This window comes from Telluria sp. B2 (assembly GCF_051789535.1).
Classification (GTDB): domain Bacteria; phylum Pseudomonadota; class Gammaproteobacteria; order Burkholderiales; family Burkholderiaceae_D; genus Telluria.
Map to the genome: position 1 here is coordinate 3,855,439 of NZ_CP196525.1, position 112,011 is coordinate 3,967,449.

104 protein-coding genes, 1 tRNA gene and 1 pseudogene (1 of these 106 only partly in view) are annotated in these 112,011 nt (G+C 67.1%); 59 read left to right on the plus strand and 47 right to left on the minus strand.

The window, feature by feature from the left end:
- The first annotated feature begins 108 nt into the window (after positions 1–108).
- Complete coding sequence (gene ppc / locus ACSUZJ_RS17145; RefSeq protein WP_499410119.1) at positions 109–2,925, plus strand: phosphoenolpyruvate carboxylase; 2,817 nt, start codon at positions 109–111, stop codon at positions 2,923–2,925.
- Positions 2,926–3,048: 123 nt separating this feature from the next.
- On the opposite strand, the gene ACSUZJ_RS17150 is transcribed toward ppc, so the two are convergent.
- The 4 genes from ACSUZJ_RS17150 to rpoD all read right to left on the minus strand — a co-directional run bounded on the left by ACSUZJ_RS17150 (position 3,049) and on the right by rpoD (position 11,057).
- A complete protein-coding gene (locus ACSUZJ_RS17150) occupies positions 3,049–4,347 on the minus strand; it encodes a TonB C-terminal domain-containing protein (protein WP_499410121.1) in 1,299 nt (432 codons plus the stop codon).
- A 613-nt stretch (positions 4,348–4,960) separates the two neighbouring features.
- Complete coding sequence (locus ACSUZJ_RS17155) at positions 4,961–5,743, minus strand: transporter (protein WP_499410123.1); 783 nt, start codon at positions 5,741–5,743, stop codon at positions 4,961–4,963.
- A 101-nt stretch (positions 5,744–5,844) separates the two neighbouring features.
- Positions 5,845–7,788: a methyl-accepting chemotaxis protein gene (locus ACSUZJ_RS17160; RefSeq protein WP_499410125.1), complete on the minus strand. Its 1,944-nt coding sequence runs from the start codon at positions 7,786–7,788 to the stop codon at positions 5,845–5,847.
- Between the two features lie 545 nt (positions 7,789–8,333).
- Positions 8,334–11,057, minus strand: coding sequence for an RNA polymerase sigma factor RpoD (gene rpoD, locus ACSUZJ_RS17165; protein ID WP_499410127.1), 2,724 nt, complete (start codon positions 11,055–11,057; stop codon positions 8,334–8,336).
- A gap of 602 nt (positions 11,058–11,659) precedes the next feature.
- On the opposite strand from rpoD, the gene ACSUZJ_RS17170 reads away from it, so the two are divergent.
- From ACSUZJ_RS17170 to ACSUZJ_RS17195, 6 genes are all read left to right on the plus strand, one after another.
- Complete coding sequence (locus ACSUZJ_RS17170; RefSeq protein WP_499410129.1) at positions 11,660–12,229, plus strand: ProQ/FINO family protein; 570 nt, start codon at positions 11,660–11,662, stop codon at positions 12,227–12,229.
- A gap of 11 nt (positions 12,230–12,240) precedes the next feature.
- The gene (locus ACSUZJ_RS17175) at positions 12,241–12,846 is read left to right on the plus strand and encodes a 3'-5' exonuclease (RefSeq protein ID WP_499410131.1); all 606 of its coding nucleotides are present in this window, start codon (positions 12,241–12,243) and stop codon (positions 12,844–12,846) included.
- Between the two features lie 94 nt (positions 12,847–12,940).
- Positions 12,941–13,183, plus strand: coding sequence for a hypothetical protein (locus ACSUZJ_RS17180; RefSeq protein WP_499410133.1), 243 nt, complete (start codon positions 12,941–12,943; stop codon positions 13,181–13,183).
- Positions 13,184–13,417: 234 nt separating this feature from the next.
- Positions 13,418–14,209, plus strand: coding sequence for a c-type cytochrome (locus ACSUZJ_RS17185; protein ID WP_499410135.1), 792 nt, complete (start codon positions 13,418–13,420; stop codon positions 14,207–14,209).
- Positions 14,209–15,486 (plus strand): c-type cytochrome, encoded by a 1,278-nt coding sequence (locus ACSUZJ_RS17190; protein WP_499416579.1) that lies wholly within the window; start codon positions 14,209–14,211, stop codon positions 15,484–15,486. The genes ACSUZJ_RS17185 and ACSUZJ_RS17190 overlap by 1 nt, the downstream gene beginning before the upstream one ends.
- Before the next feature lie 154 nt (positions 15,487–15,640).
- Positions 15,641–15,913: a hypothetical protein gene (locus ACSUZJ_RS17195; protein ID WP_499410137.1), complete on the plus strand. Its 273-nt coding sequence runs from the start codon at positions 15,641–15,643 to the stop codon at positions 15,911–15,913.
- Between the two features lie 113 nt (positions 15,914–16,026).
- On the opposite strand, the gene ACSUZJ_RS17200 is transcribed toward ACSUZJ_RS17195, so the two are convergent.
- Positions 16,027–17,148, minus strand: a complete 1,122-nt coding sequence (locus ACSUZJ_RS17200) for a type IV pilus twitching motility protein PilT (protein ID WP_499410139.1) — start codon at positions 17,146–17,148, stop codon at positions 16,027–16,029.
- Positions 17,149–17,246: 98 nt separating this feature from the next.
- Positions 17,247–17,720, minus strand: coding sequence for a DMT family transporter (locus ACSUZJ_RS17205; RefSeq protein ID WP_499410141.1), 474 nt, complete (start codon positions 17,718–17,720; stop codon positions 17,247–17,249).
- 304 nt (positions 17,721–18,024) lie between these two features.
- Here ACSUZJ_RS17205 and ACSUZJ_RS17210 point away from each other — a divergent pair, with 304 nt between their 5' ends.
- Complete coding sequence (locus tag ACSUZJ_RS17210; protein ID WP_499410143.1) at positions 18,025–19,125, plus strand: oxidoreductase; 1,101 nt, start codon at positions 18,025–18,027, stop codon at positions 19,123–19,125.
- Positions 19,126–19,373: 248 nt separating this feature from the next.
- Entirely contained in the window at positions 19,374–20,153 is a 780-nt protein-coding gene (locus ACSUZJ_RS17215) for a head GIN domain-containing protein (protein ID WP_499410145.1), read from the plus strand.
- Between the two features lie 437 nt (positions 20,154–20,590).
- Here the strand turns inward: ACSUZJ_RS17215 and ACSUZJ_RS17220 are convergent, their stop codons facing one another.
- From ACSUZJ_RS17220 to purU, 3 genes are read right to left on the minus strand one after another with little or no spacing between them, the layout of a single operon-like run.
- Complete coding sequence (locus ACSUZJ_RS17220) at positions 20,591–21,076, minus strand: copper chaperone PCu(A)C (RefSeq protein WP_499410147.1); 486 nt, start codon at positions 21,074–21,076, stop codon at positions 20,591–20,593.
- 37 nt (positions 21,077–21,113) lie between these two features.
- On the minus strand, positions 21,114–21,656 hold the full coding sequence (locus tag ACSUZJ_RS17225) for a YaeQ family protein (RefSeq protein ID WP_499410149.1): 543 nt from the start codon (positions 21,654–21,656) through the stop codon (positions 21,114–21,116).
- A 30-nt stretch (positions 21,657–21,686) separates the two neighbouring features.
- Positions 21,687–22,556, minus strand: a complete 870-nt coding sequence (gene purU, locus ACSUZJ_RS17230; protein WP_499410151.1) for a formyltetrahydrofolate deformylase — start codon at positions 22,554–22,556, stop codon at positions 21,687–21,689.
- A gap of 142 nt (positions 22,557–22,698) precedes the next feature.
- Here purU and ACSUZJ_RS17235 point away from each other — a divergent pair, with 142 nt between their 5' ends.
- From ACSUZJ_RS17235 to ACSUZJ_RS17250, 4 genes are all read left to right on the plus strand, one after another.
- Positions 22,699–23,724 carry an NADP-dependent oxidoreductase gene (locus ACSUZJ_RS17235; RefSeq protein WP_499410153.1) on the plus strand — a complete coding sequence of 342 codons (1,026 nt, stop codon included), beginning with the start codon at positions 22,699–22,701 and terminating at the stop codon, positions 23,722–23,724.
- A gap of 175 nt (positions 23,725–23,899) precedes the next feature.
- Positions 23,900–24,313: a phasin family protein gene (locus ACSUZJ_RS17240; RefSeq protein WP_499410155.1), complete on the plus strand. Its 414-nt coding sequence runs from the start codon at positions 23,900–23,902 to the stop codon at positions 24,311–24,313.
- Positions 24,314–24,340: 27 nt separating this feature from the next.
- The gene (locus ACSUZJ_RS17245; RefSeq protein ID WP_499410157.1) at positions 24,341–24,889 is read left to right on the plus strand and encodes a hemerythrin domain-containing protein; all 549 of its coding nucleotides are present in this window, start codon (positions 24,341–24,343) and stop codon (positions 24,887–24,889) included.
- A gap of 123 nt (positions 24,890–25,012) precedes the next feature.
- Positions 25,013–25,369 (plus strand): KGG domain-containing protein, encoded by a 357-nt coding sequence (locus ACSUZJ_RS17250; RefSeq protein ID WP_499410159.1) that lies wholly within the window; start codon positions 25,013–25,015, stop codon positions 25,367–25,369.
- A gap of 181 nt (positions 25,370–25,550) precedes the next feature.
- On the opposite strand, the gene ACSUZJ_RS17255 is transcribed toward ACSUZJ_RS17250, so the two are convergent.
- Positions 25,551–25,883 carry a four-helix bundle copper-binding protein gene (locus ACSUZJ_RS17255; protein WP_499410161.1) on the minus strand — a complete coding sequence of 111 codons (333 nt, stop codon included), beginning with the start codon at positions 25,881–25,883 and terminating at the stop codon, positions 25,551–25,553.
- 155 nt (positions 25,884–26,038) lie between these two features.
- Here ACSUZJ_RS17255 and ACSUZJ_RS17260 point away from each other — a divergent pair, with 155 nt between their 5' ends.
- Complete coding sequence (locus ACSUZJ_RS17260; protein ID WP_499410163.1) at positions 26,039–26,557, plus strand: YgjP-like metallopeptidase domain-containing protein; 519 nt, start codon at positions 26,039–26,041, stop codon at positions 26,555–26,557.
- Positions 26,558–26,578: 21 nt separating this feature from the next.
- On the opposite strand, the gene ACSUZJ_RS17265 is transcribed toward ACSUZJ_RS17260, so the two are convergent.
- On the minus strand, positions 26,579–27,313 hold the full coding sequence (locus ACSUZJ_RS17265; RefSeq protein WP_499410165.1) for a DUF4386 domain-containing protein: 735 nt from the start codon (positions 27,311–27,313) through the stop codon (positions 26,579–26,581).
- A gap of 151 nt (positions 27,314–27,464) precedes the next feature.
- On the opposite strand from ACSUZJ_RS17265, the gene ACSUZJ_RS17270 reads away from it, so the two are divergent.
- The 3 genes from ACSUZJ_RS17270 to dmeF are packed head-to-tail and all read left to right on the plus strand — an operon-like array spanning position 27,465 to position 28,940.
- Positions 27,465–27,740, plus strand: coding sequence for a metal/formaldehyde-sensitive transcriptional repressor (locus ACSUZJ_RS17270; RefSeq protein WP_499410167.1), 276 nt, complete (start codon positions 27,465–27,467; stop codon positions 27,738–27,740).
- Positions 27,741–27,745: 5 nt separating this feature from the next.
- Positions 27,746–27,922: a DUF1289 domain-containing protein gene (locus tag ACSUZJ_RS17275; RefSeq protein WP_499410169.1), complete on the plus strand. Its 177-nt coding sequence runs from the start codon at positions 27,746–27,748 to the stop codon at positions 27,920–27,922.
- A gap of 22 nt (positions 27,923–27,944) precedes the next feature.
- On the plus strand, positions 27,945–28,940 hold the full coding sequence (gene dmeF / locus ACSUZJ_RS17280; RefSeq protein WP_499410171.1) for a CDF family Co(II)/Ni(II) efflux transporter DmeF: 996 nt from the start codon (positions 27,945–27,947) through the stop codon (positions 28,938–28,940).
- A 6-nt stretch (positions 28,941–28,946) separates the two neighbouring features.
- Here dmeF and ACSUZJ_RS17285 read toward each other — a convergent pair whose 3' ends face one another.
- The 4 genes from ACSUZJ_RS17285 to ACSUZJ_RS17300 all read right to left on the minus strand — a co-directional run bounded on the left by ACSUZJ_RS17285 (position 28,947) and on the right by ACSUZJ_RS17300 (position 35,003).
- Complete coding sequence (locus ACSUZJ_RS17285) at positions 28,947–32,078, minus strand: efflux RND transporter permease subunit (RefSeq protein WP_499410173.1); 3,132 nt, start codon at positions 32,076–32,078, stop codon at positions 28,947–28,949.
- 10 nt (positions 32,079–32,088) lie between these two features.
- A complete protein-coding gene (locus ACSUZJ_RS17290) occupies positions 32,089–33,303 on the minus strand; it encodes an efflux RND transporter periplasmic adaptor subunit (protein WP_499410175.1) in 1,215 nt (404 codons plus the stop codon).
- 7 nt (positions 33,304–33,310) lie between these two features.
- A complete protein-coding gene (locus ACSUZJ_RS17295; protein WP_499410177.1) occupies positions 33,311–34,570 on the minus strand; it encodes a TolC family protein in 1,260 nt (419 codons plus the stop codon).
- A gap of 85 nt (positions 34,571–34,655) precedes the next feature.
- Entirely contained in the window at positions 34,656–35,003 is a 348-nt protein-coding gene (locus ACSUZJ_RS17300) for a hypothetical protein (RefSeq protein ID WP_499410179.1), read from the minus strand.
- A 255-nt stretch (positions 35,004–35,258) separates the two neighbouring features.
- On the opposite strand from ACSUZJ_RS17300, the gene ACSUZJ_RS17305 reads away from it, so the two are divergent.
- From ACSUZJ_RS17305 to ACSUZJ_RS17315, 3 genes are read left to right on the plus strand one after another with little or no spacing between them, the layout of a single operon-like run.
- Entirely contained in the window at positions 35,259–36,653 is a 1,395-nt protein-coding gene (locus ACSUZJ_RS17305; RefSeq protein WP_499410181.1) for a hypothetical protein, read from the plus strand.
- Positions 36,654–36,660: 7 nt separating this feature from the next.
- Positions 36,661–37,092: a phosphate ABC transporter substrate-binding protein gene (locus ACSUZJ_RS17310; protein ID WP_499410183.1), complete on the plus strand. Its 432-nt coding sequence runs from the start codon at positions 36,661–36,663 to the stop codon at positions 37,090–37,092.
- An 8-nt stretch (positions 37,093–37,100) separates the two neighbouring features.
- A complete protein-coding gene (locus ACSUZJ_RS17315) occupies positions 37,101–39,857 on the plus strand; it encodes a bifunctional diguanylate cyclase/phosphodiesterase (RefSeq protein WP_499410185.1) in 2,757 nt (918 codons plus the stop codon).
- 278 nt (positions 39,858–40,135) lie between these two features.
- On the opposite strand, the gene ACSUZJ_RS17320 is transcribed toward ACSUZJ_RS17315, so the two are convergent.
- From ACSUZJ_RS17320 to ACSUZJ_RS17355, 8 genes are all read right to left on the minus strand, one after another.
- Complete coding sequence (locus ACSUZJ_RS17320; RefSeq protein WP_499408564.1) at positions 40,136–41,179, minus strand: IS110 family RNA-guided transposase; 1,044 nt, start codon at positions 41,177–41,179, stop codon at positions 40,136–40,138.
- A 279-nt stretch (positions 41,180–41,458) separates the two neighbouring features.
- Positions 41,459–42,013 carry an LOG family protein gene (locus ACSUZJ_RS17325; protein ID WP_499410187.1) on the minus strand — a complete coding sequence of 185 codons (555 nt, stop codon included), beginning with the start codon at positions 42,011–42,013 and terminating at the stop codon, positions 41,459–41,461.
- A 112-nt stretch (positions 42,014–42,125) separates the two neighbouring features.
- Positions 42,126–42,815, minus strand: a complete 690-nt coding sequence (locus ACSUZJ_RS17330; protein WP_499410189.1) for a TetR/AcrR family transcriptional regulator — start codon at positions 42,813–42,815, stop codon at positions 42,126–42,128.
- Positions 42,816–42,891: 76 nt separating this feature from the next.
- The gene (locus tag ACSUZJ_RS17335; RefSeq protein WP_499410191.1) at positions 42,892–43,404 is read right to left on the minus strand and encodes a phasin family protein; all 513 of its coding nucleotides are present in this window, start codon (positions 43,402–43,404) and stop codon (positions 42,892–42,894) included.
- A gap of 53 nt (positions 43,405–43,457) precedes the next feature.
- Complete coding sequence (locus ACSUZJ_RS17340) at positions 43,458–44,159, minus strand: response regulator (RefSeq protein ID WP_499410193.1); 702 nt, start codon at positions 44,157–44,159, stop codon at positions 43,458–43,460.
- 32 nt (positions 44,160–44,191) lie between these two features.
- Positions 44,192–45,157 (minus strand): esterase/lipase family protein, encoded by a 966-nt coding sequence (locus tag ACSUZJ_RS17345; protein ID WP_499410195.1) that lies wholly within the window; start codon positions 45,155–45,157, stop codon positions 44,192–44,194.
- 4 nt (positions 45,158–45,161) lie between these two features.
- Positions 45,162–46,805, minus strand: a complete 1,644-nt coding sequence (locus ACSUZJ_RS17350) for a GMC family oxidoreductase N-terminal domain-containing protein (RefSeq protein ID WP_499410197.1) — start codon at positions 46,803–46,805, stop codon at positions 45,162–45,164.
- Between the two features lie 10 nt (positions 46,806–46,815).
- A complete protein-coding gene (locus tag ACSUZJ_RS17355) occupies positions 46,816–47,337 on the minus strand; it encodes a twin-arginine translocation signal domain-containing protein (protein ID WP_499410199.1) in 522 nt (173 codons plus the stop codon).
- 375 nt (positions 47,338–47,712) lie between these two features.
- Between ACSUZJ_RS17355 and ACSUZJ_RS17360 the strand changes: the two genes are divergently transcribed.
- From ACSUZJ_RS17360 to ACSUZJ_RS17390, 7 genes and pseudogenes are all read left to right on the plus strand, one after another.
- Complete coding sequence (locus ACSUZJ_RS17360) at positions 47,713–48,177, plus strand: hypothetical protein (protein WP_499410201.1); 465 nt, start codon at positions 47,713–47,715, stop codon at positions 48,175–48,177.
- On the plus strand, positions 48,177–49,094 hold the full coding sequence (locus tag ACSUZJ_RS17365) for a DUF2145 domain-containing protein (protein WP_499410203.1): 918 nt from the start codon (positions 48,177–48,179) through the stop codon (positions 49,092–49,094). The genes ACSUZJ_RS17360 and ACSUZJ_RS17365 overlap by 1 nt, the downstream gene beginning before the upstream one ends.
- Positions 49,095–49,166: 72 nt before the next feature.
- Entirely contained in the window at positions 49,167–49,646 is a 480-nt protein-coding gene (locus tag ACSUZJ_RS17370) for a VOC family protein (RefSeq protein WP_499410205.1), read from the plus strand.
- Between the two features lie 400 nt (positions 49,647–50,046).
- Positions 50,047–51,984: pseudogene (locus ACSUZJ_RS17375) on the plus strand (TonB-dependent receptor plug domain-containing protein).
- A gap of 3 nt (positions 51,985–51,987) precedes the next feature.
- Positions 51,988–52,491, plus strand: a complete 504-nt coding sequence (locus tag ACSUZJ_RS17380) for a YfiR family protein (protein WP_499410207.1) — start codon at positions 51,988–51,990, stop codon at positions 52,489–52,491.
- Complete coding sequence (locus ACSUZJ_RS17385; RefSeq protein WP_499410209.1) at positions 52,488–54,368, plus strand: putative bifunctional diguanylate cyclase/phosphodiesterase; 1,881 nt, start codon at positions 52,488–52,490, stop codon at positions 54,366–54,368. Before ACSUZJ_RS17380 ends, ACSUZJ_RS17385 begins: the two co-directional genes overlap by 4 nt.
- Positions 54,369–54,532: 164 nt before the next feature.
- Positions 54,533–56,680 carry a PAS domain-containing hybrid sensor histidine kinase/response regulator gene (locus ACSUZJ_RS17390; protein WP_499410211.1) on the plus strand — a complete coding sequence of 716 codons (2,148 nt, stop codon included), beginning with the start codon at positions 54,533–54,535 and terminating at the stop codon, positions 56,678–56,680.
- A 60-nt stretch (positions 56,681–56,740) separates the two neighbouring features.
- Here the strand turns inward: ACSUZJ_RS17390 and ACSUZJ_RS17395 are convergent, their stop codons facing one another.
- Positions 56,741–57,508 carry an RNA methyltransferase gene (locus tag ACSUZJ_RS17395; protein ID WP_499410213.1) on the minus strand — a complete coding sequence of 256 codons (768 nt, stop codon included), beginning with the start codon at positions 57,506–57,508 and terminating at the stop codon, positions 56,741–56,743.
- Positions 57,509–57,685: 177 nt separating this feature from the next.
- Between ACSUZJ_RS17395 and ACSUZJ_RS17400 the strand changes: the two genes are divergently transcribed.
- From ACSUZJ_RS17400 to ACSUZJ_RS17430, 7 genes are all read left to right on the plus strand, one after another.
- The gene (locus ACSUZJ_RS17400) at positions 57,686–58,465 is read left to right on the plus strand and encodes an inositol monophosphatase family protein (protein ID WP_499416581.1); all 780 of its coding nucleotides are present in this window, start codon (positions 57,686–57,688) and stop codon (positions 58,463–58,465) included.
- Between the two features lie 213 nt (positions 58,466–58,678).
- Positions 58,679–60,094, plus strand: coding sequence for a DEAD/DEAH box helicase (locus tag ACSUZJ_RS17405; RefSeq protein WP_499410215.1), 1,416 nt, complete (start codon positions 58,679–58,681; stop codon positions 60,092–60,094).
- Positions 60,095–60,481: 387 nt separating this feature from the next.
- On the plus strand, positions 60,482–61,285 hold the full coding sequence (gene hyi / locus ACSUZJ_RS17410; protein WP_499410217.1) for a hydroxypyruvate isomerase: 804 nt from the start codon (positions 60,482–60,484) through the stop codon (positions 61,283–61,285).
- A gap of 53 nt (positions 61,286–61,338) precedes the next feature.
- On the plus strand, positions 61,339–61,704 hold the full coding sequence (locus tag ACSUZJ_RS17415; RefSeq protein ID WP_499410219.1) for a VOC family protein: 366 nt from the start codon (positions 61,339–61,341) through the stop codon (positions 61,702–61,704).
- Positions 61,705–61,790: 86 nt separating this feature from the next.
- Positions 61,791–62,651 carry a hypothetical protein gene (locus tag ACSUZJ_RS17420; RefSeq protein ID WP_499410221.1) on the plus strand — a complete coding sequence of 287 codons (861 nt, stop codon included), beginning with the start codon at positions 61,791–61,793 and terminating at the stop codon, positions 62,649–62,651.
- A gap of 16 nt (positions 62,652–62,667) precedes the next feature.
- Entirely contained in the window at positions 62,668–63,246 is a 579-nt protein-coding gene (locus ACSUZJ_RS17425) for a hypothetical protein (RefSeq protein WP_499410223.1), read from the plus strand.
- A 159-nt stretch (positions 63,247–63,405) separates the two neighbouring features.
- Positions 63,406–63,789, plus strand: coding sequence for a TraR/DksA family transcriptional regulator (locus tag ACSUZJ_RS17430; protein WP_499410225.1), 384 nt, complete (start codon positions 63,406–63,408; stop codon positions 63,787–63,789).
- Positions 63,790–63,792: 3 nt separating this feature from the next.
- Here ACSUZJ_RS17430 and phbB read toward each other — a convergent pair whose 3' ends face one another.
- From phbB to ACSUZJ_RS17455, 5 genes are all read right to left on the minus strand, one after another.
- The gene (gene phbB, locus ACSUZJ_RS17435; protein WP_499410227.1) at positions 63,793–64,539 is read right to left on the minus strand and encodes an acetoacetyl-CoA reductase; all 747 of its coding nucleotides are present in this window, start codon (positions 64,537–64,539) and stop codon (positions 63,793–63,795) included.
- Positions 64,540–64,681: 142 nt separating this feature from the next.
- The gene (locus tag ACSUZJ_RS17440; RefSeq protein ID WP_499410229.1) at positions 64,682–65,236 is read right to left on the minus strand and encodes a hypothetical protein; all 555 of its coding nucleotides are present in this window, start codon (positions 65,234–65,236) and stop codon (positions 64,682–64,684) included.
- Between the two features lie 119 nt (positions 65,237–65,355).
- Entirely contained in the window at positions 65,356–66,225 is an 870-nt protein-coding gene (locus ACSUZJ_RS17445; RefSeq protein WP_499410231.1) for a M90 family metallopeptidase, read from the minus strand.
- Positions 66,226–66,256: 31 nt separating this feature from the next.
- Positions 66,257–67,015 carry a glutathione peroxidase gene (locus ACSUZJ_RS17450; RefSeq protein WP_499410233.1) on the minus strand — a complete coding sequence of 253 codons (759 nt, stop codon included), beginning with the start codon at positions 67,013–67,015 and terminating at the stop codon, positions 66,257–66,259.
- Between the two features lie 252 nt (positions 67,016–67,267).
- Positions 67,268–67,882 carry a winged helix-turn-helix domain-containing protein gene (locus ACSUZJ_RS17455; protein WP_312552525.1) on the minus strand — a complete coding sequence of 205 codons (615 nt, stop codon included), beginning with the start codon at positions 67,880–67,882 and terminating at the stop codon, positions 67,268–67,270.
- 463 nt (positions 67,883–68,345) lie between these two features.
- Here ACSUZJ_RS17455 and ACSUZJ_RS17460 point away from each other — a divergent pair, with 463 nt between their 5' ends.
- Complete coding sequence (locus ACSUZJ_RS17460) at positions 68,346–69,386, plus strand: OmpA family protein (protein WP_499410235.1); 1,041 nt, start codon at positions 68,346–68,348, stop codon at positions 69,384–69,386.
- 268 nt (positions 69,387–69,654) lie between these two features.
- Entirely contained in the window at positions 69,655–70,569 is a 915-nt protein-coding gene (locus tag ACSUZJ_RS17465) for a YihY/virulence factor BrkB family protein (RefSeq protein ID WP_499410237.1), read from the plus strand.
- A 21-nt stretch (positions 70,570–70,590) separates the two neighbouring features.
- Here the strand turns inward: ACSUZJ_RS17465 and ACSUZJ_RS17470 are convergent, their stop codons facing one another.
- From ACSUZJ_RS17470 to ACSUZJ_RS17480, 3 genes are all read right to left on the minus strand, one after another.
- Positions 70,591–71,835: an AI-2E family transporter gene (locus tag ACSUZJ_RS17470; RefSeq protein WP_499410239.1), complete on the minus strand. Its 1,245-nt coding sequence runs from the start codon at positions 71,833–71,835 to the stop codon at positions 70,591–70,593.
- A 49-nt stretch (positions 71,836–71,884) separates the two neighbouring features.
- Entirely contained in the window at positions 71,885–72,199 is a 315-nt protein-coding gene (locus tag ACSUZJ_RS17475; protein WP_499410241.1) for a BON domain-containing protein, read from the minus strand.
- A gap of 76 nt (positions 72,200–72,275) precedes the next feature.
- The gene (locus ACSUZJ_RS17480) at positions 72,276–72,893 is read right to left on the minus strand and encodes a hypothetical protein (protein WP_499410243.1); all 618 of its coding nucleotides are present in this window, start codon (positions 72,891–72,893) and stop codon (positions 72,276–72,278) included.
- 203 nt (positions 72,894–73,096) lie between these two features.
- On the opposite strand from ACSUZJ_RS17480, the gene ACSUZJ_RS17485 reads away from it, so the two are divergent.
- Both ACSUZJ_RS17485 and ACSUZJ_RS17490 read left to right on the plus strand, forming a co-directional pair.
- The gene (locus ACSUZJ_RS17485) at positions 73,097–73,561 is read left to right on the plus strand and encodes an outer membrane lipoprotein (protein ID WP_499410245.1); all 465 of its coding nucleotides are present in this window, start codon (positions 73,097–73,099) and stop codon (positions 73,559–73,561) included.
- A gap of 108 nt (positions 73,562–73,669) precedes the next feature.
- Positions 73,670–74,044 (plus strand): hypothetical protein, encoded by a 375-nt coding sequence (locus ACSUZJ_RS17490; RefSeq protein ID WP_499410247.1) that lies wholly within the window; start codon positions 73,670–73,672, stop codon positions 74,042–74,044.
- Between the two features lie 397 nt (positions 74,045–74,441).
- On the opposite strand, the gene ACSUZJ_RS17495 is transcribed toward ACSUZJ_RS17490, so the two are convergent.
- The 6 genes from ACSUZJ_RS17495 to ACSUZJ_RS17520 form a co-directional block, all read right to left on the minus strand.
- The gene (locus tag ACSUZJ_RS17495) at positions 74,442–74,834 is read right to left on the minus strand and encodes a hypothetical protein (protein ID WP_499410249.1); all 393 of its coding nucleotides are present in this window, start codon (positions 74,832–74,834) and stop codon (positions 74,442–74,444) included.
- A 21-nt stretch (positions 74,835–74,855) separates the two neighbouring features.
- Positions 74,856–75,242 carry a phage holin family protein gene (locus tag ACSUZJ_RS17500; RefSeq protein WP_499410251.1) on the minus strand — a complete coding sequence of 129 codons (387 nt, stop codon included), beginning with the start codon at positions 75,240–75,242 and terminating at the stop codon, positions 74,856–74,858.
- A gap of 19 nt (positions 75,243–75,261) precedes the next feature.
- Positions 75,262–75,597, minus strand: coding sequence for an ElaB/YgaM/YqjD family protein (locus ACSUZJ_RS17505; protein ID WP_499410253.1), 336 nt, complete (start codon positions 75,595–75,597; stop codon positions 75,262–75,264).
- A gap of 37 nt (positions 75,598–75,634) precedes the next feature.
- On the minus strand, positions 75,635–76,174 hold the full coding sequence (locus ACSUZJ_RS17510) for a ferritin-like domain-containing protein (RefSeq protein ID WP_499410255.1): 540 nt from the start codon (positions 76,172–76,174) through the stop codon (positions 75,635–75,637).
- A 46-nt stretch (positions 76,175–76,220) separates the two neighbouring features.
- Positions 76,221–77,123 (minus strand): OmpA family protein, encoded by a 903-nt coding sequence (locus tag ACSUZJ_RS17515; protein ID WP_499410257.1) that lies wholly within the window; start codon positions 77,121–77,123, stop codon positions 76,221–76,223.
- A gap of 159 nt (positions 77,124–77,282) precedes the next feature.
- A complete protein-coding gene (locus ACSUZJ_RS17520) occupies positions 77,283–77,669 on the minus strand; it encodes a DUF4398 domain-containing protein (RefSeq protein ID WP_499410259.1) in 387 nt (128 codons plus the stop codon).
- A gap of 188 nt (positions 77,670–77,857) precedes the next feature.
- Between ACSUZJ_RS17520 and ACSUZJ_RS17525 the strand changes: the two genes are divergently transcribed.
- The 3 genes from ACSUZJ_RS17525 (at position 77,858) to ACSUZJ_RS17535 (ending at position 80,763) form a co-directional block, all read left to right on the plus strand.
- Positions 77,858–79,924: an AsmA family protein gene (locus ACSUZJ_RS17525; protein WP_499410261.1), complete on the plus strand. Its 2,067-nt coding sequence runs from the start codon at positions 77,858–77,860 to the stop codon at positions 79,922–79,924.
- Positions 79,925–80,037: 113 nt separating this feature from the next.
- Positions 80,038–80,349, plus strand: a complete 312-nt coding sequence (locus ACSUZJ_RS17530; RefSeq protein WP_499410263.1) for a BON domain-containing protein — start codon at positions 80,038–80,040, stop codon at positions 80,347–80,349.
- 192 nt (positions 80,350–80,541) lie between these two features.
- Positions 80,542–80,763, plus strand: coding sequence for a YMGG-like glycine zipper-containing protein (locus tag ACSUZJ_RS17535; protein ID WP_499410265.1), 222 nt, complete (start codon positions 80,542–80,544; stop codon positions 80,761–80,763).
- A gap of 195 nt (positions 80,764–80,958) precedes the next feature.
- Here the strand turns inward: ACSUZJ_RS17535 and ACSUZJ_RS17540 are convergent, their stop codons facing one another.
- Positions 80,959–81,690 carry a Crp/Fnr family transcriptional regulator gene (locus ACSUZJ_RS17540; RefSeq protein WP_499410267.1) on the minus strand — a complete coding sequence of 244 codons (732 nt, stop codon included), beginning with the start codon at positions 81,688–81,690 and terminating at the stop codon, positions 80,959–80,961.
- A 228-nt stretch (positions 81,691–81,918) separates the two neighbouring features.
- Between ACSUZJ_RS17540 and ACSUZJ_RS17545 the strand changes: the two genes are divergently transcribed.
- The 9 genes from ACSUZJ_RS17545 (at position 81,919) to cls (ending at position 92,363) form a co-directional block, all read left to right on the plus strand.
- Positions 81,919–82,692 (plus strand): outer membrane lipoprotein, encoded by a 774-nt coding sequence (locus tag ACSUZJ_RS17545; protein ID WP_499410269.1) that lies wholly within the window; start codon positions 81,919–81,921, stop codon positions 82,690–82,692.
- Between the two features lie 194 nt (positions 82,693–82,886).
- Positions 82,887–83,114, plus strand: coding sequence for a hypothetical protein (locus tag ACSUZJ_RS17550; RefSeq protein ID WP_499410271.1), 228 nt, complete (start codon positions 82,887–82,889; stop codon positions 83,112–83,114).
- A gap of 88 nt (positions 83,115–83,202) precedes the next feature.
- Entirely contained in the window at positions 83,203–83,349 is a 147-nt protein-coding gene (locus ACSUZJ_RS17555) for a lmo0937 family membrane protein (protein WP_499410273.1), read from the plus strand.
- A gap of 128 nt (positions 83,350–83,477) precedes the next feature.
- Complete coding sequence (locus ACSUZJ_RS17560; protein ID WP_499410275.1) at positions 83,478–84,146, plus strand: YiaD family glycine zipper/OmpA-like lipoprotein; 669 nt, start codon at positions 83,478–83,480, stop codon at positions 84,144–84,146.
- Positions 84,147–84,460: 314 nt separating this feature from the next.
- Positions 84,461–87,325 (plus strand): TonB-dependent receptor, encoded by a 2,865-nt coding sequence (locus tag ACSUZJ_RS17565; protein WP_499410277.1) that lies wholly within the window; start codon positions 84,461–84,463, stop codon positions 87,323–87,325.
- Between the two features lie 139 nt (positions 87,326–87,464).
- A complete protein-coding gene (locus tag ACSUZJ_RS17570) occupies positions 87,465–88,061 on the plus strand; it encodes an NUDIX domain-containing protein (RefSeq protein WP_499410279.1) in 597 nt (198 codons plus the stop codon).
- A gap of 95 nt (positions 88,062–88,156) precedes the next feature.
- Positions 88,157–88,630 carry a hypothetical protein gene (locus ACSUZJ_RS17575; RefSeq protein WP_499410281.1) on the plus strand — a complete coding sequence of 158 codons (474 nt, stop codon included), beginning with the start codon at positions 88,157–88,159 and terminating at the stop codon, positions 88,628–88,630.
- A gap of 194 nt (positions 88,631–88,824) precedes the next feature.
- Entirely contained in the window at positions 88,825–90,978 is a 2,154-nt protein-coding gene (locus ACSUZJ_RS17580) for a site-specific recombinase (RefSeq protein ID WP_499410283.1), read from the plus strand.
- On the plus strand, positions 90,975–92,363 hold the full coding sequence (gene cls, locus ACSUZJ_RS17585; protein ID WP_499410285.1) for a cardiolipin synthase: 1,389 nt from the start codon (positions 90,975–90,977) through the stop codon (positions 92,361–92,363). The genes ACSUZJ_RS17580 and cls overlap by 4 nt, the downstream gene beginning before the upstream one ends.
- 34 nt (positions 92,364–92,397) lie before the next feature.
- Here cls and ACSUZJ_RS17590 read toward each other — a convergent pair whose 3' ends face one another.
- From ACSUZJ_RS17590 to ACSUZJ_RS17600, 3 genes are all read right to left on the minus strand, one after another.
- The gene (locus ACSUZJ_RS17590; RefSeq protein WP_499410287.1) at positions 92,398–92,754 is read right to left on the minus strand and encodes a translation initiation factor Sui1; all 357 of its coding nucleotides are present in this window, start codon (positions 92,752–92,754) and stop codon (positions 92,398–92,400) included.
- Between the two features lie 61 nt (positions 92,755–92,815).
- Positions 92,816–93,652, minus strand: coding sequence for a metallophosphoesterase family protein (locus ACSUZJ_RS17595; protein WP_499410289.1), 837 nt, complete (start codon positions 93,650–93,652; stop codon positions 92,816–92,818).
- Positions 93,652–94,401 (minus strand): phosphatase PAP2 family protein, encoded by a 750-nt coding sequence (locus tag ACSUZJ_RS17600; RefSeq protein ID WP_499410291.1) that lies wholly within the window; start codon positions 94,399–94,401, stop codon positions 93,652–93,654. Before ACSUZJ_RS17600 ends, ACSUZJ_RS17595 begins: the two co-directional genes overlap by 1 nt.
- A 144-nt stretch (positions 94,402–94,545) precedes the next feature.
- On the opposite strand from ACSUZJ_RS17600, the gene ACSUZJ_RS17605 reads away from it, so the two are divergent.
- Both ACSUZJ_RS17605 and ACSUZJ_RS17610 read left to right on the plus strand, forming a co-directional pair.
- Positions 94,546–94,758, plus strand: a complete 213-nt coding sequence (locus ACSUZJ_RS17605; protein WP_499410293.1) for a hypothetical protein — start codon at positions 94,546–94,548, stop codon at positions 94,756–94,758.
- Between the two features lie 355 nt (positions 94,759–95,113).
- The gene (locus tag ACSUZJ_RS17610) at positions 95,114–96,151 is read left to right on the plus strand and encodes an SDR family oxidoreductase (protein WP_499410295.1); all 1,038 of its coding nucleotides are present in this window, start codon (positions 95,114–95,116) and stop codon (positions 96,149–96,151) included.
- Here ACSUZJ_RS17610 and ACSUZJ_RS17615 read toward each other — a convergent pair.
- A complete protein-coding gene (locus ACSUZJ_RS17615; protein ID WP_499410297.1) occupies positions 96,110–96,544 on the minus strand; it encodes a hypothetical protein in 435 nt (144 codons plus the stop codon). The two genes, ACSUZJ_RS17610 and ACSUZJ_RS17615, sit on opposite strands and share 42 nt — an antisense overlap.
- A 202-nt stretch (positions 96,545–96,746) precedes the next feature.
- Positions 96,747–97,832 (minus strand): porin, encoded by a 1,086-nt coding sequence (locus ACSUZJ_RS17620; protein ID WP_499410299.1) that lies wholly within the window; start codon positions 97,830–97,832, stop codon positions 96,747–96,749.
- Positions 97,833–98,116: 284 nt separating this feature from the next.
- On the opposite strand from ACSUZJ_RS17620, the gene ACSUZJ_RS17625 reads away from it, so the two are divergent.
- The 3 genes from ACSUZJ_RS17625 to ACSUZJ_RS17635 all read left to right on the plus strand — a co-directional run bounded on the left by ACSUZJ_RS17625 (position 98,117) and on the right by ACSUZJ_RS17635 (position 100,629).
- Positions 98,117–98,722 carry a PEP-CTERM sorting domain-containing protein gene (locus tag ACSUZJ_RS17625; protein ID WP_499410301.1) on the plus strand — a complete coding sequence of 202 codons (606 nt, stop codon included), beginning with the start codon at positions 98,117–98,119 and terminating at the stop codon, positions 98,720–98,722.
- A gap of 171 nt (positions 98,723–98,893) precedes the next feature.
- Complete coding sequence (locus tag ACSUZJ_RS17630) at positions 98,894–99,523, plus strand: class I SAM-dependent methyltransferase (protein WP_499410303.1); 630 nt, start codon at positions 98,894–98,896, stop codon at positions 99,521–99,523.
- Positions 99,523–100,629 (plus strand): DUF8808 domain-containing protein, encoded by a 1,107-nt coding sequence (locus ACSUZJ_RS17635; RefSeq protein WP_499416583.1) that lies wholly within the window; start codon positions 99,523–99,525, stop codon positions 100,627–100,629. Before ACSUZJ_RS17630 ends, ACSUZJ_RS17635 begins: the two co-directional genes overlap by 1 nt.
- A 148-nt stretch (positions 100,630–100,777) precedes the next feature.
- Here ACSUZJ_RS17635 and ACSUZJ_RS17640 read toward each other — a convergent pair.
- The 3 genes from ACSUZJ_RS17640 to ACSUZJ_RS17650 form a co-directional block, all read right to left on the minus strand.
- Positions 100,778–100,867 (minus strand) — tRNA-Ser (locus tag ACSUZJ_RS17640).
- Positions 100,868–100,934: 67 nt separating this feature from the next.
- Positions 100,935–103,007 carry a putative bifunctional diguanylate cyclase/phosphodiesterase gene (locus ACSUZJ_RS17645; RefSeq protein WP_499410305.1) on the minus strand — a complete coding sequence of 691 codons (2,073 nt, stop codon included), beginning with the start codon at positions 103,005–103,007 and terminating at the stop codon, positions 100,935–100,937.
- Positions 103,000–104,160 (minus strand): HDOD domain-containing protein, encoded by a 1,161-nt coding sequence (locus ACSUZJ_RS17650; protein ID WP_499410307.1) that lies wholly within the window; start codon positions 104,158–104,160, stop codon positions 103,000–103,002. Before ACSUZJ_RS17650 ends, ACSUZJ_RS17645 begins: the two co-directional genes overlap by 8 nt.
- Before the next feature lie 264 nt (positions 104,161–104,424).
- Between ACSUZJ_RS17650 and ACSUZJ_RS17655 the strand changes: the two genes are divergently transcribed.
- The 4 genes from ACSUZJ_RS17655 to ACSUZJ_RS17670 form a co-directional block, all read left to right on the plus strand.
- Complete coding sequence (locus ACSUZJ_RS17655) at positions 104,425–106,491, plus strand: carbon starvation CstA family protein (RefSeq protein ID WP_499410309.1); 2,067 nt, start codon at positions 104,425–104,427, stop codon at positions 106,489–106,491.
- Positions 106,491–106,688, plus strand: coding sequence for a YbdD/YjiX family protein (locus ACSUZJ_RS17660; RefSeq protein WP_312553521.1), 198 nt, complete (start codon positions 106,491–106,493; stop codon positions 106,686–106,688). The genes ACSUZJ_RS17655 and ACSUZJ_RS17660 overlap by 1 nt, the downstream gene beginning before the upstream one ends.
- 250 nt (positions 106,689–106,938) lie before the next feature.
- Entirely contained in the window at positions 106,939–109,785 is a 2,847-nt protein-coding gene (locus ACSUZJ_RS17665; protein ID WP_499410310.1) for a response regulator, read from the plus strand.
- 1 nt (position 109,786) lies between these two features.
- Positions 109,787–112,011: the 5' portion of an EAL domain-containing response regulator gene (locus tag ACSUZJ_RS17670; protein ID WP_499410311.1), read on the plus strand. 7 nt of this gene lie beyond the right edge of the window; 2,225 of the gene's 2,232 nt are visible here — the first part of the coding sequence; it begins with the start codon at positions 109,787–109,789; its stop codon lies off the right edge, out of view.

Sequence of the window (112,011 nt, forward strand, 5' to 3'; positions counted from 1 at the left end):
GGCCCTTGCATAGGATCACAAATTTTAGCATGGGGCCTCATTGCAGAACGTGGCCAACCGCCATGCACAACCCGGCGTTTCCAACATTAGAGAATCTCAGTGGTCGATATGGACAAACCCGTTGCACCCAACACCCTTGCCGGCGCCGACAAGGACGCCCCGTTGAAAGAAGACATCCGCCTGCTCGGCCGCCTGCTCGGCGACGTGCTGCGCGACCAGGAAGGCGACGCCGTGTTCGACGTCGTCGAGACCATCCGCCAGACCGCCGTGCGCTTCCGCCGTGACGCCGATCCGGAAGCGGGCCAGGAGCTGACCACCCTGCTGCACAAGCTCACCCGCAACCAGACCATCTCGGTGGTGCGCGCGTTTTCGTATTTCTCGCACCTGGCCAACATCGCCGAGGACCAGCACCACAACCGGCGCCGCCGCACCCACCTGCTGAACGGCTCGCCGCCGCGCGAAGGCAGCGTCGGCTACGCGCTGGGGAAACTGCGCGCCGCCGGCGTGCAGCAGCCCACTGTCGAGAACTTCTTCCGCAACGCCCTGATTTCGCCGGTGCTCACCGCCCACCCGACCGAGGTCCAGCGCAAGAGCATCCTCGACGCCGAGCACGACATCGCGCGCCTGCTGGCCGAGCGCGACCTGCCCCTGACGCCGAAGGAACAGGTGCGCAACCTGCAGCTGATGCACGCGCGCATCGCCACGCTGTGGCAGACGCGCATGCTGCGCTACACCAAGCTGACGGTGGCCGACGAGATCGAGAACGCCCTGTCCTACTACCGCATCACCTTCCTGCGCGAACTGCCGGCGCTGTACGACGACATCGAGGACGAGATCGGCGCCCAGTACCACGGCAAGCCTGCGCAACTGGGCGACAGCGCCTATGTGCAGATGGGTAGCTGGATCGGCGGCGACCGCGACGGCAACCCGAACGTCAACGCCGACACCATGCGCCACGCGGTGGTGCGCCACGCCACCACCATCCTCGACTGGTACCTGGACGAAGTGCACGCGCTCGGCGCCGAGCTGTCGACCTCGACCCTGATGGTCGACATCACCCCGGCGATGCAGTCGCTGGCCGAGCGCTCGACCGACCAGTCGCCGCACCGCGAGGACGAACCCTACCGCCGCGCACTGATCGGCATCTACGCACGCCTGGCGGCCACCGCGCGCGAACTGGGCGCGACCAATATCCTGCGCAAGGAAGTCGGCCACGCCGCACCCTACCGCGACGCGACGGAGTTCGCCGCCGACCTGCAGGTCGTGGCCGAGTCGCTCGCGGCGAACCACGGCGCGATGCTGATCGCGCCGCGCCTGGCCGGCCTGATGCGCGCGGCGCGCATCTTCGGCTTCCACCTCGCCTCGCTCGACATGCGCCAGACCTCGGACGTGCACGAGCGCGTGCTGGCCGAGCTGTTCGAAAAGGCCGGCGTCGAAGCCGACTACGCGGCCCTGTCCGAGGACGACAAGGTCGCGCTGCTGCTGGCCGAACTGGCCCAGCCGCGCCTGCTGTACACGCCCTACGAAAGCTATACCGAGGAAACCGAATCGGAGCTGGCCATCGTGCGCGCCGCGCGCGAAATCCGCCAGCGCTACGGCGCGCGCGCGATCCGCAACTACATCATCTCGCACACCGAAGCCGTGTCCGACCTGCTCGAAGTACTGCTGCTGCAGAAGGAAGGCGGCCTGCTGCGCGTGTCGCAGGGCATGTCGGACGTGATGGTGATCCCGCTGTTCGAGACCATTCCCGACCTGCAGCGGGCCGCCGGCATCATGGAAACCTGGATGTCGCTGCCGCCGGTGGCGCGCATCATCGAGAACCAGGGCCGGCTGCAGGAAGTCATGCTCGGCTACTCGGACTCGAACAAGGACGGCGGCTTCCTCACCTCGAACTGGGAGCTCTACCAGGCCGAGCTGAAGCTGGTCGAGGTGTTCGAACGCATGAACGTGAAGCTGCGCCTGTTCCACGGCCGCGGCGGCACCGTCGGACGCGGCGGCGGCCCGAGCTACCAGGCGATCCTGGCCCAGCCGCCGGGCACGGTGAACGGCCAGATCCGCCTGACCGAACAGGGCGAGATCATCGCCTCGAAATTCTCGAATCCCGAGATCGGCCGGCGCAACCTGGAGCTGCTGGTGGCGGCCACGCTGGAAGCGAGCCTCACGCCGCATCCGGTGGCGGGCGACAAGGCCGAGCGCCTGGCGCGCTTCGAAGCTGTCATGGCCGAACTGTCCGAGCGCGCCTATAAAGCCTATCGCAACCTCGTCTACGAGACCCCGGGCTTCACCGACTACTTCTTTGCCGCCACGCCGATCGCCGAGATCGCCGAGCTGAACCTCGGGTCGCGCCCGGCGTCGCGCAAGTCGACGCGCCGCATCGAGGACCTGCGCGCGATTCCCTGGGGCTTTTCCTGGGGCCAGTGCCGCCTGCTGCTGCCGGGCTGGTACGGCTTCGGCTCGGCGGTATCGGGCTGGATCGAGGACGGTCCGCAGGATGAACGGGCTGCGCGCCTGGCCACGCTGCAGGAGATGTTCCGCGAATGGCCCTTCTTCGCCACCCTGCTGTCGAACATGGACATGGTGCTGGCCAAGACGGACCTGGCGATCGCCTCGCGCTACGCCGGCCTGGTGCCGGACGCGGCCCTGCGCGAACGCATCTTCAAGCGCATCGCGGCCGAGCACGGCGAGACCATCCGCCGCCTGGAAGCGATCACCGGCGCCACCGAACGCCTGGCCGGCAACCCGCTGCTGGCGCGCTCGATCCAGAACCGCTTCGCCTACCTCGACCCGCTGAACCACCTGCAGGTCGAACTGATCCATCGCCACCGCGCGATGTCCCGTGAGCCCGGCGAGATGGACCCGCGCGTACACCGCGGGATCCACCTGTCGATCAACGGGGTAGCGGCCGGCCTGCGCAATACCGGCTGAGCGAAAGAACGTAGGGTGGACGGCTCGTAATCCGGTCCACTGGACCGGATTACTCCATGCAGCGATCGTTACGGCTAGATCAGCACACTTGCTGATCTAGCCCGGCCCTCCAGACCAGGCCCATCACTCCAGCCTGATCGCCATGTCGAATTTCCAGGTGCGCCGGATCTCGACCACGTCGTACTGGCGCGCCAGCGCCGGCGGGAAGGGACCATACGGCGCCTGGCTGGCCACGACCTGGCGTATCGCTTCGTCGATGGCGGGCACGCCGCTGGAGACCACGAAGGTCACCTTCTCGACCGAGCCGTCGGCGCGCACCGCCACCGTCACGATCGGCTGGGTGTGCGGCTGCTTCACGACCTCGCGCACGGTGTCGAAGGTCATGTTCATCTCGATCTTGTGGCTCATGGTCTGGGCGTACTGGACCAGGTCGGCATTCGGGTCGCTGCGTCCGAACAGCCAGCCGCGGCGCAGGCTGCTCGCCGCCGGCAGGTTTTTTGACGCGGCGTCGCGCGCGGCGGCTTCCCTGTCGAGCTGCCTGCCGATGGCGCGCAGGCGCTCCTCGCGCGCCGCTTCCTGCGCGGCCTTTTCGCGCTGGGCCAGGTCACGCTGGGCCTGTTCCTGACGCGCTGCTTCCTGGCGGGCCGCTTCCTGTCGCGCTGTCTCCTGACGGGCTGCCTCCTGACGGGCTGCTTCCTGGCGCGCTGCTTCCTGACGGGCTGCCTCCTGACGGGCTGCTTCCTGACGGGCTGCTTCCTGGCGTGCCGCTTCCTGGCGCGCAACCGCCAGGCGTTCGGCCTCGCGCTGCGCCGCTTCGCGCGACGCCTCTTCGGCCTGCCCGGCCTGCTTCTGTGCCGCATCGTCCATTGCTGCCGCTGCGGGCGCCGGCAGCTCTTCCGCAGGAAGCACGCGCGCGACGGGAGGCGCCGGTGGGTTCGCCGGCGGCGCCTCGGGCGCGGCCACGGGAGAAGGCGCTGGCAGCGCTTGCTCCGCGATGGCCGGCTCAGGAGGCGGTGCGGGTGGCGCCACCGGCGCCGGTGGGGAAACAGGTTCGGGCGACGCCGCGGCAGGCGCAGGGACAAGGGGCGAGTTTGCCCCGGATGCCGACTTGCTGGCGATCACGGGCTTGTCCCGCGCGGCGGGCTTGGCCGCAGGCTTCTCCACGGGGGCGAAAGCCGCCTGCTCAGGCGCTTGGCCCGTTGGCCGCGCCAGCGCCAGCGTGATGCGTAAATCGTCGGCGCCGAGACGCCTTTCTTCCCAGGGAAGGTGAAAGCGCGGAAGCCCGAAGGTCTCGCCGCCCAGGGTCAGGCTCAGCAACAGGGCGTGCACCGCCAGGGAAATGCCCACCGCCCCCCGCATGCGCCAGGGGATGCGCTGCGCCAGGGGCAGCGCGTCCGCATCCGGCCAGTCATACGCAGGCACGGACGCGGATGAGGCGTGCGCGCTTGCTATGTGGACCGCTGCGAGATGGTTAGACTTGGCCATGATAAGGACTGCGGGACGCCAATGAGGCAGGAACCCGGCGATGCTATCACAAAGGCAATATTTTTCGATTCCGGCTGGAATCTCCCGTGCGCAGGGACATCCGGCCACCCGCACAGTTCCCGCGTCCAGTGAACAATGCCGCCAGGGCCGTAGGCCGGGCGGCACTGCAACCAGCGCCTGCTGCCCCGCTTCCCGCTTTACGGCGTGCAGCATCCCAAGCTGTCGCCCTGGCGCTGCCCCTACCCGGCTAATGTCAGACCGCGACCTTGCCGTTCCCGCAGCGCGTATCGATCACGGAGACCGTCGCCGTTGGGGCGGACGGCTGCAGTGTGTCCTCCCAGGGCATGGCTGGCACCAGCGCCGGGCGCGTCTCCCATGCCAAAGCATTGCCATTTAATTAAAATAGTACGTGTGAGAAAATAGCGTCACCAAGAATTTGCGGGTGTGTCGCATAACCCGGATACATGAGGCGGAGCAGCCGTTCGCCACGGGGCGGATCAGCGCCTGATCGACAGCCCGACGGTGAAACGCGCGTAGGGCGTCCGGTGGTTCAGGCCGCGCGAAAACAGGGTGTCGATCTGGCAGTCGTTCGAGACCAGCCAGGCGGCGCCGACGCCGACGCTGGCCTGGGTGCCGCCGTGGCGGCTGCTGGCAATCTGCGGCAGGGCCAGTTCGGCGAAGCCACGCAGGCGTTCGTCGAAGCGCTTTTCCAGCGCCACGCCGAGCAGGCCATATGTGTAGCGCCCTCGTCTTGCTCGTGCTCGACGGCGACGCCGGGCATGACGCCCAGTTGGGTCTCTCCCGGCAGTTCCCACTCGCCGACCAGCCTCAGCATCGGGCGCACGCCCTCCCCGCGCAGCCGCTTCGAACCCGTCGGCAGCCCGGCGTCCGCCAGCACGCTGAGCGAGGGCATCTTGCCCTGCGCGTCGGCGAGATGCCAGTTCAGGCCGACCGAGGTATCGGCATAGCCGGCGATCGTGCTGCGCTCGCCGCTGGCCGCATCGCGCAGGTGACGCACGGTGCGCCCTTCGCTCTCGATGCGCAGCTCGACCGCTTCATGGACGCCGATGCGCAGCAGGGTCGGCGTCGTCAGCGTGCGTTCGCGCCCTTGTTCGCCGCGCGCGCGCTCGCCCAAGAGGCCGGTCTCGAGCTGCACCCTGCCCTTGCCGACCACCTCGCTCGACTCGACGAAATCGGGCCGGTCCGGCGCGATCGGCTCATCTTTCCCCCCGCTCTCCTGGGCCGCCGCGCAGGCGGAGCCGAGCGCCAGCACCAGGGCGAGCGGGAAGGCAGGCAGGCGTGGCGACGGACGGGCGGGAACAAAGCGGGTCATGCGCGGCTCCAGGGGGTTCACGCCGGCGCGGAGGTGCGCCGGCCATGTCCGATCTTACAACTGCCGGGCTGCCGGGCCACGCGCGATTGACAGCCTGCGCTTCAGCCGGCAAGCAGCGGGCGGGCCTGGCCGCCGCCGAGTGCGGCCCGGGGCGCGTTGACGGCAGCCGTATCGTCGAGCTTGAACACACCGACCACCTGCGCCAGCCTGGCGGTCTGCTCTTCGAGGGCGCTGGCGGCCGCCGCCGCTTCCTCGACCAGGGCGGCATTCTGCTGGGTCACGTCGTCCATCGTCGCGATCGACGCGTTGACCTGGCCGATGCCCTGGCTCTGCTCGCTGCTGGCGGCGTCGATCTCGTTCATCAGGTCGGCCACGCGGCGCACCGCCTGGACGATGCCGGTCATGGTGGCGCCGGCGGTGTCGACCAGGCGTGCGCCCGCCTCGACCTGCTCGACCGAGGCGTTAATGAGAAGCTTGATCTCCCTGGCCGCGGCGGCCGAGCGCTGGGCCAGGTTGCGCACTTCGGAGGCGACGACGGCAAAGCCGCGGCCCTGCTCGCCGGCGCGCGCCGCTTCCACGGCGGCATTGAGCGCCAGGATATTGGTCTGGAAGGCAATGCCGTCGATGACGCCGATGATGTCGGCGATCCTGCGCGAGCTGCCGGTGATCGAGCCCATGGTGGCGACCACCTCGCCCACCACCTCGCCGCCCTTTTGCGCCTGGCCGCTGGCCGTCATCACCAGCTGGTTGGCCTGGCGGGCGTTGTCGGCGTTCTGGCGCACGGTCGAGGTCAGCTCTTCCATCGCGGCGGCGGTCTCTTCCAGGCTCGAGGCCTGGGCTTCGGTCCGGCTCGACAGGTTCATGTTGCCCGCCGCGATCTCGGCCGAGGCGCCGGCAATCGCGTGGGTGCTGTCGCGCACCTCGCTCATGGTGTGGTTCAGCGAAGAGACGAAACGGTTGAAGGCGTCGGCCAGCAGGCCGACCTCATCCCCGCTTTCGACCGGCATGCGGCGCGTCAGGTCGCCCTTGCCGTCGGCGATTTCGCCCAGCATGGCCGCGGCGCGCGATACCGGCGCGGCGATCGCGCGGCTGATCAGGAAGATCACGACCAGGCCGATGCCGCCGCCAACCAGGCCGGCGATCAGGCTGGCCAGCAGCGAGGAACGCGCCAGCTCGCCCAGCACTTCGCTTTCCGGCACCTCGGCGATCACGTACAGGTCCAGTTGCGGCAGGTAGGACGAAGCGACGATCAGCCTGCCCTTGTCCGAATCGTGGCTGGCGCTGGCAAACGGTTCCTTCTTCATCAGCTGCGCCACCAGCCCCTGCGAATATCCCGGCAGGTCGGCGATCCGGTGCTCGCCGTCGGACAGGGCGGCGTCACGGTGCAGCACGATCTTGCCGTTCGGACGGGCCAGGAAGACGTAGCCGGACTTGCCGACCGTGTAGCCGCGCACCGTGTCGGCCATCTGCTGGATCGACAGGCCGAGGCCCGCCACCGCCAGCCTGCCCTCGCCGGCCTCGACCCGGGCATTGATGAAGAGTTTCATCTCGCCGGTCTTCGGGTCCGGATCCAGGTTCAGCTCGTACCGGCTGCCGCTGGCGAGAAAACTGTCCATCCAGGCGTCGCGCGGATTGCCCTTTTCCATCGTGTAGCTCAGGCCGCCCTGGTCGAGGAACTTCAGCTGCGAAGGCGAGGCCCAGAACACGGTGACGGCCTTGTTCACCTCCTTCATCCTGGTGGCGTAGGCGCGCCAGGCGTCCATGCCGGACTCATCCAGGTCGCGGCGCTCCCAATCCAGCAGGAAGGTGTTGTTGGCCACTGCCAGCGAAGCGGTGAGCGGCGCGCCGATCTGGCGCAGCACGTCGTTGCCGATCTCGCCGACGACCGCCGGCAGCTCTTCTCCCACCACGCGCTCGCGCATGCTGCGGCCCGTCAGACTGACGCTGAGCGCGGCGGAAATGGCAATGAACAGCAGCAGGCAGGCGGCCATGCCGAGCATGAGCTTGGTCTTGATCGACCAGCGGCGAAGAAATCGGGTGAGCATAGGGGCCTCGGGAGAGTGAGAATGCGTGAGTTTGTTGCCTTATTGCATGGTCTCCCTATCTCTCCTCATGCGTCAACGACATTCGCCCGTTCCGTTTTCAGCTTGGCAAGGAAACGTTGCAGGCATGCCGCAGAGCCGACGCCGACCGGCTAGCCCACCCTCATCCTCAGGCCAAAAGATGCCGCCACCTCGACGACGCAGCGGCATGCTGCATTCTTCGCTGGCCGGCCTGCGGCTTGCCTGTAGGATGGCACTCCATGCCCACGCGCTGCGTGCATCTCCTTTTGCCCGCCCCCTGGACATGTCGCCCGCAAACGCCGGGCGAGGTTCGATGCCGTGCCGCAGTCACAGGGTCGTCGGATGCTTTGCGAGCGGCGCCCTCCTGCTCGTGACTACGAATGCGCCCGTAACGCGTGGGCACGTCATTGATGCCCCCGGCATCAATGACCCCACCCTACGGTCCAACAAGGACGTCGCGATAAAAAAATGCCGCCACGTCAGCGACGGGCGGCATTTTTGCCATCCTCTCTCCGAGCTGGAGTGGCTTAGTTGTTGTGCAAGAAGGTCTTCAGCTTGTCCGAACGCGAAGGCTGGCGCAGCTTGCTCATGGCCTTGGCTTCGATCTGGCGGATACGCTCGCGGGTCACGTCGAACTGCTTGCCGACTTCTTCCAGCGTGTGGTCGTTCGACATCTCGACGCCGTAGCGCATGCGCAGCACCTTGGCTTCGCGCGGGGTCAGCGAGTCCAGCACTTCCTTGATCACGTTGCGCATCGACGCGTGCAGCGCGGCGTCGAGCGGTGCCAGGGTGGTGTTGTCTTCGATGAAGTCGCCCAGCTGCGAATCGCCGTCCTCGCCCATCGGGGTTTCCATCGAAATCGGTTCCTTGGCGATCTTCATGATCTCGCGAACCTTGTTCTCCGGCATTTCCATCTTTTCGGCCAGGGTGGCGAGATCCGGCTCGCTGCCGGTTTCCTGCATGATCTGGCGCGAGATGCGGTTCATCTTGTTGATGGTCTCGATCATGTGCACCGGCACGCGGATGGTACGGGCCATGTCCGCGATCGAGCGGGTGATGGCCTGGCGGATCCACCAGGTCGCATAGGTCGAGAACTTGTAGCCGCGACGGTATTCGAACTTGTCGACCGCCTTCAGCAGGCCGATGTTGCCTTCCTGGATCAGGTCGAGGAACTGCAGGCCGCGGTTGATGTATTTTTTAGCGATGGAGATGACCAGTCGCAAATTGGCCACGGTCATTTCGCGCTTCGCGGTGCGGGCGCGCTTCTCGCCGGCAGCCATCTGCTTGTTGATCTTGCGCAGGTCGGCCAGCGGCAGCGCCACGCGCGCCTGCAGGTCGATCATGCGCTGCTGCAGTTCCTTGATCGCCGGCAGGTTACGGCTCAGCACGGCGCTGTACGGGTAGGCGCAGTCGACTTCGCGGTCGCCCCATTCCAGGTCGGTTTCGTTGCCCGGGAAGACCTTGATGAAGTGGGCGCGCGGCATGCCGCAGCGGTTCACGCAGATGTCCAGCACGGCGCGCTCGATGGCGCGCACTTCGTCCATCTGGCCGCGCAGGGTGTCGCACAGCTTCTCGACGACCTTCGCGGTGAAGCGGATGCCCAGCAGCTCGTTGGAGATGATTTCCTGCGCCTTGTTGTAGGCGGCCGAACCATAGCCGCTGCTCTTGAAGGCGTGGCCCATGCGGTCGAACTGCTCTTCGATCAGGGCAAACTTCTCCAGCGCGCTCTTGCGCAGCTGCGCCAGCTGCTCGGTCGAATAGCCGGCCGCACCGCCACCGGCGGCGCCTTCTTCTTCCTCGACCTCTTCCTCTTCTTCCTCTTCCTCGTCATCGGACGACGCGCTGGCGGCCGCCGGGCTCGGGGTGGACGATTCGTTCAGGTCGACGAAACCGTCGACCACTTCGTCGATCTTCAGCTCATCGCTGGCGATCTTGTGCGACAGCGCGATGATTTCCGAGATCGTGATCGGGCAGGCCGAGATCGCCTGGACCATGTCCTTCAGGCCGCCCTCGATGCGCTTGGCGATCTCGATCTCGCCTTCGCGCGTCAGCAGCGACACCGCGCCCATTTCGCGCATGTACATGCGCACCGGGTCGGTGGTGCGGCCGAAGTCCGAATCCACGGTCGACAGCGCGGTCGCGGCGGCGGCCTCGACTTCATCTTCGCTGGTCGGGGTCACGGCGTTGTCCGACAGAAGCATCATCTCCGCTTCCGGCGCACGCTCGTAGACGGCGATGCCCATGTCGTTGAAGGTCGCGATGATGCCTTCGATCGCTTCCGGATCGATGATGTTTTCCGGCAGGTGGTCGTTGATCTCCGCATGGGTCAGGTAGCCGCGCTCCTTGCCCATGTTGATCAGGTTGCGCAGCTGCTGGCGGCGCTTTTCCAGCTCCTCGCCCGAGAAGCCTTCCTCGCTCAGGCCGGCCAGGCCCTTGGCCTTGCGCTCGCGCGCCTTCGACACGGCCTTCAGCTCGGCGCGTTCGACCGCGTTCAGCGCGGCGACTTCGTCGTTCTCCGGCATGAATTCGCTCGGCTTGCGGCCGCGGCGGCCCGGGACCTTCACCTGCGGCAGCAGGTAGCCCGAGGTGTCGATCGCGGCCAGCGCGGCGGCGTCGGTGGTCTTGCTGACGGTGCTGCCGGCGGCTGCCTTGGCGCCGGCCGGGGCAGCGGCCGCTGCCGGTTCGAGGCGGCGGGTGCGGGTGCGCACGACCTTCGGGGCTTCCTCGGCAACCGGGACAGGCGCGGCGGCCGGCGCGGCCACCGGGGCCGGGGCCGGCGCTTCGGCCGCTTTCAGCGCGGCCAGCTTCGAGGTGCGCTTGCGCACGATGACGGGCGCGACGGCCGGGGTGGCCGGCGCCACGAAATACGGCTGCTCGTCGGACGGCTGGGTCTCGGCCGGCTCGGCGGCGGCAGGCGCCGCGGCTACAGGGGCAGGCGCCGGCGCCGGCGCCTGGACCACCGGGGCCGCCTCGGCGGCGACCGGTGCGGCTTCCACGGCGGCCGGCGCGGCCTCGACAGCTTGCGGGGCGGCCGCGGCCGGCTCGGCCGTGACTGCCTCGTTCGCCACCGCCTCGGCCTGGGCCTTCAGCGAGGCCAGACGCGAACGGGTCTTGACCACCGTCACCTTGGCCGCCGCTTCCGTTTCGAGGAAGTAGGAGGTCGCGGTTTTCGGCACGGCCAGCTGCGCCGTGGCGGTCTTGGCCGGCGCCTTTTTCGCTGTCAGTGTCAGGGTCTTGGCGGTGTTCTTCATAAAAAAACTCTCCTGTCGAGGCGGATGCGCGCCTGCGAGGTCAATAATTCACCATGGCCTGGTCCAGGCCGGGGGAAAGGAAACGGGAATGGCCCTAATTAAGGGCGCACAGGCCGCAAATCAAGCACGCCTTCCCCTGCGGCGGCATGCGGCCTGGCCGGATGCGCGGTTGGCAGGGATTCGATGGGCAGTGATCAAAATCGCGGTGTGCATGCTGGAACGAAAAAAAGCCCGTCGGGTGAAACGGGCTTGGTTCTATCTTGTTTAGGAAGAATAGAGAGGACAGACAACATTATGCCTCAAAGCAAGAATCGGTGATAATTGAAATATCCCATAATGGATATAAACAAAGCACATAGCATTGCCAGACTGTCCACGGACGACTCTTCCGTCCCTCTGCGCCGGCGCAAGCCGTGCGCAAGGCAAGGGGCGGATCATACACGATTTCGCGAACGGCGGCGCGAGCTTGCCCCGAGCTTGCCCCGTATCATCCACCCGAGCACGCGCCTCGCCGCCCGCCACGGCAAAACTCACACGATTGGCAGCGCACTTGTACGAGCCAGCATGCTATCCTTCGCTTTCCTGCTATTACCATGAAGTCAATGAACACCATTAGTCCTGCCGCCGAAGCCACCGACGTCACCACCAGCAATCCCGCCGAGAACACCGCCACGGAAGCGAGCACGTCGAACGCTGCGCCGGCAAACCCGTCGGGTCCCGAGTCGGCCGCCGATCCGGCTACCACCGCGGCCGCGGCCAGCGCCGCGGCAAGCCCTGCGCCTTCGGCACGCGCCCTGCTCAAGCAATTGCAGCAGCAATTCCCCGCTTTCCGCGACTGCCTGCCGCTCGCCATCGGCATCGACAAGCAGTTGCTGGCCCGTATGCCCGGCCTGGACCGCAAGACCATGCGCGCCGCGCTCGGCATCCACACCGGCTCGATGCGTTACCTGCGCGCGATGGAAAAGGCCACCGTCCGCTACGACCTCGACGGCGTGGCCGGCGCGGAAGTGACCGACACCCACCGCAGCCACGCCAAGGAACAATTGCAGCAGCGCTTCAAGAAGGAAGCCGAACGCAAGAAGGCGGAAAAAGCCGCCGCGGCCGAAGCGGAAGCGGCGCGCCTGCGCCAGGAAAAGCTGCAGCAGCTGGCCTCCAAGTTCTCGCGCCATTGATTGCGCCGCCGATGAGCGCGACGCCCGACGACAGCCTGCCGCCCTACGACGGGGTCAAGCTGTCCGATGTCGTGCTGGTGAAAACCGCGGCCGATGCCGCCGCAGCCCTGGCGGCGCTCGCCGCATCGGATGCCGTCGGCTTCGACACCGAGTCCAAGCCGACCTTCGCCAAGGGCGAGGAATCGACCGGGCCGCACCTGGTGCAGCTGGCTGTCGACGAGCGCGCCTGGCTGTTCCAGATCGGCGCGCGCCAGGACGTCGCGGCCCTCGCCCCCTTCATTGAGGTCCTGCGCACGGTGCTCGAGTCGGAAACGATCCTGAAGGTCGGCTTCGGCCTGGGCGACGACCTGCGCCGGGTACGCGCCAAGCTCGGCATCGAGCCGCGCAACGTGCTCGACCTGTCCACCGCCCTGCGCCGCCGTGGCGAGCGCAATCCGCTGGGCGCCAAGACCGCGGTGGCGCGCTTCTTCGGCCAGCAGATGCAGAAATCCAAGCGCATCACCACCACCAACTGGGCCCTGCCGCGCCTGAGCGAGAAACAGATCCTGTACGCGGCCGACGACGCCCACGTCGCCCTGCGCGTCTACCGCCGCTGGCGCGCCCAGGACGCCGCCTGAACGCCGGGCCAATCACCGGTCCGAGCGCAAAAACCTGCCAGAAACCCAACATTGTTGATTGCTTCCGTCTGGCAACCCAGACGGTAGTATTCCCGTGGGCGACAACGCCAATACAAGGACAAGTGGCACAGTCACCCCGGGAGAATGCCTTGAAACGCCTGAAGACCGTCTTTTCCTGCCTCTCATCATCGCTGCCGGCGTCGCCATCGGCACCCTGGCCCCGCGCCTGCCGCAATGGCTCAAGGGCGACTCCACGGAGGGCAAGAGCGCGCCCCTGATCCTGATCGGCAAGCGCCGTATCAACGGCTTCATGCCGCCCGTTTACGACGAGGCCTGAAGCACGCCGGCATCGTGCCGCAGCCGGTGGCGCAATCGAATCAAGCGCTTCGCGCGCGCACTGGCGCCTCCTGCGCGCACGCTTCTTTTTTTTGCAACATGATGCCGCGCGGCCACACCACGCGGTATCATTCTGTTATCACGTCTACCCGGATCCAGGCGCCGCCTGCGGGCAGACAGTCTCGATGTGACGCCGGCCGGCGCCAGCTGGCTGTGCAATGACAGGAAAACCGATTTGACGACCAGCCAGCTGCGCCAATCCGCTTTCTCCGCTTTCTTCTCGCGCGCCTCGCGGGGCCTGGCGGCCACCGCGCTGGCCCTGCTGCTCCCTGCCCTTCCTGCGGCTGCACAGGGTGTCCCTGCACCCGGCGCCTCCGCCAGCATGCCGTCCAGGACCATCCCCGACACCCTGGAGCAGCGCGTGGCCGCCTGCATCGCCTGCCACGCCCCGAAGGACAGCCAGGGCACGAGCGCCGGCGGCGTGTATTTCCCGCGCATCGCCGGCAAGCCGGCCGGCTACCTCTACAACCAGCTGCTCAACTTCCGCGAGGGCCGGCGCCAGTTTCCCCTGATGACCTGGATGGTGAACCACCTGCCCGATCCTTACCTGCACGAGATCGCCGACTATTTCGCGGCCCAGCATCCGCCGGTGCCGGCGCCGCCGCCGGCGCGCGAGCCGGCCACCATCCTGGCGCGCGGCGAGCAACTGGTGCGCCACGGCGACACCGCGCTGAAGGTCCCGGCCTGCATCGCCTGCCATGGCGAGCGCCTGACAGGGGTCGCCCCGGCCATTCCGGGCCTTCTTAACCTGCCGCGCGACTACGTGAATTCCCAGCTGGGCGCCTGGCGCAACGGCGTGCGCCAGGCCCACCTGCCCGATTGCATGGCGACCATCGCCGCGCGCCTGGCGCCATCCGACGTCGCGGCCATTTCCGCCTGGCTGGCGGCCCAGCCGACGCCGGCCAACGCCCGGCCGGCGCAGCGCAGCGCGCGTCCCCTGCCGCTGGCCTGCGGGAGCGCGCCATGATGCGCCGCCCGCTGTTGCGCCTACTGCTGCTCCTGGCCGCCGCCCTCGTCGCGCTCGCGCTCGCTGCCGTCGTCGCCTGGCCACGCGAGCAGTTCGTGGCCAGCAGCTCTCCCGATGCCTGGGCCGCGACCTCGGCCAACATCGCGCGCGGCGCCTACCTCGCGCGCGCCGGCGACTGCATGGCCTGCCACACGGCGCGCGGCGGCGCGCCCTACGCCGGCGGCCGCGCCCTGGAAACACCCTTCGGCACCCTGTACGCCCCCAACATCACGCCCGACCGCGCGACCGGTATCGGCGCCTGGAGCGCCGACGATTTCTGGCGCGCCCTGCACAACGGCAAGTCGAAGGATGGCCGCCTGCTCTACCCGGCCTTCCCCTACACCAGCTACACCAAAGTCTCGCGCGCCGATTCGGACGCCCTGTTCGCCTACCTGCGCAGCCTGCCGCCGCGCCAGGTCCAGAACCACGCCCACGCGCTGCGCTTCCCCTACGACAGCCAGCTCGCGCTGGCGGGATGGCGCCTGCTCTACTTCAAGCCCGGCGTCTTCGAGCCCGAGACCGGCCGCGACGCGCGCTGGAACCGCGGCGCCTACCTGGTCGAGGGACTCGGTCACTGCAGCGCCTGCCACAGCACGCGCAACCGCTTCGGCGCATCAGGCGAGGCGCTCGAGGGCGGCCTGATTCCGACCATCGGCTGGTATGCGCCCTCGCTCACCTCGGACGCCGAGGCGGGACTGGGCAAGTGGAAGGAAGAGCACATCGTGCAGTTATTGGGCACCGGCGTGGCGCCCGGCGCCAGCGTGACCGGGCCGATGGCCGAGGTGGTGGCGCAAAGCCTGCAGCACCTGAGCCGCGAGGACCTGGGCGCGATGGCGGTCTACCTGAAGTCGCTGCCGGCCGGCTCGCCGCGCGAGCGCGCGCCCGCGCCCCGGCTTCCCGACCAGGTCCTGCAGGAAGGCGCGAAGCTGTACCGCCAGCACTGCGTCGCCTGCCACGGCGAGCGCGGCGAGGGCCTCGGCCCCTATCCCGCGCTGGCCGGCAACCGCGCCCTGACGCTCGAGGAACCGGTGAACGCAATCCGCGTCGTCCTGAACGGCGGCTTCCCGCCCGGCACGGCCGGCAATCCCCGCCCCTACGGCATGCCACCCTTCAGCCACGTGCTGGACGACGCGCAAGCGGCTACCCTGATCACCTGGCTGCGTGCGAGCTGGGGGAATGCGGCGCCGCCGGTGTCGAGTGCGCAGGTGAATCGCTACCGGGCGGTGCCGCTGGACTGAGAGCACTTTATGAAACTGTTCATCTGCCATGAGCGCAACAAGACCCACATCCAGGGTGTTTCTGAACGTCTGGAATCGGCTAAAAGCGGTCCTACGTTGAGGATGATAAGTCGTCTGAACACAGCCACAAAATTGCATCGCTATGAACCCAACCATGTCCATTGCTGCTAACGGCCACGTAAGTCTCGACTTCGGCGATTACGATTCTGTGTTGTACCAACAGGCATGCACCAAACTTGAAAAAGAACTGGGATTTATTAGGCGCGGGGAGACTGTGGCCGGGCTCGATGAAGGAGCAGGCCCCTCGTTTTTACGTGCTGAGCTTGAAATTTCCACCGGTTGGGACAACTGGAGCGGCAGCTATCTGCTCGCGAATTCAGACGCAGGCGACGCAATACTTCGGCATTTGTGCGCTGAAATTACATAGCAGGCAGTAAAGCCAATCCAAGCTCGTTTCAGCTTAGTTCTAACGTTGGCCAATGTGTCCACTATGGGTCGGGCACGGCCGCCGAGCCCGCCGGCAGGCGCGTCAGGCAGCCATCACACCAGCTCCGCGAATCCGACGCGGTCGGTGGTGGCGTGGCGCGCATCCTCGACGCTGACCTTGTGGCCGGCCAGCAACTGCTCGAGCGAGGCGTTCATCGTGTGGCAGCCTGGATCGCGGCCGCTGTTCATGTGGGCGCGCAGGGCGCCCAGGTCGCCTGTTTCGATCAGGCGCGCGACAGTGGGGCTCACCGTCAGGCATTCGGTCGCCAGGTGGTAGCGGTTGGCGTCGAGCGAAGGCAGCAGCGCCTGGCACAGCACGCCGCGCAGGGCATGTGCCAGGGCCTGGGCCTGGGACTCGGTATTGCCGAGCAGGCGCTGCATCTTCTGCAGGCCCATCTCGGTGGAGCGCGCGTGCAGCGAGGCCAGCACCAGCGGGCCGGATTCGGCCAGGGCCAGGGCTTCCTGGGCGGTCTGGGCGTCGCGGATCTCGCCGATCACGATCACATCCGGGCGCTCGCGCAGGGCGTCCAGCGCGCCCAGGTAATAGCTCTCGACATCGCCGTCCTTGCCGACTTCGCGCTGGGTGATGATGCACTTGCGCTGGGGGATCAGGGTCTCGACCGGGTCTTCGATGGTGATGATGTGGCCGGAGCGGCGCTTGTTGATCTCGTCGATCATCGAAGCGATGGTGGTCGACTTGCCCTGGCAGGTGTCGCCGATGATCAGCACCAGGCCGCTGCCGAGGCGGGCGAATTCCTGGGCGTCGCTCGACAGGCCGAGCTCGGCGAGCGGCAGCGGTTCCTTGGGGAAGCGGCGGATCACGCAGCCCAGGCGCTTCTTGCCCTGGAAGCTGAAGCAGTTGGCGCGGATGCGTGCCGTGTGCAGGTCGATCGAGCGGTCGAAAGCACGGTCGGCGATGCGCTCGGCCCAGTTTGGCTCGATGACGTCGAAGAATTCTTCCAGCTCTTCCTTGGTGATCGGCGAATCCGTCACCGCCACCAGCCCCTTCGGCTGGCGCAGCATCAGCGGGCTGTTCTGGTGGATGATGATGTCCGAGAACACCAGGCGGGAATTAAGCAGATGCAGGATCTGCTCGACCAGCGTGCCGAAGACCGGGTGGTCTTCGTTCTCGATATACGACAGCGTGGGGATGTGCGAGGACGGGTGGGATTCCATCTGGCGTGGCTCTTTAATCAATCGAAGTGTCGTTAAGACAATGTCGACAATTATAAAACCATGCCCGCCAGAAATTGCATCTGCCGAAGAGAAATTGTTTAGCGTTCCAATGCGGCAACGATCCGGTCGCCGAACAGCGTCAGGGCGACGCCCGCTACCACTACCAGGGCGCCGGCCATGCGGATGCTCGACACCTTGCGCACCGCCATGTTCACCAGGCCAAAGTTGTCGATGGCCATGGACATCATCAACTGGCCGGCGATCACCAGCACCACCAGGTTGAGCAGCCCGATGCGCGGCGCCAGGAACACCGTGCCGAAGACGAAGGCCGCGCCGAGCACGCCGCCGCTGAGCTTCCACAGCGGCTGCTGGGCCAGGGCGCCGACCGCTTCGCCGACGCCGCCGCGCGCAAAGGCGGCAATACCCAGCACGACCGTGCCGACGCTGAACGAAATCAGGGCCGCCACCACCGAATTGGCATGCAGGGCGCCGGCCAGCTGGCTGTTGACGGCCGCCTGCACTGAAATAAAGATGCCTACACAAAAGGCCAGGACGAACAGGGCCAGGTTCATGATCCACTTCCTTTCCGGCGGGGCCGGAGACAAAAAGGGCAAGATTGTAGTGGAACTGGGAGACGCTTGCACCGCAACAGGGAATCCGCAGGCCAGGAACAGCCTGGATGCTGCCTTCGCGCACCGTTCTGGTGCACCACCCATTAGTTCCCTGCCCAGGCGAAACGTGCAGGCCACAGGCTGCGCCGGGTTCTACACTGCTTCCCCGAGAGTTGCCCGGGACATTGATTCCAAGAAGTCAGCACGCCCGGGCAATGCATTACATGCGTCAGGGACGCAATCACCTCACTCATGGAGAAACCCGATGGCATCACAACACCTATGGTCGACCCCGCTTCAACTCGGCAGGCTGGCGCTCAAGAATCGCATCGCCGTGGCGCCCATGACGCGCGTCAGCGCGACCGAGGACGGGCAGGTTACCGACAACATGATCCGTTATTACCAGGGATTTGCCGCGGGCGGTTTCGGGCTCATCATCACTGAAGGCGTGTATCCGGACCTGGCCCACAGCCAGGGTTACCTGTACCAGCCCGGCATCGGCGACGATACCCAGGCGCAATCCTGGCAACCGGTGGCCGAGGCAGTCCATGGCGCGGGCGCGAAAATCATCATGCAGCTGATGCATGCCGGCGCACTGAGCCAGGGGAATCACCGCACACGCGAAACGGTCGCGCCCTCGTCGATCCAGCCGAAAGGCGAACAACTGGGCTTTTACCGTGGCGAGGGTCCGTATCCGATGCCGCGCGAAATCACGGAACAGGAGATCGCCGGCGTGATCCAGTCCTTTGCCGTCGCCGCGCTGCGCGCCCGGCAGGCCGGCTTCGACGGCGTGGAGGTGCATGGCGCCAACGGCTACCTGCTCGACCAGTTCCTGACCGATTACGCCAATACACGTACGGACCGCTACGGCGGCTCGACCGAGAACCGGGTGCGCCTGCTGGTCGAGGTCGTCGAAGCCGTGCGCGCGGCAGTGGGCCCGGATTTCCTGGTCGGCATCCGCATCTCGCAGGGGAAGGTCAACGACTATTATCACAAGTGGGCGAACGGCCAGCAGGATGCCGAGATCATCTTCTCGCGCGTGGCCGCCGCCGGGGCCGACTACATCCACACCACCGAGTTCGATGCCCAGGCAAGCGCGTTCGGGGAGGCGAACAGCGACGGCGACACCCTGGCCGGCTATGCCAAGCGCTTCGGCAAACTGCCCGTCATCGCGAACGGCCAGCTGGGCATGCCCGAGGCGGCCGACGCGGTCCTGGCCAGGGGCGGAGCCGATATCGTCGCGCTCGGCAAGTCGGCCCTGGCCAACCGCGACTGGCCGCGCCGTGCCGTCGATGGGGTCGCGTTCGAGGAACTCGACGCCGGCATCCTGCAGCCGCTGGCCCACATCAAGAGCAGCGAAGTCTGAGCGTTTCCGACTGGACGGGCCGCCGCCCGCACCAGTCTCGCCTCGAAAGCCGGCAGCGCATCGCCGGCGGACCGGGGTCGCCTCCCCTCCACCCTGCCTCGATCCCGCCACCGCCACCGGCCGGCCGGCCCGCGCCGCTCCGTCCAGCGGCATTCCAGTCGCGTTTCCCTGCAGTTCGTCGCAAAACGGATGCGCCCGCCGGGGCACGGTTCTATATTTTCACCATCGATAACCGTGAGGACAACATCATGAACACATCCGCTCTCTCTTCCATTGCACGCCGCACCCTGCTGGCCGCCTGCATCGCCGGCAGCCTGGCGGTCGCGGTCCAGGCCGGCGCCGCGCCCTGGTCCTGGGGCAGCGAGCAGGTGCAGGGCAGCGGCCGCATCGTCAAGCAGGCGCGCCAGGTCTCCGGCTTCAGCGGGCTGTCGCTGGCAGTGCCGGGCCGCGTCGAGCTGCGCATCGGCGCCAGCGAAGGCGTGACCATCGAAGCCGACGACAATGTGCTGCCGCTGATCGAAACCGTGGTCGACGACGGCACGCTGCGGATTCGCCCGAGCAAGCGCAACCTGAACCTGCAGTCGAAATCGATCCGCGTGGTGGTGCAGGCGCGCGCGATCGAACGCCTGTCGCTGGGCGGCTCCGGCAGCATCGAGTCCGATCCGCTGCGCGCACGCCGCCTCGATCTCGACCTGGGCGGCTCGGGCAGGATCAGGCTGAAAGGCGTCGAGGCCGAGACGGTCTCGGTATCGCTCGGCGGCAGCGGCGACGTGCAGGCCGATGGCGGCACGGTGGGCAAGGTGTCGGTCTCGATCGGCGGATCGGGCGACGTCGACCTGGGCCGGGTGCAGGCGACCAACGCCAGCGTATCGCTGGCGGGATCGGGCGACGCGACGGTCTGGCCGCGCGACAGGCTGAGCGTGTCGCTGGCTGGATCGGGCGACGTGCATTACTACGGCGATCCCCAGGTCAGCAAGTCGACGGTGGGCTCGGGCGAAGTGAAACGCATCGGCGCCTCGCCACGCTGAGCCATGGTGTCGCGGGGTTTGCCGGAGCGCCTGAGGTATCCAAGCAGCCGCGAGGCGCTGGCGGCGGCGCGCGACGCAATCGCCGGCTGCGCAAGGCGGCGCTCGGTATCGATATGATGCGGTCCAGGGCAAGAACCGAAGGCACGGCGGCTTGAACCGTAGGGTGGGCACGCCGTGCCCACGCGTTACGTGTTCATCCGCAGTTCGCGGCGGGAATGATGCGCTCCGAGGCGCGAATATGAGAGTTGGCGCAGGCGAGACGCTTCGAGACACTCTGCCACGAGGCGGCTTCCGTCTCCACGCGTTCGGTTATCGCGGCGTATGCGTCCGCGTGGGCAGTGGGGCCGGCTAAATGCCGGCACCACAAAGTGCCCACCCTACGGTTCACGCCGCCTCAAATGCATAGGGCAACGAGACGCCCTTCATCGCATCACGGATCAATGCCCCTGATGCTGTCCGTGGCCGTTGCCATGCCCCTGCATCGGCGGCGCCACATAGGTCAGCGGCTTGACCTGGGCCTCGACCGTGACGCTGCTGCGCTTCTTCGCCGCGTCCTGCACCACCAGCGTGACCGGGACGGTCTCGCCTTCCTTCAGCTGGCGCTTCAGGTCGAAGAACATCAGGTGGTAACCGCCCGACGCCAGGTTCACCGGTTTCCCGGCCGGCAGGTCGATGCCGTCCACGGCGCGCATGCGCATCGTGTTGTTTTCCATCGCCATCTCGTGGATCTCGGCGCGTCCAGCCACCGGGGTGCTCACGCTCACCAGGCGCGCGTTCGTGGCCGACTGCAGCCGCATGAAGGCGCCCGCGCTCTTCGCCTGGGGCACGGTGGCGCGCACCCACGGTTCGGTGACAGTGACCTGCGCCAGCGCGCTGGTGGAAAACAGGCCGGCGGCCAGCAAGGCAAACAGGGTAGGCTTCATGGTCGAAAACAGAGGTAAGAGACAGTCGATTATAGCCTCAGGCCGCGGCCTTGAGCGTCTCGCGCTCGACCAGCACGGTGTCGACGCTGTCGGTCAACCACAGCTGCCCATCCTGGATCGTGCACTGCAGCTGCATCGAGCGCTTGGCGAGCTTTTCCAGCTGGGCGCTGGTCTCGGCCGGGATGTTGATCACGGTGAGGTTGCGTGCGCGCTCGAGCTTGTTGGCAATGCCCTTCCACCAGATGTGGCTGGTGGCGCTGTAGCTGTAGACGACCACATGCTCCGCGCGGCCGCAGGCTTTCAGCAGGCGCTTCTCGTCGGGCTGGCCGACCTCGATCCAGGTGTCGATCGCGCCGGTCAGGTCTTTCTGCCACAGGTCGGGTTCGTCGGTATCGAACAGGCCTTTGGTGAAGGCAAGCGCATCGGACGCATGCAGGGCAAAGGCGAGCACGCGGATCATCACGCGCTCGTCGGTTTCGGAGGGGTGGCGGGCGATGGTGAGCCCGTGCTCCGCGTAGTAGTTGCGGTCCATGTCCGCGATCTGCAGGTCTGCCTTGTAGATGGTTGCTTTGAGGGCCATTGATGCTTGATTACCTTGCTTCTGTAAGAGTTATTTGAAGACGACTGTGCGGTCCCCGTTCTGCAGTATCCGGTGTTCCACGAACCATTTCACCGCCCGCGCCAGCACCACGCATTCGACGTCGCGCCCGATGGCGGTGAGTTCCTCGACCGTCATCGCGTGGTCGACCCGCTCGACGTCCTGCTCGATGATCGGGCCTTCGTCCAGGTCGCCGGTGACGAAGTGGGCCGTCGCGCCGATCAGCTTGACGCCGCGCCGGTGCGCCTGGGCGTAGGGACGCGCGCCCTTGAAGCTCGGCAGGAAGGAATGGTGGATGTTGATCGCCCTGCCCTTCAAGGCTTCGCACAGCCCCGGCGACAGGATCTGCATGTAGCGCGCCAGCACCACCAGGTCGACCTTGTGCATGTCGAGCAGCTCGATGACGCGCGCTTCCTGCGCCAGCTTGGCTTCCTCGCTCGCTCCGGTCGCCAGCGGCAGGTGGTGAAACGGGATATTGTAACTTGCCGCGAGCTGGTAGAAGTCCATGTGGTTCGAGACGATCGCCGGAATCTCGACCGGCAGCAGCCCACTCTTGTAGCGGAACAGCAGGTCGTTCAGGCAGTGGCCGATCTTCGACACCATGATCAGCACGCGCGGCTTGGCATGGGCGTCGTGCAGCTGGCCGCGCATGCCGCCGGCTTCGCACAAGGCGGCGAAGGCGCCGCGCAGGTCGGCGTCGAGCACCGACGGGTCCTCGGCGGCGAAGTGCACGCGCATGAAGAACAGCTGCGACTCCGGGTCGCCGAACTGGGCCGAATCGATGATGTTGCAGCCGTGCTCGGCCAGGAAGCCGGCGACGCGCAGCACGATGCCGCGCTGGTCGTGGCAGGACAGGGTGAGGATGTATTCCGGGTGCGTCATGATGGGCAGAGCGTAATTGGGGGGGTGGATCATTGTCGCATGAGCTTGCGAAAACAGCCACGCGAGAAAACGCACGACCGTACCTTTTTCGGTATATAGTGTTCCGGGATGTTCAATCAATTAACCTGAACGGAGACAAACGATGACCCAAGCCACGAACGACCAATTCCTGCTCGCCGCCCGCCCCGTCGGCCTGCCGAAGGACAGCGACTGGCAGCGCGCCGCCCCACCCCTGGCCGAACTCGCGGATGGCGAAGTCCGCGTCAAGCTGCTCTACCTCTCGCTCGACCCGGCCATGCGCGGCTGGATGAACGAGGGTAAATCCTATGTGCGCCCGGTCGCCATCGGCGAAGTGATGCGCGCCGGCGGCATCGGCATCGTGGAGGAATCGAAGTCGCCGAAGTTCGCGGCCGGCGACACCGTGATGGGCGTGATGGGCGTGCAGCGTTACTGGACCGGCCCGGCCGACGACCGCGGCGCCATGCTGGCCAAGGTCGACCCGGCCATGGCCCCGCTGCCGACCTGGCTGAACGCGCTCGGCATGCCGGGCATGACCGCCTACTTCGGCCTGCTCGACGTCGGCCAGCCGAAACCGGGCGAAACCGTGGTGGTGTCGGGCGCGGCCGGCGCGGTCGGGATGACGGTCGGCCAGGTCGCGCGCAACATGGGCTGCCGCGTGGTCGGCATCGCCGGCGGCGCCGACAAGTGCCGCTTCGTGGTCGAGGAACTCGGCTTCGACGCCTGCATCGACTACAAGGCCGGTCCCGTGCACGCCGGCCTGAAGGAACACTGCCCGCAGGGCGTGGACGTCTACTTCGACAACGTCGGCGGCGAGATCCTCGACGCCGTCCTCACCCGCATCAACATGAAGGCGCGCATCGTCATCTGCGGGGCGATCTCGCAATACAACGCGACCGGCCAGGTCAAGGGCCCGGCCAACTACCTGTCGCTGCTGGTGAACCGCGCGCGCATGGAGGGCATGCTGGTCACCGACTATGCCGAGCGCTATCCGGAAGGCGTGGCGACGATTGCGCGCTGGATGAAGGAAGGGACCTTCAAGGCGAAGGAACACGTCGTCGAGGGCTTCGAGAACTTCCCGTCCGCCCTGCTCATGCTTTTCGAAGGCAAGAACCTGGGCAAGCTCGTGCTGAAAGTCGCCGACGCCTGAAGACCTTTCGGTCTTAACCTGCACGTCTCTTGATCCACTCAAAGGGCGCCTGCATTTTCCTTGAACTTGCGTGGTTTGCGGGCGTCTACTCCGACGCCCTTTCGATCCTTCTTGATGGTGTGACCTTACCCGCCGTCAGGAGGGCCATCTTCCACCGCTCACGTCGAGGAAACCCATGCAAGCCTTCCCGAACAGTAATCCGGCCCTGCGCGCCCAGCTCGAGGCGCAGGTCGACCTCTTCACCCAAATGTCGCGCCACACCACCGAGGCCCTCGGCCAGCTCGGCGACCTGAACCTGCGCATGCTGCGCCAGATGATGGACGACGGCATCCGCCTGGGCCGCGCGCTGGCCGCCTGCCAGGACCCCTTCCAGATGGGCGCGGTGGCGATGCGCGAGAGCCAGCCGACCGTCGAACACTGGCGCAGCTGGCAGACCGAACTGATGAAGGTGCTCAGCGCCGGCGGCGCGGCCCTGGCGCGCGACGCCAACAACGGCAGCTGGCAGGCCGCCCGCGGCGCCGGCGACTTCATGCAAAGCGCCGCCAGCGGCGCCGCTCCGGACGGCCAGGCCGTCCACGCGCCCGCCTAGCGCCACCTCAAGCGAACGGAGGCTCCCATGGCATCACCCGGCAAACGCCAGGACGGGCCGGCAGACGCGCTCGCGCTGCTGCGCCTTGAACACGACAAGGTCCGCCAGCTCTTCGGCGAATTCGAGCGCCTGCGCGGCCTCGACGACGAGGAAGAGCGCATGGCCGAACTGGTCGACGATATCTGCTACGAACTGACCCTGCATGCGGTCGTCGAGGAGGAACTCTTCTACCCGCTGCTGCGCACGGCAGGCGACGACGAGATGCTGGACGAAGCCGAGGTCGAGCACGCCGGCGTGCGCGAACTGGTCGCCCAGCTCGAGACGATGTACCCCGGCGACGAGCACTTCGAGGCCACCGTCGCCGTGCTGGCCGAAGAAGTGGAACACCACGTGGCGCGCGAGGAGAGCGAGATCTTCGAGGCCGCGCGCGCCTCGGGCATCGACCTGGTGGCGCTGGCGCGCCGGATCGAGGCCAGGCGGCGCGAACTCGACGAAGACCTCGACACGCCGGCAGGCACCATCGACGCGATGGAGCCGCACGAAGGCATGCGCCTGCCGCCGCGCGTGCCGGATTGACGCGCACGGCTTTCGCAATGCAGCAAGCTGAAGGAACTAACAATCCGGCTGTGTCTCTAACCGCACGAGCGCGGCAATGCGGCGCTCGATTCCATTCACGTGCAGGGCAACCAGGAGAGCGACATGGCGACGAGTAAGGAGAGCGGCAAGAGCGCGGGCAGCTCCGGCGGCAGCGCGCAGAAAAGCGGTAGCGGCAGCGGCAGCGGTCCTGCCAAGCGCGGTTTCGCGGCGATGGACCAGAACCAGCAGCGCGAAATCGCCAGCAAGGGCGGCCAGGCCGCCCACCAGAAAGGCACGGCGCACGAATTCGATTCCGAAGAAGCGCGCCGCGCCGGGCAGAAAGGCGGTGAGGCGGTAAGCCGCAACCGTGCACACATGGCCGACATCGGCCGCAAGGGCGGCGAAAGCCGGCAATCGGCCAACCGTGCGGCCAATGCCGCCAAGTCGGCGGGCAACCGCCAGGGGGGCAAGGAGCAGTAGGCGCAGGCCTTGCCGCTTGCGCTGCCAATCCGGCCTGGGCCATCAGCGGATGGGCCGGGCCTGATTGGCGAGCCGGCCAGGTGGACGGCGTCGGGGCGACAGGCGCCTCCCCGCTCCACCCACCTTCATTCCTTCACCTGCGCGGCGCCGGATGCCGCGCAAGCCCGCCACCAGGCCGCATTCAGGCCGTCGCCATCCGCTCGCATTCCTCGGCACAGCGCCGGCAGGCCGCTGCGCATCGCTGGCAGTGGTCCATCGGATGCTTCCCGCACTCCTCGGCGCAGGCGCGGCAGAGGTCCGCGCACAGGCGGCAGACCGCGGCAGCGTGCTCGCTGGCGCGCGCCATGACGCCGGCGGCCAGCCGGCATGCCTGGCTGCAGTCCATATCGAGCGCGATGCAGCGCGCCATCATCTTGACGTCGTCCTCCTGCAGGCAGGACGCGGCGCAGTTGTCGCAGGCCGTGGCGCAGGCGTTGCAGGCGTCGATGCAGCTTTGGAAGTTGTCGAGTGTCATTGCTGTCCTCCTCATCGTGGCTGTCGGGACCAACAGGATAGGACGCGCCCATGCCCGGCGGCGCACGGCTAAGCCGTGCTCCCCGCCATGGACAGGCCATTGCGCGGCCGGCGCCACCGGCAAGGGCCGTGCGCCTGTGGTACATTCCCGCCCCTATGCAAGAGCTCAAGTACCTGACCGCCTATCCCGAGCAGCTGCGCCGCCAGGCAGCGGACCTGCTGGCCGAGAACCGCCTCGGCGCCGTGCTGCGCACGCGCTACCCGCGTGCCCACGGCCTGCGCACCGACCGCGCGCTCTACGACTACGTGCAGGACCTGAAGGATGACTACCTGCGCAACGCCGAACCGATCTCGAAAGTCGCCTACGACAGCAAGATCCACGTGGTCCAGCACGCGCTCGGCCTGCACACGGCCATTTCGCGCGTCCAGGGCAGCAAGCTCAAGGCCAAGCACGAGATCCGCATCGCCAGCGTGTTCCGCGACGCCCCGCTCGAGTTTCTGCGCATGATCGCCGTGCACGAGCTGGCCCACCTCAAGGAAAAGCAGCACGACAAGGCCTTCTACAAGCTGTGCTGCTGGATGGAGCCGCAGTACCACCAGTTCGAGCTGGATTTGCGCCTGTACCTGACGCACATGGAGCATACCGGCGAGCGGCTCTGGGCCGCCGAGTCCTGAGCCGCCACGCCAGCGCCTCTCTCAGGCGTAGGCAGCACGCCGCTCCCATGCCGGGAGGTCGACGCCCTTGACCAGCAGGTAGAGGCAGAAAGCGCTCTCGGCGAGGAAGGGCGGCAGCAGGATGAAGGGGAACAGCAGGTCCTGCAGCGACGGCGACAGGATCATGCTGAAGCTGTTGACCAGATAGCAGGCGCCCGCGACCTGCATCGCCGTGCCGATCGCCCTGGGGAAGAAGCCCGACTGGCGCACCAGGTGGCCGACGATGATGCACTCGACCCCGAAGAAGATCAGCGCCAGCCCGAAGGCCTGGGCATGCGCGACCACCGACTGGTAGGCCATCAGGTGCAGCAACTGCGGGGCCACCGCTTTCAGGTAAGCGGCATCGGACAGCGGCGTCAGCACCGCATGCAGGTGCAGTGCGCTGACGCTCTCGACGGCCAGCGACGTCAGCGCAAAGAATACCGCCAGCAGGGCAAGCCTGCCGTTCACCGGACGCAGCAGCACGTACCAGATGAACGTCATCCCGAGGGCGCAGACCAGCAGCAGGTCCTGTCCCGCAACGCCCAGGCGCCACAGCGATTCGGCCGCGCGGATATTACGCGCGGTCGCGTCCGGATCGCGCGACACCACCAGCGTTCCCCTGACCAGCCCCTCTCCCAGCACGCCGATGACGATGACGACCAGGTAGAGCAGGCCGGCCAGGCGGGCGAAGGACTGGATCGGGAGCTTGCCGGGCAACGAATGTGGATGCGACATGGCGGTCCTTTCTGGGCGATGGCTTTGCGATGACAGGGTTCTCCCCCCGTCGAGTGTATGTCGACCATTGCACTTAATGCAACATACATATCCTCAATTAAACACAAAATACCCTACCCCCCTATGCTATGATGCGCGCACAGGAGGATGCATGGGCCATACCGCACGCGAAAAAACCAAGTTGCTGAACCGGGTCCGCCGGATCCGTGGCCAGCTCGAGGCCGTCGAGCGCGCCCTCGAGGCCGAACAGGACTGCGCCGAGATCCTGCACTTGCTGGCGGCCGCCCGCGGCGGCATGAACGGCCTGATGGCCGGCGTCATCGAGGACCACATCCGCGAGCACGTGGCCGCGCCTGCACTCGACGCCGACGAGCGCAGCAAGGGCGCCGACGAGCTGGTCGAGGTCGTGCGCAGCTACCTGAAGTAGGCGCCATGGCAGTCAAGTCCCCCTGCATCGAGCTGTGCAGCTTCGATGGCCGTACCGGCTTCTGCACCGGTTGCCTGCGCACCCGGCTCGAAGCGCGCGAATGGAAGAAGATGACCGACCACCGGCGCCACCAGATCATCAACGAACGCGCACGCCGCGAACGGAAACTGGCGGGCAAATAGACGCCTGAACCCGAGAAACGATATGAACACCACCCGACAGCACGACGACCTCTCCGCCTGGACCCACGAACACGTATTCGATGAAGGCAGCCATGCCGCCGAGCGCGGCACGCGCCTGGTGATGTGGATCACGGCGGTCATGATGGTCGTCGAGATCGCCGCCGGCTGGTGGTTCAATTCCATGGCCCTGCTGGCCGACGGCTGGCACATGAGCTCGCACGCACTCGCGATCGGCCTGAGCGCCTTCGCCTACGCGGCCGCGCGCAAGTACGCGAAGGATCCGCGCTTCGCCTTCGGCACCTGGAAGATCGAGATCCTGGCCGGTTACACCAGCGCCGTCTCCCTGCTGGGCATCGCCGCGCTGATGGCGGCCAGTTCGATCGAGCGCTTCTTCGCGCCCTCGCCCATCCACTACCGCGACGCGATCATCGTTGCCGTGCTCGGCCTGGTGGTGAACGTGGTCTGCGCGGTCATCCTGGGCGGCGCCCATCATCACGGCCACGACCACGGTCACGGTCACGGTCATCATCACGGTCACGGCCGCCATCACGACCATGACCACGGCCACCACCATCACGACCTGAACCTGAAGTCGGCCTACGTGCACGTGATCGCCGACGCCGCCACCTCGGTGCTGGCGATTGCCGCCCTGTTCGGCGGCTGGTTCTTCGGCTGGGCCTGGCTCGATCCGCTGATGGGCATCGTCGGCGCCGTGCTGGTGGCCGTGTGGGCCAAGAACCTCATCGTCGACACCGGCAAGGTCCTGCTCGACCGCGAAATGGATGCCCCAGTCGTCGCCGAGATCCGCGAAGTCGTGGAAGACGCCGCCGATGGCGACAATGGCAGCGACACCCGCATCGTCGACCTGCACGTCTGGCGCGTCGGCCGCCAGTCCTATGCCTGCGCGCTGGGCGTGGTCACGCGCGACCACACCCTGAGCGCGGACCGGATCCGCGAGCGGCTCGCGGTGCACGAGGAGATCGTGCATTCGACCATCGAGATCCACCGCCGCCGCTGAGCTTCCTCAGCGCCCGCGCCGCCTTCCCGCGCCGTACGCCCAGGTGTACAAGGCCGGCAGGATCAGGAGCGTCAGCGCCGTCGACGACAGGATGCCGCCGATGACCACGGTCGCCAGCGGCCTTTGCACCTCGGCTCCGGTACTGGTCGCCAGCGCCATCGGCAGGAAACCGAGCGAGGCCACCAGCGCCGTCATCAGCACCGCCCGCAGGCGCTCCTCGGCGCCTGCGCGCATGGCCTGTTCCGGCCCCTGCCCCTGCTCGCGCAGCGCGCGCACGAAAGACATCATCACCAGCCCGTTGAGCACGGCCACGCCCGAGAGCGCGATGAAGCCGACCGCCGCCGAGATCGACAGCGGCAGGCCGCGCAGCCACAGGGCCAGCACGCCGCCCGTCATCGCGAACGGGATGCCGCTGAAGACCAGCAGCCCGTCCTTGAGGCTGTTGAACATCAGGTAGAGCAGCGCGAACACCAGGGCCAGCGCCGCCGGGATCACCAGCGCCAGGCGCTTAGCTGCAGCCTGCAGATTCTCGAACTGCCCGCCCAGGCTCAGCCAGGTGCCCGGCGGCAGCTTCACCTCCGCCAGTTCGCCCTCGAGCTCGGCCACGAAGGAACCGAGGTCGCGCCCGCGCACGTTAGCCGTCACCACCACGCGCCGCTTGCCGTTCTCGCGGCTGATCTGGTTCGCTTCCGGCACGAAGGACAGGGTGGCGATCTCGGACAGCGGGATGCTGGCCGCGCGGCCGTCCCGCCCCGGCAGCGCAATCGGCAGCCGGCGCAGGCTGTCGACGTCCTTGCGCACGCCTTCCGGCAGGCGCACCGTGATGGCGAAGCGGCGGTCACCCTCGAACACCATGCCGACGTCGCGCCCGCCGACCAGGGTGCCGAAGGCTTCCTGGACGTCGGCCACGTTCAGGCCGTAGCGCGCGGCCTTGATCCGGTCCACGTTCAGGGTCAGGGCAGGCAGTCCTTCGGTCTGCTCGACCTTCACCTCGGCCGCTCCGGCCACCCTGGCGAGCACCCGCGCCACCTGCCGGGCGGCGTCCGTCATCGCCCCGGTGTCGTCACCGAAGACCTTGACCGCGACGTCGCTGCGCACGCCCGAGATCAGCTCGTTGAAGCGCAGCTGGATCGGCTGCGAGAACTCGTAGCTGTTGCCCGGGATGCGGTTCGCGGCTCCCGTGATCGCTTCCACCAGCTCGGCATGCGTCCTGCGCGGCGCCGGCCACTCCTTCCGGGGACGCAGCATGATGTAGCTGTCGGCCGCATTCGGCGGCATCGGGTCGGTCGCCACCTCCGACGTGCCGACGCGGGCAAACATGCGTTCGATCTCGGGGAACTGCTTCAGGAGCGCGGTTTCGAGCTGCTGCTGCATCGCCACCGACTGCGTCAGGCTGGTGCCCGGGACGCGCATGGTCAATACGGCCAGGTCGCCCTCGTCCAGGTTGGGGGCGAACTCGGTGCCCAGGCGGGTGGCGAGCAGGATTGATAACAGCACACTCAGCAGCGCGAAACTCAGCGCCACCGGGCGGTTGCGCAGCACCCAGTCGAGCAGGCGCTGGTAGACGCCGCGCGCCCTGTCCATGATGCGGTTCTCGTGCTCGGGCACGGCGCGGGTGACGAACAGCGCCACCGCCGCCGGGACGAAGGTGACCGACAGGATCATCGCCGCGCCCAGGGCCAGCACCACCGTGATGGCCATCGGATGGAACATGCGGCCCTCGATGCCCGACAGGGCGAAGATCGGCAGGTAGACCGTCATGATGATCAACTGGCCGAACAGCAACGGGCGGCGCGCCTCGGCGGCGGCCAGCGCTACCTGGGCGAAGCGCTCCTCGCGCGTGAGCGGCCGGCCGGCCGCGGCCTGGGCTTGGCCCAGGCGCCGGATGCAGTTCTCGACGATGACGACGGCGCCGTCGACGATGATGCCGAAGTCGAGCGCGCCCAGGCTCATCAGGTTGGCGCTGACCCCGGCCTCGACCATGCCGGTGAAGACCATCAGCATCGTCAGCGGAATCACCAGGGCCGTGATCAGGGCCGCGCGCAGGTTGCCCAGGAAAAGGAAGAGGATGGCCACGACCAGCAGCGCGCCTTCGACCAGGTTGGTGCGCACGGTGGCAATCGCCTTGTTGACCAGCACCGAGCGGTCGTAGACCGGCAGCGCCTGGACGCCGGTCGGCAGGGAACGGTTCACCTGCTCCAGCCTGCTGCGCGCGGCCTCGGCGACGGCCCGGCTGTTCTCGCCGATCAGCATGAAGACCGCACCCAGCACCACTTCGCGCCCGTTCTCGGTGGCCGCCCCGGTGCGCAGCTCGCGTCCGAGCGCGACCTCGGCCACGTCGCGCACCCGCACCGGCGCACCTTCGACCACGTCGAGCACGATGTTGCGGATCTCTTCCAGCGACTTCACCTGGCCGGGCGTGCGCACCACGAACTGCTCGCCGCCGCGCTCGATGTAGCCGGCGCCGGCGCTGGCGTTGTTGCGGTCGATCGCGGCGACCAGGGTCGCCAGCGACAGGCCGTGCGCCGCCAGCCGGTCCATGTCGGGCGCCACCAGGTATTCCTTCAGGTAGCCGCCGATGGTGTTCACCTCGGTGACGCCGGGAACGCCGCGCAGCTGGGGCGCGACGATCCAGTCCTGGATCTCGCGCAGGTCCATCGGCGTGTAGGGGCTGCCGTCGGATTTGCGGGCGCCCTCCCGGGCTTCGACGGTCCAGTAGAAGATCTCGCCCAGGCCGGTGGCGGTCGGTCCCATGGACGGCTCCAGCCCCCCGGGCAGGGCCGCCTTCGCGGCCTGCAGGCGCTCGTTCACGAGCTGGCGCGCGAACCAGATGTCGGTGCCGTCCCTGAACACCACGGTTACCTGCGACAGGCCGTACTTCGAGAGCGACCGGGTCTGCTCCAGGCCGGGCAGGCCGCTCATCGCGGTCTCGATCGGGAAGGTGATGCGCTGCTCGACCTCGAGCGGCGAATAGCCCGGCGCGGCCGTGTTGATCTGCACCTGGACGTTGGTGATGTCGGGCACGGCGTCGATCGGCAGGCGTCCGTAGCTGTAGACACCCAGGCCACCCAGGCAGAGGACGGCGAAGATCACCAGCGCGCGGCGGGCGATGACGAAGGCCATGAGTCTGTCGAACATGGCCGCTCCCTCAGTGGCCATGTTCGGCTTCGCCCTTGCCGAGCTCCGCCTTCAGCAGGAAGCCGCCGCTGGCCGCATACGCGGTCCCGGCGTCCAGGCCCTCGAGGATCTCGGTGCGCTTGCCGTCGGAACGCCCGGGCGTCACCTGCTGCGCCCGGAAGCCGCCTGCCGTGCGCACGAACACCACGCTGCGCTCGTGGACGAGCTGGATGGCCTCGCTGGCCACCGCCACCGGCACGTTCGCCTCCTGGCCCATGAGGTCGACCGTGGCCAGCATGCCGGGGCGCAGGCGCAGTCCAGGATTGGGCAGCGCCACCCTGGCCGTGGCCATGCGCGTGGCTTCGCCCAGCACCGGGCCGACAAAGGAGACCGTGCCCGCGAATTGCCCGGGCTGGGCCGCGACGACGACCTGGGCCGGCATGCCCGGCGCCACCTGGGCCAGGCTGTCGCCCGGCACCGCTGCCTCGATCCATACCTGGGACAGGTCGGCCAGCGTCAGCAGGGCCGCGGTCTCGCCGACCGACTGGCCGGCAACGGCCGGCTTGTCGATCACCACGCCGTCGAAAGGCGCGCGCAGCGTGACCAGGCTGGACACGTCCTCGCCCGGCTTCAGGCCGAACGCCGCGAGGCGCTGGCGCGCCGCGGCGGCGGCGATCTGCGCCTCCTGCAGGGCGGCCTGGGCGGCGTCCAGGTCCTGGCGCGCCGAGATTCTCTGCTCCCACAGGCTGCGCTCGCGCGCATGCGTGGTGCGGGCCAGCGCCAGCCGTGCGCGCGCGCTGGCCTCGTCGGCGCGCCAGCCGGCCACCGCCGGGCTCTGGAGCACGACCAGGGGCTGGCCCTTCTTCACGCTGCTGCCGACCGACACCGGCACCGATTGCACGATGGCCTGGGCGGGCGAAGCCAGGGCCACGCTGCGCTCGGCATTCACCCGGACCTGGGCCGGCAGGTGCAGGTGTTCCCGGATGCGCGCGGGCCCGGCCTGGTCGATGGCGATGCCGTTGCCGCGGACCTGGGCCTCGCTCATCGCGATACCGCCTTCCTCCTCGGTCCCGGCCTCGCCCGGATCCTGCTGCCCGGCATGACGGTCGTCGTGGCCGTGCGAATCCTGGTGGGCGGCGTGCTCTCCGTCCGGCGGTGGGGCCGGCTGGCGCCACAGCATCAGCGCGGCGAGGATGGCGGCGACCGCGCACATCAGCGCGATCGTGATGGTCTGTTTCCTGTTCATGGTTCTCTCAATCCTGTTGCGCGGCGGCGCCGCTGGTCATGCGCTCGATGTCGGCATGGGCCTGCCAGGCGCGCGCGAGCGCGTTCCACTGGCGTGCCTGGGCCTGGGCCAGGGTGCGCTGGGCCTCGAGCACGTCGAGGATGGCGAACTTGCCGTGCTCGAAACCCTTCAGGGTCAGCGCGTGGTTCGACCTGGCGTCCGGAATCACCTCGTCGCGCAGCAGCGTGGCCTCGGCCTTTGCCGCTTCGAATCGGGTGGCGGCGGCTTCCAGGTCCGCAGCCAGCGCTGCTCCGGCGGCGGCGAGCTCCTCGCGCGCCTTGTCGGCGCGCCGCAGCGCCGCCCCCAGCCTGCCGCTGTTGCGGTCGAACAGCGGCAGCGGCACCGACAGGCCGAGCACGGCCTGGCGCCGCCCCACCTCGTCGGCGCGCTGGCTGCCGACCGTCAGCGTGAGGTCGGGGACGCGCGCCGCGCGCTCGACCTCGGCCTGGGCGCTGTGCGCCGCCACGGCGCTGCGCGCACGGTGCAGCGGAGCCGCATCCGCCAGCCTTGCCCGCAACAGCGGCAGGGGCGCCAGGCTCGGGAGGGCCGTATCCTGCCCGGCGGCCAGCCTGAGCGATTCGCCCGGCCTGCCGACCAGGGCGCCGAGCCGCGTCCTGGCCAGCGCCAGTTCCGCCGCCGCCGTGTTCAGTTCGGCCCTGGCTTCGGACGCGGCCAGGCGCGCGCGGGTGGCGTCCACCGGCGAGACCTTGCCGGCCGCGACCTGGCGCGCGGCGACGTCGACGCTCCTGCCGGCCAGCTCGGCCAGGAGCGCAGCCAGCGCCTGTCTTTCCTGGGCCACCAGCACGCCGTGGAAGGCGGCGACGACCTCGGCGCGCAGTTCCTGGCGCAACACCTGCAGCTCGCTGCGCGCGAGCGCCGCCTCGCCCTGGGCCAGCGCGACCCTGGCCTGGCGCTTGCCGCCCAGTTCGATGGGCTGGTTGAGCTGGATGGTGGTGGTGCGGGTCCCCGCCTGTTCGCCTTCGCGCAGGTATTCCAGGGTCGGATTCGGATAACGGCCGGCCTGCTCGATGCCTGCAAGGCTGGCCGCCACTTCATGCTGCGCCGCGCGCAGGCGCGGCTGCCCGAGCGCGAGGCGGATCGCGGCGGGCAGGTCGATGGGCGGGGCGGCGTCCGTGGGCGTTGCCGGCGCGGCAGCGGTTGCAGCGCAGCCGAACCCCAATGCCGACGCGAGCGCCACGGCGCCCAGTCTGCGGGTAGTCGTGTTCATGCTTGCTCCTGATAAGAATGTCGATCAGGCGCGCAGGCGGACGCGGGCCGGCAAGGGCCCGCGGTTCATGATGCGGTCCTGCGCGCTACTCAGCGGCGGCAGGCCACTTGGGACGTTCGGGACGCGCTACCGGAGGCGGCGCCAGGAAGGGCAGCGCGGCGGCGGCCGCGCCGGACTGATGCGCCGCGCCAGGAAAGGCGGACACACCGGAAGGGAGGCCGATACTGTGGCCGAGGGTGCAGGCGGCGCAGTGCGGATCGGCCAGCATGGAAAAGCCGTCGTCGGCCACGAACACCGGCTCGGGCGCGGCGGCGCCCTGCCCGTCCGCGGCGACGTGATGGGTGAGGCCGGCCGGCGTCGTCACGCAGCAGCGGTCGGCCATGGCCAGGGCAACCTGGAATGGATAGACCAGCAGCAGAATGATGAGTACCAAGCGGCGCATCGGTTCGTGATCGGTATCGGCAAGGCGGCCGTCGAGTGAGGCCTGGAACCGCCATCATACTTGCTAATGCGCCAACTGGCGACTCCCTTCCTGCCGGCCGTCCGCCGCCCCGTCCGCCGCCTGAGTATGAACACTGGGCAGCGCGCAGGACACAGTGATGCGAGACCACTAACACTCGTTGCCAACGCACAACGATCACGGCCACCTTCAGTATTTCCGTGCGTAAATTTATCGACTTTCAATGACGTGTTCGCTAAAGTCCCCTTCGTGCGCGATGCACGTGACCGGTCCGCCAGCACCAGCCGCGGCGACCGCCCGCTTCCTTTCGCCGCCGGCGTGGCCGCGAAGGATCAAGACGATATAGAAACCATGTACCCGTTCCATTTCCCTGGCAAGGTAGTGCCCGGCGCCGCGCGCGCCGGCCTGCTGGCCCTTGCCCTTGCCCTGCCCCTGTCCGGCGCCGCCCAGGCCGCCAACGACACCACCCCCACCTGGAAGCTGTCCGGCTTCGGCACGCTCGGCGCCGCCCGGTCGAGCGAGCGCAATGCCGACTACAGCTCGTCGGCAATGAAGGCCAGCGGGACCGGCCGCTCGCACGAGTGGAGCCCGCAGGTCGACAGCAAGCTCGGCGCCCAGGTCGACCTGCGGGTCGGCCCGCGCTGGTCGGCCGTGCTGCAGGTGGTGAGCGAGCAGCACCTCGACTACAGCTACCGTCCGCGCGTGGAATGGGCCAACCTGAAGTACCAGGCCACGCCCGAGCTGGCGCTGCGTGTCGGCCGCATCGCCCTGCCGATGTTCGTCGCGGCCGACTACCGCAAGGTGGGCTATGCCTACCCCTGGGTGCGCACCCCGGTCGAGATCTACGGCGCGATTCCGCTGTCGAGCAGCGACGGCGCCGACCTCAGCTGGCGCTGGAACGGCGAAACCGTCCGCAGCACGACCCAGGCCTTCGCCGGCCGCACCGACATGGCACTCTACGGCGGCGCGCGCCTGCGCGGCAGCGGCATCGCCGGCCTGTCGCAGACCATCGAACGCGGCGACCTGAGCCTGCGCGCATCCATCCTCACCGCGCGCCTGACGATCACGCTGTTCCCGCAGCTGTTCGACGGCCTGCGCGCCTTCGGCGACCAGGGCCGGGCGATCGCCGACGGACTGGCCATGGAGCGCAAGCGCGCCACCGCCGCCAGCATCGGCCTGAACTACGACCCGGGGCAATGGTTCTTCCTGGGTGAAGCCAGCCACTACCGTGTCGATGCCTACCTCGGCGCCGCCAACTCGGCATACGCCAGCGCCGGTTGCCGCCGCGGCGCGTTCACGCCCTATCTCGCCTATGCCCGCACCTGGGGCAGGAAGCCCGACGGCCCACATGTGCTGCAACTCGATGGCCTGCCGCCGCCCTACGCCCAGGCCGGCGCCTTCCTGAATGCCAGTGTGGACACCATGTTGCGTGCGATCCCTTCGCAGTCGACCCTCAGCGCCGGCCTGCGCTGGGACCTGGCCGCGAACCTCGCCCTCAAGCTGCAGTACGACCGCGTGACCCCGCGCGCCGGCTCGCGCGGCACGATGATGAACCTCGGGCCGGGCTTCCGTTCCGGCCGGACGGCGCACGTGAGCAGTGCGGCCCTCGACTTCGTGTTCTGAGGCAGACATGCGCAATCCAACTTCCAGGCTGCTCGCCGCCGCCGCGCTGCTGCTTGCCTGCGCCGCCGGCCAGGCCGCCGAGCTGGTGGTGATCGTGTCGGCGCGCAGCACCGTCGACACGCTGCGCCCCGACCAGGTGGCGGCGATCTTCCTCGGCCAGAGCGCGCGCTTCCCGAGCGGGGCGCTGGCGACTGCCGTCGACCAGCCGCTCGGTTCCGATGAGCGCAACGCCTTCTACCAGCGCGTCGCCGGCAAGACCCCGGCCCTGCTCAAGGCGTACTGGTCGAAGATGGTCTTCACCGGCCGCGGCCAGCCGCCGCGCGAGCTGCCGGGCAGCGCCGCGGTGCGCCGCGCCGTTGCCGAGGATACCGGCCTGATCGGCTACATCGAGCGCGATGCGCTCGACTCCAGCGTGCGCCGGGTCCTGCTGGTACCTTGAGAGAACATATGAGCACACCCAAGCCCGGGGTCCGCCGCCCGGCGCGCCGCAACAACCTGGCGAGATGGCTCGGCCGCGGACTCGAAACCTACGTCGCCCTGCCCCTGTTCGCGCTGTTGCTGCTGGCGGCCATGTGGCCGCTGACGCTGCAGTTCATCGAATCGGAACGCAAGGCCGCGGGTACCGCCGCCGAGGCGGCCACGCGCGAACGGCTCGACACCTACGAGGCGCAGATGGCGCGCAGCCTGAACGGCATCGACCAGACCCTGAAAGTGCTCAAGTACGCGGTCGAACTGAAGGGCGCGCAAGGCGCCCTGCCCGCGCTGACCCAGCAGGGCCTGCTGCCCCCTTCCGTGGTGTTCGTGGTCGCCATCGCCGACCGCGATGGGCGCATCGTCGCCAGGAATCCCGACGAAGGCGCGCTCGACGTCTCGAACGCCGCCTACTTCCTCTACCACCGCGACAACGACGAGGGCCAGCCCTTCGTCGGCGCGACCATCGGCGACGCCATCAATGCCGAGCCGCACCTGCACTTCACGCGCCGCATCAACGACGCCGCCGGCCGCTTCGCCGGCATCGCCATCGTCGAAGTCGACCCGAACTATTTCACCAGCGCCTACGAGCACGGGCGCGACGGCGAGCATGGGATGCTGGGCCTGGCCGGCACCGACGGCCTGATGCGCGCGCTGCGCATCGGCGACCAGGTCAGCTGGGGCCAGCGCATCGAGCTGGGCCATGCGGCGCAGGAAACGGTGGCGCTGCGCCGCGGCGCGCCCGACGGCCTGGCCCGCTACACCAGCGTGCGCCGCCTGCACGGCTTCCCGCTGGCGGTGGTGGTCGGCCTCGCGCGCGACGAACAGTTCGCGCCCTTCGAGCAGGGACGCCGCACCTGGCTGCTGGCCGCCGGCGCCGCCAGCGCCCTGCTGCTGGTCGTGGTCGGGGTGATCTCGGTGTGGTCCTGGCAACTGGCCAGGGCCCGCCGCCGCGCGCGCCGCGCCCAGGAGACCTATGCCGCAGCCTCCGAAGGCAGCCTCGACGCCTTTTGCGTGCTGCGCGCGGTGCGCGACGGTCGCGGCGCAGTCGCCGACTTCGAGATCGAGGCCGCCAACTCGGCCGCCGAAACCATCTTCGGCCTCGGCCAGGAGGCCTTGCGCGGCACCCGGCTGTGCGAGCTGTTGCCCCACTTCCGCACCAACGGCATCTTCGACGACCTGGCGCTGGTGGCGAGCACCGGCCAGCCGCGCGAGGGCGAATGGCAGGCACACGCGCCGAGCGCCCAGGGCCGCTGGCTGCACCGCCAGGTCGTGGCCGTCGAGGACGGCGTGGTCGCGATCGTGCGCGACATTACCGAGCGCAAGCTGGCCGAGGAGCGCATTTTCCACATGGCCCACCACGACGAGCTCACCGGCCTGCCCAACCGCAACCTGATGCACGACCGCATCGAGCAGGCGATCCGCAATGCCGCGCGCAACGACGCCGGCGTGGCGCTCGCCTTCGTCGACCTCGACGGCTTCAAGCTGGTCAACGACGGCCTCGGCCACAAGGCCGGCGACGAGCTCCTGAAAGTGGTCAGCAAGCGCATGGGCGCCTGCCTGCGCCGCAACGACACCCTGGCGCGCTTCGGCGGCGACGAATTCGTCATCCTGCTGCCCAACCAGGGAACCGAACCGCTGGCGCTGGCGCCGCTGCTGGAGAAGATCCGCGTCGCCGTCACCGAACCGGTGCAGGTGGCCGGCCAGGCGGTGCAGGTCAGCTGCAGCATGGGCGTGGTGATGTACCCGCGCGACGGGCGTGACGCCAGCACCCTGCTCATGAATGCGGACGCCGCGATGTACCGCGCCAAGGACCTGGGCAGCAACAACTTCCAGTTCTACGCCCGCGAGATGAATGCCAGCGTCGAGGAAAAGCTGGTGCTGCTCGACGGCCTGCGCCAGGCGGTCCAGGCGACCGTGGAAGGCGGCGGCGGGAACAGCTTCTACCTGCTGTACCAGCCGAAGGTGGACCTGAAGAGCGGACGCATCTTCGGCGTCGAGGCACTGATCCGCTGGCGCCATCCGGAACACGGCGTGGTGCCGCCGCAGCGCTTCATCGGCCTGGCCGAGGAGAGCGGCCTGATCGTGCCGATCGGCGACTGGGTGGTGCGCACCGCCTGCCGCCAGGCCCAGGCCTGGCGCGAAGCCGGCCTGGGGCCGATCACGGTCTCGGTGAACGTCTCGGCGCGCCAGTTCGAGGAAGCGCGCCTGGTCGACCGGGTCGCCGCCGCCCTGGTCGATTCAAGCCTGCCGCCGGCGCTGCTGGAACTGGAAGTGACCGAGAGCCTCATCATGCGCGACCTGCAGAAGTCGGTCGGGACCATGCGCGAACTGAAGGCGATGGGCGTGTCGCTGTCGATCGACGACTTCGGCACCGGCTACTCCAGCCTGTCGGCCCTGAAGAGCTTCCCGATCAGCCGCCTGAAGATCGACAAGAGCTTTGTGAGCGAACTGGCGGACAACCCGGACGACCAGGCGATCGCGATGGCCGTGATCTCGCTCGGCCACAAGCTGAACCTGAAGGTGATCGCCGAGGGCGTCGAGACCGAGCAGCAGTGTCTCTTCCTGCGCGAGAACGAATGCGACGAGATGCAGGGCTACCTGTTCAGCAAGCCGGTGGCGGCCGAAGAGATCGCCAGGCTGGTCGAGCTGCACGTGGCGCGGCCGGGGCGCTGCGCGAGCCTGGCGACGGCGCCCGAAGAGCAGGCGCCGGCTGCCGCGCTGGCGGACTGAACCGTATCTATGGACTCCACCCGATTTGCAAGAAGAAGATTGAATTTTTGCCGTTAGGAAGAGTTTGCTTGTATCTATTCGGCCTGTATGTTGAGCGTTTCCAGTGCTCTGGCCCTGATGTGATACGCGCGTCAGGATCCTCATAGGGTGACGGCCTTGATGGCCACTACAGTTTACGGATTCACCCGACGCCGGTCCAACCTGTTGGCATCATTCTTTCTTCTCGTCGCAAACTTGGCGGTTGCTCCTTGCTGTTGCTGAGTTAATCGACAGTCTTTTCAGGCCGGCCTGGGCGTGTCTTTCGACCAGGCCGGAACGTACGGGCGTCCATGCGCCATCAACGCCCAGATCACCCTGGCCATCTTGTTGGCCAGCGCAGTCGCGGCAACGTTGAAACTGCGCCGTTCTGCCAGCCTTGTTGCCCACTGCAGCAGCTTGTCGGGCTTGCCGCTTGCTGTTCTCAGTGCACTGCGCGCTCCGTGTATGAGCAGGGTGCGCAGATAGCTGTCGCCCCTGCAGGTAATGCCATACAGGCGCTGCTTGCCTCCACTGCTATGCTCGCGTGGCACGAGGCCTAAATTCGCTGCAAAGTCCCGCGCGCTCTTGTAGTGGCGCGGATCGGCGATGGTTGCCTGCACTGCCGTTGCCGTCAACGGCCCCACACCCGGCACCTCCATCAGTTTCTTCGCCAGTTCCGACTTGGCTGCCTGGTTCAAACGTCGGTCGTACGCCTGAATCCTCTCGTCCTTGTCGTCCAGCTGGGCCTTGAGCTCCCGGAACGTCTCCAGGGCCATACCAGACAAACCATTGTCCAGATCGTTCAGCCATGCTTTCAGTCCGTCGCGGAATCTTTCCACGCGCTTGGGAAACACCCGGCCATATTCCCCGGCAAACGCCCTGATCCTGTTGATCATCGCCACCCGTTCCGTCATCAGGGCGCTGCGAGCGCGGTGCAGCATCTGCAAATCTTGCTGTGCAGCCGTATTGATCGGCACATACTTGGTTGCCCCACGCGAGCGCGCCTCGGCAATTGCAGCAGCGTCGTTCATGTCGTTCTTGTTACCGGTGACATATGCCCTGACGTGTTGGGCCGCAATCAGTTTGGCGTCGTGTCCCATTTCGACGAGCTTGCGTGCCCAGTAATGCGAACCCGCGCACGCTTCGATACCAATCATCGCCGGAGCCATCTGCGCGAACTGCGCAAGCACCTGGTCTCGAGAAAGCTTACTCTTGAACACCCGTTTGCCGTTTCCATCGAGCCCGACCGCGAAGAACACGTCCTTCGCAATATCCAAACCAACTACTTTTGCGCTAGCATTCATGGTGACTCCCCCTCTTGTTTTAGCGTGCCAGCCCAATCTGGCACGCTTGGCACAATGATGCCGATATCAGGAGGGTGGAGTCCATCACATTAGGGTGGGCACCCTGTGCCCACGCCTTACGTGCCTCGACGGCTGACCACGTACCGGGATATGCCGCTCGCACGGCGTCCGTCAGCCGTACATCGATCATGGCAGGGTGAGACAGCACGGGCGATATATCACCGCACGTGTCCGAGGGATGCGCCCGTAACGCGTGGGCACGGCGTGCCCACCCTACGTTCAGGCCGCGGGTCCTGCCAGCGCGCGCAGGCGCTTCACCAGCGCCCCGGCATCGGCATCGACGTTCATCATCCCCACGTGCGCCGTACGCACGAAGCCTTCCTGTTCCTGGTGGCGCGCAAAGGCCACCAGGCCGTCGTAGAAACCCTCGGTATTGAGCAGGCCGATCGGCTTGGCATGGATGCCCAGCTGGGCCCAGGTGACCATCTCGAACAGTTCTTCCAGCGTGCCGAAGCCGCCGGGCATGGCGATGAAGCCCTCGGCCAGGTCGGCCATCATGGCTTTGCGCTCGTGCATGTCCTTGACCACGAACAGGCGCGTCAGGCCGGCGTGGCCGACTTCGCGCTCGACCAGGGCGCGCGGGATCACCCCGGTGGCTTCGCCGCCCAGGCGCAGCACCTCGTCGGCGATCACGCCCATCAGGCCGACCTTGCCACCGCCGTAGACCAGCGCGATGTTGTGTTCGACCAGGGCGCGCGCCAGTTGGCGCGCCGCGTCGGCGTAGACGGGCTTGGCGCCGTTCGAGGCGCCGCAGTAGACAGCGATTGATTTCATGTGCATTCCGATCGTGTGACAGCGCTCGAGCAAACCCCGCGGGGCAAGGCGCGCTGTCGAAGACAGTACGTTGGTACGGCGGGACGGCGCGACGCCGCCCTCCTGGGTTTGTTCAGGCGCTGGGGTCGCGGCCTTCTTCCGGAAGCTTCTTGAGGTACTCCTCGGAGAGCTTCTCGAACAGCAGCCGGGTGTCGCCGCGCAGGTAGGGACCGAGCATCGACAGCACCTGGTAGCAGCCGCGCGCGAGCGCGTCGGCGATGGCCTGCTGCTCGCTGTACTTGCGCGGATTGCGCACGTACTCGTAGGACAGCCAGTAGGTCGCCACGACCACCATGTTGGTCGCCATCGCGCTGATCTGCTGGTCGCCGGCGTCGAGCGAGCCCTCGCTGCGCAGGTCTTCGCAGAGCTGGCGCGCGACCTTGATCTTGTGCGCCAGGATGGCCTTGAAGTGCAGCTCGAGCTTGCGGTTGCGCGAGAGCAGGTCGTTCAGGTCGCGGTAGAAGAAGCGGTAGCGCCAGATCAGCTCGAACATCAGGTGCAGGTAGAGCCACACGTCTTCCATGTTCGAGCGCCGCCCCGCCGGGACGGTGAGGATGCGCTCGATCTCGGCTTCGAACTGCACGAAGATCGAATTGACGATGTCGTCCTTGTTGCGGAAATGGTAGTACAGGTTGCCGGGCGAGATGTTCATCTCCTCGGCAATGACGGTCGTCGTGATGTTCGGCTCGCCGAACTCGTTGAACAGCCTGAGCGAGAGCTCGAGGATGCGTTCACGGGTGCGGCGTGGAGCTTTCTGTAGCATGGAAGGCGGCATTTATGGTGTCACCCGCAAGCATAACATCGAACGCCACCCCGGCGACACTGCCGGCGGCCCGGCTTCATTCGCCATCGCCGCCCGCCGCCCGCGCCCGGGACTTCCTTGCCGCCGGCTTCTTCGCGGCCGGCTTCTTCGCGGCGGCCTTCCTCGCGGCGGCCTGCTTCGGCGCCGGCGCCTCCGGCGCGGCCACGCTCAGCTCGGCCAACATGCGTTCGAGCTCGTCGATCCGGTGGTTCAGCGCCTCCATCTCGCTGCGCGCCGGCACGTCGATGACGGCCAGGGCGCGCGCGACGCGTTCCTCGAACACCTGTTCCAGCTTGCCCCAGGTGCCCGACGCGCGCCGGCTCGAGCGCTCGGCCTTGCGCGCCACCGTGTCGGTCGCATCTTCCACCTTGCGGGCGCGCTTCTGCAGCTCGGTGCCGTCGCGCACCAGACGGGTGAATGCGCGCCCGCCCTCCTGCTGGGCCTTGGCGAAGGCGCCCAGGCCTGCCTGCCAGATCTGCTGCGCCGAGTTGCGCACCGCGCGCGCCAGTTCTTCCTCTTCCTGCTCCAGGTCCTTGATCTTCTTGTTCATTGCATCCTCATTCGCTGTCGCCCATTGTAGGAGCGCACGCTAGAATGCAGATTCTAAACGCTCGCGCGCCTTTGTTGCAGGGCCGCGGCCTCGCGCAGCGCCGCCACCAGGGCCTCGCCCATCCAGGGCTTGGCGAAGAAGCGGTCGGCGGCGCCGCTGCGCAGCGCTGCCCGGATCTCTTCCTCTTCCACCTCGCCGGAGAGCAGGATGCGCACGCTCGCCGGGTACAGGCGCTGCACCTGCGCCAGCAGCGCGGCGCCGGTCATGCCCGGCATGAAATGGTCGCTCACCACGACGCCCACCGGCTCGCGCGCCAGCCGGGCCAGCGCCTGTTCGCCCGAGGACGCGGTCAGCACGCGCCAGCCCTCCTGCTCCACCATGTCGGCCAGGACCTCGAGCATGAATGCGTCGTCGTCGACCACCAGCAGGGCCGGCGCCGCCGCAGGCAGGAAGGCCTCGACCTCGTCGGCGAAACTGCCGGCCTCGAAGGGCAGCGCGATGTAGCCGTCGAAACCGGCGGCCAGCAGGGCGTCGCGCTCGCGAACGTCGCCCGCCCCTACCAGGGCCACCAGCGCGCCGCGCCTGCGTCCTGCCAGCTCCATGGCGCGCTCGTGGCGCGCGCAGCACAGCACCAGGTCGGGCGGCAGCGGATCGTGGACGCCGGTGTTGACGACATGGCCGCGCTCGCGCAACAGGCGCGCCATGGCGGCGAAGGAAGCAGGATCGTCGTCGATGATATGGATGCGTGCCGCCACGTTGGCTCCGGAAGTCGTGAAGACGGACTTTATCACGCCGGCGGGGCTGCCTGGCTGGGTGCCTGCCGCGGGTTGGCGGCGCCGAGCGCCGCCAGTTCGTCCATGACGGCCTGCAGCACGCGCGCATCGTGGCCCAGGGCCACGTGGCCGACGCCGCCGAAAGCGATGTTGCGCGCGCCCGGCAGCTCGCTGGAAGTCTGGGGCGAGACGATGTTGTCGTGGTGCGAGAAGATCGAGGTGACCAGCGCGCGCCGCGCGCCGTCCTCGCTGTCGGCCAGCGCCTGCAGCCAGCTGCTGGCGGCCTCGCCCCGGCGCCCCATCTGGCGGGCGTTCACGCCCAGCCCGAAACGCGCGAGGCCCGTGCCGAAGTGCGGCGTGCCGAGCGTGACCAGGCGCGCCAGCCGCCTGGCGCCGTGCCTGCGCATCCAGGCGCGCGCCACCAGCCCGCCCATGCTGTGGGCCACGATCGCCACCCGGTCGGCGCCGGTCGCGGCGCGCAGTTCCTCGACCGCGCGCTCGACCAGCGGCACGTAGCCGTCGATGTCGCCGGCCAGCGGCACCAGGTCGACCGTGGCGTGGCTGATGCGCGCGCGCTCGAGGCGCCGGCCGAGACCGGCCCAGTAGCCGCCGTTGCAGCCATAGCCGTGCACCAGCAGCACCGGCACGGCGGACGCATCCGGATAGACGCGCAGGCAGGACGTGGCGCGCGGCATGAGCCAGGAGGTGGCCAGCATGCTGGCCCGGAACTCGGCGGCGAGCATGCGCGCAAAGGCGCCGGGGCCCAGGCGATACGCCGGCGGCGTCGGGCTGGCGAAGCAGGCGCTGAGCACGAAGTTGTTCATGTTGATCAGGAGGCGCACCAGCACCACGCAGCCCGGCCCCAGGATGGCGGCCAGCCAGGGCGCCACGCCGCCCCAGCGCCAGCCCGCCAGGCCGATCGCCAGCGCCGCCAGCGCCTGCGCCAGCAGCACCAGCCGGGTCATGCGCCTGGCGTTCATCCGCTTACCCCGCCAGGCGCGGCGCCGGCCTGCCGGTCAGTTTCTGCGCCAGGCCGCTCGCCAGGCGCGCCGCGATGCCGTAGATCGAGAGCTGGGGATTGGCGCCGATCGAGGTCGGGAACAGCGAGCCGTCGTGCACCGACAGGTTGGCGATGCCGCGGTAGCGCCCCTCGGGCGTGGTGACGCCGAGGCGCTCGTCGCCGGACATGGCGCAGCCGCCCATCACGTGGGCCGAGGCGACGCGCGTCATGTGCAGTTGCTGCGGCAGCGCCGCGATCTCGCGCTTCGCCTCGCCCCAGCTGGTGTAGGCGCGCGCGCTTTCGTGCGCCGGGCGCACGCTGCCGGCGCCGGCGGCGAACTGGATCTCGGCCATCGTGAGCAGCGCGCGGCGCGCGCCGTCCCACAGGAAGTCGTTGAGCGGATAATCGAGTACGCCGGCGCCGTCCTTGAGCTGCACGGCGCCGCCCGGCGAGTCCTCGTGGAAGCCGTCGCGCAGCAGGGCCAGCATGCCCTGGATGTGGGGGAACTGGCGCATCATCGCGGCATGGTCCTGGCCGAAGCCGTTCATCGTCGTCGCCAGCAGCACCGGATGCAGCGGCGGGGCCTCGAGCTTGTAGCCCATCGGGCCGTCGATCGGCGCGGTGTGCAGGAAATGGTCGGAGTACACCGTCTGCGGCGCGCCGGCATACGCGTCCACGCGCTGCGGGAAGATGCCGGCCGAGATCAGGGTCGGATGCAGGAAGGTGCGCTTGCCGAGCAGCTTCCTGGGGTCGGGCGCGTTCGAGCGCATCAGGAGGGCCGGCGAGTTGATGGCGCCGCCGGCCACCACGAAATGCTTCGCGCGCAGGCGCAGGGTGCGGCCGTTCGGCGCGATGCCGTCGGGCTGCAGGCCGATGCAGAGCAGCTCGTCGGCGCGCTCGCCCCGGAACACGAAGCGCTCGGCGCGGGCGCGCGTGACGAGCTGGGCGCCATGGTCGAGCGACGAGGGAATGGTCGTGACCAGCATCGACTGCTTGGCGTTGGTCGGGCAGCCCATGCCGCAGTAGCCAAGGTTCCAGCAGCCCCGGACGTTGCGGCGGATGAGGCCGGAGGAAATGCCGAGCTTGTCGGCGCCGCGCTTGAGCAGCGCGTTGTTCTCGTTCGGCGCCGCCTGCCAGTCGCTCACGTTCAGGCGCGCTTCCATGACAGCAAACCAGTGCGCCATGGCTTCGATCTCGTAGTCGGCCAGGGCGAAATGCGAGCGCCAGTAGTCGAGCGTGGGCGTGGGGGTGCGAAAGCTCGAAGTCCAGTTGACCGTCGTCGAGCCGCCCACGGTGCGCCCCTGCAGGATCTTGATGCCCTTGTCGAGGGTCTGGCGCGCGGCCGACTCCTGGTACAGCGAGGGGTAAGCCTCGGCCTCGCGCATCTTGAAGTCCTGCGAGGAGCGCAGCGCGCCCTCTTCCACGATCAGGACCTCCAGGCCGGCCAGCGCCAGGATCTCGGCCGTGACGCCGCCACCGGCGCCGCTGCCGACGATGACCACGTCGGCCTCCAGGGTGCGGTCGGCTTCCAGCCTTGATGCGTCGAGAATCTTCCAGCCGCGCGCAATGCCTTCCCGGACCGGGTCGGGAATGATGCCGGCGGCGGGTTGGATGGCTTGTTCGATCATGGCCGCTTCCTCAGGACAGTTCTTTGATCGGGCCGGGGTAGCCGATCGCGTTCCAGCTGGCTGGCTGGGCATACCAGGCGCCCAGCGCCAGGTCGTGCAGCGCGCCGTAGGCGGTGCGCAGCAGGGCGAAGCGGTGGGTGCGCCAGTCCTGCAGGAAGGCCGCGACCTCGCTCTCGCGGGCCGTGGCCCAGCCGTCCGGGATGCCGGTGAGCAGGCGCCGCGCCGGCGCCAGCGCGAGCAGGCCGAACAGGTCCTGCACCTCCTTCTGCACGGCCAGCGGCAGCTTGCCGATGGCGGCATGCACGCCCTCGATGGTGGCGGCGACGGCATTCCGGCGCTCGGCGGCATCGAGCGGCAAGGCGCCGGCCAGGATCGCGGGCACGATGGCGCCCAGCGCCGCACGCGCCTCGCCGTCGAGCACGAAACGCTGGGGTGCCGGTGCATGGGTGGCGCGCCAGATGCCGCCGCCGGCGGCCAGGACGAGCGCGGCCAATGCGCCTGCCTTCAGGAAGGTTCTGCGGCTTGTCTCCATCGGTGGATCCTTGTTGCTATTGTCCTAGTGTACGCCAAAGCAATGGCGACAAGACGCGCCGGAACTAGAGGGATTCGTCGGAATGATGGCATGGGTGATAACGATGCAAACAGGATTTGCATGCGGCGGCTCAAATGCAAATATTGTTTGCATCGAAGCGGCTGCGACCGTAGGGTGGGCGCCCTGTGCCCACTGATTCGATCCACGCTTGCAATCTGGTGGGCACGGGGCGCCCACCCTACGGGTATCGTCAAACCATCCCGTGTGCACCCGGCAGAGCGTCTGAACAATCGGACAAGCCGCACGAGCGCGCCTTCTCAGCAGCGCGCAGGGCTTGTACCATATGCGCATTCAGCGCGACCACGAAAGACTTCCATGACCATTTCCATTTTCTCCCGTGCCATTTGCCTGGCCGTCCTCGCCACCGCCTGCGCCCTGCCGGCCCATGCCGACAGCGCTTCCTCCGTGGCCTCGAGCGCCGGCTCGGCCTCGTCGGGCAGCGTCTCCGACTCGATCGGCGCCTCCAGCGACAGCTCGAGCGGCGACCGCCGCGTGGCCGCGGGCGAATACCGCGTGATCGACGTCGTCCAGGCGCCGGCCAAGCCCGACACCACCCGCATGACCCTGCGCGCCACCGCCGCCGGCCCGGTCCGCGAGTTCTACCTCGACGTGCCGAACCGCGCACTGGCCGGGCGCGGCGTGAACGCGGGCGAACTGGTGCGCGTCAACGAGCGCGTCTACGGCTACGAATTCGCCCACGCCGACGATCGCCAGCCCTTCTTCCTGGCCCTGCAGGACGAGTGGTACCGCGAACTGGGTTCGCAAAAAGTCGCGATCTGATGTTGCTGCGCGCCGGCGCCGGCGCCGCCGCCCTCGCCCTGTCCGCCTGCGGCGGCGCCTGGGCCGGCCTTCCGACCTTCTGCGAGCGGCCCCAGGCGATCACTGCGGCCGACCAGGACCGCGTGCTGCGCTTCGCCGGCGCGGTCAAGGCCGAGCTCGAACGCTCGGGCCAGCAGGTCGCCCTGATTGCCCGCGCCGGCGTCGACCTCTCCCGCTTCGGCCTGCTCTACTCGCACGCGGGCGTCGCCTTGAAGGACAATCCGGGCGGTCCCTGGGCGGTGCGCCAGCTGTATTACGCCTGCGAGGAGTCGCGCCCGCGCCTGTTCGACCAGGGCGTGGCCGGCTTCGCCCTGGGCGCGGACGCGCCAGCGCGGGGTCACGTGGCGCTACTGTTCCCGCCCGAGGAGAAAGCCGCGCCCCTGGCGCAGGCGGCGCTGGACAAGCCGCTGGCGCTGTCGCTGCTGGCCGGCCAGTACAGCGCCAATGCCTATGCCTTCGGCACCCGCTACCAGAACTGCAACCAGTGGGTGGCCGAACTGATCGCCAGCGCCTGGGGCCGTCCCGCCGGGCAGGCCGGCACCCGCGATGACGTGCGCAGCGCGGCCCAGGACTGGCTGCGCGCCCAGGGCTACACGGCCGGCCCAATCAGGATTCCCTCGCGCCTGCTGATGTTCGCCGGCCAGTTCGTGCCGCTGGTGCACCTGAACGACCACCCGATCGTCGACGTCCATGCCCTCGCGCTGCGCGTGAGCGTGCCCGACGCAATCGAGGAATTCGTGCGCCGCGAGGCGCCGGGAACGCGGCGCGTGGAGCTTTGCCACGACCGCGAGCGCATCGTCGTGCGGCGCGGCTGGGAACCGCTGGGCGCCGAATGCCGGCCGATGCCGGGCGATGAAGTGATTGCGCTGGCGCCATGAGCAGGCCATCATCGCCCCCATACACCCCGCCCTGATCGGGTCCATCGCTTCCTCAACCGTCGGAGAAATGCCATGACAAGCAAGAACACGATTTGCCTCTGGTTCAACGGTACGGCGCTGGAAGCCGCCCGCTTCTATGCCGACACCTTCCCGGACAGCGCAGTGAAGGCGGTGCATCATGCCCCGAGCGACTACCCTGCCGGCAAGCAGGGCGACGTCCTGACGGTCGAATTCACGGTGCTGGGCATCCCCTGCCTGGGCCTGAACGGCGGCCCGGCCTTCCAGCACAGCGAAGCCTTTTCCTTCCAGGTCGCCACCGACGACCAGGAGGAAACCGACCGCCTGTGGGATGCGATCGTTAGCAATGGCGGCCAGGAAAGCGCCTGCGGCTGGTGCAAGGACAAGTGGGGCCTGTCGTGGCAGATCACGCCGCGCGTGCTCACCGAAGCCATCGCCGATCCCGATCCGGCCGTGGCGAAGCGTGCCTTCGAGGCGATGATGGGAATGCGCAAGATCGACATCGCGGCGATCGAGGCGGCGCGCCGCGGCTGACAGGCCCGCTCGCGCTCGCCTTCCACCGGGGCCGCCCAGCCGGCCGCGCCCGCCCGCCTCGCGGACGACGTACGTACACGGTTTCTACGTGATATGCGTGGATGACCACGCCCTGGTACGCGTCTGGCGGCAGCGCACGCGAGGACGATGCGGCGCCGGCGATCGGGCTGATCCGGGTGCAGCGCAGCGCCGGTGGGAGTATCTGTTGTATTTATGAAGCAAGCAGCCATGGAACGCGCGACGAAGTATTGCTAACTGGCATTATTATGTTCCGATAAGTAACATTTTTCCCCAGTTCCGGTGCTGGCGCCGCCCCCTGATGATTTCCCCCTTCCACATGCGAACCCGCGTAAGCGCCTGCGTCCTGTCGGTTCTTGCCAGCACTATTGCAAGCCCAAGCGTGGCGGCTACACAAGCCGAAGCACAGGCCGACGGCCTGGCCGCCTTGCCGTTCGAACAGCTCGTCGCGCTGCGCACGGTTACCGCCGCGTCGAAGTTCGAACAGCTCATCAATGAAGCGCCTTCGGCGGTCGTGGTCCTGACCGCGGCCGACATCAAGGAGTTCGGCTGGCGCACCCTGGCGGAGGCCCTGGCGACGCTGCCTGGAGTCTATGTCACCGAGGACCGGAACTACAGCTACCTCGGTGCGCGCGGCTTCCTGCGGCCGGGCGACTACAACAGCCGCTTCCTGCTCCTGATCGATGGCGCGCGCGCCAACGACGCGGTGTACGACCAGGCGCTGCTGGGCAGCGAAGGCCTGGTCGACATGGACCTGGTGCAGCGCATCGAGTTCGTTCCGGGTCCGGGCTCGGCCGTGTACGGCTCCAACGCCCTGTTTGGCGTCATCAACGTCATCACCAAGGATGGCAGCGACGTCGGCGGCGCGCGCGCGGCGCTGGCGGCCGGCCGGCACGGCGAGCGCAAGCTGCGCGCGAGCTGGGGCTGGCATGGGCAGAACGGCGCCGACCTGGTGCTGTCGGCCACGAGCTATAACCGCGACGGCGAGGATCTGTACTTCCCACAGTTCGACACCCCCGACCAGAACCGCGGCGTGGCCGAGCGCCTCGACTTCGATCGGGCACGCAATGTCCTCGTCAAGGCAAGCTACGCCGGCCTGAAGCTGTCGGCCACCCATGTGCACCGCACCAGGGGAATCCCGACCGCTTCGTTCGGCGCGGTGTTCAATACGCCCAACCGGACCGTCGACGCGCAAAGCATGGTCCACCTGTCCTATGAGCGCGAGCTCACGCCAGACCTGAGCCTGTCGGCCCAGGCGCTCTGGGGTAAGGCCGACTACCTCGGCACCGGCGACTACCCGGGCCAGTCGGCGCCCCGCGTCACGAATATCGACGGCGGCCATGCGCGCTGGTACGGCGCGGCCGTGCAGGCTACGCTCACCGCGCTGGACGGGCACAAGATCCTGTTCGGCGTCGATGTCGAGCATGACGCGCGGCGCGACCAGTTCAACTACGACCTGCAGCCCTACCAGGTGCTGCTCGACGACCGCAGGGATGGCCGGCGCAGCGGCGTGTTCGTCGAGGACGAGATCCGGCTGGGCGATGAGCTGCTGCTCAACCTGGGCCTGCGCCATGACCGCCACGGCGGCGCAACAGGCAGCACCAGCCCGCGCGCCGCCCTGCTCTACAAGATCACGCCTGCCGACACCGTCAAGCTGATCTAGGGCACCGCCTTCCGCGCCCCGAACGCCTACGAGATGTACTACGCGCCGGCCAATTCGAGCGTGCAGGCCGGCAACCTCGAACTGGCACCGGAACGCATCCGGACCTACGAGATGGTGCTCGAGCACGCGCTGGGCAATGCCGGCCACGCGACCCTGTCGGCATTCCAGTACGCAATGAAAGGCCTGATCACCCAGCAGGCCGACGACGACACCGGCGTGCTGGTCTTCCGCAATGTCGCGCGGGCGCGCGCCAGCGGCATGGAAGCGGCGCTCGAGCGCCTGCTCGACGGCGGCGCCCGCGTCCGCGCCAGCTACGCATGGCAGCACTCGCAGGACGGCAGCGGCGCGGCGCTGGTCAATTCCCCGCGCCACCTGGCAAAACTCAACCTGGTCGCGCCGATCGTGGCCGATATCCGGCTGGGCGGCGAACTGCAATGCCTGTCTTCGCGCCTGACCGAGCATGCCCGCACCGGCGGCTATTGCACCGCCAACCTGACGCTCTCCGGCATCCGGCCCGTTGCGAGCGCGGACCTGTCGTTCAGCCTGTTCAATGCCACCGGCAAGCGCTATGCCGATCCGGCCGGTCCCGCATTCGTGCAGGAAGACCTGGCGCGCCAGGGCCGCACGCTCTACGCCAAACTCACCTACCAGTTCTGACCGATGAAGCCCGGCTCCTGCATTCGATCGGCGTTTCTCGCGGCAAGCGCCCTGCTCGCCTGCGCGCTCGCGCAGGCCCAGGTGCGCGATGTCGAGCTGAAGGCCGCCTATATCTACAATTTCGTCCAGTTCACGGTCTGGCCGGAAGGGGCGCGCGCGCGCGACCCGTTCGTCGTCTGCGCCAGCCCCGACAGCGCCTTGTGGTCCAGCCTGCAGGCCTATAACGGGAAGGCGGTCAACGGCCGCGTGTGGGCCACGGCCGATGCGGCGACCCGGCTGAAACAGGGCGGCTGCGACGTCCTGGTGCTGGCGCGCGCGGGCGAGCGTCCGGCCGCGGCGCCCGGCATGCTGATCGTGCGCGACGGCAGCGGGCGCGGGACGGCCGCGATCACCCCGGTCGACGGCGACGAGCACATCCGCTTCGACGTGGACACCGAAGAAGCCAACCGCAGCGGCCTGCGCTTCAGTTCGAAACTGCTGCGCCTGGCGCGCAACGTCACGACATGAGGCGCAAGCGCGCGCAGGAAAAGTCCCAGCTGTCGAGGATGCTCGGCAGCGGCCAGCTCGTCGCCGCCGTCGTCGCGCTCGGCGTGGCGGGCTGCATCCTGCTGGCCTACCAGTTCATCGCGCTGCGCCGCTCGCTGATGGGGGACGTCCAGGTGCACGCCTCGATCATCGCCGACAATATCGCGGCGCCGCTCATGTTCAGCGACCGCGACGCGGCCGCCGAGATGCTGCGCTCGTTCCACTCGGCCGCTTTTCTGCAGGAAGCGGCCGCCTTCGACCGCAACGGCAGGCGCTTTGCCGCCTACCGCCGCGAGGGCAAAGACCGCGCCCGCGACGCGCCATTCTGGATCGCGCCCGTCACCGTGACGCGGACCGTGGTCTACCGCGGCAGCGAGCTGGGGTCGGTGCGCCTGGTCGCCGATACGACCGGCATCCGCGACGACCTGTGGCGCTTCGGCGCGCTGCTGGGGCTGGCCTTCTGCGGCGCCCTCGTCACCAGCGGCCTGGTGTCGCGCAGGATACGCTCGCGCATGGCCAGGGCGGAACGCGAACTGGCCTACCTGGCGTACACCGATCCCGTCACCGAGCTGCCGAACCGGCGCGCCAGCCACGAGACCCTCGATGCGGCGCTCGAACGCGCCGGCGCGCTCGGCCAGAAAGTGGGCGTCCTGCTGATCGACCTGGACAACTTCAAGACCGTCAACGACACGGCCGGGCACGACGCCGGCGACCAGTTGCTGCGCCAGGTCGCGGCCGTGCTGCGTGCCCAGGTGAGGGAAAGCGACATGGTGGCCCGCATCGGCGGCGACGAGTTCATCGTGATTGCCAGGCCCATGGGCAATGCGGACCAGCTGGAGCTGCTGGCCGGGCGCATCATCGATGCGCTGCAGCGCCCGCTGCAGCTCGGGGGTATCGAATTCCTGGCCACGGCCAGCATCGGCTCGGCGGTGTTTCCGGACGACGCCCGCACTGCCGCTGAGCTGGTCAGCAACGCCGACACCGCGCTGTACGAGGCGAAAGGCGCCGGGCGCAACCGCCTCGGCAGGTTCCGGCGCGACATGATCATGGCGGCCCAGCGTCGCGCCCAGCTCGAACGCGACCTGCGCCGCGCCCTCGCCGCACGCGCCCTGGAGGTGTTCTACCAGCCGCAGTTCGACTGCGCATCCGGCCTGCCTGTCGGACTCGAAGCGCTGGTGCGCTGGAAACACCCCGAGCACGGCTACATCGGACCGGACGAATTCATCCCGATCGCGGAAGAAAGCGGCCTGATCGGCGAACTGGGAACCTGGGTGCTCGAGCAGGCCTGCACCGACGTGCTGTCGCTGGACGGGCACGCGGCCGCGCCGCTGGGCATCGCGGTGAACGTCTCGGCACGCCAGTTCCGCGACAGCGATTTCATCCAGACCGTACAGGACATCCTGCGCCGCACGGGCCTGGCGGCCGAGCGCCTCGAACTCGAACTCACCGAAAGCGTCCTGATGGACGACGTGACGCGGGCGGTGGAGTTCATGCACGCGGTCCGCCGGCTGGGCGTGCGCATGTCGATCGACGACTTCGGCACCGGCTACTCGTCGCTGGCCTACCTGCAGGCCTTCCCGATCGACCAGCTCAAGCTCGACCGCAGTTTCGTGTACCCGCTGCCGCAGGCCGGGGAAACGCTGGCCACCGCGGTGATCGCGCTGGCGCACGGGTTCGAGCTGACGGTCGTCGCCGAAGGCGTCGAGACCCGCGAGCAGCTGGCATGGCTGCAGGCGGCCGGCTGCGACGTGGCGCAGGGCTACCTGCTGGGCCGGCCGATGCCGCTCGAAACGCTGCGCTCGTCGGGCTGCCTGGCCGGGCGCGCGTTGCAGGACGCCGCCGTTCCGGAACTTCGCTGATCCGCCGGCAACAGACCGCCTGGCGCCAGCTTGCCTGCGGCTTGCCCGGCACCTCAGGCGGGTGGCAATTCCTTGTCGCATGGACACGGAACTGCTTGCAAATCGAGCGGAATTTCTGCCGAGCACACGTATAATCGGGACATTCCATTTTCTCCGTCCTGCCCGTGTCCGCCCTCCTCGGCCAAAGTCTGCTGTCCCATCTCCAGGATGTCTGCGAGAACGCCACCGTCGCGCTCTTCGTGATGGACGAGGGCCAGTGTTGCGTCTACATGAACCCGGCCGCCGAACAGCTCACCGGTTATCGGCTGGAAGAAGTCCAGGGCGCCCCGCTGCACGATTTCGTTCACCACACGCGGCCGGACGGCTCGCCTTATCCGCTCGCGGAGTGCCCGATCGACCGGGCCGCGCCCCTGAACATGCAGGAACGCGGCGAGGAAACCTTCGTGCACCGCGACGGGACGTTCTACCCTGTCCACTTCACGGCCAGCCCGATCCACCGCGGCGGCAAGGTGGTCGGGACCGTGATCGAGGTGCAGGACGCCCGTCCGCAGCTGCAGCAGGAAAGGGAGCGCGCCACCCTGCATGCCATTGGCCTGCTGATCCTGCAGGAGCTCGACCACGAGAAGATCGTGCAGGCCGTGACCGACGCCGCAACGCAGTTGACCGGCGCCCAGTTCGGCGCTTTCTTCTACAACGTGAAGGACGAAAAGGGCGAGAGCTATACGCTGTACACGATTGCCGGGGTGCCGAAGGAACACTTCAGCAAGTTCCCTCTGCCCCGGGCCACCCATCTGTTCGGCCCGACCTTCCGCGGCGAGAAGGCGATCCGCAGCGGCGACATCCGGCGCGATCCGCGCTACGGCAAGATGGCGCCGCACCATGGCATGCCGCCGGGGCACCTGCCGGTGTGCTCCTATCTGGCCGCACCCGTCAGCCTCGGCAACGGCGAAGTCATCGGCGGGCTGTTCTTCGGCCATGCGGAACCCGACCGCTTTACCGAAAGCCACGAGCGCCTGGTCGAAACCCTGGCCGCGCAGGCCGCGATCGGCCTGAACAAGGCCGCCCTCTACCAGGAAGCGCTGTACGCGCGGCGCCGAGCCGAGCAGGATGCCTTGGACAAGCAGCGCCTGTACGAGGAAGCGGCCCGGGCCAACGACGCCAAGGACCACTTCCTGGCGACCGTATCGCACGAACTGCGCACGCCCCTGACCTCGATCCTGGGCTGGGCGCAGATGCTCGGCTCGGGCAGGCTGGACGAGGCGATGCGCACGCGCGCCGTCGGCACCATCGAGCGCAATGCCCGCATGCAGGCCCAGATCGTCGAGGACCTGCTCGACATCTCGCGCATCGTCAACGGCAAGCTGCGCCTGGACGTGCGCCTGTTCTCGCCGCACACTGCGGTCGAGGCGGCGGTCGAGGCCCTGCGCCCGGCGGCCCTTGCCAAGGACATCGACCTGCACCTGGCCATCGACCCGCTCGCCGGCCCGGTCTCGGGCGACCCCGAGCGGCTGCAGCAGGTCGTGTGGAACCTGCTGTCCAACGCCGTCAAGTTCACGCCCAAGGGCGGGTGCGTCCAGCTCGTCCTGAAGCAGGCCGCGTCGAAGGTCGAGATCGTGGTCAGCGATAACGGCCCCGGCATCCCGCCCGACTACCTGCCGCGCGTCTTCGACACCTTCACCCAGGTCGATTCGACGTCGACACGCAAGCACGGCGGCCTCGGGCTCGGCCTGGCCATTGTCAAGAACCTGGTCGAGCTGCACGGGGGCTCGGTGCATGCGCGCAGCGCCGGCGCCGGCAAGGGCGCGGAATTTACCGTCAGCCTGCCGGTCCCCGCGTGCCAGGACCAGCCGTCAGCGGCAAGCGAGGCGCCGGAACCGGTCACGCGGCTGCCCTTGCCCGCAGACGCGGCAGCCTTCGGCCTGGCCGGCGCACTCGTCCTGCTGGTGGAAGACGACGAGGACGCCCGCCACATGCTGGCCTCGGTCCTGCAGAGCGCCCAGGCCAGGGTCGAGACGGCGTCGAATGCCCGCGAAGCACTGGTCTTGTACGATGCCATCCAGCCCGACCTGATCGTCAGCGACATCGGCATGCCCGACATGGACGGGCACGAGCTGATCGCCGAACTGCGCAAGCGCGAGAAGGCCCAGGGCCGTGCCGGCATTCCCGCCGTCGCCCTGACGGCCTACGCCAGGGTGCAGGACCGGATGCGGGCCCTGGCGAGCGGCTTCCAGATGCACGTGGCAAAGCCGGTCGAGCCGGCCGAACTGCTCACCGTCCTGGCCAGCCTGCGTTCCTGGAAGCTGCCGCAGTAAGCTGGCTCAGGCCGCACTGGCATGCCTTGCTGTGTCCGTTCCGTTTGCCGAAACGCGCATTCATTGCGAACCAGCTTGTTTGCGCTTCAGTATCTGGCTTGCGATGCCGCGCAGGATGTTGACCTCTTCGGTCTCGAGCCCGGTGCGCGAGAACAGGCGCTTCAGGCGCGGCATCAGCTTCTTCGGATTGTTCGCGTTCAGGAAGCCGATCGCCACCAGGGCCTCTTCCAGGTGGGCGTACATGCCTTCGATCTGGGCCAGGCTGGCGGCGTCGCCCTGGAAGCCGACGCCGCGGCTGTCCACTTCGTCGCCGACGGCCGCCATGCGGCATTCGTAGGCCAGCACCTGGGCCGCCTGGGAGAGGTTGAGCGAAGAGTAAGCGGGATTGGCCGGGATATTGATGAGCACATTGCACTGCTCGACGATCTCGTTCGGCAGGCCGACGCGCTCATTGCCGAGAATAAGGGCCGGGCGCAGCTCCCCCTGCCCGGCCACATGGGCGCCGAAGGCGCGCGGCGTCCACACCGGCGGCGAGAACTCGCGCAGGCGCGCCGACACCGCCGCCGCGAAATTGCAGCCCTCGAGCGCCTCACCGATGCTGCCGACGATGCGCGCGCCATGCAGCACGTCGGTCGCGCCGCTGGCGAAAGCCACCGCTTCCGGGTCGTTCAGGGGGTCTTCGCAACGCGGCGCCACCAGCACCAGGTCGGAAAACCCCATCGTCTTCATGGCCCGGGCGACGGAGCCGATATTGCCGGCGCGGCTGGTTTCGACCAGCACGAAGCGCAGTCGTTTGAAAAGAGAGATGTCGGAATCAGGCGGGTTCATTTAGAATAGCGTCATCGCGCGGCGACGAACATTGGGTTTTCGGCATCAAGGGCCGGAATTCTAACGGGTTCGGCGCCGCTTTGCTCTTTATAATTCACTCTTGTACTCCGACGGTTCACGGCGCCGATTGCGCGTGGGCGTCAGCATTTAATTACGGAAAAAGCCTCCATGCACCCAATGCTCAACACGGCCATCAAGGCCGCTCGCCGCGCCGCCACCGTCATCAACCGCGCGTCCTTCGACCTCGACCGTATTACCGTCTCGGAAAAACAACACAACGATTTCGTCACCGACGTCGACCAGGCTTCCGAGCAGGCCATCGTCGAAACCCTGCTGAAAGCCTATCCCGACCACGCCATCCTCGCCGAAGAGTCGGGCGCCTCGCGCAACCTGAACGACGAGAGCGAATACGTCTGGATCATCGATCCGATCGATGGCACCACCAACTTCCTGCACGGCTACCCGAACTACTGCATCTCGATCGCGCTGCAGCAGCGCGGCGTGATCACCCAGGCCGTGGTCTACGACCCGGTCCGCAACGACCTGTTCACCGCCACCAAGGGCGCCGGCGCCTACCTGAACGACAAGCGCATCCGCGTGCGCAACCACGACCGCATCGGCAAGGCCCTGCTGTCGGCCGGCCATGGCCCGGACCCGCGCGCGCTGGCCGAATACCTGCGCATGTACGAAGTGGTGGCCTCGCGCTGCCACGGCGTGCGCAGCGCCGGCTCGGCCGCGCTGGAACTGGCCAACGTGGCCGCCGGCCGCGTCGACGGCTATTTCGAAAAGGGCCTGAAGATCTGGGACATCGCCGCAGGTTCGCTGCTGGTGACCGAAGCCGGCGGCATCGTCGGCGAGTTCAACGGCGAGTCCGAATACCTGAACAAGGGCGACATCATTGCCGCCGGCCCGAAGGTGTTCGCGCAGATGGTGCCGCTGATGGTCCCGTTCGCGTAATTGCGACTTCGCGTAAAATAGCGGATTGCCGGCCGCCGACTGCATGTCGGCGGCCTTTCGCACTGGTATTTCCACAGTGCAACAAAAATCACTATAATCAGTCGTAGCTCCAGGCGGTGTGCGCGTGACGCGCGCCGCCGGCGTCGACTGCCCCATCCGATCCTGGCGCCGCTTGCGCCGGCGGCGGCGGAATCAACCTTACCAGAAGAATCTATGTCATTTGCTACCCTCGGCTTGTCCGAAGCCATTGTGCGCGCCGTGAGCGAACAGGGCTATACCACGCCGACGCCGATCCAGGCCCAGGCGATCCCCGCCGTGCTCGGCGGCGGCGACCTGCTGGCCGGCGCCCAGACCGGCACCGGCAAGACCGCCGGCTTCACCCTGCCGCTGCTGCAGCGCCTCTCGACCGACAAGGTAGGCGGCACGTTGCGCAACAAGACCGCGCCGCGCGCCATCCGCGCCCTGATCCTGGCCCCGACCCGCGAGCTGGCGGCCCAGGTCGAAGAAAGCGTGCGCCTGTACGGCCAGTACACCAACCTGAATTCGGCCGTGATCTTCGGCGGCGTCGGCATCAACCCGCAGATCAAGCTGCTCAAGCAGGGCGTCGACATCCTGGTCGCCACCCCGGGCCGCCTGCTCGACCACGCGGGCCAGGGCACGGTGGACCTCTCGAAGATCGAGATCCTGGTGCTCGACGAAGCCGACCGCATGCTCGACATGGGCTTCATCCACGACATCCGCAAAGTACTGGCCCTGCTGCCGCCGAAGCGCCAGAACCTGCTGTTCTCGGCCACCTTCTCCGACGACATCAAGGCCCTGGCCGACCGCCTGCTGAACAACCCGGCCTCGATCGAAGTGGCGCGCCGCAATTCGACCGTGGAAGTGATCGCGCAGAAGATCCACCCGGTCGACCGCGACAAGAAGCACCCGATGCTGGCCCACCTGATCAAGGAAAACAGCTGGCACCAGGTGCTGGTGTTCACCCGCACCAAGCATGGCGCCAACAAGCTGGTTGAACAATTGGGCAAGGACGGCATCGGCGCGATGGCGATCCACGGCAACAAGAGCCAGTCGGCGCGCACCAAGGCCCTGTCCGAGTTCAAGGACGGCAGCCTGCAGGTGCTGGTGGCGACCGACATCGCGGCGCGCGGCATCGACATCGACCAGCTGCCCCACGTGGTCAACTATGACCTGCCGAACGTGCCGGAAGACTACGTGCACCGCATCGGCCGTACCGGTCGCGCCGGCGCCACGGGTGAGGCGGTCTCGCTGGTCTGCGTCGACGAGCACCAGATGCTGAAAGACATCGAGAAGCTGATCAAGCAGACCCTGCCGCGCCATGTGATCCCGGGCTTCGAGCCGGACCTGAACGCGAAACCTCAGCCGATCCAGCTGCGCAGCGGCGCGCCGGGTCACGCGAACCGCGGCGGCCGTCCAGGCGGCAGCCGCGGCGGCCAGGGCCAGCGTAGCGCCAGCGCAGGTGCAGGCGCAGGCAACGGCGGTCGCCCGGCGGGCGGCGGTGGCAACGGCGGCCGTCCTGCCGGCAACGGCGGCGGCAACCGCTCGGCCAACGGCAACCGCGGCCCGCGCAGCGGCGCCGCGCCGCGCCAGGGTGGACGCGACCGTTAAGCACGGCTAGCTGAAGCTGAAACGAAAGGACAGGACCGGTCATGCCGGCCTGTCCTTTTTGTTTGCCAGTGCATTCCACCTAAATCAACCGTAGGGTGGGCACACTGTGCCCACGCGAAAAATGGCGCTACGTTATCTCATGAGCGCGGCGAAGCTGTGTGCGATCCACTCTGGCGTTCGCGGAGTATCCCCGAATCACGCTGGCGGCACGCGGCTCTCCGGGTCCCAAGGACAGTAACGCCACGCGTCATTGCGCGTGGGCACAGGGTGCCCACCCTACGGTCGACGCATCGGCGTATTCCGCTTCACGGCCGCACGATTGCCCACCTCCGGCACGTTTGGCATGCGAATGCTACGATAGCGGGCTGTCAACATACGAGAAACCCCATGCCGAAATTCGCCGCCAACCTGAGCACGCTTTTCCCCGAGCTCAGCTTCCTCGACCGCTTCGCGGCGGCGCGCGATGCCGGCTTCGACGCGGTCGAGTTCCAGTTTCCCTACGCTTGCGAACCCGAATGGATCGCCGGACGCCTGGCGCGCTACGACCTGCAGCTCGTCCTGCACAATTTCCCGGCCGGCGACTGGGCGGCGGGCGACCGCGGCATGGCCTGCGACCCGCGCCGCATCCAGGAATTCCAGGACAGCGTCGAACTCGCCCTCGACTACGCGGACGAACTCGGCGTGAAGCAGCTGCACTGCATGGCCGGCAGGATTCCGCCGAATGTGCCCCACGAGCGTGCCCACGCCGCCTATGTCTCGAATCTGCAGTTTGCCGCCGGTAAGCTCAAGGAGCATGGCCTGGCCCTCCTGATCGAGCCGATCAACGACCGCGACGTGCCGGGTTATTTTCTTACCGGCTCGCGCCAGGCCCAGGCCATCATCGCCGAATGCGGCGCCGACAACCTCTTCCTGCAGTTCGACATCTACCACATGCAGCGCATGGAGGGCGATCTCGCCAACAGCCTGCGCGCGCTGCTGCCGATCATCCGGCACGTCCAGCTGGCCGACGTGCCCGGTCGCCACGAGCCGGGCACCGGCGAAATCAACTATCCCTACCTGTTCCGCCTGCTTGACGAGCTCGGCTATGGCGGCTGGATCGGCTGCGAATACACGCCGCGCGGCGACACCGCGCAAGGCCTGCGCTGGCGTACTGAGCTGGCAGGCGCGGCGCCGGTCGAACCGCAGCGCTAGACAGGCGTCGGCCTCGATGGCAAGATAATTTTCTTTATAACAAGGAGACCGCCATGATCCAGGGACTGCGCACCGTCATCTACCCCGTCACCGAACTGGTCGAAGCCACCGAGTGGTATCGCCGCGTGCTCGACAGGGCGCCCTATTTCGACCAGCCCTTCTATGTCGGCTTCGAGGTGGGCGGTTTCGAGCTCGGCCTGGTGCCGGACGGCGTGCCGGGCACTGCCGGCGCCACCGCCTACTGGGGCACGGTCGACGCCGAGGCCGAGGTGGCGCGGCTGGCGAACCTGGGCGCGACGGTGGAGTCGCCGGTGGCCGATGTCGGCGAGGGCATCCGGGTGGCCACCGTGCGCGATCCCTACGGCAACCTGTTCGGCATTATCGAAAACCCGCACTTTGACCTGAAGAAGGTCGCATGAGTTGACCAACTGCAACGCTGCGCGCGGCAGCGTTTGCCAGAATGGGGACTTTCCGACCGGCATCTTCGCCGTGCAGAGGAGACCCCATGAAGATGTTTCGTCACCTTGCCGCGCTTGCCCTGCTGGGCGCCAGCCTGCTGCTGGGCGGCTGCGCCAGCACCGGCGGCCCGGTCAGCCTGACCGAGGTACGCGAGTTCGCCGACGCCTCGGCGCGCCTGGGCGGCTACTCCGAGCTGTCGCGGCGCTACCGCGACACCTATGAACGCGAGCAGCCCTATCTTCCCGCCAGTGCCGACAGGCTCGCGCGCGAGAACGACGCCAAGCGGCGCGCCGTGTACGAGGACTTCGTCAGCGTGCAGAAAGCCGTGGTGCTCTACATGCAGACGCTGAGCCTGCTGGCCGGCGACACCCGTTACGACTTGTCCGAACGCATCGACGACCTGGGCAATGGCCTCAAGGCAAACACCGACTCCGGCCTGCAGCAGCGCCACTTCGCCGCCTACACCGGCCTGACGCGCCTGCTGACGCGGGTGATCGCGTCGGGCTACCAGAACCGCAGCGTGGAAACCATGGTGCGCGACGGCGACGCCGACGTCCAGACCCTGCTGGAAGCCATGATCTCGCTCACCCGGCTGTACTACAAGACCAACGAGAATGAAAAGAAGACCGTGCTGGGCATTTTCGACGTCGAGCTGCCGTTCAACACGAAAAGCAGCGACCGCATGCTCGTCACGCTCGCCAAGGTGCATTACCTGAACAAGTCGAGCGAATACAAGCTGATCGACCGCCGCTACGACCTGGCGCTGCAGGGCCTGACGAAAGTCGCGCTCGGGCACCAGAAGCTGCGCGAGAACCTGCACAAGCTGTCCGAGGCGGACGTGCGGCGCATGCTCGGCAATTACGGACGGGACCTGCGGATGATCCGCGAAGGCCTGTCGGGCGACTGATTTCTGCGGAGGCGGTATGGAAGACGACACCAAGGCGGCGCCAGCGGGCGCGACGAACGACGAGGCGGCCGCGGCGGCGCCGGCGGTGGCAAACCCGGCGGCAAACGCGGCGCAAGCATCCAGCGGCCAGGCCCAGGGTGGCCTTGCCAGCGTGAACCAGATCGTCGAGCTGGCCGACCAGCTCTCCGCCTGCGCCGACCAGTTGCACGAGCGCATCATGCGCGACATCCGTGCCTACGAAGGACGCGAGGTCCCGGAGAAGGTCCAGGCGGCCGCGCGCGCGCTGCTGGAAGACGAGGTCCTCCTGCGCCAGCGCGCCAACGGCCTGTATGCCGACGCCGCCACCTACATCGTGAAGTCGCTCGGCAAGTCGCAGCAGGGCGTGATCGCCCTGACCACCGAGTCGGCCGAGAAGATCCGCAAGATCACCCGCATCGGCGACGTCGCCGGCCTGGTCGCCGGCCTGCTGCACTTGGCAGGCGCGGCCGCCACCGGCCAGGCCGCACCGATCATCATGGCGCTCGACAAGATCCGCACGCACATGGCAGCGATCGAGGCCACCAACCCGCCCGCCCCTGTCGCCAAGACGACCTGAGGGCGCCACGCGCCGCGCGTGCGCCCATGTTCATCCGGGGCGCATCGCGCTACACTGAACCCACAAGGCATTCATGTGGGGAGTGTGCGATGGACCGCTTTCCTTCGTTCCAACAAGGTGGGGGAAGCGCGCCGGACGCCGGCGCGCTGTGGGACTGACATGGCTGCGATCGCCATGGCTTCCCTGGACCAGGGTCAACTGGCGCAATTGCGCGCCACGCTCGAGGCGCGCCTGAATACACTGAGTGCGCTGAGCGGCGGCGCCGATGCACAGGCTGGCGACGGCCACGATCTCCCCGTCCCCGAAATCGAGACCTCCCCGGCCGACAAGGCCACGGTGCGCCTCCTCAACGACCTGGCACTCGAAGCCGCGGGGCACAATGCCGCGCAGATGCAGGTGCTGCGCCATGCCCTGGCCAAGTTCGAGGACGGCAGCTATGGCATGTGCGAGGAATGCGGCAACGACATCGGCTACTCGCGGCTGCAGGCGCGTCCCGAAGCGCGCCTGTGCATAGGTTGCCAGACGCGCGCCGAGAAGCGCTAGATCCTAACGCATGTGCTGGCCGCCGTTGATGGCGATGTCGGCGCCCGTCACGAACGCTGCCGCATCGGAAGCCAGGTAGGCGACCAGGGCCGCCACTTCGTCGGGCTCGCCGAGCCGTCCGACCGGAATCTGCGGCAGGATCCTGGTCTGCATGATCTCTTCCGGCACGGCGCTGACCATCCTGGTGCGCAGGTAGCCCGGCGACACCGTGTTGACCGTGATGCCGTGACGCGCCGTTTCCAACGCCAGCGCCTTGGTAAAGCCATGCATGCCCGCTTTCGCCGCCGAGTAATTGGCCTGCCCAAAGGCGCCTGCGTTTGCATTCACCGAGGAAATGTTCACGATACGGCCCCAGCGCTGCGCCATCATCGGCTCGATCACAGCCTTGCTCATGTTGAACACACTGTCGAGGTTGGTCGAGAGTACGGCGCGCCAGTCGGCGAACGTCATCTTGCGCAGGCTGCGGTCGCGCGTGATGCCGGCGTTGTTGACCAGCACGTCGACGCGGCCGAGCTCGTCCACCATGCGCGCCACCGTGGCGGCGCAGGCGTCGAAGTCGGTCACGTCGAGTTGGTAGGCGGTGAAACGGTAATGGTCGTCACGCTGGGCTGCCAGCCAGCCCTCGGGTGTGGTATTGCTGGGCGAATAGGTCAGTGCCACCGTGAAGCCTGCGTCATGCAGGCGGCGGCACAAGGCCGTCCCCAGGCCGCCCATGCCACCCGTCACCAGCGCCACTCGTTTTTCTTCCATGTCTTTTCCCCTTGTCAAACCCGGCCACCCGGCCGGAAACGACAAGTCTAGGAGCGAAGCTCAACGAAACTTTGAGCTGGATCAAAGGCACAGAAGAGCGTGGCTTTGTGGCCACGCAAGAGCAGACGCTCAGCTCAGCGCATCAGGTCAAAATATCGGGCGGGACCGAGGCGTCGAAATCGGCCCAGTCGCCGTCGACGATGTTGCCGCGTGCGCGTTCGATCTGGCGCGCGCCGAGCTTGCGCAGCACCTCGACGGCGCGCGATTCCAGGCCGGCGTCGTCGAAGGCCACGGCCACCAGCATGCCGGCCATGCGCTGCTCGACCGGGGCGCGCCCGCCCTCTTCCGCCTCGCCGGCTTCCTTCATTTTCGAAAAGCTGAACAGCGAACCGACGTGGGCGCCCAGCAGGCCGCCGACGATCGGGCCGGCCGGACCCGTTACCGGCGCCGTCGCCGCGCCCACCACCGCACCGACCGCGCCGCCGGTGGCCGAGCCCTGCACCACGCCGAGCGGGGTCTCCCTGGCGCCCGGTGAGAGCTGGTTGTCGCCGCCGATCGGGGTCAGGTCGTGCTGCCCGGCCTGGCTCAGGTAGAAACTGCTGATGCGCTCCGGCGCGAAGCCGGCGTCGGCCAGGGCGCGGCGCGCCACGTCGACCTCGTCCTGGAGCTGGAAGTGCCCTGCAATGATGGTGGACATGGAATTCTCCTGCATCGATGGTTACCCGAAGCATGCTCCTGCTGGGCTGCGTATTCTGTACGCAAACGCACGCAGTTCAAGATCTCGCTCGGCAGCGGTCAACTCCCTGCCGAGCCAAATTATTGCCATTGCCCGTAGACCATGCCATGGAATGCCGGTTCCGGGGACGGCGGCGCACTCCAGGCGCGCGGATCGACCCGGTAATACTTCAGGAATTCCTCGAACAGGGCGCCGTGGCGCTCGGCCAGCCGGTGCGGCTGCTCGAAGAAGGCTTCGGTCGCGACGGCGAAGAACTCGGCCGGGTTGGTGGCGCCGTAGTGGTCGAGCACGCCCTGGTGACCGAACCAGGCGTCGTGGCGCAGCGCCGCGAAGTCGCGCGAGAGCACTTCCGACCAGCTGCGGTAGCGCTCGGCGCTGCCCAGGTAGGGCGCGCCGTTGGTGCTGCCGGATTCGCTGTCGAGCTGGTGGGCGAACTCGTGCAGGACCACATTGTGGCTGGGCGGCTCCGCGTTGTCGGCGCGCTGCACATGGTCCCAGGACAGGATCACCCGGCCGTCACCCCAGGATTCGCCCAGCAGGTCCTGGCGTTCCTCGGTCACGACGCCGGCCTCGTCGACCTGGCGCCGCGGCACCAGGAAAGCGCCCGGATAGATCAGCACCGAATGCAAGGTCGGGTAGACCGCGTCGCCGCGTGTCCCCATCAGCAACAGGCAGGCCTGGGCCGCGACCGTCACCCGCATCTCGTCGGTGACCTCCAGACCGGCGCAGCCGACGAAGGTCTTCTCGTGCAGGAAGCGGCGCACCAGGCGTTCGAGGCGGGCGCGCTGGGACGCGTCCATGCCGCGGTACTGCGCGACATTGCGCTCCATGGTGGCCAGGGCGTCCGGCGGCAGCGGGCGCGACAGCGCGCGCCGCAGGCGCCAGCGCGGCACCGCCCAGGCCAGCAGCAGCGCGGCCACGATCAGGGACACCGTCACCAGGGCTTCCATGGTCCCGCCTCTTCCCATATAAAGAATGCGTTCACGCGGCCGCCGTGCGCTCGGCCAGGTGCGATTCGAGCTCGTCGGCTCCGCCGATCAATTGGCCGCCGATGAAGACCTGGGGCCAGGTCATGCGCCCGCTGACGGCGCGCAGCACGCTGGTGTTGATCTTCTGGCTCTGGGAGATGTCAGTGTAGCGCAGGCGGTGCTTCGCCAGGGCCGCCTTGGCGCGCGCACAGTAGGGGCAACCGGGGCGCGAGAACATCACGATGGGCTCGGGCGCCCGGGCCTCTGGATTGATGTGCCTGAGCATGGTGTCGGCGTCGGACACCTCGAAGGGGTCGTCTTCCTCGCCCTCGGCCTCGATGAACATCTTCTCGATGATGCCGTCGCGCACCAGCATCGAATAACGCCAGGAACGCTGGCCGAAGCCGAGCTCGCGCTTGTCGACCAGCATGCCCATGCCGCGCGTGAAGTCCGCGTTGCCGTCGGGGATGAAGGTGATGGCGTCGGCATCCTGGCCGTGCTTCCATTCGTTCATGACGAAGGCGTCGTTGACCGAGATGCAGACGATCTCGTCGACCCCGTTGTCGCGCAGCACCGGCGCCAGCTCGTTGAAGCGCGGCAGGTGGGTCGAGGAACAGGTCGGCGTGTAGGCGCCGGGCAGCGCGAACACGACGACCAGCTTGCCCTTGAACAGCTCCTCGCTCGTCAGGTCCTGCCACTGGTCATGGGGACGGGTCTTGAAGGTGACACTCGGTACTGGCTTGCCTTCCAGGGATTCGGCACTTGGCAGCATGGGGTTTCCTTTTCCGTTAGCGGGACGCGGCAGAGCGCCGCACCCGCCGAACGTGGGGCCTGTTGACGGGATTTCAACGGCGGAGCAGGACCGCGCGGCGCATGGGGAAAGTGCATGGGGCGTGCACGAGGACGTAAACGGCAAACGCCGCGCGGTGCGCGGCGTTTGCGTGACGACAGCGATCGTCGGATCAGGAGGGGCGTCGCGGGTCTCCGCCACCACGCCCTACCGGCAGAAGTCTTCCCGGGAGCGTCAGGTGCGCTCTTTGGCGACCTGGTTCGGCGCCGGGCCGAACAGCGCGGCGACCAGCGGATCGCGGGTGACCGGGCTGCGGTTCACGCGGATCGCGTAGTGGGTGTCGTCGGCCAGGATGTGGAAGTGGCGGCCGCTGCCGGCCATGCTCTGCTCGCGCAGGCCTGGGCGCTCCTTGCGCGGGGCGGCGCCTTCGCGCTTCGGCTGGCAGATCGCGGCGAGGAAGGCCTTCACGCGTTCCTGGTCCGGGCAGATCTGGTAAACGGCCTTGCCCAGGTAGGTGGCGGTGCCTTCGATGTAGCGGGCCAGTTCGATGACGCCGGCTTCGCGCAGGTCGCGGATGTACTTGCGCGCGCCCGACGGCGAGAACTTGAGGAACCATGCGATCTCGTCGGCGAGCATCTCATGGGTCGACAGTTCGTTGATCAGTTTCTGCATGTTCTCGATCCGACGCTGGGTGGCTGAGGTCGACCGCACACGCTCGATCGGCGCCAGCGAGATCGGCGCACGTTCGGTCGGTTGGGGCGGCACGCGTTCGATCAGCGCTGAGTTGCTGGAAGTGTGCACTGCGCCGTGTTCGCCTTGCACCGCGTTGTGATGAGTCGTTGCATGCATGTTGGTGTACTCCGTTAGATAGAGAGAGACTGTGTGGTCCGGGTCGCTGTGTGTCGTCTGACACCCTGACAACACCTCGGGTTCCGCTTAACTGGCCTCAAGATTGCCTGCGTCAGCCCGGCCGGTCTGTGCGCCAGCCCACATTGGCAAAATTCCAGCAGGAATTTCGGCAAGCTTTTTCTTGCTCGGAATCAGGATTTCGAAGCCATTTCGTGACTTGTTGTAAAATCCCTACAGAAGGATGGAAAATTAGAAACATCCTTCGAACTTTCCGGCTTCGCGTCTGCCTTTATATGGAGGGCGGCCTTGAGCATGTTGGCAACGTTGTGATTTTGTCACTCATCAGTTCCCATAGGTGCGCTAGCGCACGGACCCTTTGGAACTCGGCCTCGTAACCTTGCCTCTAACATCACTGTCAAGGCACGCGATGTCACCCTACCTTTTCAACTTATGGGAGTTTCCTGTGAATAATTCGAAGAAGATCGCCCTGGCCGTCGCCATGCTCTGCGCCGCCAGCTCCGCGCTGGCCCAAGACGCGGCAACCCCGATCGTCAACCCGTCCTGGTACATCCAGCCCAGCGTCGTCGGCATCAAGCCCGACGCCGACTTCGGCGTGGACGACAAGGACTGGGGCGGCGGCCTGAAGTTCGGTAAGGCAGTGCACCAGTACTGGGACATCCAGGTTGGCGCCACCCACGCCCGTACCGAAGACGGCGCTGCGCGCTATCGCCAGACCCTGCTCGGCGTCGATGCGTTGCTGATGCTGTCGCGCGAACGATTCCGCCCATTCGTCCTGTTCGGCGTCGGCGCCGAGCGCGACAAGGTTGAGAACCCGCTGCGCCGCGTCAGCAAGAACTCGCCCTACGCCACCATGGGCGTCGGCTTCCAGGTCGACCTGACCCCGCAGTGGAACCTGCAGGCCGACATCCGCTCGGTGCGCGGCTTCCTGCGTGACGACGAACTGTACGGCTTCAAGCAGAGCAACAACAAGTACGTCACCGTTGGCCTGAACTACGCCTTCAACCCGCCGCCCGCACCGCCGGCACCGGCTCCTGCACCGGTCGTCGAAGCCCCGGCTCCTGCCCCGGCCCCGGTCGCTCCGCCGCCACCGCCGCCAGCCCGCTTCGAGAAGGTCACCCTGGAAGCCTCGAAGCTGTTCGAGTTCGACAAGGCCGAAGTGATCCAGCCGGCGCCGCGCCTGGACGAGATCGCCGCCGCCCTGCAGGCCGACACCAGCATCACCAACGTCGACATCACCGGCTACACCGACCGCCTGGGTTCCGAGAAGTACAACCAGAAGCTGTCGGAGCGCCGCGCCAACGCCGTGCGTGACTACCTGGTCAGCAAGGGAATCGACGGCAGCCGCCTGAACGCCGTCGGCAAGGGCGAAGCCAACCCGGTCGTCGAGTGCAACCAGAAGAAGCGCGCCGAGCTGATCAAGTGCCTGGAACCGAACCGCCGCGTCGAAGTCGAGCAGATCACGATCGAAAAGCGCGTGCAGTAATGTGACCCGGCCGGCGGGGCCACGGCCTGTTCCATCGGGCGTCCGCTGGCCGTCCACATCGAAGGAAGCACTGATTGATTCATGACGGCGGTCTTGGCCTGGAGAAAAACCGTCCTGCTGCGTTGCAAATCCTCGCCATACCACGCGGTATGGCTGCGGTTTGCGCCTTGCCGGCCGCTTTTTTCCATGGCCAATCCCATCCGCCAGAATAAATCAGTGCTTCCTTAAGGGGCCTCGCGCCCCTTTTTCTTTTTCTGGAGGATCCGGTATGGCTGTAAAACAATGGTTTCCATTCTCACGCCAGATCATCCATGTGATGCGCTGTGCAATCTCGGAATGGCTGGAGCACCGTGCTGCCAGCAAGGGCGCAGCCCTGGCCTTCTATACGTTGTTCTCGCTCGCGCCCATCCTGGTGCTGGTGATTGCAATCGCAGGCTTTTTTTATGGTGCGGAAGCGGCGCGCGGCCAGCTGTTCAATGAGTTGCGCGGCCTGGTCGGCGCCCAGGGCGCGGACACCATCCAGGCGGTCCTGGCCGGTGCGCAGAACAAGGAGTCCGGACGCCTGGCCACCATCGTCGCCACCGTCCTGCTGCTGGTCGGCGCCACCAGCGTGTTCGCCGAACTGAAGGACAGCCTCGACGAGATCTGGGACGTGCCGCCGCCGAAGGACGCGAGCTGGTGGGACACGCTGCGCACCCGCCTGCTGTCGTTTGGCCTGATCCTGGTGCTGGGTTTCCTGCTGATGGTATCGCTGGTGGTGAGCGCGGCGATGGCCGTGGTCGAGAACTACTTCGGCGGCATGTACAAGGAGGCCTCGATCATCGTCGGCTGGATTTCGTCGTGCATCAGCTTCCTCGTCATCGCCACCCTGTTCGGCGTGATCTACAAGCTGCTGCCGCGCATTAAGCTGTCCTGGCATGACGTGACCATCGGCGCCCTCGGCACCGCGGCCATGTTTACATTGGGGAAATTCGGCATTGGCCTGTACATCGGCAATAGCGGCGCGGCCAACAGCTTCGGCGCGGCCGGTTCGCTGATCGCCCTGCTGCTGTGGGTGTACTACTCGGCCCAGATCTTCTTCCTCGGCGCGGAATTCGCCCGCCAGTACGCGCTGCAACTGGGCAGCCTGCGCCACAAGCCGGACCACGAGACCGGCGCCAGGAACGTCAAGCGCATCGTCTGAGCCCCATCGCTTGGCCGGCTGCTACTCTCCCAGCAGCTCGGCCAGCGCTTCCATTCCCTCGACCCGCTCGGCGACCACTTTCAGTACCACTACCACGGGCACGCCGAGCAGCAATCCCCACATCCCCCACAGCCAGCCCCAGAACAGCAGGCTGACGAACACGGCGGCCGGGTTCATCTTCGCGATCTTGCCGGTCATCCAGGTGGTGACGACCATGCCGACCAGGGTGGCGATGCCCATCGAGGCGCCGGCCACGAGGATCACCATGCGCAGCGACTCGAACTGCATGAAGGCTACCAGGCCGGTAGCCGAGGTGATCAGCAGGGGGCCGAAGTAAGGCATGATGTGGGCCACGCCGGCAAAGATGGCCCAGGCGCCGGCGTTGTTCAGGCCGATCGCGCGCAGCGCCACCCACATCAGGAGCGCCAGCAGGATGTTGGTCACCAGGAGCATGAACATGTAGTTCTGGATCGAGGTATTGATGTCGTCCAGGATATGCACCGTCACTTTTTTCCGCGTCAGCGAGGGCCCGGTGAGCTTGACCAGCTTGCGCTTGAAGGTGTCGCCGGCCAGCAGGAGGAAGAACACCAGGAACACCACCATGGTGGCCTGGGTGATGAAGGAGGCCAGCCCGACCGAACCGGCCAGCAGCCAGTCGGTGATGCGGAAACTCGACGACTGCTGGGCCATCGTGGGACGGCGCTGGACCAGGCGCGGGTTGGCGCCGACGTTGGCGGTAGCCCGCTCGAGCTCGGCAGCGGCCTTCTGCACCCGCTGGATGGTCGAGCCCTCGCCGCCGGCGGCGCTGGCGACCAGCTTGCTCACCTTCTGGGTCAGGGTCGGCAGCTCGTCGAGAATGTTGAAGAATTCGTCCTGCAGCCGGACCATGGTCGCGCCCAGGCCGCCGAGCAGCGCGGCGGTGACGATGGTCGCGCCGATCAGGCGTGGAATGTGCACACGCTCGAGCCAGCGCACGATCGGGCTCAGGGTATAGGCGATGAAGATGCCGAGCAGGAGCGGCACGAAGAATTTTTGCGCCCATTGCAGCGCGAAGACGAAGGCCACGGTGGCCAGGATGCCCAGCGACAGGCCGCGGGCGTTCACATGGACCGGCAGGCGCAGGCCGCCGGCGTGGAGGGCGAGGTCGTCGACCGGGCCGGCGACGGGTTCCGGCTTCACGGCCTCGGCCGTGATTGCCGGTGTTGCCTCGGGGGCGGCGGATTGGTGGGGCCCGGCTGGAGCCGAGCCTGGACTGGCGAGTTGCATGTGTTTGCCGAAATGAGTTTGCCGGTCCGCGCCGCCCCGGCGGCGGAAATTACTTCACGCGGATGTCGTTCTTGACCGATGTTACACCCTTCACGCCACGTGCGACCTCGACGGCGCGCTGGGCGTCGCTCGGCTGGGCCACGAAGCCGGACAGCTGGACGTCGCCCTTGAAGGTCTCGACGTTGATCTCGGTCGCCTTCACGGTCGGATCGGCGGCGAAGGCGGCCTTCACCTTGGCGGTGATGACGCTGTCGTCGACGTATTCGCCGGCGCTTTCGCGCTGCGGACCCGAAGCGCAACCGACCATGGTGAATGCGAGGGCGCCGGTGAAGACGGCGGCGGCGAGACGTTGGGTGATTTTCATGATGTATCCCTTTCTTTCGTTGGTCAAAGTTACAGCGTTAGTAACAGCGTTGCTCACTGCGAGCGGAACCGGTACGTCACTTGCCGTACGCGGTTTTCGCGGCCTGGACGCACTGGTCCTTGGCCGCGCCGGCAAACGCGTCGCACTTCTCGAGCGCGACCCGGTATTCAGCCGTCAGTTTGTCTTCACGCGCGTTGTTGCGCGCTTCGATCATCTTGCGGTCCGCGGTGGCGTCGGCCTGGGCGGCGATCAGGGTCGCCTTGGCCTGCTTCAGGCACACGTCGCGGTCATTGCCCGCCAGCGCGCCGCAGCGCGCCTTGTCGCGCGCATGGTTGGCGTCGGCGATGCGCATGCGGGCCTGGGTATAGGCCTTCAGGGTGTTCTTGTAGGCGGCGCCCGCCTCTTCCTCGGTACGCACGCGCTCGGCCTTGGCTTCGGCCTCGCAGACGTCGTGCGGATTACCGCTGAGGCTGTCGCAACGGGCGCGCGCGGTCTTGTAGTTGGCCGCGGCCATGTCGCGCGCCCGCTCATAGGCGGTCTTGGCGTCCGGCACGGCGACCGGCGCGGCGCCGGCGGCCGGCGCACCCGCCACGGCGGGGCTGGCCGCCGCCGGGGTCGTTACGGCCTGGGCGCGGGCATGGCCGACCCACAGCAGGGCCGCACCGAGTATCAGTAGCGCATGCGCATTTTTCATTCTTGTTGTCATGTTCCTTGCTCCATTTGTCAACACGCTAATAACGTTTTACGCCGATTACGGCCGCGTTTCTGTACGCTGTCGAACACAACAAGAAAATGATTTTTTGACATATTAAACAGGCAAACAAGCGTGCGTGATCGCACAGACCCTGCTGCCCGGTCTCCTTATTCTTGACCTACACCTTTTGCCAGGAGAACAATATGAAGACTACCCGTACTCTTGCCGCCGCCGTCGTGGCCGCCACCGCGATCCTGTCGGGCTGCGCCAGCAATACGCCGTCGTATAGCAATAATGGCTACAACAGCGGCTACAACAACACCGCGTCGATGGGCTACGGCACCATCGAGTCGATCCAGGTGACCCAGGCCGAGAACCGTACCAGCGGCGCCGGCGCCGTCGTTGGCGGCCTGGTCGGTGCGCTGGCAGGCAACCAGGTCGGCAGCGGCAGCGGCCGCACGGCAGCGACCGTCGCAGGCGGCGTGGCCGGCGCGGCAATCGGCAACAGCGTCGAACGCAACCGCAACGCAGGCGGCGGCCAGGAGATGTACCAGATCAACGTGCGCATGGACAACGGCGAATACCGCACGGTGGTCCAGGACAGCGTCTACGACCTGCGCGTGGGCAACCGCGTGCGCCTGGTCGATGGCCGTGTTTACCGCTACTGATGCATCAGGAAGAGCGCTGCGGCCGGCGTCCACGCCCGGCGCCGCGGCGTCCGCTTCGACCGCCCACGGGCCGGCCTGCGCCGGCCCTCTTCCGTTATGGAGGTGCACATGAAGATTCGACCAATGTTGGGACCCGTGCTGCTCGCCGGTCTGCTCGGCGTGGCCACGCCGCCGGCGCTGGCCCAGAGCAGCGACGCCAACGTGGCGCCGGCCGCAGCCAGCAAGCAGGCGCGCGAGATCGCGCGCGGCGATCCGGTACGCTGGTATCGCGAAGACACGACCCGCCAGGAAAGGATGCGCACGCGCCAGAAGGAAATCGGCGCCGCGCTGGACGAAGCGAAGAATGCATGCAAGACGGGACCGGCGGCCGAGCGGCAAGCCTGCCTGAAGGCGGCGCAGGATACCTGGCGCCAGGAGATGGCGGCCTTGCAGAAGGAAGCGCCGGTGCAGGCGAGCGCCGGGAATCCCGGCGCGGAGCGTTGATTGGATCGCAGCGGCGAACAGCGACTGCATCGAAGGTGTCGGACCGGAGACTACGTCTCCTGCCCCTACGAGGACCATGCGGGACCGTAGGGTGGGCGCCCCGTGCCCACGCGTAACGCATGCATGGCGATAGCGCACCAGAAGCACGCCAACAATGCGCAAGGTTCACGCGTGGGCACAGGGGCGCCCACCCTACGCCTCTGTGTTCGAGGTCAGCGGAAGCACCTCCGGCCGCACAAAAAAAGACGGCGTCCAATCAACGATTGCGACGCCGCTCAAGCCCCACCATATTCTTCAGCCGGCGCCACGGATGACGCCTTCATGCGCGCGGCGCGGTCCTCCACGCCGCTCATGCAACCCGGACCCAGGTCCGGGAAAACAAGCCAGACGACCCAGCTCAGCCGACTTCGCGCGAAGCACGTCGCTTGTTCATGAACCAGCTCGCCACGCCCAGCAGTACCGCGCCCGCCAGTGCCTGCTTGCCCATGCGCCGCTGGCGCACGAAGTTGAAAGCGGCCAGGGCATACGGCGCGATCACCGAGACACTGGTGCCCGTGGGTTTCAGCAGAGCATCAGCCCGGGCCCGCAATGCCCAAGTAGCATGGTCGAATACAGAATGTAACATGACTTCGGGCCGCGCGCCGTGTTTTACCTGCGCTCGTGCGTAGGCGACCCCGGCACGGTAGAACTCGCCCTCGCGCAGGAGTTCGGCCTTGCGCAGCGCCGGATCGCGGCTGTGCTTGTGACCGGCCAGGCCGGTCGGTTCGTCGTTATGATGATGCTTGTCCATGTTCCCTCCCCTGGTTGGCGCTTACATCAGCGCGTCGCGGTCTGCCCGCAGTTCGTTCATCGTTTCCGGGAAGGCGAGCTTGCCCTGCTTGAGCATCGCGAGTCCCTTGGCCACGAGCACGGCCGTGATGACGAGGAATACGAGGAACAGCACCAGCAGGATCTTCCAGCCCATGGCGTCCCAGGCCAGCGCCACGATCATCGCGGTGCCATAGGCCAATGCGAACCAGACGGCGAGCACTGCTCCGGCGAAGATCGCCAGCAGTTCGATCACGTGGTTGCGCACCTCCGACAACTCGAGCGCCGCCAGTTCCACACGCGACACGATGAGGCCGAACAGGTTTCTCGCCAGGCCGGAGATGCCGCCCATGAGTCCGGGACCATGCACGACGGTTTCGGTCTTTTCCATGGCGTTTCTCCGGCGAAAATTATTTACGACCCAGGAAAATGCCGACCAGCAGGCCGACACTGGCGGCGGCGGCAACGGTGCGCCATGGGTTGTCCTTCACGTAGACATCGGCCGTGTGCGCCAGTTCCTTGCTCTTGACGACAGCTTGACCCTGGTACTGGCTGGCCTTGCCCATCGCGCGGTCCAGCAGTTCCATGCCGCGGTTGCGCAGTTCGTCGGCCTTCTCGCCGGTCATGGCGGCGGCGGCCGTCAGCAGGGCCTGGGCGTCCTTGACCAGGACCTTCATGTCGGCGCTGGCGTTGTTGAGGCTACTGTCGATCGAACGGGCGCTGCCGCGGGTGGTGGTGTCTAGCATGATGAACTCCTGTTGTGGTTGTGTAGTGTTGAAGAAATCAGGGCACGAGGAAGTCGCGCATGTCGTCGGCGTGCTCTTCCTCGACGGCGAGGATCTCGACGAGCATCTGGCGGGTGGTCGGGTCCTTGTCGCCGATGACCTGGATCATCTGGCGGTAGGACTCGATCGCCACGCGCTCGGCGATCAGGTCGGCGCGCACCATGGCCTGCACGTCCTCGGAATCGTCGTACTCGGCGTGCGAACGCGCGGTCAGCGTGGCCGGGTTGAAGTTCGGCGAACCGTTCAGCTGGACGATGCGCTCGGCGATGCGGTCGGCGTGTTCCTGTTCCTGCTGGGCATGTTCCAGGAACTCGGCCTTCAGCTCGCCCGTGTTGGGGCCGCTGACCGTGTAGTAGTGGCGCTTGTAGCGCAGCACGCACAGCAGCTCGGTGGCCAGCGCGTCGTTGAGCATGGCGATGACCGCTTCGCGGTCGGCCGCGTAGCCGACGGTCACGGGACCGTCGTCAAGGTTGGCGGCGGCGCGGCGGATCGCTTCGACGTCGAAGCCATGCGCCAGGGAATGTCGTGCTTGTTCCATGATGTTTCCTTTGCTTCGGTTAAAACACTGCTGTACTGCGCCTGCTTCAGCGTCCCGCGGTGCGCGGCGGGATCGGCGCGTTGTCGTTCGACAGCACGATTTCGACGCGGCGGTTCAGCTGGCGGTTCGAGGCGCTGTCGTTGGCCGCCACCGGGAAGGCTTCGCCATAGGCGCGCGTCGCGATGCGCTGGCGCTCGATGCCCATGCCGGCCAGCGCGGTCGCCACGGCATTGGCGCGGCGCTGCGACAGGTCCTGGTTGTAGCGCGAGCTGCCGGTGCTGTCCGTAAACCCTTCGACCAGCACAGTGCGCTCCGGGTTCTGCTGCATGACGTCGGCCAGCTTGCGCAGGGTCGACATTCCGTTCGGCGTCAGGTTGGCCTGGTTGGTGGCGAACAGGACGTCGCCGATGGTCACGACCATGCCGCGCTCGGTCTTGGTGGCGTGCAGCTCGGCCAGCTGGGCTTCGAGCTGGGCGGCGCGCTGGGCCAGCGCCTGGTTCTGGGCCTGGGCGGCTTCGGCCTGCTGCTGGGCGGCCATGGCCGCGGCCTGGGCGGCTTCGGCTTCGCGCTTCGCCCGTTCCGCTTCGGCGGTGCGTGCTTCCAAACGCACGGCGTTACGCTCGGCCGAGGCGTTGGCGATCTCCGCCTCCGCTGCCTTGGTGCGCGCCACTTCCTGGGCGGTGGCGATCTTCTGCTTGGCGACATAGGCCAGGCGGTCGATGTCGTTCAGGCTTTCCTTCTTCGCGGCCGCCTCGTTGGCCGCGTTCAGGGCGTCGCTGGCCTGCTTGAATTCGAGCGGCGCATAGGTCGACACCTGCGGGTTGTTATTGGCCGCGACGAAGTCGGCGCGCGCCTGGTCCAGCGTCGGCGTGGTGGTCGGGGTGGTGCTGCAGGCGGCCAGCAGGATGGCGCTGGCAAAGACGGCCGGTTTCAGGAAACGTACTTTCATGATCTTGCCCTCCGATATTTTTTTGGCGCCGCATCGGCGCATCTGATTCGCGAAGGCGCCGCGCAGGCGCCCTGATCGATCGCTGCGCGCACGCATCCGGCGCGCATGTGGCGCCGGTCATCCAGGGCGGCGCAGGTGCGCCGCACCGCCCTTGCCTTATTACTGCGAGTTGGCGCGCTCGACTTCCTGGCGCAGCACGCGCAGGTCCTCGTTCAGCGCGTCGGACGCGGCGGTCGCCTTGGCCGAGTTGGCCTTGCTCTGCGCCAGCTGGGCGTCGGCCTGGGCCTGCATCGCCAGTTCGCGCGCCAGCTTGTAGTCCCTGGCGGCCAGCGCCTCGTTGGCGCGCATCATCTTGGCGCGCGCCGCCGTGATCTCGGCCGGGGCCAGCTCGGCCGCGCCGGCCTGCACCGCGTTCTGGACCGCGTTGCGCGATACCGCGACGTCGGCGGTGGCCGGCGCCTTCTGGCTGGCGCAGCCGCCCAAGACCAGCAGCGTGGCCAGTGCAGCACCGCCGACGAGTCGAATATTCAAGGATTTGGTATCCATCCTGCTCTCCTGTTTATGTGAGGAAGTTGTTAACGTTATAAGCCTGTTATCGGTCGAGTTCGGTTCGCTAGCGCACACTGAAGGCACTTCGAAAGACTCATCCATTTGCAGCGTGCGACACCGCACATTGATGACAGGGAGCTTTGCGCTAAGCTGGGTCCACGAATGACTCCCAGCGAAGGATCGTCATGCCCGACACTACTACTCCCCAGCCGAGCACCGTCAAGCCGCACAACGGCCGTCGCAAGAAAATCCTGCTCGGCGTCATCGGCGTCCTGATTGCCATTCCGGTCATCGCCGTTATTTTCATCCTGACCTTCGATTGGAACAAGGCGCGGCCCTGGCTCAATGCCAAGGTAAGCGAGGCCATCGAGCGCCCGTTCGCGATTCGCGGCAACCTCGCGGTGCAATGGGAAATCCCGGCGCGCCGCATGGCGCCGGGCGACCGCCACCTGCGCGACTGGCTTCCCTGGCCGCACCTGATCGCCAACGACGTCCATGTCGGCAATCCCGCGCACATGAAGCAGGCGGACATGGCCGCCGTGCGCCAGTTCTCGTTCTCGCTCAATCCGTTCGGCCTGCTGCACCACACGATCGGCATCCCGGTGCTGCGCTTCGATTCGCCGCGCGTGGACCTGGTGCGCACCGACCGCGACCACTACAACTGGGTCTACAAGAAGAAGGAAGAGGAATCGAAGTGGAAGCTCGACCTCGAGCGCGTGGTCCTGACCGACGGCGTGGTGCGCTTCGTCGACGCGGTCACGAAAGCGAACGTCACCGCCCACGTGCGCACCCTGGACAAGGACCCGAAGTACGGCATCGGCTTCGAGGTCGGCGGCAGCTACAACGGCGCCCCGGTCACCGGCGGCGGCAAGGTCGGCCAGGTGCTGTCGCTGAAGGACCAGGACACGCCCTACCCGGTCCAGGCCGACATGCGCAGCGGGCCGAGCCGCATCGCGATCGAGGGCACGGTCACCGCGCCGGCCAAATTGAAGGCCGTCGACCTGCAGCTCGAACTGGCGGGCCGCAGCATGGCGCGCCTGTACAACTTCACCGGCATCACCCTGCCGGAAACCCCGGCCTTCTCGACCTCGGGCCGCCTGCGCGGAGAACTCGACCGAGAATACGGCCGCTGGACCTACGAGAACTTCAAGGGCAAGGTCGGCACCAGCGATATCCACGGCAAGCTGGTCTACGAGGGCGGCAAGCCACGTGGCAAGCTGACGGGCAACGTCGCCTCGAACAAGCTGGTCTTCGAAGACCTCGGCCCGCTGGTCGGCGCCGACTCGAACGAGAGCAAGAAAGCGCGCGGCGTGGAGGCGGTGCAGCCGGGCGGCAAGGTGCTGCCGGTCGAGGAGTTCCGCACCGAAAGATGGAAAGCGATCGACGCCGACGTGCGCTATGCGGCGGACAAGATTGTCCGCGAGAAGACCTTGCCGATCAGCAAACTTTCGGCCCACCTGGTCATGAAGGACGGCGTGATCACCCTCGACCCGCTCGACTTCGGCGTGGCCGGCGGCACCCTGCGCTCGACCATCCGCCTGGACGGCAGCGGCAAGGCGGGCAATACGATCGCCGCCACCGCCAAGGTGCAGGCGCGCCACATCCAGATCAAGCAACTGTTCCCGACCATCGAGCAGATGCAGGCAACCGTCGGCCAGGTCAACGGCGACGCCCAGCTGTCGGCCACCGGCACCTCGGTCGCCGCCCTGCTCGGCTCGTCCAACGGCGAAGTGAAGGCGCTGGTAAACCAGGGCACGATCAGCAAGATGCTGCTCGAGATGATGGGCCTGAACGTGGGCAACATCATCGTCACCAAGCTGTTCGGCGACAAGCCGGTCCAGCTGAACTGCCTGGCGGCCGACTTCGACGTCAGGAAAGGCGTCATGCAGTCCCAGGTCTTCGTGGTCGATACCAAGGAGGCGATCATCAACGTCAACGGCACCATCAACCTGGGCAACGAGGCGCTGGACCTGACCATCCATCCCGAAACCAAGGCCCTGCGCCTGTTCACCCTGCGCTCGCCCCTGTATGTGCGCGGCCCGTTCAGCAAGCCCGACGTCGCGGTCGACAAGGGCGTGCTGGCGCTCAAGGCCGGCGGCGCGGCGGCGCTGGCCGCGGTCGCGGCGCCGGTCGCGGCACTGATTCCCCTGATCAACACCGGCCCCGGCGAAGACAGCGACTGCGGCCGCCTGGTGGCGCTGGCGAAATCCAAGCCCACCGCGCCGCCGCCGGGCAAGACGAAGACGCGCTGAGGCTTGCGCGAGACAGGGCCAGCGCTAGTGTGTGTTGCCGAACAGATCACAACGCCGCGCTGGCCTATTCTGACAACATCGCCGGACAGGATGTCGGCATTCGAGGAACACGCATGAGGCAATGGAAACCGGCCGTGACGCTGCTCACGGCCCTGGCCCTGGGGATGGCGGCAGGCGGCTGCGCCTCCGACCCCGCATCGAGCCAGGCCCCGCTGGTCGACGACGCAACGATCACCAGCGGGGTGAAGGCGGCGATCGGGCAGGCGCCGGAGCTCCAGGCGGCGGACATCGAAGTCGCGACCCGGGAAGGAATCGTCCAGCTGAGTGGCTACGTCAGCTCGGCGGATAACGTGGCAACCGCAGCGTCGGTTGCGCGCACCGTGAAGGGCGTCAAGTCGGTACGCAACGACCTGCGCCTGAAGTAAGAACCTGTTTCAGTAGGGAGGAGGAAGTTAATGGCGATGCATGGCGAGCGCGGGCAAGGCGCGAGGAGGCCGCATGGCGAGCCACGAGTTTGCCAACTGCGCGACGAGCAACGCAGCACCCGCTTGTCAGGAGCGTCAGCAACGACTCACTCCCTACTGAAATAGGTTCTAAACCCACCACAGGAGATCATCATGAAAAACATCAAACAACTGGCAGTGAGCGCAACCATCGCAACCCTGGCCCTGGGCCTGACCGGCTGCTCGGGCATGTCGCAGCAGGACAAGAACACCGCCATCGGCGCCGGCGCCGGTGCTGTCATCGGCGGCGCCTTGACCGGCGGCAGCGCTGTCGGCACGGTCGGCGGCGCAGCAGTCGGCGGCGTGATCGGCAACCAGACCGGCAAGACCAACTAAGGTTCTCTGTTGCCGAACGTGAGAACGCCCCGCTTGCGGGGCGTTTTTTGTTTGTGGACAAACCTGCCACCGGCAACAGACCCGTAGGGTGGGCGCCCTGTGCCCACGCGTGATATTCGCATGGTGTTGGCGCATCAAGGCGGACCAACAATGTTCATCGTTCACGCGTGGGCACAGGGGCGCCCACCCTACGAATCACACGAAGGCGCTCGACAGGGCGCCCACCGACGCATCCTTGACGATCTCGTAGCAGGTGCAGGCCGCCGCCGCCAGCCCGGCCGCGTCGAGGATCTCGATGTTGCCGCGGCTGTAGATGATCAGCCCCTGCTGCTGCAGGGCGCTGGCCGCCTTGGTGACGCCGACCCGGCGCACGCCCAGCGCATGCGCCAGGAACTCGTGGGTCAGGTGGAATTTGTCGGACTGCAGGCGGTCGCGCGTGATCAGCAGCGAGCGCGCCAGGCGTGCCTCGAGCACGTGGAAGCGGCTGCACACGGCGATCTGGATCGCCTGCGCCAACAGCGTGTCGGTGTAGCGGTACAGGACCCGCTGCAGCGCCGGATTGCGCGCGAACTCGGCGCGGAAATCGCTGCTCGTCATGCGGCTGGCGCTGCCCGGACGCTGCACCACGGCGCGCACCTGGGCCGTCTGGTGGCCCAGGGCCACGGTGGCGCCGAGCATGCCTTCGCGTCCGACCAGGCCGACCTCGAGCGTCATGCGCCCGCCGGCCACGCCGAGCAGGGAAATCAGGCAGTCGTGCGGAAAATAGATGTGATGGAAGGGTTCGCCCGCCTCGGACAGCACCTCTCCGGCCTCGACCTTGACCTGGTCAAGCATCGGCAACACCTGGGCCAGCTCCTGCGGCGGGAGCGCGGCCAGCAGCAGATTGGCGTTGTGCTCGGCGACCTCGGTGGAAGCTGCGTAATTCATCGGACCCTCGCAGTAAACCGCACGGTTCGCGCCCAAAAGGCGGCGTCGCGTACGGCGGATACATTTGCAAACAATTTCGATCAGAGTAAAGCGTCCGATAGGGGGAAGTATGTTCGGTGACGCACGGAATACCTTGTTGTTCCTAGGGACAATTCTGACGTCGACCGGGCGAGCCCGCCTGGCCGGCGCAGGCCGCGCGTGTGGCTTGCAACCAGCCAAGGACAAGTCATGAACAATATTCCTACTCCACCGGCGCGCGCCCAGCACCATCCGCTGCTGCTGATCGCCGCGCTCGCCGTCGTGCTGTTCTGCCTGGTCGGTACCGCAGCCATCATGGGCTGGATCCCGTCTTCGATCGGCGGCAACGCGAGCCGCCAGCTCAGCGAGGCCGACCGCGCCGCGCTCGCCGCCAGCCTGCCGCCGGCCACCCAGGCCGCGCCCGCCGTGCCGGGAACCGGTGTCGACCCACTGGCCCAGCAGGGCGCCGTCGGCGTCGCGCCGGGCGCTCCCGCCTATCCGGCGCAGCAGGCCGCCCAGGGCTATGCTCCAGCCGCGCCGGCCTATGCGCCCGCCCCTGCTCCCGCGCCAGCGCCCATCCCCGAACCGGCGCCGCGCACGGTGGCCAAGTCGAAGCCGGTGCAGGTGGCGGCCGCCGACACGCCGAAGTGGTGCTCGAACTGCGGCAACGTCGAATCGGTCCGCGCGATCAAGCAGCGCGCCCAGGGCAGCGGCCTGGGTGCGGCCGGCGGCGCCGTCGTCGGCGGCCTGCTCGGCAACCAGATCGGCGGCGGCCACGGCCGCCAATTGGCGACGGTCGCCGGCGCGATCGGCGGCGCGGTGGTCGGCAACCAGGTTGAAGGCAACATGAAGGCCACGACCAGCTACGAGATCCGGGTCCGCCTGGACGACGGCACCCTGCGCACCTTCCACCAGAACAGCGAACCGCAATGGCGCAGCGGCGACCGCGTGCGCATCGTCAAGGGCCACCTGCGCGCTGCCTGACCCCTCCCCCGTTCCGGGTGCAGTTCGCCGAGGCCGGCCGTCCACGTGGACGGCCGGCCTTATTCTTTTCCACGGCGATTTCTTCAGTGCAATGTGCGCCAACGCACGGAAATACTGCTGAGCTAACCGGAGAATGATTTGCGCGTAATCAACAATGAGCATGTGGACAACACCATCGATAAAAGGGGATCAGCATGAATAGCCTTGCGTGGATCGGCATCATCGTTTGGGGATTGGTTGTGACGGCCTTCGGCCTGGTGTCGGCGAACCCGCCGCTGGAACAGGGGCAGGAAGTGGCTGCGCACGACGTGATCTTCCTGGTTGCCGGCGGCCTCCTGACCTGCCTGATCGGCATTGTCGGCCTGCTCGGTTTCATGGGCTGGATTCCCGGATTGCGAAGCGAACAAAAATCTGGCGCATAATGTACGCCATCGAACGGTCATGCTGAGCAGGCCGCCTCATACTGAATCTACCGCGCCATTCACGGCGCGTTGAATGAGGAGACACATCATGCTCTATACCATTGCCATCATTTTGATCGTCCTGTGGCTGCTTGGCCTGGTCACCTCGTACACGATCGGCGGCTTCATCCATATCCTGCTGGTGGTTGCCGTGATCATGATCCTGGTGCGCCTGATCAGCGGGCGAGGCATATAGCCACAACCGGTCGATTGACGCCTCAGTGTTATCATTGATGCGCCAGCAAGAAGTTGTTTGACCAATCCGTTTCGCGGACGTGCCCGCAGGGTGCGCCTACGAAACGGATTTTTTTCTAGGAGAGCAAAATGCACACTAACCTGACCAAATCCGCCATTGCAGCCACCGTCCTCGCCCTCGGCGTGAGCGGTTGCGCCGACATGAGCGCAACCCAGCGCGGCACCGCGACCGGCGCCGGCGCCGGCGCGGCCCTCGGCGCCCTCATCGGCGGCACCACCGGCGGTGGCGGCGGCAGCCGCGCCGCCAAGGGCGCCGTCATCGGCGGCGCCGCCGGCGCCGTCATCGGCAACATCTGGTCCAAGCGCATGGAACAGCAGAAGCAGGCGATGGAACAGGCCACCCAGGGCACCGGCGTCCAGGTGTCCCAGACCTCGGACAACCGCCTGAAACTGGAAATCCCGAGCGACATCTCGTTCGACACCGGCCGTTCGGACATCAAGTCGAACTTCCAGCCCATCCTCGAGCGCTTCGCCACCACGCTCAACGAGAATCCGGCGACCAACGTCGTGATCATCGGCCACACCGACAACACCGGCAGCGCCGCGATCAACCAGCCGCTGTCGGTCGACCGCGCCGCCCGCACCCGCGACTACCTGGCCGGCCGCGGCGTGAACCCGAGCCGCATCACCATCGAGGGTCGCGCCGACCGCGAGCCGATCGCCTCGAACAACGACCCGGCAGGCCGCGCACGCAACCGCCGCGTCGAGATCTACGTCGCCGAGCCAGCACGCGGCTAAGCAATTCCCGCTGCATCCGCGGCCCATGCATAAGTTTGACTTATGCATGGGCCGTTTTTGTATGGACAACTTCTGCTGTTATCAGGTGATACACCTATCACCATAGGTCATGCATGTTGCATTAATCAAACAAATGACCAATCAGATTTGACTTTTGTTTATCCGAAATGCTTTTATGTTGCTCTCAGGCGCATTTTGCTGCTTGAGCAATTTATCTAAACAGCAACAGACGACGCATCACTGCTGTCAGGGCCGGCCACAAGCAGGTGCCGACGCGGCAAGGACGCTTCGTGCAAGAAGTATCGGAGATTTTTTTGACTAAGCAGCATCTGGCAGTAAAGCGCAGCGTTGTCGCTGTCGCCCTGACCCTGGCTTCGTCCAGCGTCGTTTTCGCGCAGCAGGAAGCTGCCGCACCGGTCACCAAGGTGTACGTGACCGGTTCCAACATCAAGCGCGCCGACAAGGAAGGCTCCTCGCCGGTCGGCGTCATGAACGCCAAGCAGATCGAAGCGACCGGCGCCAACACCGTTGCCGAACTGCTGCACTCGATCCCGGCCTTCGGCTCGGGCACCTCGAACGACATCACCGACGGTTCGTTCTCGAAGGGCACTTCGACCGCGTCGCTGCGCGGCCTGGGCTCGTCGTCGACCCTGATCCTGCTGAACGGCCGCCGCATCACCGCTTCGGCCTACGCCGACCCGAACCAGGGCAAGTCGGCCGTCTATGACCTGAACAGCATCCCGGTCTCGGCCATCGAACGCGTCGAGATCTTCAAGGACGGCGCATCGGCCGTCTACGGCTCGGACGCCATCGCCGGCGTCATCAACTTCATCACCAAGACCGACTACCAGGGCGCCGAGATCAAGGTCTCGACCAGCGCCAACGAAGACGGCGAGTTCGCCCGCAACAACGTCAACGGCGTGTTCGGCTTCGGCGACCTGGACAAGGACCGCTACAACGCGTTCATCTCCTTCGACCTGGCGCAGCGCGACCGCACCGGCATCAAGGATGTCAAGGACATCAAGGCGCACATGTACTCGGACATCAACGCACGTCTGAACCCGTACTCGAGCTACCTGTCCGACCAGGCTTTCTTCTTCCGCGAGAAGACCCCGGGCGCACGCAACTTCGCCACCACGCTGAAAGACGCTGGCGACATCATCAACCGCACCGAGGGTTGCGATCCTTCGCAGCTGATCACCGGTGACCGCGTCGCGCACAACCTGACCGCGACCTCGATGATCAACGGCCGCACCTTCTGCAACTACGACGCCAACAACAACGCCGAAGCGCAGAGCAAGGGCAAGGACGCTAACATCCTGGGCAAGCTGACCGTCCAGATCACCCCGGACATCACCTCGTTCACCGAATTCGGCTACAGCCGCGTCGACCGCGAGTACACCGGCAACCCGTCGGGCATCAACTCGACCTCGCCGAGCACCGTGTTCCGCACCGACGGCCTGCCGAGCGACTATCAGGTCATCCTGCCGGCCGGCCATCCGGACAATCCATGGGCTGGCTCGCGCGCCGCTGTCGGCTATCGCTTCACCAACACCACCGGCGGCTCGCGCAACGTCAACGAGGCCTATCGCCTGCTGACCGGCCTGAAGGGCACCACCGGCAACTTCGACTGGGAAACCGGCCTGCTGCTGAACCGCAGCGAGCGCACCGAAACCATGCGCGGCATGCTGTACCGTCCGACCATCGACCGTATCGTGAACGAAGGCCGCACCCTGGCCGAGACCGCAGCCGATCCGTCGGTCGTGCGTGACGTGGTCAACGAAGGCTATGCCCAGGTCGCCCAGTTCGACGCGAAAGCCTCGACCACCATCGGCACCCTGGCCGGCGGCGACATCGGCCTGGCCTTCGGCGGCGAAATCCGCCAGGAAAAGCTGTCGATGACCCCGGACATCCAGACCCAGACCGGTAACATCGTCGGCCTGGCGAACTCGCTGATCGATGCCCAGCGCATGGTCAAGTCGGCCTTCGTCGAACTGCGTACGCCGTTCACCAAGAACTTCGAGATGGACTTCGCCGGCCGCTACGACAAGTACCCGACCGACTCGAGCTTCGTGCCGAAAGTCGGCGCCAAGCTGGCCGTCAACGACAAGCTGACCTTCCGTTCGTCGTACGCCGAAGGCTTCCGCGCTCCGGCCCTGTCGCAGATCGCCAAAGGCGGCGTGCAGTCGTTCTCGACCGTCACCGACACCGTGCGCTGCCCGAACGGCGAAGATCCGCTGCCGGGCGCGTCGGACGCCGACTGCGCACGCCGCATCTCGAGCATGTCGCGCGCCAACCCGGACCTGAAGCCGGAAACCTCGAAGAGCTTCTCGTTCGGCGCGATCATCAATCCGACCCGCAACCTCGACATCCTGATCGACTACTACAAGATCCGCAAGGAAGACGAGACCGCGCTGCTGTCGGCCGGCTTCGTCGTCGCCCACCCGGAGCTGTACCCGACCCTGGCGATCCGCGACAACAACCCGGCCAACCTGCTGCGTGACGCGAACGGCAACGCGATCCCGAACAGCGGTCCGCTGAGCGCCGTCAACCGCTACTACGTGAACCAGGGTTCGACCACCGTGTCGGGCCTGGACTTCGAAGTGGCGCACCGCCTGTCGCTGGGCGACAAGGGCCGCCTGTCGACCAAGCTGGACTACAACTACGCGATCTCGTACAAACGCGCGGAGCGTCCGGGCGAGCAGGAAAACAACCTGGTCGGCACCAACGGCGGCATCGCCGACTGGGCAACCTCGGTAGGCGACATCCCGCGCCACCGCGCCACCCTGTCGACCGCCTGGACCATGGGCGTGCACACCGTGACCGGCTCGATCGACTACGTGTCGCCGGTCTCGCTGTACCGTCGCTACGACGACAAGGTCGTCTTCGACCCGCCGTTCTGCTACTACGGCAGCGGCGCTCGTCCGGCCGGCCAGATCGTCGGCGGCCTGCCGAAGTTCACCAACTGGGTGAGCGACTGCTCGGTGCCTGAGTGGACCACCGTCAACGTCGGCTACACCTACACGGGCTTCAAGAACTGGACCCTGTCGGCGAACATCCGCAACCTGTTCGACACCGCGGCGCCGTACGATCCGCGTTACCCGAGCGAAGGCTTCAACCCGCAGCTGCACAACGGCATGGGTCGTTACTTCCGCCTGACCGCTGGCTACAAGTTCTGATCGAACTTTCCGCCTGACCTGAAAAACGCCCGGCCTCACCGCCGGGCGTTTTTTTTATTCCGTCGCTGCCGTCCCTTGCATCCCACGCGCGGCGCACGCAGGCCCTCGTGTAAGCTGGCCCCGAACCCATGGAGCGCCCATGCACGAGGAACCCGTCCGCATCGTCGACCAGCACGTCCTGTCCGACAACTACTATCCGCTCAAGAAGATCACCTACGAGCAGCGCCGCCGCGACGGCGCCGTGCAGACCGAGACGCGTGAGGTATATGCCAGCGCCGACGGCGCCACTGCCCTGCTCTACGACCCCGAGCGCCGCACCGTGCTCCTGACGCGCCAGTTCCGCATCGGCGCACACCTGTCCGGCCACCACGGCTACCTGTTCGAGACCGCCGCCGGCGTCCTCGAGGGCGCCGATCCGGCCGAGCGCGTGCGCGCCGAGATTCGCGAGGAAACCGGTTACGACATCGCGCAGGTGGAGCATGTGATGACGCTCTTTGCCAGCCCCGGCGTCGCCACCGAGCGCGTGCATTACTTCGTCGCCCGCTATACGCCGGCCCAGCGCCGCGACGGAGGCGGCGGCAAGGAGGACGAGGGCGAGGACATCGAAGTGGTCGAGCTCGGCTACGACGAGGTGTTCGCGCGCCTGGCCCGGGGCGAGATCGAGGACGTCAAGACCGTGGTCCTGCTGCAGTACCTGCAGCTGCACCTGATGGCGCGCGGCGCTCCAGGGGCTTGACCCAGCTCGCGTGGCGCTTCGACGCCGCGCAAGGCCGGCGCCGCGCAGGCACGCGATAGTGTTGCTTCACTTCGGCAACATTTCCTATCGCCATCATGCGCGACACCTGCCAGGTTTCCGATCCGGATCACGCAAGCGCCCTCGCCGGGGACCGGGCCGCGCTGTGGCGGCCCTCGGCCGTCGCGGCCTGGAGCCTGGTGTTCACCCCGGCCTTCGGTTCCTGGCTCCTGATGCACAACTGGCGCATCCTTGGCGACGCGCACGCGGCGGCAGGCGCGCGCCGCTGGTTCCGCGCCAGCCTGGCCATGCTGGCGCTGCAACTGCTGGCCGGCGCCATCAACCGCCGCCTGAACGGCGATTCGCCACTGTTCCACTGGCTGGCGCTGGCCTGGCTGCTGCTCTGGCTGCTGGGCGCCGCCTGGCCGCAATGGGCCGCCGTGCGCCGCCGCTACGGCCGGCGCTACCAGCGCCGCGGCTGGAACGGCGCGCTCGCCCTGGCCGTGACCTGCGGTTTCGGTTGCTGGGCCGCCGGCTTCCTGTTCACCGCCTTCCTGCTCTCCTTCACCTGAGCGGGCCCGCTCTCCACGGCGGCGGCCACGATCGGTTATAGTGCCTCCGCGGCCGGGCTGCCCCGCGCAGCCCGGCCGCGGGGCAGCCCGCCTCTTGCTCGTTTCTCGCCATCACCTGCTCAGTCTGTTCGTTGCCGTACCAATTTTCCGGCGGCCTCACGCTTACACTGTCTATCCCGGAGACCGGACTACTTATGCTCGCCATTCTCGAACGCATCGACCCGCACAGCGACCGCATCGACCTGCTGGTCGAGCTGGTCTGTTGCCTGCGCCCGCGCCGGCGCGACCGCGGACATGCGCGCGCCGCAGTGCGCACCCTGACGCAACTGTTGAAAGGGAACCCGCAGCAGGCCTGGGCGCTGCGCAGCTACATCGTCACCCTGCTCGAGAAGCGCCGCCATACCAGCCTGTACAGCGACGTCGGCATCCTTTCCAACGACGGCTTCTTTACCGAGCTCAAACGCCGCATCGCCTACCGCGTGCTGCCGCCGGCGCTCGACGACATCTACCTGTCAGACGCGCTCGAACGCGTGCTGTACGAGGAGACCGACCACGAGTGGATCCGCGCCGTGCCCGACGCCGACTGGCTGGCCCTGTTCGACGTCGTCGCCAACGCGCCGCCGCCCCAGGACGCCTCGCCCGACCGCGCGCGCTACGTGACGGTCAGCGGCATGCTCGACGCCATCCGCACCCTGTCCTGCCGGGTCTGCGCGCTCGGCCTGGAGCCGCGCCTGGTGCACAGCTACAGCCAGATCGAGGACTTCGATTCGCCCTTCCTGATGCAGAACATCGAGGTCAACGCCTACCTCGACGCTTACGGACGCTATCTCGACGGCACGACCGAGCGTCCCGACGACGCCCGCCACCTGCTGGTGATGCTGGACCAGTGCGAAGACGTGGTCGCCAAGATCCGCCGCAATTCCCTGTCCTTCGGCACCAGCGTGGCCCTGACCTATCTGCTGGTGGCGATCACCCAGAGCATCGGGCGCCTGCGCAAGCTGCTGTTCCTGGTCGACGTCAGCGAGGCGGCCCAGCCGCGCGCGCTGCCCGCCCCGGTGACGCACGCAGCGGTCCCGATCGAGACCTCGGAGCAGGACAGCATCGAATACACCGGCACGCTGCTGCCCGCGACGACGGTTCCGAACGCGCCGCCGGTCGTCAGCGAACGCCGCGCCGCCGCCCTGGCCCTGGCCCAGGAACTGGTCGAGGCGCACAACACCAAGTACCAGGTGCGCGGCCTGTTCCGCGACAACATCGACCTGCTGGCGCGCAATGTCACGGAAAACGCCAGCCGCACCGGCGAGCACTACATCGCCGAAAGCCGCGGCGGCCTGCGCCGCATGTTCGGCGCCTCGGCCGGGGCTGGCTTCATCGTCGGCTTCATGGCGATGTTCAAGATCCTGCTGAGCTACCTGCGCGCCGCGCCTCTGGTCGAGTCCTTCCTGTTCAGCATGAACTACTCGCTCGGCTTCATGCTCGTGCACATGCTGCACTGGACCATCGCCACCAAGCAGCCGGCCATGACGGCCCAGCGCATCGCCGCCGGCCTGCACAGCCGCGACGGGCGCGACATCGACTTCGACAGCATGGCCGAGCTGGTCAACAAGGTCTTCCGCACCCAGATCGTCTCGGTGCTGGGCAACGTCGTGGTCGCCTTCCCGACCGCGCTGGTGATCGCCATCGCCTACCAGCAGATGATGGGCCACCACCTGGTCACGCCCGAAAAGGCCCACCACCTGCTGCACGACATCGACCCGCTGCACACGCCTGCGCTGTTCTATGCCGCCATTGCCGGGGTCTGGCTGTTCGTCGCCGGGTTGATCTCCGGCTACTACGACAACAAGGCCCTGTACACCCGCATGGGCCAGCGCGTGCGCCAGCTGCGCTGGCTCGGCTGGCTGCTGGGCAGCAAGCGGCAGGCACGCCTGTCGGTGTACATCGAGAACAACCTGGGCGGCCTGATGGGTAACTTCTTCTTCGGCATCCTGCTCGGCACCACCGGCACCGTCGGCTACCTGCTCGGCCTGCCGCTCGACATCCGCCACGTCACCTTCTCGACCGCCAACTTCGCCACCGCCCTGGTCGGCCTCGACTACCAGATGAGCTGGCCGATGATCGCCAACGCCGCGCTGGGCGTGGCGCTGATCGGCGCCGTCAACCTGATCGTCAGCTTCCACCTGGCGCTGTCGGTGGCGCTGCGGGCACGCAAGATCCGTTTCACGCGCGGCATCCTGCTGCTGCGCGCCCTCGGCCGGCGCTTCCTGCACGCGCCGCTCGACTTCTTCTTCGGCCCGAAGGACGTGGACGTCATCGACGTCGCGCCCACGGCTACAAAGGGAACCAAATGAACAAGCAACGTGTCTCGATCTGGGTCGCCGCCTTCGCCTTCCTGTGCGCCGTCGCTTCCTGCAAGACCTTGCCGGATGTCGAGCAACTGCCCGACAGCCCGGCCAGGTCGGCGCCCACGGTCGCCACCGCCAAGGGGCCGATGCCGCAGGCGCAGGCCGCGAAGCTGCTGGCGCGGCGCTGGGCCAATGCCACGCCCGACCTGAAGCAGCTCGCCGTGCTCGAGGAGCAGGCCACCGGCGTGCCCCTGATCGCCGGCAACAACGTCCAGCTGCTGTTCGACGGTCCGGCCACCCTGCGCGCGATGATCGACGCGGTAAGGAACGCGAAGACCTCGATCAACCTCGAGACCTATATCTTCGACCAGGATCCGATCGGCCTGCAGTTCGCCGAGCTCCTGATGGAAAAGCGGCGCCAGGGCGTGGTCGTGAACGTGATGTACGACAGCGTCGGCACCATCGGCACGCCCCAGGCCTTCTTCGACAACATGCGCGCGGCCGGCGTCAACATGCTGGCCTTTAATCCCATCAACCCGGCCAAGGCCAAGGGCAACTGGTCGATCAACAACCGCGACCACCGCAAGATCCTGGTGGTCGACGGCAGCGTGGGCTTCACCGGCGGCATCAACATCAGCGCCGACTACGCGAACAGCTCGCTGTTCCGCTCGAAACGCAAGCCGGACAAGGTCGACAAGGACAAGGTCGGCTGGCGCGACACCCACATCAAGATCGAGGGCCCGGCGGTGGCGACCCTGCAGTGGGCCTTCATCAACAACTGGGTGCGCCAGGAAGCGGGCGAGCTGCCCCAGGTCGACTACTTCCCGCGCCTGGCGCCGGCCGGCGAGAAGTTCGTGCGCGTGCTGGCTACCGAGCCGGGGCGGCATTCGGAAATCTACAAGTCGCTGCTGGTGGCGATCAACGAGGCCAAGAAGTCGGTGCACATCACGTCGGCCTATTTCGTGCCCGACCAGCAGACCGTGGATGCCCTGATCGGGGCCGCCAAACGCGGCGTCGACGTCAAGCTGGTGCTGCCGGGCGTGTCCGACCACGGCCTGGTGATGCACGCCGGGCGCGCCTTCTACGACCAGCTGCTCGCCGGCGGCGTGCGCATCTTCCAGCTCCAGGTGGCGGTGCTGCATGCGAAGACCGCGGTCATCGACGGCGCCTGGTCGACCATCGGCTCGGCCAACATCGACCGCCGCAGCTTCATCCACAACTACGAACTGAATGTCGTGGTGATCGACCCGGCCTTCGGGCGCGACATGGAGAACGCCTTCAACGAGGACCTGCGCTCGTCGAAAGAGGTCACGCTCGAACAGTGGCGCGACCGGCCCTGGGCCGACCGCGTGAAGGAATGGGCTGCGCGCCTGACCGAATACTGGATCTGAACTCTATATGCTTCCGAGCGCTCTGGGTCAGGCCTCAGCCGCCGGCGCGCTTGGGGTTGTGCCCCTGCCTCCCGAGTGCCTCCATCACGAGGTCGCAGTGGTCGCCTTGGATCTCGATCACGCCGTCCTTCACGGTGCCGCCCGAACCGCAGGCGGTGCGCAGCTGCTTGCCCAGCAGGGCCAGCGCGGCAGCATCGAGCGCGAGTCCCTTGACGAGCGTGACGCACTTGCCGCCCCGCCCCTTCGTCTGGCGCGACACGCGCACCACGCCATCGCCCCTGGGCGCGCTGTTGGCCTTGCACGCGCACTGCGCGAGGGGTTGCCGGCATGCGGGGCACATGCGCCCGCCATCGGTGGAATAGACGAGGCCGCCGTTCGAACTGCTCTTCATGTTTTACTCGAGTCTGTTGCGCTGTGAAAGGCGCGAGTGTAGCAGCACGCGGCCAACTGCTCTATAGCCCAGCCGCGAGCATGCCTTCGTTGGCCGGCGCCCAGACGTTCCCGCTGCGCACGAATTTCTCGGTGACGACGATCCGGTACACGCCCTCCAGCACATCCCAGCCGTAGCGGTCGACCTCCACCCGTTCGTGCTCGACGCGCAGGATGTTGAAGGAATTCGTCTCGCCCCGGCCGCGGGTCGAGGTCGCGGTGCCGGCCTGCACCACCAGGGCCGCATAGGCGTCGATCTGGTAGCGCATGGCCGTGCTGGCGGCATGGCTCACGTGCATGTGGCCGGCGAGCAGCACATCGACGCCGCATTCGGCAAACACTTCCATCGCCATCGGCGCGCGGTTGACCAGGTCGCGCTGTTCGAAGGTTTCCGGCAGGTCGAAAGGATGGTGGGTGACGACGATGCGGGTGACGCGCGGATCCAGCCCGGCCAGTTGGTCGCGGATGCGCGCCACCTGCTCGCGGTTGACGCGCCCGTCCTTGATCGTCAGCGAGCGCGCCGTGTTGACGCCGACCACGGCGATTTCGTCGTCGACGAAGACCGGATCGAGGTCATCCGTGATGTAGCGCTTGTAACGGTCCAGCGGCTTGGCAAAGCGGCGGAACACGTTGTACAGCGAGATGTCGTGGTTGCCCGGCACCACGATCTGCGGGCCCGGCAGGGTGTCGAGGAAAGCGCGCGCCGCCTCGAACTCTTCGCTGCGAGCGCGCTGGGTCAGGTCGCCCGAGACCACCAGCACGTCGGGAGCGACGTTGTGGATCAGGTCGCGCAGCGGTCCCAGCAGCGCGCCGTCGACACGGCCGAAATGCAGGTCGGACAAATGCACAAGTGTACGCATCAGGTTTCCTCGTTCAGGTTCGTTGCGCTGCGCCGCGCGCGCGCGGCCTGGCGCCGGCGCAGGGTCGCCACGCCGGTCACGCAGATCGACAGCCAGGCGCAGCCCTCGGCGGTGGCCGCGAGCACGTCGGACAGGTAATGGGCGCCCAGGTAAAGGCGCGAGCCGGCCACCAGCGCCACCATCAGGCAGGCCAGCAGCACGATGCCGGCACGCCGCGCCCAGCCGTGCGCATGGCGCGTGAGGTAGCAGGCCAGTAGGCCGTAGAACAGGGTTGCGGCCACCGTGTGGCCGCTGGGGAAGCTGTAGGTGGAGAGCGTCAGCAGCGGCTCGTCGAAATGCGGGCGGGCGCGCTCGAAGGTGTGCTTCATCAGGACATTCAGCATCATCCCCCCGGGCACCGCCGCCAGCAGCGTGAGCATCCAGTGGCGCGCGCCGCGGCTGTAGAACCACCACCCCGCCAGCGCGGTGAGCGTCAGCATGCCCGGGGTGCTGTGCAGGTGAGTAATGCCCATCATGAAGTTGCGCAGGATGAGGCTTTGGTGGGCATGCGCATGCAGCCAGTTCGCCAGTTCGACGTCGAGCTGGGTAATCGGCGCGCCCGCCACGACCGCGCCGGCAATGCGGGCAAAACCGGCCATCGCCAGCAGCAAGACCAGCACGCCGACCGTCAGGTGCAGCCCGAACTCCTCCTCGGGCGAGACGCGGGCGGTGGCGAAGCGGTGCAGGCGGGCGGTAAGCGATTTGTCCATGCTCGGGCAAATGGGGGCGGATGGCAAAAACACCACAGTTAAAAAATTTTACTGGCTATTTGTACAGTACCTGTAGATTTATACAGTAGTTATGCTATTCTTTAGTCACTTGACCAACACAACAAACAAATAAAGGATCCGTCAATGACCACTCTGAACAACTCCTTCGGCCTGGAATACGCTCCTGCTCCTTTCATGATGCGCTTCGGCCGCCGCGAACTCTCGCTCACGCGTGACTTCCGCAAGCGCTTCTACCCGGTCAATCCCATCATCGAATGCGATACCGGCATCGAGGCGGGGCATGTCGAAGTACTGCTGTTCGGCCGCTGGCTGCTGATCCTTTCGAAAGCACACTGACGCATTCCTTCGCCCTCGGCCGGCGCCCTTGCGCACCGGCCGGGGCGCGGCCATCACATCACGGCAGCCATCGCGGCTGCCGTTTGCGTTTCCGGCCGCGGCGCATCGTTCTCTCTGCCGCCGCGCATTGATCCTATCAGCGAACGCGGCCCTTTCGCGCACAACTGGGCTTCCCTCCCCTGGCGCCGGAGCGCATGCAACACCTGTATCCCTGCACCTACGGCGCGCCAGCCCGGCCAAAAATGGCTTGAAATACGGCGCATGAACACGACCATGTCTGGTTCGACAAGACAGGTAGTGGCCCGGCCGCCATGGCGCGGGCTATCCGACTCCACCCAAAGGAAAGGAAAGCGACATGTCCGTAAAACTTCGCAACATCAGTGAACAGGTGATGGTGATTACCGGCGCCAGCAGCGGCATCGGCCTGACGACCGCACGCATGGCCGCCGAGCAGGGCGCCAAGCTGGTGCTGGCGGCCCGCAACGGCGATGCCCTCGACCAGTTGGCCAGCGAGCTGCGCCGCCAGGGCTGCCAGGTGGCCACCGTCGCCGCCGACGTCGGCAACCCGGCCGACGTCGAGCGCATCGGCCAGACGGCGATGGAACGGTTCGGGCGCATCGACACCTGGGTCAACAATGCCGGCGTGGGCACCTTCGGGCGTCTCGAGGAAGTGGCGCTGGAAGACCACATGCGCCTGTTCCAGACCAATTTCTGGGGCGTGGTGCACGGCTCGCTGGAAGCGGTCAAGCGCATGAAGCTGCGCGGCGGCGGCGCCCTGATCAACGTCGGCAGCGAAGTGTCGGACCGCGCCGCGCCGCTGCAGGGCATGTATTCGGCCTCCAAGCACGCGGTCAAGGCCTTCACGGACTCGCTGCGCATGGAACTGGAAAAGGAGGAAGCGCCGATCTCGGTGACCCTGGTGAAGCCGGCCGCGATCGACACCATGTTCACGCTGCACGCGAAGAACTACATGGACAAGGAAGCGGTCCTGCCGCCGCCCGTGTATGCGCCGGAGATCGTGGCCAAGGCCATCCTCTACTGCGCCCAGCATCCGAAGCGCGACATCTTCGTCGGCGGCGCCTCGAAGATGATTTCCTCGGGCAATGCCTACATGCCGCGCATGCTCGACCACTTCATGAACGCCGCCATGTTCAGGCAGCAGAAATCGAAGTTCGACAAGGCGCCGGGCCGGCGCGACGCGCTGCACGCGCCCGATCCAAGCCAGACGCTGCGCCAGCGCCAGGGCATGACCGAGCGCCACGTGGCGGAGAGCTCGCCCTACACCGCCGTGGCGCTGCGCTCCAGGCCGCTGACCACCGCCCTGCTGGGCGGCGGCGCGCTGGTCGGGGCCTTATTCGCGGCCCGTGGACTGTCCCGGCGGTTTGCTCGCTAGGAAGTCGGTATCGTCTTCCGTGAGCGGCAGGTCGGGGATGGATTCGACGCGGTCGGTACCGATGTCGGCGCCATCCTCGACCACCGTATCGCGCCCGGCGCTGGCGCGCTCGCCGGTGCCGCCCATGTCGCTGTCGGACGAGAAGTTGGCGTCGCCGACGTCGGGCCCGGCCGTGCCGCCGGCGGAGCTTTCCTCCTCCTCGTTGGTGCCGCGGTCGAGATGGACCAGCTGGTCGTCGTCGAGGTTGGACGCAAAGCCCGAACCGCCCATCACGTCGCTGCCGGTGTCGGACAGGTCGCTCGGGCCGAGGGCGTCGGTGCCGTGGCCTTTGCCCAGGCTACGGTCAGGTCGTTCCGGAAAGTTGTCCGGATCAAGGGTGCTGGCTCCAGTCATGATGCCTCCATACAGATTGTTAGCGGATAGTGTCAGACTACAGGCTTTCCTGTGCGCGCGTCGCAGCGCAGGCTTTCCGGCGCCTGGTTGAAAACTGCTTAAGAGCGCCTAACAAAACCTTCAGGGCAAGGCGCAGCGTCGAAGACAGTACACCTGTACGGCGAGACGATGCAACGCAGCCATGGAGGTTTTGTTAGGCGCTCTAAAACGCGTGGCGCATGCCGATATTGAAGGCCTTGTTGCCGCTGCCCGGCGCGCTCGCGTTGCCCACCGTGTAACCGGCGCCGTTGCGGTTCCTGATGTGCGAATAGGCCGCGTAGAAGTCGGTGCGGCGCGACACCGCATAGCTCGCCCCGATGGCCATCTGGTTGGCGTCCTGGTTGGCGAGGTCGCGGTCGTTCTTGCGGATATACGAAGTGAGCAGGGTGACGGAATGGTCGATCGGGATGGCCAGGCCGAACAGCACGTCGCGGCTGCTGTTCGAGGGCGTGCGGGCGATCCCGGCGCCATAGGGATTGTCCGGGTTGAACAGGGGCGAACTAGCCCAGCCGCGGCTCATGCTGTAGGCGGCGTAGGCGGTGCCCCAGCCCAGGCGCAGGTTGGCGGCCAGGATCGAGTTCTTCGAATTGGTGTCGTTGCTGGTCTTGCTGTTCAGGTTGACGCGTACCGCATTCTGGTTGCGGTGCGCCGCCCGAACCGTCAGGGGCCCGGCGGACAGGCCCACGGTCATGCCCCAGGCGCGCCCCGCCGCCGAGGTGTCGAGGTCGCGCGCGGCCCAGGACACGCCGCCCGAAAAACCGTTCGGGAAGGTCTTGTAGTACTGGACGCTGTTGTCGGTGCGGCGCGGTCCGCCGATCAGGTTGGTCGCGCTGCCGGCGGTGCCGCCCTTGAAGGGGTCGGCGACATCGGTCAGCGCCAGGTACTGCAGGTTGTACTGGCGCCCGATCGTGATCGCCCCGAACTCGCCGGAGAGGCCGACCCAGGCCTGGTGCTCCAGACGTTCGCCCTTCCCCTGTTCGCGTCCGGCGGCGCGGCCGGTATCGAGCCGCATTTCTGTCTCCAGGCCGAAGATCGCCGAGGTCGTCTGGCCGACCGCCTCGCTGCCATGGATGCCGATGCGCGAGGTCGAGGCGATGCCGCTGCCGACGCGCGTCGTACAACCCCTGGCGCAACCGCCCTCGCCGACCACGCCGGCGTCGAGCACACCATACGTCGTGATACCGCTCTGCGCCCAGGCAGCGGCGGCACTTCCTCCCAGCACAGCGATCGTGACAAGCGACTTCAGCATGGCGTATCCCCTCTACGCCTCTACATTACGCCTTCTCAAGCGGGTTCATCTGTCGAATAGCCCACATACAGCTCACCAGAATGGCTTGTGTTTTTGTAGGTAGATTCCGACGAGATTTATTTTTAGAAAGAAATTTCATCTGCTGTCAGGATTTATTCCGTCGGAAATATTTACAGCGTTCATTTTTTATGACGATCAGTACTTATATAAACGAAAGAATTCAGGCACTTACAGCTTTGGCCCGTAATTTGCTATTGGTAACCCGTCATAACAAAGGGGTTATCATGAAAGTGCGCTCTTATCTAGCAGCAATAGGCTTCTCCCTGCTTCCCTTATTCAGCCAGGCTGGCGTCATTTATGAATGGCAGGCTCTGAACGATGAGCTTCCATGGGGATTCACGCTCGAATTCGAATTCGACCATCGAACGGTCGCGAGCGGCGCATTCAGTTTCGACCACAGCGATCCATATGGCTACGACAAGGTTCCGCGCGGCGGCCTGCTGAACCTGCGCTATACCTTTCCGGGGGCCGGGGAGGAAATGCTTTACACATCGAAGACGGGTGGTTTTTCAACCGGTATCGGCTACCTGAACATGGCGCTCCGATTCGACGCCGACGGCTTCCTGAGCGGCAGCATGTATCTCAACAACGGGGTTCATCACATCGATCTCGCTTCAAGCGGGCGGACCTTCACGGTCATCGACGCCAATAGCGACGAACAGATGGAAGGCGCCGGCTGCACCTGGGAGACGCCATACTGCGGCGGGGCCAGCGGGTATGTCAGGCGCGTACGCGAAACCGCCGACATTCCCGAACCGGGCTCGCTGGCCCTGCTGGGAGCGGGACTGGCGGGTGCAATGCTGTCGCGCCGGCGCAAGCGTGCCGTGTGAATCAGCGCTACGCACGCTGTCAGGAAAGCCTGCCCCGTGCAGGCTTTTTTCGTTTACCCGGAACCTGTTCGGTTCGGTCGCTGGCGGGCGCTGCGGCAAGAATGATCCATTACTCCACGCAGCCAGCTTCGGCTTACAATTGATGACTCGACAAAACATACCGAAGGTCACGTGCAGGCCATTCCCCATTACGATCAGAACGCCGGACAGCTCGTCTCCCAATACGAATCGCTGACATTCGAGCATGTGCACCCTGCCCTGCTCGAACAGCTGCCACCGCCCGGCTCGACGATTCTGGACGTCGGCGCCGGCTCTGGAAGGGATGCCGCCTGGTTTGCATCCCAGGGATACGATGTCGTCGCCGCCGAGCCCTCGGACGCCATGCGTACGCTCGCGCGCCAGCGCCATCCTTCGCCCCGCATACGCTGGATGGCCGACAGCCTGCCGGACCTGGCCCAGGTACGTCGCCTGGGACTCACCTTCGACCTGATCCTGCTCTCGGCGGTCTGGATGCATGTACCGCCGGCTTCGCGCCAGCGTGCCCTGCGCAAGCTGGCAACGCTGCTGTCGCCGAATGGACGTATCGCCATCAGCCTGCGCATCGGCCCTCCCGATACCGGTCGGGCCATGCATGAGGTGACGCTGCCGGAGCTGACGGCGCTGGCCCAGCAGTTCGGCCTCAGGCTGGTACGCACCGACGACAGCCCGACAGGCTGGGCCGGGCCGGCATCTCGTGGACGACTGCGGTTCTCGGACTGCCCGATGATGGCCTGGGCGCGCTTCCGCTCCTGCGCCACCTGATCCTCACGGACGGGAAGTCATCGACCTACAAGATTGCCCTGCTGCGCATCCTCGCCCGGATCGCCGATACCGCGGCGGGTGCGGCGCGCCATGAATCGGAGTCCGTGGTCCTGCCCATGGGCCTGGTGGCGCTGTTCTGGCTGCGCATGTACAAGCCGCTCATCGAGGGTGGCCTTCCGCAGATGCCGCCTAACCGGGCCGGGAATGCGCCAGGCTTCGTGACCGCAAACTTCACCGCCTTGCGCCCCGTTCGCCCGGTGGATCTGCGTGCAGGCATGCAGTTCCATGACGACACGGCGCGCCACCTTCACGGCAGCCTGTGGGAGATCGCCAGGCTGGTCCGCGAGATGCCGGTCAGGTACCTGCGCTGGCCGGCGAGCGATGAAAACATCTTCCACATCAGGCACCAGCGCCGCACGCCGACACCGTCAAGCCTGCGGATCGACGATGCGTTCCTGTGGAGCTTCGGCGAGTTCCACGTTCCTTTCCAGATCTGGGATGCGCTCAGCCACTATAACGTGTGGGTCGAGCCGGTTCTGGTTGCGGAGTGGGTGCGCCTGATGGAGTCCTATGCAGGGCAACTCGGGCCGGCGATCAGCCAGTCCGCGTATTCCCTGCTTGCCTGGGCGGATCGCGAGCGCGACACCAGGTTCGCGCGTGCCGCGGTCGAACGGCTTCGCGCCCACGGAAAGTCCCTCTACTGTGTCTGGTCGGGCCAGCGCCTGCGGGAGGGCTACGACATCGACCATTGTTTCCCCTTTGCCGCCTGGCCCTGCGGGGACGCCTGGAACCTGATGCCCGCATCGCGCAAGATCAACAACGAGAAGTCGAACCGGCTGGTCACGCAAACGGCCCTGGGACGGGCCAGCGAGCGGATTACCGAATGGTGGGAAGAGGCCTTCCTGTCGGCGGGGACCGATGCGCGTCAGCGCTTCTTCCTCGAAGCCGGGCAAACCCTGCCGATGCTGGAGGCGGCCGCTTCACCGGCAGACCTGATCGATGCGATGAAGGTGCAGCGCATCCGCCTGGCCAAGGACCAGGGCTTGCGCCCGTGGGAGCCGGCGGCGACGGGTCGGCGTCCCGTACTTGATGCGGCGCTTGAATGAACAATGCGTCGAGTGAACAGGAGACGGCTGGCTGGGTTGCAGACATCATTTCCGCAACTGGGCGCTTCAGGAGGCCAGGCAAACATCGCCAAATCGGAGATCGACAATAAAAAAGCCCTTGTTGTACAAGGGCTTATCTACGAATTCTTGGCGGAAGCGGTGAGATTCGAACTCACGAACGGGTTCCCCCGTCGGCAGTTTTCAAGACTGCTGCCTTCAACCACTCGGCCACGCTTCCTTAGGGAACCGGCATTATACATAAATCATCCCGGCCCGGGCAGTAGCACGGCTCTGGCGCGATTACCCTACCCCAACAGCAGCCAGTTCTCGCGCAGCCCCTGCTCGAAGCGCGCGGCCGGCAGCGGCGCGGCGTACAGGTAGCCCTGCACTTCGTCGCAGCCGTTCTGGCGCAGGAACTCGAGCTGTTCGAGCGTTTCCACGCCTTCGGCGATCACGCGGTGGCCGAGCTGGCGGCCGATGCTGATGATGGTGCTCGCAATGGCGCAGTCGCTGGCGTCGTGCGGGATGCCGGTGGTAAAGGAGCGGTCGATCTTGAGGGTGTGGATCGGGAAGCGCTTCAGGTAGGACAGGCTGGAATAGCCGGTGCCGAAGTCGTCGAGCGAGAGCGCGACGCCCAGGGCGTTGATGCGGTCCATGATGCCGATCACGCGGTCGATGTCGTGCATCAGCGTGCTCTCGGTGATCTCCAGCTCCAGCCAGCACGGCGCAAGACCGTAGCGCGCCAGCGTTTCCGCGACGCGGTTCGGCAGCGACTCGGTGAATTCGCGCGCCGACACGTTCACGGCCAGGCGGAAAGGCTGCATGCCGGCGCGCTGCCACACGGCGGCCTGGGCGCAGGCCTGCTCCAGCACCCACTCGCCTACCTGGACGATGAGGCCGGTGGTCTCGGCCAGCGGGATGAAGTCCGAAGGCGGGATCAGGCCGCGCTCGGGATGGACCCAGCGCACCAAGGCTTCAGCACCGACAATTTTGTCGGTGCCAATTTCAAACTTCGGCTGGTAGCACAGCATCAGTTCGCCGTGTCCGAGCGCGTGGCGCAGGCCGGACTCGATGCGCATGCGCTCTTGCATGCCCTTGTTCATGTCCAGGCTGTAGAAGGCGACGCTGTTGTCGGGGTTGGCGTGGACTTCCTTGGCGCGCTCCATCGCGATATCGGCCGCGCGCAGGAGGGTGTCGGCATCCATGCCGTCCTGGGGATAGACGCTGATGCCGACGCTTGCGCCCACGCTCAGGTCGTGGCCGTCGACCAGGAAAGGGGCCTCGAGCGCGGCCTGGAGCTTTTGCGCGACCGTGGTGGCCTCGAAATGCTGGCGGATATCGAACAGGCCGACCGCGAATTCGTCGCCGGCCAGGTGCGCGACCACGTCTTCCTCGCGCAGCGCGCTGCGAAAGCGCGCCGCCACCTGGCGCAGCAGTTCGTCGCCGATGCGGCGTCCCAGCGTGTCGTTGACCAGCTTGAAGCGGTTCAGGTCGACGAACAGCACGCAGCCCGAGAGCTCGTTGCGCTGGGCGACCATCAGGGCCTGGTCGACCAGGCGCGTGAACAGGGTGCGGTTCGGCAGGCCGGTCAGTTCGTTGTAATAGGCCAGGTGGTGCAGCCGCTCTTCGGCGCGCTTGCGCTCGGTGATGTCGGTCAGGTAGGCGATCAGGCCGACCGGGCGCTCCTCGAGGTCGCGCAGCGGCGACAGCGACAGGCTGGCCCAGAATATCTCGCCTGATTTCTTCCGTCGCCGCACCTCCATCATGCGCCCGCCCTGCTCCGCGAACACGTCGGGCACGCGCTTGTCCTCGTCCTTGTCCTCGTCGGCGTACAGGAAGAGGATGTTGCGCCCCACCGCTTCCAGCGCGGTGTAGCCGAACAGGCGCTCGGCGCCCTGGTTCCAGCTGGTGATGTAGCCCATCTGGTCGAGCGTGAGGACCGACTCGTGGATCTGGTCGAGGATCTGCGACTGGTGCGCCAGTTGCGCCTCGACCTGGGCGTAGGCATGGGTGGCGCGCTGGGCCAGCGAATGCACCTGCAGCAGCGTGCCGGTCAGCGCGGCCAGGCTGGCGAGCTGGCGCCGGTCCTCGCCGTCGTAGTCGGCGCGTCCCGCCACTTCGTAGAAACCATAGTAATTGCCGTCGACGCGGATTTCCTGGTGCAGCGCGTCGTTGGCGCTCGCCGCGCGCGGCGCGGGGATCGCCAGCGCCAGCGGATCGGTGGCGGCGAAGCAGCCCTGCGGGCTGGCCAGCAGGGCGCGCGCGATGCGGCCGAGTTCCTCGGCCAGGGCCTCGCCGCGCAGGCGCATGACAGCCTCGCCCAGCACCGCGCTGCAGGACGCGAAGTCGTGGGTGGGCAGGGCCAGCAGCTCAGACATTGCGGCCCACCTGGATCGCCCAGTGGAAAGCATGCAGCTGGCTACGCCACCAGGACGCGGGGTCGACGCCGGCCTGGGCCAACGCATCGAGGCCTGGAACCTGGCCCGCTTCGATCAGGCGCAGGCGCGCGCCGAGCAGGCCTTCGCGGCGCAGCAGCGCGTCTTCCACGTGCTGCGGCAGGCGCAGGTCGCCGACGATCTCCGCCATGCGCATGCCGAGCAGCGGCTCGAGCAGCGAGAAGGCGCCGGCCATGAAGGCCAGGTCCTGCTCGTCGCGCTCGCCGCCGTCGGTCTTGCACAGCATTTCGAGTTGCGCCGCGCGCAGCGCCGCCAGCGGCAGCAGGGGGTTGCGCGGGCCGTCGGCCTCGACGCGCGCGTACAGCAGCAGTTGCAGCCAGCGCTGCAGCTGGCGCCGGCCCAGGAGCGCGATGGCTTGGGTGAAACTGGTGATCCGGGTGCTGACCGCGAAGGCCGCGGAGTTGACCAGCTTGAGCAGGTGGTAGGACAGCACCGTGTCCTGCTTGAGCAGTTGTTCGAGTTCGCACGAATCGGCGTCGCGCGCGAGCAAGGCCAGCAGGGCGAGCAGGCGCCGCCGCGAGGGGCCCTCCTCCACAGTGTCGGCGCCGGGATGCAAAGGGTAGTCGCCGCTGAACCAGTCGAAGCCGGCCTGTGCGCAAGCGCGCAGGCGGCGCGCGTCGCCGATGTTGTAGGCAAGGTGGGGGCCGAACAGCGTCACCAGGCTGCCGGGCATGGGCGTGGGCAATGCGGCGCCACAGTCGCGCGCCACGCCGCGCAGCGTGGCCGGGCGCGCGAGGCCCGCGGGCGGCGCGCCGTCGAGCAGGATGCGGTAGCCCTGCTCCTGCAGGGCGGCCAGCTGGCGCGCGGCGCCGTCGAGGGCCAGCGCGCCAGCATCGATGACCAGCACCACGCGCTGGGGCGGCAGTTGCGCCAGCAGCGCCGGCGCCAGCCGGGCTGGCGTGTCGAGCAGCAGCACGCAGTCGAGCGGCGCGATCGCCGCCAGCAGGTCTGCCGTTTCCGGCAGCAGGGCCGCGTCCGTGCGCAGATCGAGGCTGAGCGCCACCCACTCGTTCCGCCCATTGGCGATCGGGCGCATCTGCACCAGCGGAAACGGGGTCAAGTCCAATGCGGCCATCGGAAATCTCTGAGTAGGTGATCGAGGCATATTAGACGAGCAATTAGCTGAAAGCAACTTATTTTGTTTCCTGAAAGACACATTAGCTACGTGATAATACGTAGTCGGCCGGGCTGTGGGAGGCGTTAGAATCTTGCGCTTGCCATTTGCATAATGGTGCAAGATAGAAGTGCATACCCGGATCGGAGAAAGCCGGCCGCGCCACCGCTCGCGGAGACGCACCGGAAGCACCGCATCTCACGAAAAAAAACTGAAGGAGCCACCATGAAAAGCCTCGGAAACAAGCTCGGCTGGGCGGCGCTCTCACTCCTCGGCGCGTTCGCGCTCGCTTATGTGGCCCTGCGCCGCGGCGAGTCGATCAACGCCGTGTGGGTGGTCGCCGCGGCCGTCTGCGTTTACCTCATCGCCTACCGTTTCTACAGCCTGTACATCGCCACCAAGGTGATGGGACTGGACGCACGTCGCCAGACGCCCGCCTACAAATACAATGACGGCCTCGACTACGTGCCGACCAACCAGTACGTGCTGTTCGGCCACCACTTTGCCGCCATCGCAGGCGCAGGCCCTCTCGTGGGACCGGTCCTGGCCGCGCAGATGGGCTACCTGCCGGGCATGATGTGGATCCTGGCCGGCGTCGTGTTCGCCGGCGCGGTCCAGGACTTCATCGTCCTGTTCATGTCGATGCGCCGCGACGGCCGCTCGCTGGGCGACCTGATCAAGTCCGAAATGGGTGAGATCCCGGGCATCATCGCGCTCTTCGGCACCTTCATGATCATGGTCATCATCCTTGCAGTGCTGGCCCTGATCGTCGTCAAGGCGCTGACCGGCTCGCCCTGGGGCACCTTCACCGTGATGGCGACGATCCCGATCGCCCTGTTCATGGGCCTGTACTCGCGCTACTTCCGGGTCGGGCGCATCGGTGAAATCTCGCTGATCGGCTTCGTGCTGCTGATGCTCGCCATCGTCGGCGGCCAGTGGGTGCACGATTCGCCGACCTTCGGCCCGATGTTCACCTTCACCGGCGTGGAGCTGACCTGGATGCTGATCGGCTACGGCTTCATCGCCTCGGTCATCCCGGTCTGGCTGCTGCTGGCCCCGCGCGACTACCTGTCGACCTTCCTGAAGATCGGCACCATCGTCGCGCTGGCCATCGGCATCCTGCTGGTCGCCCCGCACATGCAGATGCCGGCCGTGACCCGCTTCATCGATGGCACCGGCCCGGTCTGGTCGGGCAACCTCTTCCCCTTCCTGTTCATCACCATCGCCTGCGGCGCCGTTTCCGGCTTCCACGCGCTGATCTCCTCGGGCACCACGCCGAAGATGATCGAGAACGAAACCCACGCCCGCTTCATCGGCTACGGCGCGATGCTGATGGAATCGTTCGTCGCCATCATGGCGCTGGTCGCCGCCTCGACCATCGATCCGGGCATCTACTTCGCCATGAACGCGCCGGCCGCCGTGCTCGGTACGACCGCGCAATCGGCTGCGGCCGCCGTGTCGAACTGGGGTTTCGTGATCACGCCCGAGGCGCTCACGCAGATGGCCAAGGACGTCGGCGAGCACACCATCATCTCGCGCGCCGGCGGCGCGCCGACCCTGGCGGTGGGCATGGCCAACATCCTGGCGAACGTCGTCGGCGGCAAGGCAATGATGGCCTTCTGGTACCACTTCGCGATCCTGTTCGAGGCCCTGTTCATCCTGACCGCGGTGGATGCGGGTACCCGCGCCGGCCGCTTCATGCTGCAGGACCTGCTGGGCGCCTTCGTGCCTTCGCTCAAGCGCACCGAGTCGCTGCCGGCCAACTTGCTGGCCACCGGCCTGTGCGTGGCTGCCTGGGGCTACTTCCTGTACCAGGGCGTGGTCGATCCGCTGGGCGGCATCAACACCCTGTGGCCGCTGTTCGGCATCGCCAACCAGATGCTGGCCGGTATCGCGCTGATGCTCGGCACCGTGGTGCTGTTCAAGATGAAGCGCGGCCAGTACGCCTGGGTCACCATCGTACCGACCATCTGGCTGCTGATCTGCACCCTGACCGCCGGCTGGCAGAAGATCTTCCACGAGAACGTCAAGGTCGGCTTCGTTGCCCACGCCCAGAAGTTCCAGGCGGCGCTCGACCAGGGCCAGATCCTGGCCCCGGCCAAGTCGCTCGACGAGATGCGCAGGATCATCTTCAACGACTACGTCGACGCCACGCTGGCCGGCTTCTTCATGGTCGTCGTGATCGCGGTGCTGTTCTACGGCATCAAGACCGTGATGAACGCGCGCAACAGCAGCAACCCGACGGTGAAGGAATCGCCGTTCGTCGCTGCGCCGACCGCACAGGTGCAGTGATGCTCGCCGCCCTCGCCCAAGCCGGCAAGTACCTCGGGCAAAGCATGCGCCTGATGGTCGGCCTGCCGGAGTACGACACCTACCTCGCGCACATGGAGCGCGAGCATCCGGGCAAGCCGGTCATGACCTACGAGGAGTTCTTCCGTGAGCGCCAGGAGGCGCGCTACGGCTCCGGGCGCAGCGGCGGCTGCTGTTAAGAAGCAAGACGTAAATCAGAAGTAAGGAGGCGGGAAGACAGCCGGCAATCGCCGGCAGCCTTCCCGCCTTTTCTTTTCCTTTCCTTTTCCTCTCCCCTTCTCGTCCCTCCCTTGCGCATTTGCGTTCGCGCAAAGCCGCCCCCTCCCCTACAACGTATATTTTTTCTTGCAGGAATTTGCATTTCTGCAAGGAGGGCTTGCGCGCCGATCGACGCCGGGTCCGCATCCCAACGGCCCCCTGCGACCATCCATGCCGAACCTCGAGCGTTCCAGCCTGAACCGGAAGTTGACGATGATGTCGCTGCTCTCGACCGGCAGCGCCCTCGTCATCGTCTTCATTGCCTTCGCCCTCGCCTCAATCCACAACGGCCGCAAGGACGAGGGCATGCAGCTGTCCTCGCTGGCCGGGGTGGTCGCCACCAACAGCGCCGACGCCCTGGTGTTCAACGACCGCAGCCTGGCCAGCGCCCTGCTGGCCGCGCTCAAGGCCAAGGAGGAAATCTCCAGCGCCGCCCTGTACGACCGCAAGGGCAAACTGTTTGCCGCCTACCGCTCGCCGGCCCACGCCAACGAAAAGCCGGCGCCGCAGCTCGCCGCCTTCGACGCGGCCGCACTGGCGCAGGCCAACCTGATCGGCGCGCGCCTGTGGTCGCCGCGCATGCGCCTGTACCGGCCGGTGACCAGCGGCCAGGCCCAGGTCGGCGTGATCGTCATCGAGGTCGACCTGGTCGCGATGTGGCTCGACATCGCCAGCAGCGTGGCCGTGATCGGCGCCGCCATGTTCGTCTCGCTGCTGGTGTCGCAGGCGGCTGCGCGCCGCTTCACGCGCTCGATCACCGATCCGGTCACGCAGCTGATCCAGACCGCGCGCCAGGTCTCGGAAAGCCAGAACTACACCCTGCGCGTGCCGCACCAGCGCAACGACGAACTGGGCGCCCTGATCGACAGCTTCAACGACATGCTGGCCCAGATCGAAGGACGCGGGGCGGCGCTGGTGAACCACCGCGACGAGCTCGAACGCCAGGTGTCGGTGCGCACCGAGCAACTCGAACGCGCCAAGAACGCGGCCGAGGCGGCCAGCCGCGCCAAGAGCGCCTTCCTGGCCACCATGAGCCACGAAATCCGCACCCCGATGAACGGCGTGCTGGGCATGGCCGAGATGCTGCTCGGCACCGAGCTGTCCGAGGCCCAGCGCAACTACACGCGCCTGGTCAAGCGTTCGGGCGAACACCTGCTCGTGATCATCAACGACATCCTCGACTTTTCGAAAATCGAGGCCGGCAAGCTCACCATCGAGTACATCAACTTCAACCTCTGGGACCTGCTGGAAGACATCCACACCGTCTACACCCCGCAGGCGCAGGCCAAGGGTATCGCACTCGACTTCGACATCGCCAACGACATCCCGGTGGCGATCTGCGGCGACCCGAACCGGCTGCGCCAGATCATGGCCAACCTGCTCGGCAACGCGATCAAGTTCACCGAGCAGGGCCGGATCGACGCCCGCGTGCGCATCGCCAGCGAAGACAGCCAGGCCGTGATGCTGCGTTTCGAGGTGCGCGACACCGGCATCGGCATCTCGCGCGAAGCGCGCAGCCGCATCTTCGAGGCTTTCTCCCAGGCCGACGACTCGACCACCCGCAAATACGGCGGCACCGGCCTGGGCCTGGCGATATCGAAGCAGCTCGTCGAGCTGATGGGCGGCACGATCGGCGTCGATAACGGGAAGCAGGGCGGCTCGGTGTTCTGGTTCACGGTCGGCTTCGACAAGCGCCGCGTCGATCCGGACGTGCCGGGCGTCGCCACGCCGGGCGTCGCCGCGTCGGGCGGGCAGCAGCACACCATCGACGATCTGCGCGTGCTGGTGGTCGACGAGGACGGCGCCAGCCGCGTCGGCCTGGAACGCCACCTGGCGGCCTGGCGCGTTACCTGCGAGGGCGCCACCAGCGCCGCCGAGGCCCTGGAAAAGCTGGACGCCGCCGCGCGCGCCGGCCGGCCCTTCGACGCGGCGGTGCTCGACATGGAACTGAAGCAGTCGAGCGGACTGCTGCTGGGCGCGACGATCAAGACCAATCCGGCTACCCGTGCAACGCGCCTGATCCTGCTCAGCCCCGAGCGACTGGCGGCAGACCCGGTGCAGCGGCGCGCGGCCGGCGTGGCCTACCAGCTGATCAAGCCGGCGCGCGCGGCCGACCTGTTCGCCTGCCTGGCCACGCGCCCGCGCGGCAGCACGGCGCCGGCGCCGCAGTTCGTGCCGCCGCCGTCCGAGCCGCGCCCGGCGGGCCTGGCGCGCGTGCGGCGCGTGCTGCTGGCCGAGGACAATCCGGTCAACGTCGAGGTGGCCAGGGCCATGCTGGAAAGCCTGGGCCTGCAGGCCCAGGTTGCCCGCAACGGTCTCGAAGCCCTGCAGGCGGTGCGCGCCGGCGACTACGAGGCGGTGCTGATGGATTGCCAGATGCCGGTGATGGACGGCTTCGCGGCCACCACCATGATCCGGCGCGAGGAACGCGAGGCCGGACGGGAACGCACCATGCCGGTCATCGCGATCACCGCCAACGCGCTGCAGGGCGACCGCGAAGCCTGCCTGGCGGCAGGCATGGACGACTACCTGTCCAAGCCCTTCACCCAGCAGCAGCTGGCGGCCGTGATCGGGCGCTGGATCGCCCTGCCGATTGCCGGCAGCGTGCATCACGGCGACGCGCCGCCTGCCCTGCCGGAAGAAGCCCGCGAAGTCATCCACCGCGACGTCATCAACACCACGGCTCTCGAAAAGATCCGCGCGCTCAGCCGCGACGGCGGCGACGCCCTGGTGCAGAAAGTGGTCAACGCCTATGTGGGCGACGTTCCCCAGCACCTGCACACGCTGCGCCAGGCGATCGGCGCAACCGACGCCGGCACCGTGAAGCGCATCGCGCACAGCCTGAAGTCGGCCAGTGCGAACGTCGGCGCCGAGACCCTGGCCGGCCTGTGCAAGGACCTGGAGCACCTCGGCCGCGCCGACACCATCGAGGGCGCGGACACGCTCCTCGCCGACATGGAACACGAATTCCAGGCGGTCCGGTATTCGCTGACCGCCATGCTAGAGAAGGAAACATGACATGCCCGCTACTCCCTCCTCCCAACGCGGTGTCGTGCTGGTCGCCGACGACGATCCGGTGATGCGCCTCCTGATGCTCGAGATGCTCGCCCAGGTTGGCCTGGACGCGATCGAGGCCGAGGACGGCCGCCAGGCGGTGCAGCTCGCGCGGGAACGCCGCCCGGACCTGATCCTGATGGACGTCGAGATGCCGCACATGGACGGCTTCGCCGCCTGCCGCGCGATTCGCCTGGAGGAAGCCGGCGGCGCGCTGGTGCCGATCGTGATGGTCACCGGCGGCGACGACGTCGAAGCGGTCACCAGCGCCTACGAGGCCGGCGCCACCGATTTCGTCTCCAAGCCGATCAACTGGCCGATCCTCGGGCACCGCGTACTGTACGTGCTGCGCGCCAGCGACGCCATTGCCCGCCTGCGCATCGCCGACGCCCAGAACCGCGCCGTGCTGGCGGCCATTCCCGACACCTTCTTCCGCATGGATCGCGACGGCTTCTATCTCGATTACGAACCGGGCCACGAGCGGCCGGGCCAGGCCCGCGCGCTGTTCGACGCGCCCGGCGCCGGGCGGCTCGGCATGGAGCGCCCGGCGAAGGACGAGGACAGCGCGCCCTTCTCGAGCGAGCGCTGCATCGGGCGCCACATCAGCGAAGTGCTGCCCCCGCCGATCGCCGCGCGCGTGCTCGACAAGCTGGGCGAAGTGCTGCGCACCCAGGAGATCCGCTCGGTCGAGTACGAACTGATCCGCTTCGGCACGGCCCAGCACTTCGAGGCGCGCCTGGTGGCCACCGGCCCCTCCGAGGTGCTCGGCCTGGTGCGCGACATCAGCGAGCGCAAGCGCACCGAGGAGCAGATCCGGCGCCTGGCGTATTGCGACAGCCTGACCGGCATCCCGAACCGCCAGGCCTTCCTGGAAAACCTGGAACGCGAACTGCAGCGCTCGAAGATCGGCAACAAGAAGTTTGCCGTGCTGTTCATGGACCTGGACGCTTTCAAGCGCATCAACGACACACTCGGCCACAACGTCGGCGACCACCTGCTCAAGATCGTCTCCGAGCGCCTGCGCGAGACGATCCGCCCGAGCGACCTGGTTTCGCGCGGAGAAGCCGTATCCGACGACATGTCGGATACGGCGTCGGAAGCGGCGCTCTCTTCCTCCAACCTGGCGCGCCTGGGCGGCGACGAATTCACGATCCTGATTCCCGACCTGGAACGGGTCGAGCACGCGCTGAACGTCGCGCACCGGGTCAAGGAAGCGATGCGGCGCCCCTTTCTCATCGAGGGCAACGAGATCTTCGTTACCGCCAGCATCGGCATCTCGCTGTTCCCGGAAGACGGCGACGACAGCAGTTCGCTGCTGAAGTACGCCGACACGGCCATGTACCACGCCAAGAACTGCGGCAAGAACAACGCCAAGCTGTACAGCTCTTCGCTGACCATGCAGATCATGAGCCACGTGAAGCTCGAAGTGGGCCTGCGCCGCGCCCTGCAGAACGACGAGCTCTACCTGCTGTACCAGCCGCAGCTCGACGTGCGCTCCTCCGAGATCGTGGGCGTGGAGGCGCTGGTGCGCTGGCGCCATCCGGAACGCGGCGTGATCTCGCCGACCGAGTTCATCCCGCTGGCGGAAGAGACCGGGCTGATCGTGCCGATCGGCGAATGGGTGCTGCGCACGGCCTGCAACCAGGCGCGCGCCTGGCAGCGCCAGGACCGGCGCGCGCTGCGCATGGCCGTGAACCTGTCGGCCAAGCAGTTCAAGGACGAGAACCTGTCGCAGATCGTGCTGTCGGCGCTCGACGAGACCGGGCTCGACCCCAAGCTGCTGGAACTCGAACTGACCGAGGGCACGCTGATGGACGACGCCAAGGCGACCATGTCCACGCTGGAACGCCTGCGCGCGATCGGCGTCTACCTGTCGATCGACGACTTCGGCACCGGCTACTCGTCGATGAACTACCTGAAGCGCTTCGACGTGCGCGCCCTGAAGATCGACCGCAGCTTCATCTGCGGCCTGCCCCAGGACTCGGAGAACGCGGCGATCACGCGCGCCATCATCGCGATGGCCCACGGCCTGAAGATGGCGGTGGTGGCCGAAGGCGTCGAGACCGACGAACAGCTGGTTCTGCTCGAAGAGTACGGCTGCGACATGGTGCAGGGCTACTTCCTGGGCCGCCCGTCGACGGCCGAGGCAATCACCCAGATGCTGGGCAAGCTGCGCCTGGTGCTGCCGGT

Coding starts and splice junctions, on each gene's coding strand:
- ppc (WP_499410119.1), top strand. CDS start 109: ATGGACAAACCCGTTGCACCCAACACCCTTGCCGGCGCCGACAAGGAC.
- ACSUZJ_RS17155 (WP_499410123.1), bottom strand. CDS start 5,743: ATGACCCGCTTTGTTCCCGCCCGTCCGTCGCCACGCCTGCCTGCCTTC.
- ACSUZJ_RS17160 (WP_499410125.1), bottom strand. CDS start 7,788: ATGCTCACCCGATTTCTTCGCCGCTGGTCGATCAAGACCAAGCTCATG.
- rpoD (WP_499410127.1), bottom strand. CDS start 11,057: ATGAAGAACACCGCCAAGACCCTGACACTGACAGCGAAAAAGGCGCCG.
- ACSUZJ_RS17170 (WP_499410129.1), top strand. CDS start 11,660: ATGAACACCATTAGTCCTGCCGCCGAAGCCACCGACGTCACCACCAGC.
- ACSUZJ_RS17175 (WP_499410131.1), top strand. CDS start 12,241: ATGAGCGCGACGCCCGACGACAGCCTGCCGCCCTACGACGGGGTCAAG.
- ACSUZJ_RS17190 (WP_499416579.1), top strand. CDS start 14,209: ATGCGCCGCCCGCTGTTGCGCCTACTGCTGCTCCTGGCCGCCGCCCTC.
- ACSUZJ_RS17195 (WP_499410137.1), top strand. CDS start 15,641: ATGTCCATTGCTGCTAACGGCCACGTAAGTCTCGACTTCGGCGATTAC.
- ACSUZJ_RS17200 (WP_499410139.1), bottom strand. CDS start 17,148: ATGGAATCCCACCCGTCCTCGCACATCCCCACGCTGTCGTATATCGAG.
- ACSUZJ_RS17205 (WP_499410141.1), bottom strand. CDS start 17,720: ATGAACCTGGCCCTGTTCGTCCTGGCCTTTTGTGTAGGCATCTTTATT.
- ACSUZJ_RS17210 (WP_499410143.1), top strand. CDS start 18,025: ATGGCATCACAACACCTATGGTCGACCCCGCTTCAACTCGGCAGGCTG.
- ACSUZJ_RS17215 (WP_499410145.1), top strand. CDS start 19,374: ATGAACACATCCGCTCTCTCTTCCATTGCACGCCGCACCCTGCTGGCC.
- ACSUZJ_RS17220 (WP_499410147.1), bottom strand. CDS start 21,076: ATGAAGCCTACCCTGTTTGCCTTGCTGGCCGCCGGCCTGTTTTCCACC.
- ACSUZJ_RS17225 (WP_499410149.1), bottom strand. CDS start 21,656: ATGGCCCTCAAAGCAACCATCTACAAGGCAGACCTGCAGATCGCGGAC.
- purU (WP_499410151.1), bottom strand. CDS start 22,556: ATGACGCACCCGGAATACATCCTCACCCTGTCCTGCCACGACCAGCGC.
- ACSUZJ_RS17235 (WP_499410153.1), top strand. CDS start 22,699: ATGACCCAAGCCACGAACGACCAATTCCTGCTCGCCGCCCGCCCCGTC.
- ACSUZJ_RS17240 (WP_499410155.1), top strand. CDS start 23,900: ATGCAAGCCTTCCCGAACAGTAATCCGGCCCTGCGCGCCCAGCTCGAG.
- ACSUZJ_RS17245 (WP_499410157.1), top strand. CDS start 24,341: ATGGCATCACCCGGCAAACGCCAGGACGGGCCGGCAGACGCGCTCGCG.
- ACSUZJ_RS17250 (WP_499410159.1), top strand. CDS start 25,013: ATGGCGACGAGTAAGGAGAGCGGCAAGAGCGCGGGCAGCTCCGGCGGC.
- ACSUZJ_RS17255 (WP_499410161.1), bottom strand. CDS start 25,883: ATGACACTCGACAACTTCCAAAGCTGCATCGACGCCTGCAACGCCTGC.
- ACSUZJ_RS17260 (WP_499410163.1), top strand. CDS start 26,039: ATGCAAGAGCTCAAGTACCTGACCGCCTATCCCGAGCAGCTGCGCCGC.
- ACSUZJ_RS17265 (WP_499410165.1), bottom strand. CDS start 27,313: ATGTCGCATCCACATTCGTTGCCCGGCAAGCTCCCGATCCAGTCCTTC.
- ACSUZJ_RS17270 (WP_499410167.1), top strand. CDS start 27,465: ATGGGCCATACCGCACGCGAAAAAACCAAGTTGCTGAACCGGGTCCGC.
- ACSUZJ_RS17275 (WP_499410169.1), top strand. CDS start 27,746: ATGGCAGTCAAGTCCCCCTGCATCGAGCTGTGCAGCTTCGATGGCCGT.
- dmeF (WP_499410171.1), top strand. CDS start 27,945: ATGAACACCACCCGACAGCACGACGACCTCTCCGCCTGGACCCACGAA.
- ACSUZJ_RS17285 (WP_499410173.1), bottom strand. CDS start 32,078: ATGTTCGACAGACTCATGGCCTTCGTCATCGCCCGCCGCGCGCTGGTG.
- ACSUZJ_RS17290 (WP_499410175.1), bottom strand. CDS start 33,303: ATGAACAGGAAACAGACCATCACGATCGCGCTGATGTGCGCGGTCGCC.
- ACSUZJ_RS17295 (WP_499410177.1), bottom strand. CDS start 34,570: ATGAACACGACTACCCGCAGACTGGGCGCCGTGGCGCTCGCGTCGGCA.
- ACSUZJ_RS17310 (WP_499410183.1), top strand. CDS start 36,661: ATGCGCAATCCAACTTCCAGGCTGCTCGCCGCCGCCGCGCTGCTGCTT.
- ACSUZJ_RS17315 (WP_499410185.1), top strand. CDS start 37,101: ATGAGCACACCCAAGCCCGGGGTCCGCCGCCCGGCGCGCCGCAACAAC.
- ACSUZJ_RS17320 (WP_499408564.1), bottom strand. CDS start 41,179: ATGAATGCTAGCGCAAAAGTAGTTGGTTTGGATATTGCGAAGGACGTG.
- ACSUZJ_RS17325 (WP_499410187.1), bottom strand. CDS start 42,013: ATGAAATCAATCGCTGTCTACTGCGGCGCCTCGAACGGCGCCAAGCCC.
- ACSUZJ_RS17330 (WP_499410189.1), bottom strand. CDS start 42,815: ATGCTACAGAAAGCTCCACGCCGCACCCGTGAACGCATCCTCGAGCTC.
- ACSUZJ_RS17335 (WP_499410191.1), bottom strand. CDS start 43,404: ATGAACAAGAAGATCAAGGACCTGGAGCAGGAAGAGGAAGAACTGGCG.
- ACSUZJ_RS17345 (WP_499410195.1), bottom strand. CDS start 45,157: ATGAACGCCAGGCGCATGACCCGGCTGGTGCTGCTGGCGCAGGCGCTG.
- ACSUZJ_RS17350 (WP_499410197.1), bottom strand. CDS start 46,805: ATGATCGAACAAGCCATCCAACCCGCCGCCGGCATCATTCCCGACCCG.
- ACSUZJ_RS17355 (WP_499410199.1), bottom strand. CDS start 47,337: ATGGAGACAAGCCGCAGAACCTTCCTGAAGGCAGGCGCATTGGCCGCG.
- ACSUZJ_RS17360 (WP_499410201.1), top strand. CDS start 47,713: ATGACCATTTCCATTTTCTCCCGTGCCATTTGCCTGGCCGTCCTCGCC.
- ACSUZJ_RS17365 (WP_499410203.1), top strand. CDS start 48,177: ATGTTGCTGCGCGCCGGCGCCGGCGCCGCCGCCCTCGCCCTGTCCGCC.
- ACSUZJ_RS17370 (WP_499410205.1), top strand. CDS start 49,167: ATGACAAGCAAGAACACGATTTGCCTCTGGTTCAACGGTACGGCGCTG.
- ACSUZJ_RS17380 (WP_499410207.1), top strand. CDS start 51,988: ATGAAGCCCGGCTCCTGCATTCGATCGGCGTTTCTCGCGGCAAGCGCC.
- ACSUZJ_RS17385 (WP_499410209.1), top strand. CDS start 52,488: ATGAGGCGCAAGCGCGCGCAGGAAAAGTCCCAGCTGTCGAGGATGCTC.
- ACSUZJ_RS17395 (WP_499410213.1), bottom strand. CDS start 57,508: ATGAACCCGCCTGATTCCGACATCTCTCTTTTCAAACGACTGCGCTTC.
- ACSUZJ_RS17400 (WP_499416581.1), top strand. CDS start 57,686: ATGCTCAACACGGCCATCAAGGCCGCTCGCCGCGCCGCCACCGTCATC.
- ACSUZJ_RS17405 (WP_499410215.1), top strand. CDS start 58,679: ATGTCATTTGCTACCCTCGGCTTGTCCGAAGCCATTGTGCGCGCCGTG.
- hyi (WP_499410217.1), top strand. CDS start 60,482: ATGCCGAAATTCGCCGCCAACCTGAGCACGCTTTTCCCCGAGCTCAGC.
- ACSUZJ_RS17415 (WP_499410219.1), top strand. CDS start 61,339: ATGATCCAGGGACTGCGCACCGTCATCTACCCCGTCACCGAACTGGTC.
- ACSUZJ_RS17420 (WP_499410221.1), top strand. CDS start 61,791: ATGAAGATGTTTCGTCACCTTGCCGCGCTTGCCCTGCTGGGCGCCAGC.
- ACSUZJ_RS17425 (WP_499410223.1), top strand. CDS start 62,668: ATGGAAGACGACACCAAGGCGGCGCCAGCGGGCGCGACGAACGACGAG.
- ACSUZJ_RS17430 (WP_499410225.1), top strand. CDS start 63,406: ATGGCTGCGATCGCCATGGCTTCCCTGGACCAGGGTCAACTGGCGCAA.
- phbB (WP_499410227.1), bottom strand. CDS start 64,539: ATGGAAGAAAAACGAGTGGCGCTGGTGACGGGTGGCATGGGCGGCCTG.
- ACSUZJ_RS17440 (WP_499410229.1), bottom strand. CDS start 65,236: ATGTCCACCATCATTGCAGGGCACTTCCAGCTCCAGGACGAGGTCGAC.
- ACSUZJ_RS17445 (WP_499410231.1), bottom strand. CDS start 66,225: ATGGAAGCCCTGGTGACGGTGTCCCTGATCGTGGCCGCGCTGCTGCTG.
- ACSUZJ_RS17450 (WP_499410233.1), bottom strand. CDS start 67,015: ATGCTGCCAAGTGCCGAATCCCTGGAAGGCAAGCCAGTACCGAGTGTC.
- ACSUZJ_RS17455 (WP_312552525.1), bottom strand. CDS start 67,882: ATGCATGCAACGACTCATCACAACGCGGTGCAAGGCGAACACGGCGCA.
- ACSUZJ_RS17465 (WP_499410237.1), top strand. CDS start 69,655: ATGGCTGTAAAACAATGGTTTCCATTCTCACGCCAGATCATCCATGTG.
- ACSUZJ_RS17470 (WP_499410239.1), bottom strand. CDS start 71,835: ATGCAACTCGCCAGTCCAGGCTCGGCTCCAGCCGGGCCCCACCAATCC.
- ACSUZJ_RS17475 (WP_499410241.1), bottom strand. CDS start 72,199: ATGAAAATCACCCAACGTCTCGCCGCCGCCGTCTTCACCGGCGCCCTC.
- ACSUZJ_RS17480 (WP_499410243.1), bottom strand. CDS start 72,893: ATGAAAAATGCGCATGCGCTACTGATACTCGGTGCGGCCCTGCTGTGG.
- ACSUZJ_RS17485 (WP_499410245.1), top strand. CDS start 73,097: ATGAAGACTACCCGTACTCTTGCCGCCGCCGTCGTGGCCGCCACCGCG.
- ACSUZJ_RS17490 (WP_499410247.1), top strand. CDS start 73,670: ATGAAGATTCGACCAATGTTGGGACCCGTGCTGCTCGCCGGTCTGCTC.
- ACSUZJ_RS17495 (WP_499410249.1), bottom strand. CDS start 74,834: ATGGACAAGCATCATCATAACGACGAACCGACCGGCCTGGCCGGTCAC.
- ACSUZJ_RS17500 (WP_499410251.1), bottom strand. CDS start 75,242: ATGGAAAAGACCGAAACCGTCGTGCATGGTCCCGGACTCATGGGCGGC.
- ACSUZJ_RS17505 (WP_499410253.1), bottom strand. CDS start 75,597: ATGCTAGACACCACCACCCGCGGCAGCGCCCGTTCGATCGACAGTAGC.
- ACSUZJ_RS17510 (WP_499410255.1), bottom strand. CDS start 76,174: ATGGAACAAGCACGACATTCCCTGGCGCATGGCTTCGACGTCGAAGCG.
- ACSUZJ_RS17515 (WP_499410257.1), bottom strand. CDS start 77,123: ATGAAAGTACGTTTCCTGAAACCGGCCGTCTTTGCCAGCGCCATCCTG.
- ACSUZJ_RS17520 (WP_499410259.1), bottom strand. CDS start 77,669: ATGGATACCAAATCCTTGAATATTCGACTCGTCGGCGGTGCTGCACTG.
- ACSUZJ_RS17525 (WP_499410261.1), top strand. CDS start 77,858: ATGCCCGACACTACTACTCCCCAGCCGAGCACCGTCAAGCCGCACAAC.
- ACSUZJ_RS17530 (WP_499410263.1), top strand. CDS start 80,038: ATGAGGCAATGGAAACCGGCCGTGACGCTGCTCACGGCCCTGGCCCTG.
- ACSUZJ_RS17535 (WP_499410265.1), top strand. CDS start 80,542: ATGAAAAACATCAAACAACTGGCAGTGAGCGCAACCATCGCAACCCTG.
- ACSUZJ_RS17540 (WP_499410267.1), bottom strand. CDS start 81,690: ATGAATTACGCAGCTTCCACCGAGGTCGCCGAGCACAACGCCAATCTG.
- ACSUZJ_RS17545 (WP_499410269.1), top strand. CDS start 81,919: ATGAACAATATTCCTACTCCACCGGCGCGCGCCCAGCACCATCCGCTG.
- ACSUZJ_RS17550 (WP_499410271.1), top strand. CDS start 82,887: ATGAATAGCCTTGCGTGGATCGGCATCATCGTTTGGGGATTGGTTGTG.
- ACSUZJ_RS17555 (WP_499410273.1), top strand. CDS start 83,203: ATGCTCTATACCATTGCCATCATTTTGATCGTCCTGTGGCTGCTTGGC.
- ACSUZJ_RS17560 (WP_499410275.1), top strand. CDS start 83,478: ATGCACACTAACCTGACCAAATCCGCCATTGCAGCCACCGTCCTCGCC.
- ACSUZJ_RS17570 (WP_499410279.1), top strand. CDS start 87,465: ATGCACGAGGAACCCGTCCGCATCGTCGACCAGCACGTCCTGTCCGAC.
- ACSUZJ_RS17575 (WP_499410281.1), top strand. CDS start 88,157: ATGCGCGACACCTGCCAGGTTTCCGATCCGGATCACGCAAGCGCCCTC.
- ACSUZJ_RS17580 (WP_499410283.1), top strand. CDS start 88,825: ATGCTCGCCATTCTCGAACGCATCGACCCGCACAGCGACCGCATCGAC.
- cls (WP_499410285.1), top strand. CDS start 90,975: ATGAACAAGCAACGTGTCTCGATCTGGGTCGCCGCCTTCGCCTTCCTG.
- ACSUZJ_RS17590 (WP_499410287.1), bottom strand. CDS start 92,754: ATGAAGAGCAGTTCGAACGGCGGCCTCGTCTATTCCACCGATGGCGGG.
- ACSUZJ_RS17595 (WP_499410289.1), bottom strand. CDS start 93,652: ATGCGTACACTTGTGCATTTGTCCGACCTGCATTTCGGCCGTGTCGAC.
- ACSUZJ_RS17600 (WP_499410291.1), bottom strand. CDS start 94,401: ATGGACAAATCGCTTACCGCCCGCCTGCACCGCTTCGCCACCGCCCGC.
- ACSUZJ_RS17605 (WP_499410293.1), top strand. CDS start 94,546: ATGACCACTCTGAACAACTCCTTCGGCCTGGAATACGCTCCTGCTCCT.
- ACSUZJ_RS17610 (WP_499410295.1), top strand. CDS start 95,114: ATGTCCGTAAAACTTCGCAACATCAGTGAACAGGTGATGGTGATTACC.
- ACSUZJ_RS17615 (WP_499410297.1), bottom strand. CDS start 96,544: ATGACTGGAGCCAGCACCCTTGATCCGGACAACTTTCCGGAACGACCT.
- ACSUZJ_RS17620 (WP_499410299.1), bottom strand. CDS start 97,832: ATGCTGAAGTCGCTTGTCACGATCGCTGTGCTGGGAGGAAGTGCCGCC.
- ACSUZJ_RS17625 (WP_499410301.1), top strand. CDS start 98,117: ATGAAAGTGCGCTCTTATCTAGCAGCAATAGGCTTCTCCCTGCTTCCC.
- ACSUZJ_RS17645 (WP_499410305.1), bottom strand. CDS start 103,007: ATGTCTGAGCTGCTGGCCCTGCCCACCCACGACTTCGCGTCCTGCAGC.
- ACSUZJ_RS17650 (WP_499410307.1), bottom strand. CDS start 104,160: ATGGCCGCATTGGACTTGACCCCGTTTCCGCTGGTGCAGATGCGCCCG.
- ACSUZJ_RS17655 (WP_499410309.1), top strand. CDS start 104,425: ATGAAAAGCCTCGGAAACAAGCTCGGCTGGGCGGCGCTCTCACTCCTC.
- ACSUZJ_RS17660 (WP_312553521.1), top strand. CDS start 106,491: ATGCTCGCCGCCCTCGCCCAAGCCGGCAAGTACCTCGGGCAAAGCATG.
- ACSUZJ_RS17665 (WP_499410310.1), top strand. CDS start 106,939: ATGCCGAACCTCGAGCGTTCCAGCCTGAACCGGAAGTTGACGATGATG.